Here is a 115,343-nt window from a genome sequence, read left to right on the forward strand (position 1 = left end):
GTCTCACCGAGAGCGTCGCTCGCGGCACTGCCCCTCTCCCAACCCTCTCCCCAGCGGGGAGAGGGCTAAGTGGAGATTACGCCTCTTCGGCCAGCTTCTTGCCCTTGGCGACGGCTTCGTCGATGCCGCCGACCATGTAGAAAGCGCTTTCCGGCAGGTGGTCGTACTCGCCGTCGACGACGGCCTTGAACGACTTCACCGTGTCCTCGATCGACACAAACTTGCCGCTGATGCCGGTGAAGACTTCGGCGACGTGGAACGGCTGGCTGAGGAAGCGCTGGATCTTGCGCGCGCGGGCGACGGTCAGCTTATCCTCTTCCGACAGTTCGTCCATGCCCAGGATCGCGATGATGTCCTGCAGCGACTTGTACTTCTGCAGGATCGACTGGACGGCACGCGCGGTGTCGTAATGCTCCTGGCCGACGACCGCCGGGCTGAGCGCACGGCTGGTCGAATCGAGCGGATCGACCGCCGGATAGATGCCGAGTTCCGAGATCGCGCGGTTGAGAACGGTCGTAGCGTCCAAGTGGGCGAACGAGGTCGCCGGCGCCGGGTCGGTCAAATCGTCCGCAGGCACGTAGATCGCCTGCACCGAGGTGATCGAACCCTTGTTGGTCGAGGTGATGCGCTCCTGCAGCGCGCCCATGTCGGTCGACAGCGTCGGCTGATAGCCCACCGCCGACGGGATGCGGCCGAGCAGCGCCGACACTTCCGAACCCGCCTGGGTGAAGCGGAAGATGTTGTCGACGAAGAACAGCACGTCCTGACCTTCGACGTCGCGGAAGTACTCGGCGATCGTCAGGCCCGACAGCGCGACGCGGGCACGCGCGCCCGGCGGCTCGTTCATCTGGCCATAGACCAGCGCGACCTTCGAACCTTCGCTGACGGCATTGCCGTCGGCGTCCTTGGCGATGACGCCGGCGTCGAGGAATTCGTGGTAGAGGTCGTTGCCCTCACGGGTGCGCTCGCCCACGCCCGCGAACACCGACGTGCCGCCGTGGCCCTTGGCGATGTTGTTGATCAGTTCCTGGATGAGAACCGTCTTGCCGACGCCGGCGCCGCCGAACAGGCCGATCTTGCCGCCCTTCGAATAGGGCGCGAGCAGGTCGATGACCTTGATGCCGGTGACCAAGATGCTGGTTTCGGTCGACTGGTCGACGAAGGCCGGCGCCTGGGCGTGGATCGGGGCGGTCTGTTCGGCATTCACCGGACCACGCTCGTCGATCGGCTCGCCGACGACGTTCAGGATGCGCCCCAACGTCTTCGGGCCGACCGGCACGCGGATCTGCGAGCCGGTGTCGGTCACGGTCTGGCCGCGGGTCAGGCCCTCGGTCGCGTCCATCGCGATCGTGCGGACGGTGTTCTCGCCCAGATGCTGCGCGACTTCGAGGACCAGGCGGTTGCCGTTGTTGTCCGTTTCCAGCGCCGACAGAATCGCGGGCAGGTTGCCGTCGAACTGCACGTCGACGACGGCGCCGATGACCTGCGAGATGCGGCCGACGTTATTGGTGGTGCCCTGCGTCGGGCTGTCGATTGCGGCGGTGGCCATGTCTGTTTCCTTGCCCAAAGTCTCTTAGAGCGCTTCTGCGCCGGAGATGATTTCCACCAGCTCGGTCGTGATCGCGGCCTGGCGGGTGCGGTTGTATTCGGTGGTGAGACGCTTGATGAGGTCGCCCGCGTTGCGCGTCGCGTTGTCCATCGCGGTCATCTTGCTGCCCTGTTCGGACGCTGCATTCTCGCGCATCGCGCGGAACAGCTGGATGGCGACGTTGCGCGGCAGAAGCTCTTCGAGGATCGATTCCTCGTCGGGCTCATATTCGACCACGGCCATGCCGGTGTCGGCACTGACCGGTGCGCTCGCCTCGACCTTCACCGGCAGAATCTGCTGCTCGGTCGGCTCCTGGGTCAGGACCGACTTGAAGGTCGCGTAGAACAGGTGGGCGACGTCGAACTCACCTGCTTCGAAGCGGCGGATCAGGTCGTCGGCATAGCCCTTGGCGTCGGCGAAGGTCAGCTTGCCGAGATCGCCCGGCTCGATGCCATGGACCATCGAGCCGCGATACAGACGGTTCAGCACCGCACGGCCCTTGCGGCCGATGGTGTAGAACTTCACCGTCTTACCCTCGGCGATCAGCTTGTCGGCTTCACGTCGGGCAAGGCGGGCGATGTTGGTGTTGAACGCACCCGCCAGACCGCGGTCGCTGGTCGCCACGACGAACAGGTGGACCTGATCCTTGCCGGTGCCCGCGATCAGGGGCGATGCGCCCTTGTTCTTCGACACCAGGCTGGCGACGACGCGTTCCAGCGTCTGCGCATAGGGACGACCGGCCTCCGCCGCTTCCTGCGCACGGCGCAGTTTGGCGGCGGCGACCATCTTCATCGCCTTGGTGATCTTCTGGGTCGACTTGACCGAGTTGATCCGGATTTTGAGGGCCTTCAAACTAGCCATAATCTTCCTCTAACTCCCTCTCCCCTCCGGGGAGAGGGCAGGGGAGAGGGGCAGTTCCGCGAGCACTGGTCTCTGCGAGGCACCGCCCCCTCTCCCAACCCTTTCCCCGAGGGGAGAGGGCTATCGGATCTTACGCAAACGTCTTCGCGAACGCGTCGAGCGCAGCCTTCAGGCCGGTCTTCGCTTCGTCGCCCAGATCCTTGGTATCGCGGATCTTGGTCAGTACGTCGGCGTGGTTCGCGCGCATGTCGGCGAGCATCGCGGCTTCGTAGCGCACCACGTCCTGCACCGCGACATTGTCGAGATAGCCCTGCGTACCGGCGAAGATCGACACCGTCTGCTCCTCGAACGGCAGCGGCGAGAACTGGGCCTGCTTCAGCAGCTCCGTCAGGCGCGCGCCGCGGTTCAGCAGCTTCTGGGTCGAGGCGTCGAGGTCCGAGCCAAACTGCGCGAACGCCGCCATTTCGCGGTACTGTGCGAGCTCCAGCTTGATCGAGCCCGACACCTTCTTCATCGCCTTGGTCTGCGCGGCCGAACCGACGCGGCTGACCGACAGACCGACGTTGATCGCCGGACGGATGCCGGCATTGAACAGGTCGGTTTCGAGGAAGATCTGGCCGTCGGTGATCGAGATCACGTTGGTCGGAATATAGGCCGAAACGTCGCCTGCCTGCGTCTCGATGATCGGCAGCGCGGTCAGCGAACCGCCGCCGTTGGCGTCCGACATCTTGGCCGCACGCTCGAGCAGGCGGCTGTGGAGGTAAAACACGTCGCCCGGATAGGCTTCACGGCCCGGCGGGCGGCGCAGCAGCAGCGACATCTGGCGGTAGGCGACGGCCTGCTTCGACAGATCGTCGAACACGATCAGCGCGTGCATCCCGTTGTCACGGAAATATTCGCCCATCGCGGTGCCGGTGTAGGGCGCGAGGAACTGCATCGGCGCGGGCTCCGACGCGGTCGCGGCGACCACGATCGAATATTCCATCGCGCCATTTTCTTCGAGCATGCGCACCAGCTGGGCGACGGTCGAGCGCTTCTGGCCGACCGCGATATAGACGCAGTACAGCTTCTTCGATTCGTCGCTGCCCTGGTTGACGCCCTTCTGGTTGATGAAGGTGTCGATCGCGACGGCCGACTTGCCGGTCTGGCGGTCGCCGATGATCAGTTCGCGCTGGCCACGGCCGACGGGGACGAGGGCGTCGATCGCCTTCAGGCCCGACTGCATCGGCTCCGACACGCCCTGGCGCGGGATGATGCCCGGCGCCTTCACCTCGACGCGGCTGCGCTTTTCGGCGACGATCGGGCCCTTGCCGTCGATCGGGTTACCGAGGCCATCGACCACGCGGCCGAGCAGGCCCTTGCCGACCGGCACGTCCACGATGGTGCCGGTGCGCTTGACGACGTCACCTTCGCGAATTTCGGCGTCCGAGCCGAAGATCACGACGCCGACGTTGTCGGCTTCGAGGTTCAGCGCCATGCCCTGCACGCCGTTGGCGAACTCGACCATCTCGCCCGCCTGGACGTTGTCGAGGCCGTGGATGCGGGCGATGCCGTCACCGACGCTCAGCACCTGGCCGGTTTCGCTGACCGTGGCTTCGGTGCCGAAATTGGCGATCTGGTCCTTGATGACCTTCGAGATTTCTGCGGCGCGGATATCCATCTTAGCGTGCCTTAGCCTTTCATCGCGTGCGCGAGGGTGTTCAAACGGGTCTTGATCGAGCTGTCGATCATCTGGCTGCCGATCTTCACGACCAGGCCGCCCAGGAGCGAGGGGTCGACCGACAGGTCGACGGAAACGTCACGGCCGACACGCTGGCGCAGGGCCTGCTTCAGGTCGGCGATCTGCGTGTCGGTGAGCGCATGGGCCGAGGCGACCTCGGCAGTCACTTCGCCGCGGTGTTCTGCGGCGAGCGCGCGATAGGCGCGGATGATCGCCGGCAGGTCGCGCAGACGCCGGTTCTCGGCGAGGACGCCCAGGAACTTGGTCGTCAGCGCGTCGAGGCCGAGCATCGCGGCGACCGCTGCTACGGCCCTGCCGGCGGCGTCGCGCGGGATTGCCGGATTGCTGGTCAGCGCGGTGAAGTCGGCCGATTCGGCCAGCGCCTGACGGACCGTGCCGAGGCTAGCCTCGACCGCGTCGATCTGCTTGCTGTTCTTGGCAAGCTCGAACAGCGCGGTCGCGTAGCGTCCGCTGAGGCTTGCCTGAATACCGCCGGTGCTTTCCACGCGCGCGTCGTTCCTTCACGTCGGACAAAACTGGATGCGACCCGCGTCCGTATGAGCCGGCAGGATGCGGCCCCCGTTCGGGTCGCGCGGCGCCTAGCACCGACATGCGGAAAGCGCAACCGGGCACCGTCAGTTGGTTGACGTGGAAACCTTTATGCCGGAAATCGGACGAATGGTTTCGCCCGATGCATCGCTGGGACATCAGCTACGCCTTGCCGCGGCGAAGTCCACCGAACAGCTGTCGGCGGCGCTGCTGCCCCACGGCGTGACGGTCGGAGAATTGACCGTCCTGCGTACGCTCTACGAGTCCGGTGCGATCGCGCCGAGCGTGCTCGCCGCATCCTGTGGCCTGACGCGCGGGGCGGTGACCAAGCTGGTCGACCGGCTGCGCGGCAAGCGGCTGGTCGTCCGCGCGGATGGTGGGCGAGCCGATCGGCGGTTCCAGACGATCGCACTGACTGGCGCCGGCGCGCGGCTGGTCCCGGTGCTGGCTGCGGTGGAGGCTGCAAGCGATGTGGCGGTGTTCGGTCCTCTGTCCGACCGCGACCGGCAGTCGCTGCGGCGATTGATCGAGGGCAAAGCGATTTAGCCCCGTGCGCCCGGAGCCAAGGACCTGACCCCTCGTTTCCCGAGGCCGGGCATCACCCCGCAACAAGGGATCGTCTAATGGCAAAATTCGCAGGCACGATGAACGCGATCAACCGCGGACTGGACGGGACGAAGGCGTCGAAGGGCGTCGACATGATCGAGGATTGGGAAACCGCGCTCGCCGATCTCGACGTGCCCGGCACGAAGGGCATCCTGCGTGACCTGGGCGCGCTTCGGAAGCAGCTGGAAAAGGATACGCCGGACGCCGATCGGGTCCATGCGATCCTCCACCGGCTGGGCACCGCGACCGTGAAGGTGTCCGACCGCGCCGAGTCGTCGCAGGACAAGGTCAAGGCGCTCGGCGAGGCGCTGGTCGATGCGGGTGAGGAGCAGGCCGACGAGGAAGAGGACGTCGAAGCCGCAGCCGCCCCCAAGCGGAGCCGCAAGAAGGGCTGACATGATTGCGGCGGCCGGGATGGTCCCGGCCGCCGCATTGTATCCTGCTGTGTTAGCGAATCGGCGTTAGCGACTACGGCCGATGCCGGCGCTGGCCGCACTGCGCTGACCGCCACGATTGCCGCCCGGTCGACCTCCAGCCGGCTTGGCGCTGAACTTCTTCTTCGCCGGGAAGAAGCGGCGCGGTTCGCCGTCGCTCGATCCGCCGCCCTGCGAGCGCCCGCCACGGCCGCCGCCGCCCTGCTGGGCGCGACCGTTGCGGCCGTTCTGTTCGTCGCGGCTCATCGGCACCGGCTTGCGCGACTTCACGATCGCTTCCGCCTCGGCCAGGAAATTCTCCGGCAGGCTACGGATCGCGATCTTCTGGCGCGTCAGCTTCTCGATATCGCGCAGGTACGGCCGCTCGTCATCGGCGCAGAAGCTGATGGCGATGCCGTCCGCGCCCGCACGCGCGGTACGGCCGATGCGATGGACATACTGCTCCGGCACGTTGGGCAGCTCGAAGTTGAAGACGTGGCTCACGCCCGACACGTCGATGCCGCGCGCGGCGATGTCCGTGGCGACCAGGATCGGCACTTCGCCCGAGCGGAACAGACCCAGCGCCCGCTCACGCTGCGGCTGCGACTTGTTGCCGTGGATCGCGTTCGACGCGATGTCGTTGGCCGCCAGCAGCTTCACGACGCGGTCGGCGCCATGCTTGGTGCGCGTGAAGATCAGCGCGCGGTCGATCTTGAGGCTGCGCAGCGCCATCGTCAGCAGCGCCTGCTTCTCCGTCTGGTTGACGAAGATCACCTGCTGCTCGACACGCTCGGCGGTGGTCGAGACCGGGGTCACCTTCACCTCGACCGGGTCCTTGATGAACTGGCTCGACAGGTCGCGGATCGCCGACGGCATGGTCGCCGAGAAGAACAGCGACTGACGCTGGCGGGGCAGAATCTTCACGACGCGCTTGAGGGCGTGGATGAACCCCAGGTCCATCATCTGGTCGGCTTCGTCGAGGACGAAGATTTCGACCGCCGAGAGGCTCAGATGGCCTTCGTCGATCAGGTCGAGCAGGCGGCCCGGCGTCGCGACCAGGATGTCGCAACCCTTCGACAGGTCGATCTTGTTCTTATGGACCGAGGTGCCGCCGAACACTGTGACGACGCTGAGCTTCGCGAACTTCGAATAGCCGCGGGCATTGTCGGCGATCTGCGCGGCGAGCTCGCGGGTCGGGGCGAGCACAAGCATGCGGCACTGGCGCGGCAGGGCGCGCTTGCCGCTGGCGACCAGATGGTCGATCGACGGCAGCGTGAAGGCCGCCGTCTTGCCGGTGCCGGTCTGCGCGATGCCGAGCAGATCGCGGCCCTGGAGCAGTGCGGGAATCGCCTGCGCCTGGATCGGGGTGGGGGTTTCGTAGCCCTTGGCGGCAAGAGCGTCGGTGACGGGCTTCGACAGCCCGAGTTCGGTGAATTTCATGTGATGTGTAGACTCGTAATGGGAGTCGGCGCGCGTTCGACCCGAAAAGGGGACGCGTGTGCGACGGGCCTCAAAAGGGCGACCCGCGTGACAAGGGTAGCTGGGTTAAGCGAGCGCCGGGCCGGGGAGGCTTCAAGCCGTCCGATCACGCAGCCATTTGGTGACGTCGCTATGGAGCTACCTAGATTGTGCGCTGCAATAAGTCAAGATCGCGCGTTCCGCCTGAGCGAAGCACCTGCGAAGGTTCGATTACGTTCCCCGGCGAAGGCGGGGGTCCAGTTTCGGCCAAATTGGTAAGTTACGGAAATCGCTTGTACCTGGACCCCGGCCTTCGCCGGGGAACGGGTGTACTCGACTTTCGAAGATCTGTCGCGAAGGCCGGCCGCTCGGTTAGTGATCGGTCAGCCGAAAGATGCGGTCCATCACGTGCCATGTGCCGTCCGCGCCGGCGGCGGGGACGGGCTGTTGAAAGCGCTTCATCTTCTCGACCCACCCGACGACCGCCGGATTGGCGGCGTCGGCAGCCGCCTTCGCTCCGGCATCATAGGCGGGGCCGGCCTCGATCAGCATGAAGAGCCGGTTGCCCGCGCGGTAGATCTCCATCTGCTCGATGCCCGCATCGCGGATTGATCGGGACACGGCCGGGTCGGTGTTGCCGACACAGTGCCAATGTTCGTACTCGGCGATCAGGTCTGCATCGTCGACCAGATCGAGCGCCAGGGCGATGCGCTGCGTCATGCGTTGGTCCATCCGCCGTCGATCACGCTGGCGGTGCCGGTGGTGTAGGACGACAGGTCGCTGCCCAGGTAGAGTGCGAGTTCGGCGATCTCGGCGGCGCCGCCGAGCCGGCCCATCGGCTGGCGCGCGACGAAGTCCGCCCGCGCCTTCGCCGCATCGCCGGTGGCGGCCATCCGCTCGTCGAGCGAGGGCGACTGGACGGTGCCGGGACAGATCGCGTTGCAGCGGATGCCTTGCGCGACATAGTCCTGCGCGACCGACTTGGTGAGGCCGATGACCGCTGCCTTCGACGCGCCATAGACGAAGCGGTTTGGCACCGCGATAATCGATCCGGCAACCGACGACATGTTGACGATCGACCCGCCGCCGTTCGCGATCATGCCGGGCAGGAAGGCGCGGATCATCCGGTAGGCGCTCTTGACGTTCAGGTCGAAGGAGAAGTCGAAATCGGCCTCTTCCGTCGACAGGATCGTGCCGGCGTGGACGAAGCCCGCGCAGTTGAACAGGATGTCGATCGCGCCGACCGTCGCGGCGAAATCCGTGATCGCCGCGCCGTCGAGCAGGTCGACGACATGCGTTTCGCATCCCTCCAGCGTGGCAAGCGCTTCGCCGTTGATATCGGCGGCGATGACGCGGGCGCCTTCCCGGGCGAACAGTTCGGCGGAGGCGCGGCCGATGCCTTGCGCGGCGGCGGTGATGACGGCGGTCTTGCCCTGGAGGCGCATGGGTCGGGTCTTTCTCAAGCGGGGATGGGGGCGTCGGCGCGGATCAGGCCGCAGTCCTGCAAGTCGCGCCACAGGGCGGGCGGAATGTCGGTATCGATCAGTTCGACCGCGCGCGCGACCTGGCGAGGGCTGTTCATGCCGGGGATGACCGACACGACCTGGGGGTGGGCGAGCGGAAATTGCAGCGCGGCGGCAGCGAGGGGGACGCCGTGCATCTCGCACACATCCTCGATCGCGCCGACGCGCGCGACGATCTCGGCCGGGGCGGGCTGATAGTCATAGTGCAGCTCGCCGCCGCCGCGCACGCCCTTCGCCAGAATGCCGGAATTATACGGGCCGCCGAGCACGATCTTCACGTCGCGCGCCTCGCACAGCGGCAGGAAGGTCGCCAGCGCGTCCTGCTCCAGCAACGTGTAGCGGCCGGCGAGCAGGACGACATCGATCTCGCCGACCGCCATGACCTGTTCGCAGATCGCTGTTTCATTGACGCCCAGCCCGATCGCCCCGACCGCGCCCGTATCCCGCAACGCGCGCATCGCCCGGTAGCCGCCCTCCATGAACTCGGCGAAGCGGCGGGGGTGGTCGGCGCCGTGCGCCATCCCGCCCAGGTCGTGGCAGTAGAGGATGTCGATCCGATCGCGCCGCAACCGAGCGCGGCTGGCCTCATAGGATCGCATGACAGCGTCATAGCTGTAGTCGAACACGCTCTCGAACGGCTCGGGCGTGACGAACGCCTGGCGCAGCTGGGACAGGTCGGTGCCGGCGGGGACGGGGTCGAGACGGCGGCCGACCTTGGTCGATATGATCGCGGTCGCGCCCGGATCGAGCTCGGCCAGCGCCGCACCGACGCGCTTCTCGCTCAGGCCGAAGCCATAGTGCGGGGCAGTGTCGTAATAGCGCAGGCCCGCGTCCCAGGCGGCGCGCACGGCTGCAACTGCTTCGTCATCCGGGATCGCACGATAGAGATTGCCGATCGATCCGGCCCCAAAGCCGAGGCGTCCCAACGCTGACAGATCGACCACGACGTTCTCCCGAAGATCGCTGCCATCTAAAGAACGTCATACGTCATACGTCAAGGGCGTAAAAGTCGCTGGCCGCGGTTACCAGCAGACGATCAAGATCGACCGTGCCCGCCAGATCGAGCATGGCCTCGACCCACTCGGCATAGGCATCGTCCGCGTGCAGCAGAACCGGCCAGTCGCTACCCCACATCAACCGGTCACTGAACGTCGCGACGAGGTGATCGACATAGGGCTTCAGCGCATCGGCAGGCTGGCCGGGCGCCTGTTCGGTGCGCAGGCCCGACAGCTTGCACCAGACATTGGGAAGGGTAGCGAGTGCGGTGATCTCGTCACGCCACGGATCGAGTTCGCCGGTCGCGGCATGAGGCTTGGCGGCGTGATCAATGACGATCGGCAAATCCGGCCAGCGCGTCGCGAAAGCATGAAGCGTGGGCAGGTGACGCGGTTGGACCAACGCGTCGAAGCGCAGGCTATGGGCGAGCATCGCTTCGATCGCCGGAGCGAGCGCGGGCTGAAGAATCCAGTCGGTATCCGCGATGCCTTGCAGCATCGGGCGCAGACCGCGCAGCTTCGGACGGGCGGCAAGATCGGCGATGCGGGCGGGGGCGTCCGGCGCGGTCAGGTCCGCCCAGCCGACGACGCCCTTCACCAGGGGATCGTCGATCGTCAGCATCCAGTCGGTGTCGCGGTCGTCGGGCTGCGACTGGACGAGGACGCCGCCGACGAAGTCATAGGCTGCAGTTTCGGCGCGCAGGTCGTCGGGCACGAAGTCGCGGTGGATGCGCGGCCAGTCGGCGTCGGGCCAGCTATGGCCGTTCCGGCCAATTCGCCAGAGGTGGAAATGGGCGTCGAGGATGCGGAGAGTCATTGGTACGTCCTGTCGAGCTGGCGACTGGTGAATTGAGGGCCGGGCGCCGACGCCGACGCGAGTCGCTTGCGGCACGAAGTACCGTGCTTCGACAAGCTCAGCACGAACGGGGTCGGAATAATCCCTTGCCTCCCAGTCGTCATTCCCGCGTAGGCAGGGATAAATTCTGGCTGGCTTCAATGAGTCCCACGACGTTCAGCGACTATCGACCCCCGCCTTCGCGGGGATGACGGCTGAGAAGCAAGGAATGGTGCATCACCGCCCGCCGTTCACCCCTTGCCGTTTCTCGCCGCCCTTCGCCTGGCCCACGACCCCTCGATATGATCCCGCATCGCCCGGCTCGCCGCCTCGCCATCGCCCGCGACGATGGCGTCGTAGATGCGTTCATGCGCGGCGTGCGTGTCCCGCACATGCGCGACATTCAGCTTGCCGCTGTAGCCGTGGTTGCGCAGCGCTTCGGACTGGACGCCATCGATGACGGCCTTGCTCAGCCGGTCGCCCGACATGCGCATGATGATGTCGTGGAAGCCGACGTCCTCATGCACATAGGCTGCGGGGTGGGGGATCAGCGATTTCAGCTTCTCCATCTGGCGGGTCAGCGCCTCGACCATCTCGGGCGTCCGCTTCTCCGCCGCCTTCGCCGCCATCGCGCCTTCGAGCAGCGAGCGGATTTCGGAGAGGTTGTCGAGATAGGCGAGACCATCCTCGCGCTCGAACAGCGCGCCCAGGATCATCGGGTCGAGCATGTCCCAGTCGGACGCATCGCGCACGATCGTGCCGCGGCCCTGTTGCGAGACCACCAGTCCCTTTTCGGTCAGCGCCATCGTCGCCTCACGGATGACGGTGCGGCTGACCTGGTACATGTCGCCCAGCATCCCCTCGGGCGGCAGCGCGGTGCCGGCGGGATAGGTTTCGGTGACGATCGATTTCACCAGATCCTCGACCACCGCCTCCGCAAGCCGAGGGCGGCGCCGGATGCGCGGGGGCTCGGGCGGCAGGTCTGTCATTCGCGTGTCTCGTCGATGGTCTGTCGTATGACGTGCACCGTGCGCTGTTGGACGCGGTTTCGTCAACGGCTTGCAATCGGCGAAAGATAATACATAATACCTTTACCTCCGGCCCGCGTTTCGCGTCCGGTTCGATCGAGGGGCATTCATGAAAGTCACCGGCTATCGCAGCCTGGTCACATCGCACGATTGGGGGCGCCCGGTCGGCGACGCCAACGGCGTGGTGTCGTCGGGCGTGACCGAGGTGCCGATCCTGATCCTCGAAACCGATTCGGGGCTGGAGGGCGTCGGGCTGGGCCAGCATACCGATATCGCGCGGGTCTTCCCCGCGGTGGAGGGGCAGGATCCGCGCGCGGTGCCGGCCCTCTATGATTCGATGCTGAGCCATGTGTTCAAGAGCGGACACGGCGGCCAGACCTTCGGCGCGATCGCGGCGATCGACATGGCGTTGTGGGATCTGAAGGCGAAAATGGCTGACGAGCCGTTGTGGCGCACAATCGGCGCGGCGGATCGGTTCGTGCGCGGCTATGCCTCCGGCCTGTGCCACGGGCTGTCGGACGAGGCGTTCGATGCGCACTACGCCGGCTGGGCGGCGCGCGGTTTCACGTCTGCCAAGATCAAGGGCGGCAAGGATCTGACCCGCGACATCGCCCGGTTGAAGCGGGCACGCGATATCCTCGGCCGCAACAGCACTGCACCGGCGCTGATGCTCGACGTCAACGAAAGCTGGAATTGTAAGCAGGCGATCCGGCACCTCGCTGCGATTGAGGCGGCGGGGATCGATCTTACCTGGATCGAGGAGCCGGTGCGGCGCTGGGACGCCGCCGGCCACGCCGCGATCAGCCGCGCCGCGCGCTGTGCGGTGGCGACGGGCGAAAATCTGACGGGGCTGGAGCAATATACGCCGCTGTTCGACGCGCGCGCGGTCGACGTCGTGCAGGCGGGCAGCGTGTGGGGGATCACCCATTTCCTGCGCGTCGCCATCGCCGCGCACGCGCGCGACCTGCCGGTGTCGCCGGTCGGCTATGACTGTAATCCCGTCGCTCACGCCGCCGCTGCCGTGCCGAATATGATCGGGGTCGAGGTGCAGGATCTGAACTGGCCGGTCGGGCTCGACGTCGACCAACAGATTGCGGACGGCGGTATCATGCTCGGCGACCGGCCGGGGCTGGGGATCACGGTCGATGAGGACGCGATCGCGGCGAGCCGGGCGAGCGGCAGCTGGGGCGCGAACGGCGGACCGCACCGGCGATCGCGCGAGGCGGGGCTCAGGCTGGTTCCCGAAACGCCCGCGGCGGTGCACTGAGATGCTGATGACCGGACCCGAACAGACCTATGTTGAGGGGCGCCAGCGTACGCGGCTGCAACTGTCGCTGATGGTCAATTTCTTCCTGCTGATGGCGCTCTACAGCGGCGTGCTCGGCGTGTTGCTGCCGAACCAGATCGCGGTGCTCGATCCCGGCAACAAGGAAAACAACCTCGCGCTGCTTTTCGCGATCACTTCGGTTTTCTCGACGCTGGCGACGCCGATCTCGGGCGCCTTGTCCGATCGGACGCGCAGCCGCTGGGGGCGGCGGGCGCCGTGGATCGCGATCGGATCGCTGGTCGGGTCGCTGGCGCTGTTCGGTGTCTCGATGATGACGACGTTCTGGTCGCTGATGGTGCTGTGGGTGATGGCCGCGGTCGCCTATAATTCGATGCAGCCGGCGATGACGACGCTGATCGCCGACCGGTTCGCGCCGGAAGTGCGCGGCGGCGTGTCGGGGATCGTCGGCGCGGGGATGACCGCCGGCCTGACCGCCGGCACGGTCGTCGCGGGCTATCTGGCCGGACAGGCGGTGCTCGCCTACGGCGTGTTCGCGGCCGCAATCGCGGTGTCGTGCCTCGCCTTCGTGCTGACCAACCGCGAACCGTCGAGCGAGGGGATGCCGCACCGCCCGATCAAATGGGGCGAGTTCCTGCGTGGCTTCTGGATTTCGCCGCGCGAGCATCCCGACTTCGCCTGGGCGTTCCTCAGCCGCTTCACCATCTACATGGGATATCAGGCGGTCGCCGCCTATCTGCTCTACATCCTGCGCGACTATGTGAAGCTGGGCGACGATCAGTCGAACATCGCCATCGCCAACATGGCGATCCTGACATTGGTCTGCCTGGTCGCCTCGTCGCTGATCTCCGGCTGGTGGTCGGATCGCATCCAGCGTCGCAAGCCTTTCGTGGTCGCCGGCAGCCTGATCATGGGCTGCGCGATGGTCGCGCCGCTGGTGTGGCCGTCGATGCAGGGCATGTGGCTTTACGCCGGGATCATCGGTGTCGGCTACGGCATGTTCATGTCGATCGACATCGCGCTGATGACGCAGGTGCTGCCGAAGAGCGCGCTCGGCGATGAAGGACGCGACCTGGGCGTGCTGACGACCGCGGTGAACATCCCGCAGATCATCTCGCCGGTCATGGCCGCGACGCTGCTCGGGATGACCGGGGGCGACTACCGCGCGATCTTCATTGCCGCGATCGTCTTCGTGTTCGGATCGGCGCTATGCGTGCTCCCAATTAGGTCCGTGCGATAATCATATGATGTATGATCATCATTTGACATAGGACCATGCGCGTGCTCTAACCCTGAGCAGATAAATGAAGGGGAGAGCCATGACGTTTTCGGATCGACGTACCCGCACCGCGTTGCTGACCGCATCGGCCGTCGTCGCGCTGCTTTGGTCCGGAGCCGCCGCCGCGCAGACGGTCGAGCCGGCCCGCGATGTCGGCACCCAGGCTGAAGACGCGCCGGACGAAACTGCCGAAATCATCGTCACCGGCATTCGCGCCGCCGAGCGCGCCTCCATAGATATCAAGCGCAATTCGGTCGCGGTCGTGGACTCGATCGTCGCCGAGGATCTGGGCAAGCTGCCCGACGGCAACGTCGCGGAATCGCTTCAGCGCGTGGCCGGCGTCACGATCGAGCGTAACCGCGGCGAGGGCCGCTTCGTCACCGTCCGCGGCTTCGGCCCGAAGTTCAACGCGGTGACGGTCAACGGCCGTACGCTGGCGACCGACAACAACGGCCGCGAATTCTCGTTCGACGTGTTGCCGTCGGAAATCATCTCGGGCGCCGACGTCTACAAGTCACCGCAGGCCAACATCAACGGCGCATCGATCGGCGCGACCGTCGACGTCCGCACGCTGCGCCCGCTCGACCAGAAGACCGGGTTCAAGTTCGCCGGATCGGCCGGCGCGATGTGGTCCGAACTCGCCGACACCTATAATCCGGACGTGTCGGCGGTCGGCAGTTGGAAGAACCAGAGCGGCACCTTCGGGCTCGCGCTTGCCGGCGTCTATTCGAAGCAGGAAAACCGGATCGACGAATTCACCATCGGCGCCGGGCATGTGCGCCGCTCCAGCACCGACAGCTATTATAATCTGAACGGCGTCGCCGGCGGCCGCATCGGCGCGGGCGTCGCTCCGTTCAGCCGCGTGTCGATGCCGTCGAACCTGTCGCCCTTCTTCTTCGAACGCGACCTGACCCGTTGGGGCGTGAATGCGTCGGCACAGATGCGGCCGAGCGACGCGCTGACGGTCACGCTCGACGGCCTGTATTCGAAGGCGCGCTTCGTCGAGCAGCAGACCGGTCTCGCCTACGACTTCTCGGGCGGCATCCTGGCCGAACAGGTCGTGCAGAACGGGGAGGCGGTGTTCCAGCGCTATAACGGCGGCTTCGTCGACGAGATCATCCAGTTCGACGATCGCAACGTCACGACCGACCAGTTCGGCGTGAACATCGACTGGAAGCCGACCGACACACTGCGCATCCGCCTCGACGGGTCGCTGTCCGACGCGCGGCGGCGCGGCAAGGAGAACAATCTGTTCACCACCATCCGCCGCAAGAACGTCAACCTGTTCTTCGACCGGCGCAGCGGCAGCCCGATCTACGACTATGGTTTCACCAGCCCGAATTACGCGAACGCTGCGACGAATCCGAACGGCCTGACCGCGCACTATTATATTTGGGGCGGCGGTTCGAACATCGACGACGAGATCGAGGAATATCGCGGCGATCTGGAATGGAAGCCGGGCAATGGCGCGCTGACGATCAGCGGCGGCGCGATGGCGCAGAGCCGGATCAAGACGATCACCGCCGACGAAACCTCGTTCAACGAACAATGCGCCTATTGCGGATCGGACCGCGCGTTGCCGGCATCGCTGTTCTCGCCAACGAACCGTAACTTCTTCCCCGGCGGCGGCAACAACGTCATCCGCGACTGGCTGATCTACAGCCCGCAGGAGCTGGTGCTGTTGATCGACCAATATGCGGCGCAGGACGGCAAGGCGTTCAACCCCGCCGTCTTCTCGCCATCGGCTTCGTCGGTGGTGAACGAGAAGGTGAAGGTCGGCTATCTGATGGGCTCGCTCGACACGAGCATCGGCAGCATGCCGCTCGCGGTGAACATCGGGCTTCGCTACGAAAACACCGACTATACGTCGTCGGGCGCATCGCGGACGGTCACCAGCGCGCGGCCGAACGGGCAGGGGCAGAATTTGATCGTCGTCTCGCCGATCATTCCGGTCAGCTTCCGCGGCAAATATGACGACTGGCTGCCGTCGCTCAATGCGCGCCTGTCGGTCACCGATAACCTGCTGGTCCGCTTCGCCGCATCGAAGGTCATCACTCGCCCAACGCTCAGCGACCTGTCGCCGCGCCAGACGATCCAGACCAACCCGGGCAACGAGACGATCCGCCGCGGCAACCCCGACCTGCAGCCGTTCCGTGCCAAGCAGGTCGAAGTGGGCGCCGAATGGTATTTCGCGCCGGACTCGCTGCTGAACGCCGCGGTGTTCTACAAGGACATCCAGAGCTTCGTGACGCTGATCACCTCGCCGCAGGTGGTCGATCAGGTGACGTTCCAGGTGACCGTGCCGGGCAACGGCAAGGGCGCGACCGTCAAGGGCTTCGAGGTCGGCTACCGCCAGTCCTTCGCCAACTGGCTGCCGGCCCCCTTTGACGGCTTCGGCGTGCAGACGAGCTTCAACTATACCGAGTCGAACGCGAACTACGTCAACTCGGTGGCGAACGTGTCGTTCGGGTTGGAGGGGCTGTCGAAATATTCGTACAGCCTGGTCGGCTTCTACGAGAAATACGGCATCTCGGCCCGCGCAGCCTATACCTACCGCGACAACTTCCTTCAGGTCGCGTCGGGGCGGAACGGCGAGCCGGAATATTTTGACGCCTATGGCCAGCTCGACGTAAGCCTCGCCTATGACATCGGCTCGCACTTCACGGTGTTCGCGGATGCGGTCAACCTGAACAACGCGCGCGAGTTCATCTATTCGGTCAGCGAGGACCGGACGAAGGAATATCGCCAGACCGGCCGGCGCGTGTCGGCGGGCGTGCGGGTGCGGTTCTAAGCAAAGACGACGTCGTTCCCGCGAAGGCGGGAACCCATCTCCCGGACTGTGTGCTTGGCACGTCCGGGAGATGGATCCCCGCCTTCGCGGGGATGAGGATCTCAGAGGGCTGTCGCCACCTGCCCCAACGCCACGGCGCTGCTGTCCTTCGTGTCGACCACATCTTCCCGCCGTGCGGGCGTCGCAATGTCGTCGAGGATCGCTCCCGCCACATTGCGCAGCGCAAAGACCGGCCGCGCATCCGGCGTCTCCGTGCGAAGGCTGAACCCTCGAACCGTCAGGCGCCGGGCATGTCGCGCATAGAGTCCGGCCGCGGGCAGGGTTCCGAGGTAACTCACCTCCAGGCTTGTCTCGCGGCGATATTCCGGGACCCGCGCAGCATCCTCGCGCGTGCCGCCGCCGCGGGCGACGATGTCGATATCGCGGAACGTCACGTCCTCGACCGGGGCATCGGCGATGCCCTCCACGCCGCACGGATAGCGGGGGTGCGCGCCGGTCACGCTGATCTGGTCGAACCGCACGCGGCGCACCTTGCCGACCGGCGTGCCCTTCGGCGCCCGCATCCGCGCGCCGTGGTGGACGAACAGCGGATGATTGTACGGATCGCGGATCGTGATGTTCGACACCGACACATCCTCCAGCGTCCCGCCGTCGACGATGCCGACCAGGATGCCGCGGCTAGCCGTGCAGATACAGTCGGTGATGCGGATGTTGCGGAAGCCGCCGTTGCTTTCCGTCCCCAGCTTGATCCGTCCGAGCGGCCCGACGCCTTCGGCGTCATAGGGCGAGCGCCGGTAGGTGCCGTCCAGCAGCGTACCCATCAGATAGCCGCTGGTCTTGCAGCCCGATACCAGCACATCCTCGCACGGCACCGCGCGGCCCAGCGCATAGCTGCTCTTCAACACGATCGCGTCGTCCTTGGGCGAATTGACGGTGCAGTTCAGCACCCGCACGTCGCGGCAGGCGTCGATATCGATACCGTCGCGGTCGGTGTCGATCACCAGCCCCTCGATCTGCATGTTGGTGCAGCCATGCGCGATCACGCCGAAATGCCCGGCCTGAAGGATGGTGAAGCCCGACAGGCGGACGCCGCGGCAGTTCATCAAGCCGATTGTCTTGTTCGCGCGACCGACTGCGGCGCGTTCCTTCGGGTCCTTCAGCGCCTGTTCCTTCGCACTGATCCCCTGCGCCGCCGCCGACTGCCACACGCCGCGACCGTGCCAGCGCTCGCCGGGACCGTCGCGGTCGAGCCCCAATCCGTGGAGCATGCCCGGTCCGAGGATGGCAACATTGGTCACGCCATTGCCGCGGATCAGGCTGTTGTTGACGTGAGTGATGCCGAAGTCCTGGAACTGCTCCTCCAGATAATTTTCGGGCGGGTCGTAATTGGCGCCATGCGTGTCGGGATCGGCGGCGACGATCGTCGCGCCCGCGCTCAGCACGATCGCGATATTGTCCATCAGCCGGATGGTGAAGCACAGGTAGCGCCCCGGCGGCACGACGACGGTCCCGCCGCCGCGCTTCGCCGCCGCCTGGATCGCGCGGTTGATCGCCGGACTGTCGATCGCCTTTCCGTCGCCCCGCGCGCCGTGGCGACGGACGTCCTCGAACACGCCCGACGTCACGGCCAGCGCCTGGTCGGACAAGCCGGCCGCAAACAGGATCGCGCAGGTACCGGTCAGTGCTGTACGGCGATCAAGGATCGGGGATAGGCTGGTCATCGGCATCCTCTCGGGATTTTGGCTTGTCAGACTATCAAACATAAGACATCATATGTCTAGACGGTCGGCTGTTCGCTGAATCGATAGCATTACAATCAAGCAGGAGCAGGATCGATGACCGCAGCCGCCACCCGAATGCCGCTGCGCGCGATCCTCGCCGGGACCGCGCTGACGCTGTCGCTGGCGGCGAACGCCCAAGTCACGATCCACGTATCTCCGTCCGGCGACGACCGCGCGCCCGGCAGCGCGGCGCGGCCGGTGCGATCGCTCGATCGCGCGCAGGCACTGGTCCGGGCTGCCAATGCGAAGGGTGACGTAACCGTCGTGCTGGCCGACGGCACCTATACGCTCGACCGGCCGCTTGCTTTCCGCGCGGCCGATGGCGGGCGGGGCGGGCACCGGGTCGAATGGCGCGCGGCGGACGGGGCGTCGCCGACGCTGTCGGGCGGGATGACCGTCACAGGCTTCCGCCCCTTCGATGCCGAGCGGCGGATCTGGGTCGCGGATGTTCCCAAAGGGATCGATGCGCGGCAATTGTGGGTGAACGACCAGCTTGCGGAAACGCCGTGGATCGAGGTGCGCGCGCGTGACCTGAAGTTCACGGCCACCGGCTTCGACATCGTCGATCCCGACCTCGCCTGGATTGCGCAGGTCAAACGCCCCGAGCGGATGGAGATGGAAGCGACCGGCTTCTTCACCGATCGCATCTCGCCCGTGCAGTCGATCGCCGGGACCAGCGTCACGATGCAGCAGCCGGCGTGGGACAATAACAGCTGGGGCTATGACACGATTACCAAGCCCATCTTCCCCGACGATTCCCGGCTGTTCCTACGTGGCGCGCTGGAGTTCGTGGGCAAGGCGAACGACTGGCATGCCAAGGCGTACCAGTGGGTGATCGATCCGCAGGCGGGCAAGCTCTACCTTCGCATCGCGCAGGATGACGATATCAAGCGACTGACGGTCGTCCTGCCGCGGCTGGAGGCGCTGGTATCGATCGCCGGCACGCCGGCCGCGCCAGTTGAGCGTTTGAGTTTCAAGGGGCTGCGCTTCTCCTACACCAGCTGGCTCGGGCCATCGCGCCCGACCGGCTATGCCAACCAGCAGAGCGGGGCGTATCTGTCCAACGTCTCGCCGATCCGACCGAAGGATGCCTGGGCGACGTGCGGTTGGGGCTGCGTCGAGTTCGAATCGATGCGCCAGAAATGGCATCAGATGCCTGCCGCGGTGCAGGTCGCCGCCGCGCGCGACGTGACGTTCGAGGGCAATCGCTTCACGCAGCTGGGTCAGGTTGCGCTGGGCATCGGCAACGACGCTACGGCCAATATGAGCGGCGTCGGCCTAGCCACCGCGCGCATCCGCATCGCGCGCAACCGCTTCGCCGTCCTGTCGGGCAGCGCGATCATGGCCGGCGGCGTGCGGGTCGATGCGCATCATCCGACCGATCCCGCGCTCGTCAACCGCGACCTCACGATCGAGGACAATATCGTCGCGACCGTCAGCCAGGACTATAAGGATAATGCGGCGATCCTGACGACCTACATCGCCGGCGCGCGCATCGCGCATAACGACATCAGCGACGCGCCCTATGACGGCATCGCGGTCGGTTGGGGCTGGGGGTATAACGACGTCGGCGGCAACCCGAATTACGACGAGAACCAGAAGGGTTACACCTACAACGTCAAATATACGACGCCGACGACGCTGAAGGACACGGTGGTCGAGAACAACCGCATCCACGGGGTGAAGACCTGGTTCATGGACGGCGGCGCGATCTACAATCTGTCGGCGAACCCGAACGCGATCATCCGCGGCAACCATATCTTCGACATCGCCGACAAGATAGCGATCTACCTCGACGAAGGCAGCAAGCATTTCCGCGTGACGGGCAATGTCGTCGAAACGCGCGGCAAATGGCTGAACATCAACACCGCGGGCAAGATGTATCGGCGGCGCATCTCGACCGACAATCTCGCGACGGGCAATTGGCATTCGTCGAGCGCGACGGGCGGGCGCTGGCTCGACGAGATCGGCAACACCGCGCGCGACAATATCCTCGTGCCCGACCGCGACTGGCCGGCCGAGGCTCGCGCGGTGATCGATCGCGCGGGCGTGCGCCGCTGATGGGATAACCGGACCCTCTCCCGGTTCGCTGGCCGCCGCGCGCCCGAAAGGGCGGCGGCGGTCTTTTTATAAGGGTGACCGTGCCTCAAAACCGTTCGCACTGAGCTTGTCGAAGTGCTGCTCTTCGTCCGGTTGCAGAAAGGGCAGTGCTTCGACAAGCTCAGCACGAACGGGTTAGGGGAGGAGGCGACGCTCTTCGTCCAGCCGCAATACCAAATCCGCCCGCATCGGCATCTCCGCCAATATCCACCGCGTCAGCCGCTCGTAATGCTGCACGAACCGCGCGATCGCGGCCTCGTCCATCAGCCCCGATACATCCTTGCCGGTCGCGGCCAGCTGATCGCGCAACGCCGCTTCCTGCTCGCCCCGCCAGCGCGCGACGACGTCGAAGCCCGGCGCGGCGAGCAGAATCAGCCGGTCGATGTGCGCGAACAATGCGGCATAGTCCCTCGCCAGCGCCGCGTTCACCGCGGATCGCCAGCGCGCGTCCGCGTCCTCGTCGCGTTCTAGCGCGTTGACCGGCGCGCTCACGTCACCCTGCGGGCGGGCGCCGACGCACCAGCCTTCGAAGATGAGCAGGTCGATCGGCCCCGTCAGCGCTTCGCCCGCACCGGGCTCGTCGACTGCCTTGTCGAAGCGGGGGAGGGTCACGCTCTCGCCGCGACGGATAGCGTCGATCAGCGCGATGCCACGCGCCACGTCATGGGTCAGCGGAACGCCGCGCGTGCGCAGCAACGGGTGGATCGTCCGCGCCAACTCGGCGCGCGCGGCACCGCGCAGGTAGAGATCGTCGAGCGACAGGATCGCAGTCCGCACTCCGATCCGTTCGGCAAGCCCTGCCGTCAGCGTCGACTTGCCCGACCCCTGCGCCCCGCACAGGCCGAGCACCAGCGGCCCCTGGCGCGGCTCGTCCAGCCAGCCCCGAACCGCTGCCGTGAGAACGTCAAGCGATGCGGTCACGCGGCTCCCGGCCGTCGAACACGGCGTCGAGATTATCGGCAACACGCATGCCCATCGCGGTGCGCGTCTCGATCGTCGCACTCCCCAGATGCGGCAGCAGCACGGCAGTGGGGCAGGCGAGCAGTGCAGGCGGCACCTCGGGCTCGCGAGCATAGACGTCGAGACCCGCGGCGGCGATGCGACCGGTGTTCAGCGCCTCGGCCAGCGCCGCTTCGTCGACCAGCGTGCCGCGCGCGGTGTTCACCAACACGGCGGTCGGTCGCATCGCGTCTAGAAACGCGGCATCGACCATGTGCCGTGTCGCCGCTCCGCCCGGTGCATGCAACGACACGACATCGGCATCGGTTGCCAGCTCCAGCGGCGTCGCGCGATAGGCATCGGCGGGCATGTCCTCCGCCTGGTTGCGGCTGTGATAGATTACCCGCATCCCGAACGCCTTCGCGCGATCCGCGGTCGCGCGCGCGATGCGGCCATAGCCGATCAGGCCAAGCGTCTTGCCGCTCAGGCTGTGTCCCAGCAGATGCGTCGGCCGCCAGCCGCTCCACGCGCCCGCGCGCAGTTCCCGCTCGCCCTCCGACGCGCGGCGTGTGGCGGCGAGGATCAGCAGCATCGCGATATCGGCGGTGGCGTCGGTCAGCACGTCGGGCGTGTTGGTGACGATGACGCCCGCCGCCCGCGCCGCGTCGAGATCGATATGCTCGAAACCCGCGCCGTAATTGCCGATCATCCTCGTGGTCGCGCCTTCGATGACGTCGGCGGGCAGGCGATCGGTGACGGTCGGGCAGACGGCGTCATAGTCGCGCAGCGCCGCCCGCAGCGCATCGGCATCGAGCGGCACGTCGCGCGCGTTCAGCGTCACATCATAGCGCTCGGCCAGTCGCGCCTCGACCGCTTCGGGCCAGCGTCGGGTCAGCAGGATGCGCGGCCGCGTCATCGGCGCCGGAATTCGGGCGCGCGCTTCTCGGCGAAGGCGGCACGGCCCTCGCGCGCGTCGTCGGTCGCGAAGCAGATCGCCTGCAAGTCGCGCTCATACTCGATCGCCTTGTCCCACGGCATGGTGAAGGCGGCGCGCAGGTTGAGCTTGGCCGTCTCCGCCGCGATCGGCGCGCGGGTGGCGATCACCGCGGCGATCTGCTGCGCGCGGGCGACGAGGGCGTCGGGCGCCAGCACTTCGCTCACCAGCCCCCAGGCGCGCGCCTGGTCCGCATCGATCATGTCGCCGGTCAGCAGCATCATCGCAGCATTGGACGCGCCGATCGAATAGGCAAGCCCGGCCGCCATCCCGCCGCCGCCGATCCAGCCCAGCTTGATCTCGGGTGCCGCGAACCGGGCGGTGGTGGAGGCCAGGCGGATGTCGCAGGCCATCGCCGTCTCCAGCCCGCCACCCAGTGCATAGCCGTTGATCGCGGCGATGGTCGGCTTGCGGCACGCGCGCAGGGCGTCGCAATAATCGGCGCGATTGCGGAAGTCCCAGGCCGTCGCATAGCCGTCGAGCGTCGTGATGTCCGATCCGGCGCTGAACGCCTTTTCGCCCGCGCCCGTCACGACGACCGCGCGGACGGCATCCGACGCGTTGCACTCCGCGACCGCGGCGACCAGCGCGTCGGCCATCGCCGGGGTCATCGCATTCAGCTTGTGCGCACGGTCGATCAGGATCGTTGCGACCCGATCGGCGACGGTGAATTTCAACTCGTCGGTCATGTCTCTGCTCCGGGCGCGTGGTGGCGCGTATAGCTGGCCTCGACCGCGTCGAGCACGGCGTCGGCGGGATTTTCGTTCAGCAGTCCGTCGCGGATGAGGAGCGAGGCTTCGGTCTGGAAGGCGATGGCGCGGTCGTGGCGCGGACGCAGCAACGCCGCTTCCAGCGTCGCGCGGGTCGCCGAATAGAAGCCGCCGGCTGCGGCATCGACGGCCGGATCGGTCCAAGCGCTGCGCAGCGCGGGCTGGCCGTCATGCTGCGGGATGAAGCCGCGCTGAGTCGCGTCGGCCATCAGCCAGCGGAGATGGTCACGCAGGTCGTCGGTCACCTCCGCCCGGCGTGACACCGCAATGCCGGTCCCGCCCAAGGTCGAACCGATCCCGGCAGGCCCATGCGGTGCATCGGCGTAGCGGATCGTGCCCGCCGCCGAATAGGTGACATAGCCATAGATCAGCGGGCAGAGCGCAGGGCCGTCACCCGCCGCCATCGCCTCCAGCATGGTGATCGGGTTCATCGCGGCACATGCGCGGGTCGTTTCGCCGATCAGGCGGACGAGGATCGCATAGGCCTCGCGTCCGACCGCGCGATCGACGAACCGCTCGCCCGCCCGCGGGGCGCCGAGCGCGCCGCAGACCGACTGGAAGCTGAGCGCGGCGTGCGGGCCGGCCAGCGACAGCGCGACCGGCATCCGTTCGGCCAGCGCGATGAGCGCGTCCCATGTCTCGGGCGTCTCGGTCACGTCGCGCCGGCACGCCATGACCTGCGTCGCGGCATCGAGCGGAAGCGCCCAATGCTTGCCGGCATAGCGGTAACTCGCCAGCGAAGGACCGATCGCGGCCCGGCCCAGCGCGGCGATCTCGGCCGGGTCGAACAGGTCTTCGAGCGGCACGAGGCAATCCGCCGCCACCGCCTCTCCGACATGCGGGTGATCGAGCACGACCAGATCATAGGTCGCGCACAGATCGGCGATCGGGTGCGATTCGAACCCCTCCAGCGGATGCTTGTCCCACGCGATCAGCGCGCCGCCCGCCGCGGCCAGTGCATTGTAGCCGCGCGGATGATCCCAGGTCAGGCCGCGGTAGATCATGCGTGCTGGCGGACGACGCCGGATTCGACCAGCCGCGTGACCGCATCCTCATCGAGGCCGAGTTCGCCCAGCACTTCGCGGCTATGCTCGCCAACCAGGGGCGCGCCGCGTGCGATGGTCGACGGGGTCTTCGAGAAGCGGATCGGGAAGCCCGGCGTCTTCACCCGGCCTTCGGTCGGATGGTCATATTCGACGAAAGTGCCGTTGTGCTTGACCTGCGGATCGTCGACCAGCTCGGCATAGCCATAGACCGGACCCGCCCAGATATCCTCCGCACGGAACCGCTCCAGCCATTCGGCGCTGGTCGCGGTGACCAGACGGGCCTTCACCGCCGAGAAGATCGCATCGCGCTGGGTCCAGCCGTCACGTTCGGCATCGAGCGTCGCGAGGAAGGGTTCGTCCAGCAGTTCGGCAAGCTTCGCGAGCGGCGCCATCGCCAGCGTGATGTAGCCGTCCGACGTCGCGAACACGCCGTAGGGCGCGCGGATATAGCTGTGGGCATGCGCCTCGGCCGATCGCGATTGCGGCTTGCCACCGACGGTGAAGACCGACAGCTCCTGCATCTGGATGGTCGCGATCGCGTCGAGCATGTTGACCTGCACCAACTGCCCCTCGCCGGTGCGCTCGCGGTGGAACAGCGCGGCCAGCGCGCCTTCGAACGCGGAATAGGCGGTGATCGCGTCGACCAGATACTGGCCGGCGGGGGCGGGGGGCTGTCCCTCGGCCCCGGCCGACAGCATCGCGCCGGACATGCCCTGGAGCAGCAAGTCCTGTCCCGGATAGCTGCGATACGGCCCGTCCTCGCCATAGCCGGACATCGACACGTAGATCAGCCGCGGATTGATTGCAGACAGTGTCGCGTAATCGACGCCCAGCCGTTCGGCGACGCCGGGGCGGTAGTTCTGGAGGAAGACGTCGGCGGTCTTGACCAGTTCGAGCAGCAGCGCCTTGCCCTCGGGTGCCTTCAGGTCGACCGCCAGGCTGCGCTTGTTGCGATTGAGCGAGAGGAACGAAACGTTGATCTGGTTCCCCGTCGCGCCACCGGCCGAGGCATGGCGTTGCCATTCGCCCGAGGTCGGCTCGACCTTGATGACGTCGGCGCCCATGTCGCCCAGCCGCTGCGCCGCGAAGGGACCGGCCATTGCGATCGAACAGTCGAGCACGCGGATACCGTTCAGGATACTCATGAATGTCAGTCCTCAGGCCATGACCCAGCCGCCGTTGACGTGCAGCGTCTGGCCGGTGATGAATCCCGCCTCGTCGGCGGCGAAGAAGGCGATCGCCGCGGCGATGTCGGCGGCGGTGCCGCGGCGCTTGATTGCCTGCGCGTCGAGCACCATGCGGTTGTAGCCCTCCGGATCGGGGTGGATCTTTTCCGCATCGGTCGGGAAGGCGCCGGGCGCGATCGCGTTGACCGTCACGCCGTAAGCTCCGAACTCCCGCGCCCATGCCCGCGTCAGGCCGATCAGGGCGCCCTTCGACGCGACATAGGGCGAAAGGTTGGCCCAGCCGCCGGAAATGGTGATGCTGGACACGTTAACGATGCGCCCGAAACCACGCTCGCGCATGCCGGGCAGGGCGGCCTGAACCGCGACGATGCCGGCGTCGACGTTGACGCGCTGGACCAGTTGATGATCCTCGATCGTGAACTCTTCGAACGGTTTCGACGGATAGATCGCGGCGTTGTTGACAACGACGTCGAACCCGCCGGTTTCCGCCAGCAGCCGGTCTAGTTCGGTGCGAAAGGCGGCAAGGTCGGACAGGTCGGGGGTCGAGACGATCAGCCTGCCGCTATCGATTCCGGCCGCGGCATCCTGAAGCTTCGCGACCTTGGCCGGGTCGTTGTCGACCGCGACGACGGTCGCCCCGCGCCGCATCAGCAGTAGCGTCGTCTCCAGGCCCAGCCCGCCAGCCGCACCGGTGTAGAGGATCGTGCGGCCGTTCATGCGATCACCGGGAAATTGCCCGTCGGCTGCGGATAGTCCTCATCGGGCTGGCGCTGGACCGCCTCGATCCGGGCGACGGTGTCGGCGACGGCTCGCGCGGTCGGCAGGATGCGCAGCACGGTGTCGTAGCGCCGCTCGTCGCCATGCTCCAACCAGATCAGCTCGCCGCGTTCGCGCGCGAAATCCTTGCCCAGCACATGGTTGGTCGAGGGTTCGATGCCCAGCGCATAATGGCCGGCGTGGAAATTCTGCCACTCGTACATTGCGGGAAACTGGCTCTTCAGCGTCTCGACCGCGAAGCCGAACCCGAGTGACTCGTTGACCAGCGCTACCGTCACTCGCCCATCGGCATCGGGCGCCATGTCGTGCTGCCAGACCTGTTCGTGGAAGTTGACGATCGGGGCGGGGGCGGTGCGATAACCGACGCCCTGTTTGCGGTACTCCGCCTCATGCGCCGCCCAAAGTACCTCGCGGATCGGCGCGACGTAGCGCGCGCCCTCAGCCAACACCGGATGGCCGACGTTGATGTGGTAGCAGTACATGTGCGGCGTGCGATAGAAGCCGTGGTTGACCACGCGGTCGTGCAGGCGGATCTCGTCGCCGCCGACGGTCGCTTCGATCCGGCGGATCAGGTGCAGGTCTTCGCCGAACACCGTCGATTGCTGGACGATTCCCTCCGCCCAAAGGATGCAGTCGTCGCCGTCCCAGCGCTCGCCATAGCCGGTCAGCCGCGCCGGTATGGTGCCGATGCGACCGTGGAGCGAGGAGGACACGGCTTTGCGCGGTCCATAATGATAATGCCCGGCGGGGTCCTCGTGCATAAAAAGCGTGTGGTCGAGCCCGCAGGTGATGTTGAGCCCTGACATCGAGCGGAACCAGCCCAGCCCGCCTTCGCCCTCGTAGTCATGCAGAGCAGGATTGCGGAACCCCGATGGCGAGTGCCAACCGATCGCGCGGCCGGCATGCTCGCACTCGGCGATGTCCATCGCGCGATCGACCAGGACGGTGAAGCGCAGGCCCGTACCGGTGCGGAATTCCAGCATCCGAGTCCCGCGCTCGACCCCGTCGCCGAGCGTCGAGAGGCGGACGCCGGCGAATTGCGAAAGGCTGCCGGTGCGGCTCGCCAGATCCCTGCGCGATACCGTCTCGCCATAGAGCGTGACCACTCGACCTCTCCATCATGACATAAGACGTATGATGTTTAGGGCTATCGAATGGATGCGTCAATCACTCCCTCGCTCCCGCGCAGGTGGGAGCCCATCTCCCGGACGTGATACTTGGTGAGCGTGGGAGATGGCTTCCCGCATGGGCGGGAATGACGAAATTAGAGGCGGGTAAAGACGTAGGTGCCGGAGCCGACGACGGTTCGGTTGGCAACCGTCCGTCCCCCCTCCAGCCATTCACCGACCGGTAACTCCACCTCCGCCACACAATTCGCCGGCACGGTCAGCGCGAGCCGCGTCATGCCTGACGCGTCGCCGTCCACCTCGGTCGCGATCGTGCCCACGCACGCCTCGTACCGCGCGCGCACGCGCCCGACCCCGGGCAACCACAAAGGCCGTACCGCGATCCGCCGGAAGCCCGGCGCGGCCGGGGAAATACCAGCCAGTCGGCGGTAGAAGAACCCGACCACCGCGCCGAACGCATAATGATTATAGCTGTTCATCGCGAGGTCGCCGGTGTCGCCGTTCCACCGCTCCCACATCGTCGTCGCGCCCTGGGCGACCATATAGCCCCAACTCGGATAGCCGGTCTGGAGCAGCAGCGCCGCAACCTCGTCCAGCTTGCCCGCGTCGGCGAGGACGTCGAAGATGTAGGGAGTACCGAGAAAACCGGTCGACAGCGTCATGTCCCGGCGGCGGATGTCCGCGGCGAGGATGTCCGCCGCGGCGGCGCGGTCGGCGGCCGGTACGAGGCCCATCTGGAGCGCGAGCACCTGACTGGTCTGGCTGCCGTTCCCGGCGGTGCCGCCCGTCAGATATTCATCGGCGAAGGCGCGGCCAATCTCGCCACGAAGCCCATTCCATCGCGCCGCACCCCGCCCGGTCGCGCGCGCCATCTGTGCCATCAAATCGGCGCACCAAGCCCAATAGGCGGTCGCGCACAGCCCGCGCGGTGTCGTCTCGTCGTCGGGCTTCACGGCATCGACCGATAGCCAGTCGCCGAGATCGAGCCCGCGATCGTTGCGCCAGACATGGTCGGGGTTGGCGCCGGCGACATGCGCCATCCACGCGTCCATCGCCGCCCAATTCTCGTCGATCACAGCGGTGTCGCCATAGCGTTGCCAGAGGTGCCACGGCAGAATGACACCCGCCTCGCTCCAACCCGCGGTCACCACGTCGGGGAAGGACTGCGGCTGGGGCACGACGATCGGATAGCCGCCGTCCGGGCGCTGCGCCGCGCGGGCCTCGATCAGGAACCGGCGCAGGAACGGCCCGACCTCCATCGTGAAGGCGGCGGCGTCGGCGAAGACCTGGATATCGCCCATCCAACCCATCCGTTCGTCGCGCTGTGGGCAGTCGGTGGGAACCGCGAAGAAGTTCGACTTCTGACTCCAGCGTGCGTTGCGCACGATCGCGTCGAGCAGTGGCGCGTCGGGGAAGGCGATCTGGCCTGTCTCGCGGCAGTCCGAATGAACGACGATGCCGACCACGTCGTCGGCGGTCGGGGTGCCGGGAAAGCCCTCGACCTCCACATAGTGGAAGCCGTGATAGGTGAAGCGCGGTTCGAGCGTTTCGGTCCCGCTGCCCGCCAGCGTGAAGCGGTCGGTCGCGCGGGCGAGGCGCAGGTTGGATAGGTCGGCGGTGCCGTCCGCGTTCAGCAACTCGGCGAACCGGGCGACGATCGTCGTGCCCGCGGGGCCGGTCGCGGTGATGCGCGCCCAGCCGGAAAAATTCTGGCCGAAGTCGAACACGAACCGTCCCGGCGCGGCTTCGGTCATCGACAGCGCCCGGCGTTCCTCGATCGGGCGGACGGGCGGCGAGGTGAGGGGGACCAGCGGGACGCCGGGGGCGACACCGACCTTGGCCAGCCTCCAGTCGTCGGACACATGGCGCGCGTCGACCGTCTCGCCATCGTAGATTTCGGACATCGAAATCTCGGACGTTGCGACCCGCCAGTCCGGACCGGTCGTGATCCACTTTTGCGAGCCATCGGCATAGTCGATCCGCAGCATCGCACGGAAGCGCCGGGGAGCGGGGCCGAAGCCGTAGCGTTCGATCCGCCAGCCGAACGGGCTCGCGTACCACCCGTCGGCGACCAGCGCTTCGATACGGTTCGTGCCCTCGGCCAGCAGCGGGGTGACGTCATAGGTCTGATAGAACAGATGCTTGTCGGCGACGCTGATCTCGGGCGACAGCACCGCGTCGGACACTGGCTGCCCGTTGATCGTCGCGTGATAGGCGCCGAGCGCGGTCGCGTAGAGACGCGCCGCAGTGACGGGGCCGCGCGTGGCGAAATCGTGGGCGAGCCGCATCACCGGCTCGGACGGGCGTGGGTCGTTGTGCGTGTTCGCGCCGGTCTTCTGCGCTGCCGGCCAGTCGCTTGCATCGAAGGCTGGGCGCTGCCAGCCCTCCGCCGGATCGACGCCAACCCGCCACATCGGGTTGCTGGCGATGCGCTCGACCGAGCCGTCGGCACGGTGCAGGCGGATCAACGCGGCGAAGGCGCCGCCGTCGACCGGGAAGAAGCCGGTCGTATCCGCCTCGACCAACGCACAGATCGTGCGACGACCGGGCAAGAGCGGCGCGGCGATCGGGCTTAGCGTGCCCCAATAGGGGAGTGGCGTGTCATACTCCCACGGCTGGTCGAGCGCCGCCGGCACGCCGTCGACCCACACGCCGCGCAGATGATCCTTGCCGGAAACGAGCAGTTCGCTGCGTACGACATCGACCGGAACATCGATATCGATACGGAAGGCGTGGGGGCGGGCGTCGAGCGCGGTGTCGCTCCAGATCCAGGTCACGCCCGCCGCGCGATCTGCTGCGGACGCTGCGTCCTCGGCCTCCAGCCAGTCGCCCCGCCAGTCGTTCGAATCCAGCCCTGTCTCGAACCACGTCGGATCGGAGGCGGCGGTGCCGTGCGAGGTGTCGATCTCGACCGTCCAGACGACCCGCTGCATCGACCCGAGCGGCGCGCCGGCATAGGCGATATCGAACGTCGCATCGGACGGTACGACGCCGCTGTCCCACACCGTGCGCCCGTCGACCGCAGCGCGGATGCGGTAGCTCCGCTGCACGATGTCCCGACCATCGCCCTCGATCCGCCACGACAGCCGCGGCCTGCGCACGTCGGTGCCGAGCAGGTCGACCGTCCCTTCGGCGCGCAGATCGAGGACGCGGATCGTCATACCGTCGAGCGATCCACCAGAATCGACCGGTCGATCGCGTCGATGCGATTGACGCCGGTCAGGGTCATCGCGACGATCATCTCCTTGCGGATCAGGTCGAGCAGCTTGGCGACGCCCGCTTCGCCCTCGGCGGCCAGCGCATAGACCCAGGCCCGACCCAGCAGCACGCCTTTCGCCCCCAGCGCCAGCATCCGCACGACGTCGAGCCCGCTGCGCACCCCGCCGTCGACCAGCACGGTCAGGTCGTCGCCGACCGCGTCCGCGATTCCCGGCAGCGCGCGGGCGCTCGACAACACGCCGTCCAGCTGGCGACCGCCGTGGTTCGACACGACGATGCCGTCCGCCCCGATCCGCGCCGCCTCCCGCGCGTCCTCGGGATCGAGGATGCCCTTGATGATCAGCGGGCCGTCCCAAAGGTCGCGAATCCAGTCGAGGTCGCTCCAGCGGATCGTCGGATCGAAGTTGGTGCCGAGCCAGCCCATGTAATCGTTGAGGCCGCTGTTCTTGCCGAGCACGGGCAGCAGGTTGCCCAGCATATGCGGACGGCCGAACAGGCCGACGTCCCACGACCAGCGCGGACGCCCCATCGCCTGCAATATCCGCCGCATCGGCGCATTGGGTCCGGACATGCCGGAGTGGGCATCACGATAGCGCGCACCGGGTACCGGCATGTCGACGGTGAAGACCAGCGCCTCCGCCCCGGCTTCCTTCGCGCGCGCCAACAGGTCGCGCATAAAGGCGCGGTCGCGAATGACGTAGAGCTGGAACCAGAAAGGATCGGCAACGCGCGCGACCTCCTCGATCGAACAGATCGAGACGGTCGATAGGCAGGTCGGGATGCCCGCCGCCGCCGCCGCCTTCGCCGCCTGGATCTCGCCGCGACGTGCATACATGCCGCTGATGCCCACCGGGCCGAGGGCGACCGGCAGTGCCATCTCGCGCCCGAACAGCGTCGTCTTCAGGTCGATCGTCGCGACGTCGCGCAGCACCCGCTGGCGCAACGCGATATCGGCCAGGTCGCTGACGTTCCGCTTCAGCGTCGCCTCCGCATACGCCCCGCCGTCCGCATAATCGAACAGAAAACGGGGAATGCGTCGACGCGCGGCTTCGCGGAAATCGCTGGCGGACGAAATAATCATGGCGGACCTCAGTAGGACGAGAACAGCGCCTCTCGGGCGAGTCGCAACGCCGTTACCGCGTCCTGCCGGTCCTGTGCATCCTGCATCTCGGCGAAATCGAGTTTGTCGAGCGCGCGTTCGACCGCCTTCAGGAAGCCGATCGCCGAATTCGCCGCTGCCACGCTGTCTTCGCGAAAGGGGAACTGGTCGAGCTGCCACACGCCTTCCCACCCATTCTTGCGAAGCGTGTAAAAGAATTCAAACAACTCGATCGGGTGCACGCTGCCGGCGATCAGGTCGTCGTCCCAACCGCGGAAATTGTCGTTCACGTCCATGCCGAACAGGCGGCCGTGGTCGATGGCAAGCTGTGCTGCGTCCGCCGGGCTTTCGCCGCCGTAGAGCGAATGGCCGAAGTCGAGCAGGATGCCGACATTGGGCACGCCCATCCGCTCGATGCCGAGCAGGGTGCGCGCGACGCTGTCGTAGCTCATGTGCGCGCGCGGTTCGCGCGGCTTGTATTCGATGACGAACTTCAGGTCGGGGTTCTGGCCGGCAAGCTCGGCGACGCCCTCGACGCTCATCTGCCACAGCTTCTTGTGATCGACCTGAAAAGGATAGTCCCATCCATCCTGGCCCGGCCACAGCTTTACATAGTCCGCGCCGAAGCGGCGGACGACGTTGGCGGCATCGTTGCACATCTCGTTGGCGAGGCGACGGATGCCGGCGTCGGGGTTGGTGAAGGCGCCGCGCATGAACTGGCGCGTGTAGATTTCGGGCGTGATGCCGATGACCGACAGGCCGTTGCGCTTGAGCGCCGCGTCGACGGTATCGAGCGACAGGCTCGGGTCCACGAAGGGGTAGTTGATGTCGACCACCGACAGATCGTCGACCTGTCCGGCGAGATCGATCATCTCGATTAGCGAGCGCGCGGGGCCGTACCCGTCGGTGGCATAGCGATCCACATAGGTCGCGAAATGCCAGATGCCGGCGCCGTAGCGTTGCTTGCCCATGCTCGATCCTCTTCGATTGCGCGAGCCCGACAAGCTCGATATATTCATCATATGACAGACATCATACGCAGCGACAATATCGATCCGCGAACGGCGCATGTCCGGGAACGTGCCAACTGGATGCGGCGCCGGCTGCTGGGCATGATCGTCGCAGCGAAGCAGGGGCATCCGGGCGGCGACCTGTCGGCGACCGACGTGCTGGCGACGCTCTATTTCGACGTGCTGCGGATCGATCCCGCAAACCCGACCGCACCGGATCGCGACCGCTTCGTGATGAGCAAGGGGCATTGCACGGGCGCGCTCTATTCGGCGCTGGCGGCGCGCGGCTTCTTTCCGGAGGACGAGCTTAAAACCTATCTCAATTCCGAATCGCGACTGAACGGGCACCCCAACCGCGTCTATCTACCCGGCGTCGAGACCAACACCGGGCCGCTGGGCCATGGCTTCCCCGTCGCGGTCGGGATCGCGATCGCGGGACAGATCGACGGCGCCGATTTCCGCACCTTCGCGCTGACCGGCGACGGGGAATTGCAGGAAGGCAGCATGTGGGAGGCGGCGATGCTGGCCGGGCATCGGGGGCTGGGCAAGCTGACCGTGATCGTCGACCGCAACCGTCTGCAACAGGGCGCGCGGACCGAGGACACCAATGCGCTGGAGCCGCTCGGCGACAAATGGCGTGCCTTCGGGTGGGAAGTGGTCGAGGTCGACGGGCATGACCATGCCGCGCTGCTGGCGGCGTTCGACGCGGCGGCCGAGCCACGGGACAAGCCGCGCTGCATCATCGCCAACACGTTCAAGGGGCACGGCGTGAGCTTCATGTCCGACCAGGCCGGCTGGCATCACGGCGTCCCGAACGCGGAGCAATATGCCCTCGCGATCCGCGAACTCGAAGCGGAGATGGCGGCATGAGCGCGCCGACCCCCACGACCGGCCTGTTCGATTGCCGCGACGCCTATGTCGCCGCGCTGGAGGACATGGCCGCGACCGACGACCGGATCGTCGCCGTCGTCAACGACTCTGTCGGGTCATCGAAACTCGGCAAGTTCCGCGACCGCTTTCCCGCACGCCTCGTCAACGTCGGCATCGCCGAGCAGAACATGGTCAGCGTCGGCGCGGGACTAGCCGTCGGCGGCAAGATCCCGTTCGTCAGCGGCGCATCCTGTTTCCTGACCGCCCGCGCGATGGAGCAGATCAAGGTCGATTGCGGATACAGCCAGCAGAACGTCAAGCTGTGCGGCATCTCCAGCGGCGTCGCCTATGGCGAACTCGGCGCCACGCACCACAGTATCGAAGATGTCGCCTGGCTGCGCGCGATCGACAAGCTGACCGTCATCGTACCGGCCGATCCATGGCAGACCGACGCCGCGATCCGGGCGGCGGCGGCGCATGACGGACCGGTGTTCGTCCGCATCAGCCGAATGCCGGTGCCGGCGCTCGATCGGCCGACGGAGGCCTTTGCGATCGGGCGGGCAGAGACGCTGCGGGACGGCGATGCGTTGACCATCATCGCCAACGGCACGCTCGTCCACCGCGCGTTGGCTGCCGCTGAGATGCTGGCGGCCGAGGGCATCGCCGCGCGCGTCGTCAACATGGCGACCGTCTCGCCGATTGATACCGAAGCGCTCGCGGCGGCAGCCGAAACGGGTGCGATCGTGACCGCGGAAGAGGGGCTGGCCCACGGCGGCCTGGGCGGCGCGGTCGCCGAATATTGCGCGCGGCATCGACCGGTGCCGATGCGGATGCTCGGTTTCCCCGGCTTTCTTCCGACCGGGTCGGCGGAATGGCTGATGGAGCGCTATGGCCTGACCGCCGACGGGATCGCCGCGGCGGCGCGCGAGGTGCTGGCGCAGACCGCCAAGTGATCCTCGCGATCGATCAGGGGACGACGAACACCAAGGCGCTGCTCGTCGCCCCCGATGGCCGTGTCGTCCTGTCGCGGTCGCGGGCGATGCGCGTGGCCTATCCGCGGCCCGGCTGGGCGGAGCAATCGGCATCCGACATCTGGGAGGCGGTGGCCGCCCTGATCGCGGAGGTCGTCGCCGCGGCGCCTGACGCGGGAATCGATGCGGTTGCGATCTCAAACCAGCGCGAGACGGTGGTGATCTGGGACGCTGAAACCGGTCGCGCGGTGACGCCGGCGGTGCTGTGGCAATGCGGGCGTTCGGCCGACCGCTGTGCCGCTTTGCGCGCGAATGGGGCAGGGGAGGAGATTCTCGCCCGCAGCGGGCTGGGACTCGATCCGCTGTTTCCAGCGGCGAAGCTGGCATTGCTGCTCGACGACCTCCCCGATGGGCGCGCACGGGCGGAACGTGGCGAATTGCGCGCGGGAACCATCGACAGCTGGCTGTTGTGGAATCTGACCGCAGGCGGGGTCCACGCGACCGACTACAGCAATGCATCGCGCACGCAGTTGTTCAACCTCGACATGCTGGGCTGGGACGCGGAACTCGCGCGCATCTTCGACGTGCCGCTGGCGATGCTGCCCGAGGTACGCGCATCCGACAGCCGCTTCGGCGACGTCGCCCCCGGTGCAACCGCGCTGCCGGCCGGCACGCCGATCCACGCGATGCTGGGCGACAGCCATGCCGCCCTGTTTGCGCACGGCATCGACGCGCCCGGCGGGGTCAAGGCGACGATCGGCACGGGCAGCTCGCTGATGACGCCGACCGCGACGCGCGTGCGCTCGACCCACGGCCTGTCGAGCACGATCGCCTGGAGCCGGGGCGGGGCGGTGCAGCATGCGCTGGAGGGCAATATCTCGGTATCCGGCCACGCCGCCGCCTTCGCGACGGTGCTGCTCGGGCTGGCGGACGAAGCGGCCCTGACCGTGCTGGCGGAGACCGTCAGTGACAGTGGCGGCGTGACGTTTGTGCCGGCGCTGGCCGGGCTGGGGGCGCCCCACTGGCGGGCGGAGGCGCGGGGGATGCTGCACGGCATGACGCTCGGCACGCGCCCGGCGCATGTCGCGCGCGCGACGCTGGAAGCGATCGCGGTGCAGATCGGGGATGTGCTGGCGGCGATGGACGCCGATCTCGGCGCGCACGCGGCGTCCGTCTCGATCGACGGCGGGGCGGCGAAGAATGCGGTGCTCGGGCAATTTCTCGCGGACCTGACCGGACGGACCGTCCAGCGACCGCAGGCGGCGGAGGCCAGCGCGTTGGGCGCGGCGCGGATGGCTGCGGAGGCGCTGGGGATGGATGCCGCCGGGATGCGGCTGGCGCCGCAGGATCGGTTCGTTCCGGCCATGGCGGATGCGGAGCGGAAGGCGATGCTTGCCCGCTGGCGCGCAGCTGTAGAGCGCGCCTGACGCCCCTGTCCGTCATCCCCGCGAAGGCGGGGATCGATAGTCGCTGAGCTTGGTGAGACTCACGGCGTTCAGCCAGAATTGATCCCTGCCTTCGCGGGGATGACGGGGGAAAAGGACGGACGGAGCGGCGCGTCAGGCCGGCTCCACCCCCATCTCCGCCTCCAGCTCGTCGAGCGACTTGCCCTCGTTGCGCGGCGCGCCGAGGAACCCGATCAACCCGCTTAGCACCAGGAACCCGGTCAGGATCCACGCCAGCGTCGAAAATCCCGTGGCGGTCAGGATCGGCACGAACAAGCTGAACACCCCCAGTGCGATGCGCACCACGCCGAACATCAGCCCTTGCGCGGTCGAGCGCAGCAGCGTCGGGAACATCTCGGACGACCAGAGCTGGAAGAAACTCTGCGCGCCGAAACCCTGTCCGACGCTCATCAACACGACGTGCAGCAGCGCCATCGGCAGCGTTAGCGGGAACAGCGCTAGCAGCGACATGCCGACGACCTGGATGACCGCGGAACCGAGGAACAGCATCCGCTGATTCACGCGGTCGGATAGCTGCATGAAGATCAGCCAGATCGACAACATGCCGAGCAGGAACGAGAAGGACTGCACCCCGACCGACATCGCCTGGCTCTGATCGCCGACGGTGCGCAAGATGTAGGGGAAGAAGAAGCCGTTGGTCCCCGCCCACAGGTTCCACATGCCGTACATGCCGGCGAGGAACGCCATCGGGCCGATCCATTGGCGCTGCATCAGGTCGCGCAGACGGGCGGGCTGCGGCGCGGTGCCGGCGGCTTCCTGTTCGGCCTGCGCCTCCAGCCAGCGCTGCGATTCCTTCATGCGCGACCGCAGGAAGGTGAGCGCGACCGCCAGGATCGCGAGATGGGCGAAGACGATCCGCGCGCCGAGCAGGCCGAGCGGCTCAAGCACCAGAAACATCAGCAGGACGACGACCGGCCCCAGATACCACAACACCTGCGCGACCCCGCTATGGGCGCCGCGCTTTCCCTTGGGCGCGGTCTCGGCGATCAGCGACCAAGAGGCAGGAATGTCGGCACCCACCGCCAGGCCGACGAGGAAGAAGCCGGTCAGCACCATCCAGGCGTTCATCGCGAAGATCAGCCAGCACATGCCGAACGCATAGAACAGCATGTCATACTGGTAGATCGTCTTGCGCCCGAACAGGTCGCACAGCCGCCCGCCGACGAACGCGCCGATCCCGGCCGAGATCGCGTTGGGGCCGAGCGCACCGATCAGGCCGACGAAGGTCGGGCTGAGCTTGTACGCCTCCATCCACAGCGCCAGCGCCGCCGATCCCGCGACGATCGAGCCTGCGTCGATATAGTTGGCGAGACCGGCGAGAATCGTATTCTTCCAGTCGCTCGACTGCGGTTCCTGGCGATCATCGGCGGCTGGTATCGCGGCGGCCATGCACCCCTCCATACTTGTTATATGACGACATATGATATTATGTTTGGCGACGCTAGATGGGAGAGGGCGATGACGGTCACGCGCAGGACGATGCTGGGGGCGGCGGTCGCCGGCGGAGTGGTGGCGATGGTACCCGGCGGAGCGGTGGCGACAGCGCTGGCGAAGAGCGTCGAGCGCTGGGGGCTGTACGAAATCGCTTTGGACGGCCCGAGTGGCGGCAACCCGTTCGACGACGTTCGCCTCACCGCGACGTTCGAATCGGGCGGTCGCACGATCGCGGTGCCGGGCTTCTACGACGGCGACGGCACCTACCGCATCCGCTTCAGCCCCGGCGATCTCGGGCGCTGGACGTGGAGAACGGCAAGCAACGTCGCGGCGCTCGATGGCAAGACCGGCACCATGACCTGCGTCGCACCCGCGGCCGGGAACCGCGGCCCCGTGCGGATGTCGCGGGACGGCTATCACTTCGTCTATGCCGACGGCACACCCTATCGGCCGGTCGGGACGACGTCGTACAGCTGGGCGCTGCAATCCGATGCGCGCTGTGCCGAAACGCTGGCGACGCTGAAGACCGCGCCCTTCAACAAGATCCGCATGTGCGTGTTCCCGAACGTCGCCTCGGTCGCGACCGATCCGTTCGTACGGACCGGGGCGGGACCGAAGGACTGGGACCCCGCGCGGTTCGACCCCGCCTATTTCCGCCGCTTCGAGGATCGCATCCGGCGGCTGGGCGCGCTGGGGATCGAGGCGGACGTGATCCTGTTCCACCCCTATGACAAGCTGCGCGGCTATTCGGACATGAAGCCGGCCGATGACGCGCGCTACCTGCGCTATATCGCCGCGCGGTTCGGGGCGTTTCGCAACGTCTGGTGGGCGATGGCGAACGAGTATGACCTGGTCGAAACCAAGACGGTCGCCGACTGGGACCGGCTGTTCCAGACCTTGGTCGCGGCCGACCCGCACGACCGGCTGCGCTCGATCCACAACCTCCATGTCTATTACGACCAGCGCAAGCCGTGGATCACGCACGCGAGCATCCAGAACGGCGCCGCGGTGCTAGACGACGGTCGCGTCCATCCGCACCGCCAGTTCGCGCAAAAGGCGGTGATCTTCGACGAGGTGATCTACGAGGGCAATTCGTCGAAGCGCTGGGCGGCGCTGACGGGCGAGCAACTGGTCGAGCGCTTCTGGTGGGGCACGATCGGCGGCTGCTACGTCGGTCACGGCGAAGTGCTGAGCGCGGGCGACAATCCCGATGTCAGCTGGCTGGGGCAGGGGGGCAAGCTGAACGGCACCAGCCCGGCGCGCATCGCCTTCCTGCGCAAGATCTTGGAGGATGGGCCGCTGCCGGGGATCGATCCGATCCAGCAATTCTGGGATTATCACCTGGGCGGGCGCGATTTCACCTATTATTTGAAATACTTCGGACGCGACACGCCGACCGAGTGGAAGGTGCGGCTGCCGACCAAGGCGGCCGATCCGCACAACAGTTTCCGCATCGACGTGATCGATACGTGGAACATGACGGTGACGCCGGTGGACGGCGTGTTCACGATGCAGCAGTTGAACGAATACGACGTCCACGACCCCGCGCGACCGACGGTGGCGCTGCCGGGTCGGCCCTATATGGCGCTCAGGATCGTGAAGGTTTGAGCCCCGTCATTCCCGCGCAGGCGGGAATCCATCTCCAGCGCTCGTCGAGATCATGATCCGGGAGATGGGTTCCCGCCTTCGCGGGAACGACAAACTATTGTTTAGCCCCCGAACGCCAGCGTCGGCAGCCCTTTGCACCCGGGATCGACCTCGAACAACGCGCCGGCGTGCGTCTCGTGATCCACTCCGTCCGCCGCCGACGTCACGAACATGCGGTCGAGGTCCGCGCCGGCAAACGCCATCCGCGTGATCTGTGACGCGGGGAGCGGGATGTGGCGCATCGCCTGGCCGGTCAGGTCGAACCGCGTCACCCGCGACCCGCCCCAATGCGCGACCCACAGGCAGCCGTCGGCGTCGAGGGTCATACCGTCGGGATGGCCTGCGCTGCCATCGAACACGATATGCGGCACGCGTTGCCCAAGCGATCCGTCATCGCGAATATCGAAGCGAAAGATCGTGTTGAGTGCGGTGTCGGTGTGGAACAGCCATGTGCCATCCGGCGCGATCGCCGGGCCGTTGGCGATCGTGTAGGGTGCGTCGACCGTCGTCAGCGTGCGGTCCGGATCGAGCCGGTAGAAGGTGCCCGTTTCGCCCTCGCACGACACCGGCATCGTGCCGGCCCAGATACGGCCGTGGCAATCGGCGGCGGCGTCGTTCATGCGGTTGTCGGCCAGGTCGGGCTCAGGGTCGATGATGCGCGTCACCACCGCTGTGCCACCGTCCTGCGGCAGCGTCAGTTCGTGGAAGCCGCTTTGCAGGCCGGCGATGAAGCCGTCGCCGCCGGTGCGCTCTATCAGCCAGCCCGTGCGCTCGGGCGTCGTCCAGTGAGTGACCCGGCCATCGTCCAGCAACAGGCGGCGGATGCCGAGGCCCAGGATGTCGACCCAATAGACCGCGTTGTCGCGTGCCGACCAGGTGACGCCTTCGCCCAGCACCGATCGCCCGCTGCCGGAAACGATGACCGCATCGCTCACGCCGTCATCTCCACCGCTTCCTCGATCGCATGCGTCGGCGCACGGCGGGCGGCCAGCGCATACCACAGGACATAGAGGTAGCAGGCGAGCGGCACGACGAACGCCAGCGAGCGTGCGCCTTCGGGCGCCGTCGCGGCCAGCATGTCGATGACCGCGCCGTACAGGATCGAAATGAACCCGCCGCCGCAGATCGCCATACACATCAGGCCCGAAGTGGCCGATGCCGGCGCCGTCGAGCGCTCCAGCGTGAGCGTGAAGATAGTCGGGAACATGATCGAGTTGCACAGCCCCAGCAGCAGCGCGGCCGCCGCCGGCAGGAAGCCCATCGTCAGCGGCGCATCATAGCCGCCCGGCAGCGCGATCGTGCCGCCCAGCGGGCTGGCAGGCATGTCGTAGGTGGCGATGATGAACACGCACAGCAGCGAAGCGGCGGCGCCGACCAGCACCAGCAGCGTCGTCGCCTTCACATAGCGCAGCAGCACGCTGCCGCCGAACCGGCCGATCATAGCCAGCAGCATGAAGATTGGCGCGATATAGCCCGCGACCTGTGCCGGCACGTTCAGCACATGGCTCTGTTCGAGGAAGAAGATCATGCCCGAGATCACGCAGACCTCGGCCCCGACATAAAGGAAGATCGCCACCGCGCCGAGGTTCGCCCAGCGCGACTTGAGTGCGGACAGCGGCGATTCGGCATGTTCCGCCATCACCGGCGCATGGGTCGCGATCGTGCGGCGGGCGAGGAAGACCAGCAGGGTGAAGATCGCCAGCACCGCCGCGATCATCAGATAGACGTGCGTCACGAAGCCCAGGCTGCTCGCCTTCAACTCGGGCGTGATCACCGCGCCCTTTTCGAACAGGTCGCCGCGCAGCAGATAGGCCGCGCCGAACGTGCCGCCGACATAGGCGCCGAGCGAGTTGAACGCCTGGCTGAGATTCAGGCGGAAGTGCGACCCCTTCTGGTCGCCCATCGACGCGATCAGCGGGTTCGCCGCGACCTGAAGCAGGGTGATGCCCGACGCCGCGACGAACAGCCCGAGCAGGACCGTCACGAAGCTGTTGGTATAGGTCGTCGACCAGGCGACGAGACACCCGGCGACGACGCCGAGCAGGCCGAGGATGATCGAACTGGAATAGCCGCGCCGCGAAAGGAACCAAGCCGAGGGAATCGACATCACGCCGTACGCGATGAAAAACGCGAACTGGTTCAGCTGCGTCTCGAAATCGCTGAGCGTGTAGATTTCCTTCATGCTCTTCACGAGCGGGTCGATCAGGTTCGTGACGAACGCCCAGATGAAGAACAGTGCGGTAACATAGACCAGCGCGAGGACCAGTCCTCCTTTGCTGCCGCCGCGCGGCGCGGCCGTCGCCGTTCGGCTTACCGGCGCCATCGGACCTGCCATTGTCATCCCTCCCAGCTTGCTATTTCATTATTTGTCTGAGTATATTTGTCGGCGAGCCGGGTCAAGCCGGCGCGGGAGAGAGAGCGATGCGAGCAGGCTGGGGCATAGTGGCGATGGCGGCGATGATGGCGGCAAGCCCGGTGATGGCGGCCACGGCGAAGCGCGCGGCGTTCGGCACGCTGGCGGACGGGACCGTCGTCGAGGCGGTGACGCTGACCGGTGCGAACGGCGTCTCCGCGCGGATCATCACCTATGGCGCGACGTTGCAGTCGCTCAACGCCCCCGATCGCGCCGGCAAGGTCGCCGACATCACGCTCGGCTACGACGACCTCGCGGCCTATGTGGCCAAGACCAACTATTTCGGCGTGACGGTCGGCCGTTATGCCAACCGCATCGCCGGTGGCCGCTTCACGCTCGACGGCAAGGCGTATCAGCTGCCCAAGAACAATGGCGAGGCCTCGCTGCACGGCGGGACCAGGGGCTTCGACCAGATGGTCTGGCGGATCACCGAGGTGAAGCAGGCGGGCGCGGTCGCCAGCGTGACGATGGCGCTGACCAGCGCGGACGGCGACCAGGGCTATCCGGGCAAGCTCGACGTGACGGTGACCTATTCGCTCGACGACACGGGCGCGCTGACGATCGATTTCGGTGCGGCGACGGACAAGCCGACGATCGTCAACATGACCAACCACGCGCTATTCAACCTGACCGGGAATCCCGCGGGCGCCGACGTCTACGGTCACAGGCTGACGATGCCGGCGTCGCGCTACCTGCCGGTCGACGCGAACCTGATCCCGACCGGCGAGCTGAAATCCGTCGCCGGCAGCGTGTTCGACTTCACCCGCGGGCGGATGCTGAGCGACGGTATCCGCGACGGGCAAGATCCGCAGATCGTCGCCGGGCGCGGGTGGGACCATAACTTCGTGCTCGACAAGGGCGCGACCGCCGAGCCGCTGCTGGCCGCGCGCGTGGAGGAGCCGACGTCGGGCCGCGTGCTCGAGGTGCTGACGACCGAGCCGGGCATACAATTCTACTCCGGCAATTTCCTCGACGGCACGCTCGTCGGCAAGCAGGGGCATGTCTATCGCATGGGCGACGGCCTGGCTCTCGAACCGCAGAAATTCCCCGACACGCCCAACCAGCCGAAGTTCGGGTCCGCGCGCGTCGACCCGGGCAAGCCCTATCACCACCGCATGATCTACCGCGTTTCCGTTGCGCGCTGAGGAGCTAATCTGTGACCGACGCCCCCAAGCTGCGCAGCCGCGCGTGGTTCGACAATCCCGACAATATCGACATGACCGCGCTCTATCTGGAGCGCTATCTGAATTACGGCCTGAGCCTGGAGGAATTGCAGTCGGGTCGGCCGATCATCGGCATCGCGCAGACCGGCAGCGACCTGAGCCCCTGCAACCGCCACCACCTCGTGCTGGCCGAGCGCGTGCGTGAAGGCATTCGCGAGGCGGGCGGCATCGCGATCGAATTCCCGGTTCACCCGATCCAGGAAACCGGCAAGCGCCCGACCGCGGGGCTCGACCGGAATCTCGCGTATCTGGGGCTGGTCGAGGCGCTGTACGGCTATCCGCTCGATGGCGTGGTGCTGACGATCGGCTGCGACAAGACGACGCCGGCGTGTCTGATGGCCGCGGCGACCGTGAACATCCCGGCGATCGCGCTGTCGGTCGGGCCGATGCTGAACGGCTGGCACAAGGGCGAGCGGACCGGCAGCGGGACGATCGTGTGGAAGGCGCGGCAGATGCTGGCGGCGGGCGAGATCGACGATGCGGAGTTCATCCGCCTCGTCGCGTCGTCGGCGCCCTCGACCGGATACTGCAACACGATGGGCACGGCGACGACGATGAATTCGCTCGCCGAAGCGCTCGGCATGTCGCTGCCCGGCTCGGCCGCGATCCCCGCGCCCTACCGCGACCGCCAGGAAGTCGCGTGGCGCACCGGCAAGCGCATCGTCGAGATGGTCGCCGAGGATCTGAAGCCCTCCGATATCCTGACGCGCGAGGCGTTCCATAACGCGATTCGGGTCAATTCCGCGATCGGCGGATCGACAAACGCGCCGATCCACTTGGCCGCCATCGCCCGCCACATCGGCGTCGACCTGCCCGTGACCGATTGGGAGGAACAGGGGCACAAGGTGCCGCTGCTGGTGAACCTGCAACCGGCGGGCGAGTATCTGGGCGAGGATTACTACCGCGCCGGCGGCGTGCCCGCGGTGGTCAACCAGCTGATGGGGCAGGGGATGATCCATGAGGACGCGCTGACGGTCAACGGCCGCACGATGGGCGACAATTGCCGCGGCACGGCAATCGAGGACGAAAAGGTCATCCGTCCGTTCGACCGGCCGCTGAAGGAAGATGCCGGCTTCATCGTGCTGAAGGGCAATCTGTTCGACAGCGCGGTGATGAAGACCAGCGTGATTTCGGAAGAGTTCCGCGCGCGCTATCTGTCGAACCCCGACATGCCCAACGCCTTCGAAGGTCCGGCGGTCGTGTTCGACGGGCCGGAGGACTATCACCACCGCATCGACGATCCCGCGACCGGCATCACGCCCGAAACGCTGCTGTTCATGCGCGGCGCCGGCCCGGTCGGCTATCCCGGGGCGGCGGAGGTGGTGAACATGCGCCCGCCGTCCTACCTCATCACCGAAGGCGTTCACTCGCTGCCGTGCATCGGCGACGGGCGCCAGTCGGGCACCAGCGGTTCGCCATCGATCCTGAACGCCAGCCCCGAAGCCGCGGCGATGGGTGGTCTCGCGCTGCTCAGGACCGGCGACCGCGTGCGGATCGACCTCAACAAGGGCACGGCGGACGTGCTGATCCCCGACGCCGAACTCGCCGAACGCCGTGCCGCACTGACGGCGGAGGGCGGCTATCGCTACCCCGCGTCGCAGACCCCCTGGCAGGAAATCCAGCGCGCGGTCGTCGGCCAGATGGGCACCGGCGCGATCCTGGAAGGTGCGGAAAAGTACCAGCGCATCGCCCAGACGATGGGCCTGCCGCGCGACAATCACTGACGGGCTTTCGGCCGCGCGCCCGGCTGCGGCGGGGCGCGCGACCGAGGTGACGTTTACCGCGTCTTCGCAAAGACCGGATCGAACTGCCCGGCCAGCCGCTCTGCCGCACTGATGGACAGGTGATTGTGATCGAAGAAGGTCGCCCGGCCGCCGTCCTCGATCGGACAGGCGTCGCCGCGACACAGGGTGCGGATCGGCCAGATGAAGCGCACGGGATAGCTCGCGGCCAGTCGGCGGAAGATGCCTAAAGTCCTCGCATGACGCCGATAATAGTCCTGCACCGACAACGGGCCGATCTCGCTCGCCAGGCCGAATTGCTGGACGAAAAGGCGGTGGGGGACGTTGAACCTGGGTTCCGGGACTGGACCCACGATCGTTACGGTTTTGCCGGCCGAAACCAATTCTCCGACTAGCTGACGCAGCCCGCGCTCGGCGATGGCGGCATTGGCCGTCCGATCTTCTGCGACGCCCGTTTCGTCGCGCAGGCGGATGTCGACCGCGGTCTCGGCCGGATTGTGCGGCTCGCCGATGCGCCAGTTGGTCCAGCGCGCGGCCAGCACCACCGACGTGATCGACGGCGTGCGCTTCACCAGAGCGAGCATGTCTGCGTTATACTGCGCGCAATAACGATAGGACGGCGTGGTCGTCAGGCCGCGTTCGGTGCCCTCATCGATCGCAAAGCCGATCCCGACCGGACAATCGGCGGTCGCCGCGAAGAGGAAGGCGGCGCCATCGCGACGGGCAGCGATCTCCATCGGGGTCGCCGCGACCATCGCATGCGAATCGCCCCAGAGCACGGCGGTCGGCGCAACACCGGCCTTGCCCAGCCGGCACGCTTGGTCGGGGCGTATGATGGTATCGCCGGAACTGAGGCATTCCTGATGGAAGCGTGTCTTGTCGTCGGCGACGGCGACCAGCGCCGCGCCGCGGCAGTCGAGCCGCGACGGAACGCCGTGCGCCACCACGATCGCGGCTGCACCGGCCGTCACGGCTACCATGCTCGCGACACCGATCGACACCGACCGGCGTGCCAGCACCGTCTGTCCGCCCGCACGGAACGGCGTTTCGACGAAGCGATAGCTGAGCCAGGCCAGTACGAAGCTCAACGCGATCGCGAACAGGCTGACGGTCCAGCGCTCGTTATCGGCCGTCAGATAATGGACATAGGCAAAGACCGGCACGTGCCAGAGGTAGAGCGAATAGGAGATGCGCCCGACGAACGTCATCGGTGCGGTCGACAACAGGCTGCCCGCCAGCGTCGGCTGGCGCGCCATGCCTGCCCAGATGACCAGCGCAGCGCCAAGCACCGGCGGCAGTGCGGCTACGCCGGGAAAGGGGGTCGTCGAAGTATAGAAGACGATCGGCAGCACGCACAGCGCCAGGCCGAGCAGCCCGCCCACCTGGCGTGCACGCTGTGACCCGATCGGCACCCGCCCGGTCGCAAGGATGGATCCCGCCAGCAGTTCCCACGCCCGCGTGACCGGCAGGTAAAAGGTTGCGCTTGGCTTCTGAAAGACCAGCCAGGCTGCGATCGCGAACGAGAGGATCAGGCCGACGATCATCGCGGGCAACACGCGATCCTTGCGCCGCGCGAGCCACGCAAGCAGCGGCGGAAAGACGATGTAGAATTGCTCTTCCACCGCCAGCGACCACGTATGCAGCAGGGGCTGGATGGCGTGCGCGTCGGCGAAATAGTCGACCGACCGCCAGAAGTAGAAGTTCGAGACGAAGGCACCGACCGCGAGCGCGCTGCGTCCGAGATCGTCATACTCCGCCGGCGTCAGCACGAATCAGCCCATGACGAGCGACGTCAGCACTACGACGGTCAGTGCCGGGAAAATGCGCCGGATGCGCCGTTCGTAGAATTGCCGGATGCTGTACGTCCCGCGACCCAGATCGGTCAGCAGGATGGTCGTGATCAGGTAGCCGGAAATGACGAAGAAGATATCGACGCCGACATAACCGCCGCCGAACCCGGCGATGCCGGCATGAAACAACAGGACCGGCAGGACCGCGACGGAGCGCAGGCCATCGATATCCGGACGATAGGTGCCCCCCGCGGCCTGCATGTCGTTCCCGTTCCCCGTTGAAGCCCCGCGGGCGTTACCGTTGCCGGCGGATAAGCGGCAAGCGTAAAGATTTGGGAATGCTGGCGTTCGGCTCAGTCCTGTTCGCGGCCCATCGGTGTTTTGTCCGCTAATCTCTGATCGCTAATCAGAAGGTGAAGTGATCGGGGCGCAGCGGCGAGCCTTCGCGGGCGAACAGCAGGTCGACCTGGACCAGCGTGCCGGCCGGGCGGCTGACACCGGACAACTCGAACGGCAGCAGGCCCTGGCCTTTCATGAAGTCGATGACTTCGGGCATCAGCGGCGCGCCCTCGTTATACGGCAGGATTGCGCATTCGAGTTGAAATGGCGTCACGCAGGCGGCTGTACGTCACCTCCTCCAGCGATCGCAGCACCGAGTCCGTCAGCAGCCGCTTTCCGGATGGCGACAGCCGGGCGAAGCAGTGGCGGGCCAGCCGCAGCGCCAATGTGTCGAGCTTTGTATCGCTCGAAGCTCCGCCCCGCCTTCATCACAGCGACACAAGTCTGCCCGAAGCAGTCGCTTCGTCAAGCTTCACGGTTGATCAAGTTGTACAATTTCAAAACCGTCATGGAATGATTTCGACGGCTACGGGAGTTCAGCCCCGCGCCGGGATGTCCATGTCAACGAGGGCGAGGTGCAGCAGGTCCGCCATCGCGGCGTGGGCTGCATCGGGCTGTCCGCCGGCGATCGCGTCGCGGACGGCGACGTGGTCGGGCAGGGGATCGCGGGGCGACGCATATTTGCGGAACTTGAACTTCGTCGTCCAGCGCACCGCGGCGCCCACCGTGCTGGCGAGCGCCGCGAGCGGTTCATTGCGCGCGGCGGCCAGGATCGCGCGGTGGAAGCGTTGGTCGGCGGCCTGGCCTTCGGCGACGCCGAGTCCGAGCCGCGCCATGTCGGCAAGCGCCGCATCCATCTCGGCCATGTCCGCATCGGTCCGTCGCCGAGCCGCGAAGGCGGAGGCCGCGGGCTCGATGACCGCTCGCAATTCGAACAGGTCGTGGATGAAGCCGACGTCGGGCTCACCCTCGAACGCCCAGGCGAGCACATCGGGATCGAGCAGGTTCCACCGCGTCCGCGGGGTCACGCGGGTGCCCGCCTTGGGCCGGCTTTCGACCAGCCCCTTGGCAGCGAGGATGCGGATCGCCTCGCGATAGGCGGTGCGGGAAATGCCCAGCGCCTCGCTCGTCTCAATCTCGCCACCCAGGATGCTGCCGGGCGGGCGCAGGCCGCCGACGATCTCGATCCCGATGTCGCGGGCGATCGTCCCGTGAATGCGCGGCGCCGGCCCCCGATCCTCGTCCATGCTTTTCCCGTCAGTCTTCGAACGCAGCCGTAGCGGTTCTGCGGCCCGCTAGGAAGGCGTCGGCCACGAGACGCAGCGGCGCCACGTCGACATCGCTGCGCCCGTCCGCGACCAGGCGGGCGAAGCGGGCATAGAGCGCGGGATATTCGCCCTCAGCCGGAAGAGGGCGTTCGACCCCGTCGACGAACAGGCGATTGCCGCCCTCCGCGAGCCGCAGCATGCCTGCGTCGGTTTCAACGACGATGTCCCAGGTCTGCGGGCCGGTCTGGCGCCAGTCGAAATCGGCAGCGATCGGGGCTCCCTCGGTCGTGCGCATGGCGAGCGTCGCGGCGATCGGGGCGTCGCGGTTGGCCGGAAACTCCAGCGTAGCCGCTTCCAGACGCACAGGACCGCGCAGCAGCCGCGTCAGAATCGACAGCGCGTTGATGCCGGGATCGAAGACGCCGAGCCCGCCGGGTTCCCAGATCCATTGCTGCCCCGGATGCCAGTGGCGCACATCCTCCTTCCAGTCGATGCGGATGCTGCGGATCGTCCGGCCGGCCAGCCAGTCCCGTGCAGACTCGACACCCGCGGCGAAGCGGGAATGCCAGCTGGCGAACAGCGTGACGCCGGCATCGTCGGCGGCGCGGGCGAGGTCGACGACTTCGCTGAGCGTCGCGCCCGGCGGCTTCTCCAGGAACACATGGCGTCCGGCAGCGATCGCCGCGCGGGCGGCGGCGTGGCGGACCTGCGGCGGCTGGCAGAGCGCGATCGCGGCGATATCGGGCTCGGCGGCGAGCAACGCCTCGATATCCGGATAGGCCGGCAGCCCCTCGGCATGGGCGTGACGGCTGGCGGTGGCGGCGAGTTCGAATGCGCCGCTGTTTGCGATGGCCGGGACATGCTGGTCGCGGGCGATCTTGCCGAAGCCGACGATGGCGACCTTCACAGCGCACGGACCTTGATCGCTTCGACCGGGGCGATGGCGAGCGGGTTGCGTACGGGCAGGGTGAAGGGTGCGGCCGCCACCTCGAATATGTCCCCCGCTTCTGGCTTCACCCCGTCGCTGAACGACAAGGTGGCGGTGCCGTAGAAATGGACGTGGACGTCCCCGGCACGGCGGAAGCCCGCGTACTTGAAGTGGTGATGTTCCAGGTTCGCCAGACTGTGCGACATGTTCGCCTCTCCCGTCACGAATGGCTTTTCCCAGATGACCGTGCCGTCGCGGACGATGCGGCTCGTGCCGCGCACATCCTGCGGCAGGTCGCCGAGCAGCAGTTCGGGGCCGAGCGCCGCGGCGCGCAGCTTCGAATGCGCCAGCCACAGATAATTGCCACGTTCGGTGACGTGGTCGGAGAATTCATTGCCCAGCGCATAGCCGAGCCGCACCGGCGTGCCGTCATCGGCGACCATGTAGATGCCCGCGATCTCCGGCTCCTCGCCGCCGTCGAGCGCGAAGGCGGGACTTGTCAGCGGCTCGCCGGGGGCTGCCAGGATCGTGCCGTCGCCCTTGTAGAACCATTCGGGCTGAACGCCGGTCGCGCCATCGGCGGGCTTGCCGCCGTCGACGCCCATCAGGAACATCTTCATCGAGTCGGTCGGGTCGGGGTTCTCCGCCGCCTTCTTGTGCATCGCGTCGCGCCCCTCCGCCGAGCCGAGGTGGGTCAGACCGGTACCGGAGACTAGCAGATGCGCGGGGTCGGCATGGTCGATGGGGGCGAGCAGGCGGACGGCGGTCAGGTCGACCGCTTCGCCGAGACGGTCGCCGGCCGAGACCGCCAGCGTCGTGCCGGCGGCGAGTGCGTCGCGGGCCAGTTCCAGCGTGGTCGTCGCGCCGTTTACGCGCCGCGCGCCGTCGGCAGTGGTCGCCGCCACGCCGCGCGCGCCATCGTCGAATTGGACCAGGCTGATGACCGCCATCTTCGCAAACCTCTCCCACGAAGTCCGTTGCACGGACAATCTGTATCGAATAACTCAGACATAAGGCTATAGCGGCTTATGGCCGCTGGCAAGGGCGAAGGAGGGGTGCGGATGACCGGGCAATGGCTCGCGATCGATTGGGGAACGACCAACCGGCGGGTCTATGCGATCGCCGCGGATGGCACCGTCGTGGCGAGCGAGCGCGACGACCGCGGCATTCTGTCTGTCGCACCGGACGGTTACGCGGCGGAGGTCGCGGATATCCGCGCCCGCTTCGGCGACCTGACGATCCTGTGTGCGGGCATGGTCGGGTCGAACCGCGGCTGGGCGGACCTGCCCTATGTCCCCTGTCCCGCAAGCGTCGCGGCGCTGGCCGAGGCGGTCCGCTGGGTCGAGCCGGGTCGCACCGCGATCGTGCCCGGCGTGACCGTCGCGGAGGGGCGGCGACGCGACGTGATGCGGGGCGAAGAGGTGCAGTTGCTGGGCGCGGTCTCCGCCGGGCTGGCGCCGGCCGACGCCCTGCTGTGCCAGCCGGGAACGCATTGTAAATGGGCGTGGATGGTGGACGGTCGGATCGACCGCTTCGTCACCGCGATGACGGGCGAGCTGTATGCGTTGATCGGTAAGCACAGCCTGCTCAGTGCGCAGATGACGGGGCCGGCGGCGCCGGGTACCGACTTCCTCGCCGGCGTCGCCGATGCGGCGGACGGCGATCTGAGCGCCCGACTGTTCGGCGTGCGCGCCGATGCGGTGACGGGCGAGGGGGCGATCGGCCACGCGGCGTCCTATATCAGTGGACTGCTGATCGGTGTTGATGTCCGCGAGCGACTGGGGGCTGGCGACCATGCTTACGTCCTCGCCGATGCAACGCTGGGCGGTCTGTACCGGGCCGCGATCGAAGCGGTCGGCGGTCGTGCCACACTGATCGACAGCCAGGCCGCCTTCGTGGCCGGCATCACTCAAGTCTGGAGGCTCATCCGATGACCGTGCCGAGCGATTTCACCGAAGCCTTCGCCCGCTGCCCGCTGGTCGCGATCCTGCGCGGGATCACGCCGCAGGAGGTCGATGCGGTCGGTGACGCGCTGGTCGAGGCGGGCTTCTCGCTGATCGAAGTGCCGCTCAATTCGCCCGATCCATTGGTGTCGATCGAGCGGATGGCGAAGCGGTTGCAGGGGCAGGCGATCGTCGGCGCAGGCACGGTGCTGACGCCGGCGCAGGTCGCCGAGGTGGCCGACGCGGGCGGGCGGATCATCGTGTCGCCCAACAGCGACGCGCATGTCATTGCGGCGACCGTCGGGCGCGGCCTCGCGTCGCTGCCCGGCTGCTTCACGCCGACCGATGCCTTCGCGGCCCTCAAGGCCGGGGCGCATGCGTTGAAGTTCTTCCCCGCCGAAGTGCTGGGGCCGGCGGGCGTCAAGGCGATCGGCGCGGTGTTGCCGAAGGACGTGCTGCGGCTGGTGGTGGGCGGGGTGACGCCTGACACGCTGCCGGCATGGCGTGCGGCGGGTATCCAGGGCTTCGGGCTGGGCTCGGCGCTCTATACCGTTGGTCGCCCCGCGGCCGAGGTCGGCGCGGCGGCGCGGGCGTTCGTGGCGGCGCTATGATCGACCGGCGCGGCGCGATCGGCGGCGGACTGGCGCTGCTCGGCGGTTGCACCTTGCCGCGCGGTCGCGAACGGCTGCTCTATCGCGACGATTTCGCGCGCGGCCTCGACCAATGGGTGCTCGAGGCGGAGAAGCCAGGCCGGATTTCGGCGACGGGCGGCGCGCTCGACGTCGCGGTGCCGGCCGGCGTCACGCTGTGGTTCCGCGAACGCCTCGAAGCGCCGATCGCGATCGACTACATCGTCACGCCGGTCGCGGCTGGCGGCGAATGGGATCAGGTCAGCGACGTCAACGCCTTCTGGATGGCGACCGACCCGCGGGCGCCGGGCGGCGACGTGCTGGCCCGCACCCGTAGCGGCGCGTTCGCGGACTATGATGAGCTGCGTACCTATTATGTCGGGATCGGCGGCAACCGGAACACCACGACGCGCTTCCGTCGCTATGTCGGCGAGCGCGACAATCGACCGCTGCTACCGCAGCATGACCGGTCCGGAGCGGCCGACATGCTGGTGCCGAACCGCCCGACCCGCATCCGCCTGATCGCCGACGGTCGCCACATCGCGGTGCTGCGCGACGGGGCGGCGCCGTTCGTCCTCGACGATCCGGCGCCCTATACGCGGGGCCACTTCGGGCTGCGGACGACGTGGAGCCACCTCCGGGTTAGCGACTTCCGCATCTGGCGGCTGTAACCCACCGTCAGCGCTGCGGGCCGGCGACCGCGTTGTTGCCCCACAGCTGCTCGTACCGCCAGCCCGACAGATCCTCGACGATCGCCTTGGCTTCCGGCGAGGTCGGCTCGGTCCCGCCGGCGCGGAGATGGTCGATCTCCGCCATCAGCACGTCATGCGTCCGCGCGTTGAGGCGGAAGCGCCACGAGGCGATCAGGCCGAGCAGCATCACAATCATTGGCCCCAGCACCAGCAGCCATGTGATCGTCGCGATCGCCTGCGGTGTCTGCACGGTCGCCTCGACCGGCGTGCCTTTGGGCGGCGAGACATAGCCGCCGAGGTCGATGATCCACCCCGTAAAGATGATCGCGATCGACTGGGCGAGCTTGCGCACCAGCGTCATCACGCCGGCGAAGATGCCCTCGCGGCGCTGCGCGGTCACCGCTTCGTCGACGTCGGGCAGGTAGTTGTAGACCGACCAGGGCACGAAGTTGAGCGTACCGCGCCCGAGCCCCGCCAGGATGATCGGCACGAACAGCCAGAAGGTCAGCGTCGGGCTGAAGCTCGCGAAGATATTGCCGTTCATCGCGCGCAGGTCGCCGACGAACCCGGCGGGCCGCAACAGGTAGAAGGCGAGGAACAGCGCAAGCCCGGCGATGAAGAAGCTGATCGCGATGCGATAGGCGACGACGGGTCCGGTCTTGATGACGATGCGGATCGCGATCAGGACCGAGATCAGCTGCGCGACGTACATCGTCGTCAGCAGCTGCGAGATGATCAGCGTCGCGCCCATCATCACCGTCACGACGAAGATCGGGAAGGCGGTGTTGAAGATGTCCTGCGAGATGTACCCGCCAAGGTAGATCGACAGATGCTGGCGGAACGCCCGGATGCGCAGCGTCGAGAACAGGTCGCGGAACATCTTGACCGGGATCATCAGCGCGGTGCCCGCCTCGAATGGCTTGGGCTGCACCAGCTTCTCGGCTTCGGTGTACGGGCGCTCCCAAGTGAAGATCACGACCAGCAGCACGACCAGGCTGAACAGCGCGCCGAAGATCGCCGCCATGATGAAGAAGGTATCGGGCGAATCCTTGCCGCCCAGTTGGGCAATGATCAGCGTCGGCAGATAGGAGGCGAGGATCGCCGAGCTTTGCGCGACCAGCATCCGGGCGCCCGCGAACTTCGCCTTTTCGCGGTAATCGTTCGTCATCTCCGCGGCCAAAGTCTCCCACGGGATCAGGAACATCGTGTAGACGAATTCGAAGAAAATGAAGGTCAGCAGATAATAAGTGAAGCTGTGCCCGGCGATGAAGATCAGCGCGAAGCTGGGCAGCAGGGGGATGGTGATCAGCAGGAATATCTTGCGCCGCCCGACCTTGCGCCCGATCCAGGTGTGGCGGAGGTTGTCGGAGACGTATCCGATCAGCGGGCAGGTGATCGCTTCCAGCAGGCGTGGCAGACCCAGGATCAGCCCGGCTTCGGCGGCCGACAGGTTGCAGAAGGTCGTGAAGAAATAGAGCAGCCAGCCGGTGATGACCGCCTGCGCGCCCGCGCCGAGCATGTCGCCCGAGCCCCAGCCCCAATAATTATACCAGCGCGGCTGGCGGCGCACGCCCACGCTCAAGCTGTCGCCGGCCATTCGTCATCCCTCCCGGATCAGGCGTTGCTGCCTTTACTCCACATTATGGACAGCTATCATGCTATGTGGAAAAAGTACAAGCGTTAGGAGAGTGGATATGCGGTATCTGGCAGCGGTCGCGGCGGTGACGATGGCGGCCCCGGCAATGGCGCAGCCGGCGAAACAGTGGGTCGATCCGTTGACCGGCCACCGCGTAATCCAGGTCAGCCGCGAGGCGGGATCGGTCAACCTCTACTTCCACCAGAACAGCTATCTGCCGCAGGGGGACAAGATGGTCTTCCTGGGGCCGAAGGGCATCATGATCGCCGACCTGAAGACATGGGGCGTGAAGCCGCTCGTCACGCAGAAGGGGGCGGTGCTGCTGTTCACCGGCCGCAAGACCCGCAACGTCTATTTCGCCAGCCGCGATCGCGACGACAGCGGCCGTCCGTTCGACGTGATGGCGGCCGACGCCGATACCGGTAAAATCCGCAAGATCGCGACCGTACCCGGCGGTTGGATCGGGTCGATCAACGCGGACGAAACCCTGCTGCTCGGCCAGGTCGCGACCGCGGTGGTGCCGCTGAAGCCCGACGGCACGCTGGCGCGTGGGAACGGCGAGGAAAATACGCCCGGCGTCAACGACTATCGCGAAAACTGGCCCGACGGCCGCCCGATGACCTATGCCGATGCGAAGGAGGTTCACATGAACCGCCGGCTGGACGCAGGCGTGCCGATGGAGATCTTCACCATCGACACGCGCACCGGCGCGCGGAAGGTGGTGACGGCGTCGACCGACTGGCTTAACCACCTCCAGTTCTCGCCGACCGATCCGATGCAGATCATGTACTGCCACGAAGGCCCCTGGCACCGCGTCGACCGCATCTGGACGATCCGCGCCGACGGCACGGGCAAGACGTTGGTTCACACGCGCACCATGAACATGGAGATTGCCGGCCACGAATTCTGGTCGAGCGACGGCAGGACGATCTGGTACGACCTCCAGACCCCGCGCGGACAGGTGTTCTGGGTGGCGGGGTACGACCTCGCGACGGGCAAGCGGACTTGGTACAATCTGGTGCGCAACCAATGGTCGGTGCACTTCAACCAGACGCCAGACGGCAAGCGCTTTTCGGGCGACGGCGGCGACAGCGAGATGGTCGCGAAGGCGCCGGACGGGAAGTACCTCTACCTGTTCACGCCCAAGGCGATTCCCGACGTTGCGGGCATCCATGCCGACAATGCCGACAAGCTGATCGTGCCGGGCACGTTCGACAGCGAGAAGCTCGTCGACATGCGCAAGCAGGACTATCGCATGGAGCCGAACATGACCTTCACGCCGGACGGGAAGTGGGCGGTGTTCCGGGGGAATTTCGACGGCGCCGCGCAGGTCTATGCGGTGGAGGTGGCGAAGGCGCGGTGAGCGATCACCCTCACCCTTCCCACGATGCTACGCATCGCGGGCCCCTTCCCTCTCCCGGTGGGAGAGGGAGGGAGCGCCGAAGGCGTGGAAGGGTGAGGGTGACTTAGGTCAGATATACGTCCGCAAAAACTCGCCCAGCGCACAGATCGCCAGGCTCTGTCCGTAGGGCATCGAGGTCAGGCGGATGTCCTTGTAGAACTGCGGCGTGTCGCCCATCGCGGTGCCGAAGCTGACCTGCTGCAGCTCGCCGGTCGCGTCGATGTTGTCGAGCACGCCCTTGACCGCCTTGATCCCGACCGCCTCATATTTGCGCGGCAGGTATCCCTTCCGCACGCCCTTCAGGATGCCATAGGCGAAGCCCGCGGTGGCCGAGGCCTCCAGGTAGCTCGTCGGGTCCATCACCAGCGTGTGCCACAGGCCGCTTTCGTCCTGCGTCTCGGCCAGCGTCTTCACCTGGGCTTCCAGCGTGTCGATCAGGAAAGTGCGGAATGCGTCGCCCTGCGGCAGGTCGAGGATCTCGATGATCTCCGGAATCGCGATCGTGACCCAGCAATTGCCGCGCGCCCACAGGGCTTCGGCGAAATTGTGCCGGCCGTTGAAGTCCCAGCCGTGGAACCACAGGCCCGTCTTGCGATCGAACAGATATTTGATGTGGACGAGGAACTGGCGCTTCGCCTCCTCGACGTAATGCGGGCGGTTCAGCAGCAGGCCGATCTTGGCCAGCGGCAGCACGCTCATCATCAGCGTGTCGTCCCACATTTCGCCCGGATTCTCGTCGTTGTAGACGATGTGCTGGAACCCGCCCTCTTCGGTCTTGGGCAGGCCGTCGGGCGCCATCAGCCATTCGCACCACGTGTCGAGGTATGGGATGTAGCTCGGGTCCGGCTCGTACTCATACAGGTAGGCGAGCGTGATGAACGGCGCGACCGTGTTGATGTTCTTGGTCGGCGTGCCCTCGGCGAAGCGATCGGCGAACCAGCCCTTGATGATGTCGAGCGCCTTCCTGTCGCCGGTCTGCTCGAAATAGCGCCACATGCCGAACAGGCCGACGCCGTGGGTCCATTCCCAGCCGGCCCAGCCCTTGGTGTCGATGATGCGGCCGTCCTCCAGATGAAGCAGGAATTCGCCGGTCTCGTCCTTGATGTTGACGAGGTTGTCCATGAGGAGGTCGATCTTGTCCGCCACCGTCTGGCGCGGGACGTCGTGGGTAAGGGCTGCCATCAGTCTGCCTTGAGTTCACTGGGTTTGGTGGGAGCGGCGACGGGCGCGACGGGAATGCCGCCGCGCACGGTCCGCAGGGTAACGAGCTTCACCGCTTCGAGCGCGTTTTCGGGCGCACCGTCGGAGGTGACGGCGAGCGCGACGGTGTTGCGCCCGCGGTGGTTCAGGATGCCCTCCGGCACCGGGAATACACGCTGGGGGCCGATGTTCGCGATGAACTGGCCCATGTTCCAGCCGTTGACGAACATGAGCACGCGGTAGCGGCCGGTGGAGCGGGGCTTCGTCGTGTCGCCGAACGCCAGGCCGATCGTCGCGTCCTGGCCTTTGGGCACGGCGAGGTCGAAGCTGGAGCGATACCAGGTCGTGCCCGCTGCGGCCGGAACGGTGGCTTTCCACGCGCGATCGTCGAAGCCCGGCAGATGCCAGCCGCGCCGCTCGCCATCCAGCCCGCCCGAATTGGCGACGCCGCGGACCGGGTCGGCGATGTCCTCGCCACCGGCACGACCCTGGATCTTCCACGCGATCGGCACAGAGAAGCTGGGGCCGACGCGCGGTTCGATCGAGGCCGAAACGATGCCGCGCGCTTCCTTGTGGAAGTCGTCGGCGTCGAGATCCCAGTTGTGGCCGTTGTTGCGCAGCATGACGCTCAGCACATGCTCGCCGGGCGTGCGGGCTGCTTCGGGCAACGTAAAGGTCGCGGTGCCGGTGGTGATCGGGCGGGGCAGGCCGGAGGGCAGCTCATGATCACCGATCAGTTGGCCGTCGAGGAAGACCTGAATCATCCCCGACCCGCCGGCGCCGTAATAGATCTGGATACGCTCGGCCGCGGGCGTGCCCTGGAAGCGGCCGCGATACCAGACGTCGCCTTCGTGGAAGCCATAGGCGTCCATCAGCATGTTCGGCTGGCCATCGGGCCGCGCGGTGATGCTGGCATAGGCGCGGGTGTCGATCGCCTGCCACTTGCTGTCGTCATAGCCCGGCGCCGTCTCGGGCGAGCCGGGCGCGGCACGCCACTTCAGTGTCGGCAGCGTGAAGCTGGCGGGCGCGGGGAGGGGCTGGGTCGCGACCACCGTCCCGCCCGCGGCGCGGGTGGGCAGGACGACGCCGTTCCACGTCACCCGGCGGATCGCGCCCGGTGCCCAGATTTCCAGCGGCTCCTCCGCCCGCGTGTCACCGGTCAGCGCCAGCGTGCCGCCCTTCAGCGCGCCCGAGCGGACCAATGCCGGCCCGCGGACGAGCATGTCGCCTTCCTGCCAGAACTTCACGCCCTCGGCCTCGTCGCCGATCAGCAGCGTCAGGTCGGGCCGCCCGCCGCCTGAAATGCGGACGCGGGCGAGGGTGCCGTGGGTGTAGCCGAGCTTCAGGTCGCCGTTGGACGCGAAGGTCGATGTGACCTGCCCGTCGAGCACCGTCACGCGCGGCTCGCTGGCGTAGCGCAGCACCGTCTCGCCCGGCTCCTGCGTGCGACCGTAAAGCAGCATCAGGTCGCCGCCGGCGTGCTTGGTCAGCGCCTGCAATTCCGACGTCGAATAAACGAGCCGCTGCCCGCCCAGGTTGACGCCCGCGATCAGCCACTTCGCGTCGAAGCCCCTCAGCTGCATCGGCAGCGTATAGCGGCCGTCCGGCAGGTCGGCGGCTACGGTGAAGCGATCGTCGCTCTGCCCGTTCGACGGCTTGTGTGTCACCATCAGGAAGCGCGCGTCGGTTTCGGGCGACTTGTTATGGTAGACCTGGATGTTCGGCGACGAGATGGTCGGCGCACCCGCAGGGATCATGCCCGCAAGGTCGGGGACCGCGCGGATCAGGCCGCCGAGCTGCTTTAGCTCCTCGGCCTTCTCGCGAACCTCGCGCGTTTCCGAAATCGCCGAGCCATAGTCGTAGCTGGTGAAGACGACGGGCGCGGGCAGCCAGCCCCAGCTGGTCCCGCCGAACCCCATGTAGAAGCTCTGGATGCCGATGCCGTTGGCGAGATTCGTGCCGTAGAACACCCGCTGGAACCGCTTGCCGCGCTGGCGGGCGTTGCATTCGTAGCCGCCGTTCGATCCCCAGTAATCGAACCAGCCGCCGCCGAATTCCGCCAGGAAGCCCGGCGTGTTGGGGCTGGCCGACGCGCCGCCCTTCGCCCCGCCGGGGCCGTAATAGCCCCAGTCGGGCGCGGCCGACCCGCGCGTGACCTTGCCCCCGACGGTGCAGGTGCCGCCGGGATAGCCGTCGAACGCATACATGTCGTTGGGGCCGTGGACGACCTTCTCGACCTTGCTGTCCTCGGGCACCCAGTAACCGTTGCGGCCCTGGTCGTTGTGGAAGATGGGCACGGTGATGCCGTCGGCGCGCGCCTTGGCATACAGATGATCCATGTAGCGGCGCTGCGACGCGGTGGTCAGCGCCAGCTCGTTCTCGATCTGGTGCAGGATGACGGTGCCGCGGTTGCCCTTGCCGTCGCCGTTGATCTGATGCTTGCGGATGATCGCGTGGACTTGGGTCAGCCATTCGTCGGCGGCGGCCATGTAATCGGGGTCGTCGGTGCGGGCGCGGCTGCGCTGGTTGACCAGCCAGCCGGGGAAGCCGCCACGCGTCAGCTCGGCGTTCACATACGGCCCGGCGCGGGTCATGACGTAGAGACCCTCTTCCTCCGCCATCGTCAGCAGCCGGTCGATATCGCGGATGCCGCTGAAGTCGTAGACCCCGCGCTTCGGGCTGTGGAAGCCCCAGTCGAAATAGAAGGCGACGGTGTTGAAGCCGCTGGCCTTCATCTTCTGCAACACGTCGCGCCACAAGTCGGGCGAGGGCAGGCGGAACGCGTGCATCTCGCTCGACCAGATGACCTTGCGCTGCCCGTCGATCATTAGCGACCGCGCGTCATAGGAGACGCGGCCGAAGGTTTTGACGGGGGCGGACAGGTTTGCAGTGGGTTTGGCGTCTTGGGCGGCGGCGGGGAGGGCGAGGGCCGTCGAAGCGAGGAGCAGCCAGAGCGCTCGCCCCAACCCGTTCGTGCTGAGCTTGTCGAAGCACCGTACTTCGTGCCGCGAGCGGGTGGCGGGCTTATCAAAGTACGGCCCTTCGGCCAGGGGCCCATCAAAGTCATACTTTGATGGGTGCCCGACAGGCTCAGGGCGAACGGAATCTTGGCTGATGCGCGCGCTCATGCCAGGTAAAACAGCGGCGTAAGCGGCCATTCCTTGGGCTTGTTGCCCGGCTCCACTTCCATCAGCGGCGCCATATAATCCCACCATTTCCGCATCACCGGATGGTCGGGCAGCGCATCGCGATCGTTGTCCTCGGTCAGCTTCAACACCGCGAACAGCGCGAGCGTCTCTTCGTCGAGAAAGATCGAATAGTCGCGGATGCCGCTCTTGTGCAGCAAGTCGGCGAGTTCCGGCCAGATCGCATCATGGCGCGCCTTATACTCGGCGACGACGCCGGGTTTCAGCTGCATGCGGAATGCGTGGGTGGTCGTCACTGCCCCTCCTGCCCACCATGTGGGATGTTTATGCAGGATATGGTAGCGTTTGTTGGGGTGTGGGTCAAACCCAATCCGTTCGTGCTGAGCGTGTCGAAGCACCGTACTTCGTGCCGCGAGGACAGCGCGTGTGGGTTAAAGAGCGGTGCTTCGACAAGCTCAGCACGAACGGGGGAGAGAGGGGCCGTCCGCATCGTCCAGCTTCACCCGCGGCCGCCCATCCTCCCTATCCCGCGACAGCGTCAGCTCCCGCACGTCCAGCCCCCGAACATGCCGCGCCCATAGCCCCCAGGCCGGGGTCGGGCCGAACATGCTCGGCTCGGGATAGGCATCCGCGAGTTCGGGCGGATCGGCGGGGACGGCGTCGATCGCCCCGACATAGTGCAGCGCCACGTCCGACAGTCGCACGTCCTCGATCCGGTGCCCCGCGATGCCGGCGATCGTCGCTGCAAAGCGCGGGTCAATTCCCGTCGCGGTTAGTCCTTCGATCGACACGCTCCGGATCGCGCCGGGCGTCGTGCCTTCGGGACCGCGCAACCGGGCGCCGAGGCGCAGGAACAGCGGCGCGGTGGTGACCTCGTCCATCGTTACACCCGACACGCGCACGTCCTCGATGGTCCCGCCATCCACCGTCTCGATCGCCAGCCCGCGGCTGCGGTCGAAGCGGCAGTCGGCGATGCGGATGCGGCGGAAGTCGCCGTTGCTTTCGGTGCCGAGCTTGATCCGCCCGGTCACGCGGTCCCGGTCGGGCGCCATCTGCTGCGTCCGGCCGAGCGTTCCGTCGAGCAGGGTGCCGACGTCATAGCCGCTGACCGTGCAGTCCCGGATCTCGACCTCCTCGCATACCGAGCGTCGGCCGAGCCCCAGGCTGGTCTTCAGCACGATCGCATCGTCGTTGGGCGAGTTGACCCGGCACCGCTCGACCTTCGCGCGGGCCACGCAATCGAGATCGATCCCGTCGCGGATCGTGTCGATGGTCAGGTCGGCTAGTGTCAGATCGCTGACCTCGCCCGCCAGCACGGCGATATGCCCGCCGCGGTCGATCGTCAGGTCGCGGATCGCGACGCGGGTGCAATGCGCCAGCGCGATCGCCTTGTTGCCCAGACCCCGCATCGCCTCGGGCGTGCGTTCGAGTTGCGCTACCTCGTCCGCGGTCATGCGCGCCATCGACAGCGGGCGCTCGCCCGACTGTGGCTTCCATGGCGTGCCCGGGCCATCGCGGGTCAGAGCATGACCATCGATCCGCCCGCCGCCCAAAATCGCGATGTCCTCGGCATCTTCGGCCCAGATCAGGCTGTTGTGCCAGTGGCTGTGGCCGAAATCCTGAAAGAGCTGGGGGCCACGATCCTCGGGCAGGTCGTAGGCGCCGAGCGGACCGGGCGTCGCGGCAATCAGCGTCGCGCCGGGCTCGATCGCGAGGGTGACGCGGCTGAGCAGGCGGAGCGAGAAGCTGAGATAGCGACCCGGTGGCAGGACGACGATCCCGCCGCCGGCTGCGTGGGCGGCGCGAATGGCGGACTGGATGGCGGGGCCGTCGAGCGTGGCGCCGGTCCCGGTTGCGCCGTGCTCGCGGACGTCGATTACAATTCCCGTCCGCATCACACACCCCGTTCGCCCTGAGCCTGTCGAAGGGCTGTCTTTCCTCTTCGTGCGGCATAGCGTTTGGCCAGAAAGAAAGGCAGGGCTTCGACAGGCTCAGCCCGAACGGGGAGGGGGCAGTCCGAGATCACTTCGCCCCCAGGGAATACCCCACATGCGGCGGCTGATTATACGCCGTGTTCTGCCACGCGACGCCCAACCGATAGACGGGATCGTGCATCAGCGTCACGATCCGCTCCATCGTCGGCCACGGCGTGATGTAGATGCGCATTTCGCGGCTGTCGCTCGACGGCACGACCAGTTCCTCGCGCCAGTCGCCCAGGATGTCGGCGCTGAGCGACGGGTTCTGCTTCGTCCCGTTGTTCGACACGACGCCGTCGGGGTCGAGTAGAGGCGTTTCGGTCGCGGTCGTCCAGTTCCACTTGGAGATGCGCTTGCCGTCCAGCAGTTCGCGCAGGCGGTCGCCGTCCCACCAGATGCCGAAGTTCGCCGCGCGCGGATGGCCGCCGGGGATGACGTTGCCGCGCGCATCGTACAGGTCGCGCGAGTTCGAGGCCCAGGCTTCGTCGCCGACATGACGCGGGTCGATGTCGATCGCGATGCCGCGGCCGGTATCCTTGTCCGCCGGGGTCGACCATAGCAGCGCGCCAGTCCGAGCATCGAGCATCGCCGCGCCGCGGTTGCCGCTCATCCGCATAGTCTCGTGGACGCCGAACTTCTCCAGGCCCGGTCGCGTCGGGTCGAGGTCGCCGACATGCATCGCATCGCCGTGCCCGAGCCCCGAGGACCACAGACTCTTGCCGTCGTCGTCGACCGCCATCGATCCATAGACGATCTCGTCGCGGCCATCGCCGTCGACATCGGCGACCGACAATTGATGGTTGCCGTTGCCGCCGTATTTTTCGTTGCCCGGTGTCGCACTGTCAAACACCCAGCGCGGCGTCAGCTTCCCGCCGCGAAAGTCCCATGCCGCCAGCACCGAACGGCCATAATAGCCGCGCGCGAAGATCATGCTCGGACGCCGCCCGTCGAGATAGGCGACGCCGGCCAGATAGCGTTCCGACCGGTTGCCATAGCCGTCGCCCCAGACCGCGGTCATTTCCTCGGGCGTGGGATTGTCGCCGCTCGGTGCGCGGTGGGGGGCGTAGGGCGCGCTGGCGAGCGCCTTGCCGGTGCGGCCGTCGAACACGGTCAGATATTCCGGCCCCGACAGGATGCGGCCCTTGGTGCGCGCGACCCGCTGGCCGGTGGCATTGGTGTCGGAGCCGGTGCGGTCGCTCGACGGCTGCTCGCCGCCGGTCGCGCGCCAGTCCGCCTTGCTATCGCCCAGCGCCGCGCCCGTGCCGTCGATCGTGCCGTCGGCGGTCTTCATCGCGACTTCGGCACGGCCGTCGCCGTCGAAGTCGAACACCATGAACTGCGTATAATGCGCACCCGACCGGATGTTGCGGCCCAGGTCGATCCGCCACAGCCGCTTGCCGTCCAGCGTATAGGCGTCGAGCAACGTCTCGCCGGTATAGCCCGCAAAGGCATTGTCCTTGGCGATCGAGGGATACCATTTGACGATCAGCTCGTACCGTCCGTCGCCGTCGAGATCGCCGACCGAGGCGTCGTTGGCGCTGTACGAATAGGTTTCGCCTTCGGGCGTCGTCCGATCGGCGGGTTTGTCGAGCGGGATCGACAGGTAGCCGCCGCTCCATACGCCCGCGCTCGCCACCGCGCCGCCGGGGGTGTCGAGCGTGTAGCGCGACGTTGCGGTGCCGCTTTTGTCATGGACGCTCGTCGCATCCTTCGTCGACACGCGCGCGATCACCCGACCGTCTCGGCGCAGGGTAAAGGTCTGAGCCTTCGGATCGGTCGCCAGCAGGCGCCAGGACACATGATTGCCGCCGCCCTGCGCCGCCGGCACCGCGACGAGCGCGCGGTCGAGCTTTTCGATCATCCGCGGTGAGGGGGCGGCAGCCTGCGGGATGGCCATGGTGGCCAGGCCCAGAATGATGGGTGTCAGCATAGGCGACCTGTCCTCGGATGCAAACGGGATGGGGGTTAGGAAACTCAGTGCTCCCGCGCAGGCGGGAGCCCAGGGCTACAAGCGATTTCGACCGCGGCTCCAGGCTCCCGCGTTCGCGGGAGCATGTGCGGGCTTTATCGCAACGTCAGCACTACGACCGATGCCGGTGGCAGTGTCACATTCAGCGTGGCCCCCGAAATGCTCGCGCCCGAGAACGCCGCGGGCTTCACCGCGTCGGGTCGGTCGAAGCTGTTGTGCGCCCCAATCGTGCCGGTCAGGATTTCGCCCTCGACCGCGCTCGCGGTCACGCCGGTCAGCGTCGTCGCGACGGTGGCGGCACGGTTCGGGTCGACGTTGGTCAGCGCGAGGCGGACCAGCCCGTCGGTCCCGCGCGCGGCGCTGGCGCTGACGCTCGGCATCACCCACTGGTCCTTGCTGTACCACGGCGATTTCAGCTCGACGGGGATGGCGGTCGCGTCCTGGAACGGCAGGTACATGAGGAAGACGTGATATGTCGGCGTCAGCACCATCTTGGAGCCGTCCGTCAGGATCATTGCCTGCAGCACGTTCACCATCTGCGCGATGTTCGTCATGCGCACCCGGTCGGCATAGCGGGTAAAGATGTTGATGTTCATCGCCGCGATGATCGCATCGCGCATCGTGTTCTGCTGGCGCAGGAAACCGGGGTTGGTGCCCGGATCGGGGTCATACCACGTCCCCCATTCGTCGACCGCCAGATTTACGCGCTTCTTCGGATCGTACTTGTCCATCACCGCGCCGTGCTTGCGGATCAGTTCGTCCATCAGCAGCGTCTTGCTGAGCGTGCGGGCGTATTCCTCCTCGTCGAAGCCGATCGCCGGGCCTTTCTTCGACCAGGGACCGGGCACGGTGTAATAATGCACGCCGATACCGTCGAACATCTTCGACGCGTCGCGCATCATCACTTCGGTCCAGTTATAGTCGACCGAGTTCGCGCCACTGGCGATCTTCAGCGTCTTCGTCCCCTCGGGCACCTTCACAAAGGTGGAGTAACGGCGCGTCAGGTCCGCGGCATATTCGGGCCGCATCGTGCCGCCACAGCCCCAAAGCTCGTTGCCCAGCCCGAAATAGGGCAGCTTCCACGGCTGCTTGCGGCCGTTCTTCGCGCGCAGGTCGGCAAGCGTACCGGCAGGCGCGGTCATATATTCGACCCACTCCGCCATCTCCTGCGGCGTGCCGTTGCCGACGTTGCCAGAGACATAGGCCTCCGCCCCGATCAGCTCGGCGAAGTCCATGAATTCATGCGTGCCGAACGCATTATTCTCGGTCACGCCGCCCCAATGGGTGTTGATCTTGACCGGGCGGATGTTCCGCGGGCCAACGCCTTCGCGCCAGTGATATTCGTCGGCGAAGCAGCCGCCGGGCCAGCGGACCACCGGCACCTTCAGCGCCTTCAGCGCCGCGATCACGTCGTTGCGATAGCCGCGGGTATTGGGGATCTTGGAATTCGGGCCGACCCAGATGCCTTCGTAGATGCCGGTGCCCAGATGCTCGGCGAACTGGCTGAAGATGCGGCGGTCGATCTTCGCGCCCGGCGTGTCGGCGCGAACGGTAAGGGTCGCGGCGGGCGTCGCCGATTGCGTCTGCGCGACAACGGGGAGGGCGGTGATCGCGGTGGTGGCTGCGAGGGCGGCGCCCAGACTGCGCGCGGCAAGCGTCGATAGGCCGATCATGTCACTCTCCCGGATCGTCGCGCGAATCTCACAGTTCGCGCACTCGTCTCATTATATATGACGCGGACGAACGTAGGCGCCAAGTTCTTTTGTCTGATTACATCGCGATCCAGATTAGCCGTCTGATCTGCTGATCCGAAACATCGCAGTGCTCCGGGGGCAGCCTGACTGCACTTTAACGACACCGCCCCGCGCCGAGCGGCGTCTTTCGCGCCAGGTCCGGGCGATCGGCCAGCACCCGGTCGGAGATCGGCAGCTTCGCGCCCTTCAGTTCGGCGGCGACGATATCCGCCAGCGCACGCGCGCCCAACTCGCTGAAATGCGTGTCGTCGTCGATGCCGTTGGGAAAGCCCGGCGCCTTGTCGGCGGCTGTCAGGTGCAGATAATATTTGCGTGCCGCCGTCTCGCCCGTCGCGTCGAGCAGCGCGAGCGACCGGCCCTCCAGGTCGAGCACCGGCACGCCGGTCGTCGCGACCAGGTCGCGCATGACCCCACTATAGGCGGCGAAGTCGGCCTTGGCCTTGCCGTTCTGGAACGACCGGCGGGCAGGGGGCGTGACCAGTACCGGCGTTAGCCCGCGACCCTTCGCCTCCCAGATCATGCGGAGCAGGTTGTCGCGGTAGAGCGTAGCGGCCGGCGCATAGCGTTCCGGCCGGTTGCTGCTCGCGTCATTATGTCCGAACTGGATGAGCACCGTATCGCCGGGTCGGCTCTCCGCCAGCAATTTGTCCCAGCGCCCTTCGGCGATGAAGCTCCTCGTACTCCGCCCGCCGATCGCGCGGTTGATGACCTCGGTTCCGGGTTGCAGGGCGCAACTGAGCATCTGACCCCAGCCGAGCTGCGGATAGCGATCCGCGCCATAGGTCATGGCGGTCGAATCGCTCGCGATCAGGATGCGCGTCGCCGAATAGGCAGGCGCGGTCGCGGCCGGAGTGACCGTCGGCGTAGGGGCAGGGTCGGGCGCAAGCTGCGTCTGCGCCGGGGCCGCGGTCGCCGCGACCAGCGCGGCGGCGGAGAACAGCACCCTCATTGCAGGTTCACGAACGCGCCGCCGTCGACCAGCAGCGCCGCGCCGGTGACATAGGAGGCCATGTCGGAGGCGAGGAACACGATCGGCCCGGCCAGATCCTCGGCCGCGCCCAGCCGCCCGAGCGGGATACGCGCTTCCATCCGCGCGCGCTTTTCCATGTCGGCCAGGTCGTCCTTGTTGATCTCGGTCAGGATCGTGCCGGGCAGGACCGAATTGCAGCGGATATTGTGCTTGCCCAGCGCAATCGCGGCCGACTGCATCAGCGAATGGAGTCCGGCCTTGGTCGGCGTGTAATGCGTCTGATACTCGCCGCCAACGAGCGCGGAGATCGACGACACCGCGACGATGGCGCCGCCGTGGCCCTGCTCGACCATCTGACGCGCCGCCGCCTGGCACATGAAATAGCCGCCCAGCAAATTGACGTTCATGGTCCGCTGAACCGTTTCGACCGGCATGTCGAGGAAGCTGTGGAACGGGCAGATGCCGGCGTTCGAAACCATCACGTCGACTTTGCCGAACCCCTCGACCGCCTTTGCGATGAACTCGCCGGCGACCGCGGGATCGGCGACGTCGCCCTGTACGGCCAGCCCACGCTGGCCCGCCGCCTCGATCTCGGCGATGCAGGATTCGGCCTCAGCGCTGCTGCTGCGATAGTTGATCGCGACATCCGCGCCCGCCTTCGCCGCCCCGATCGCGGCGGCGCGGCCGATGCCGGTCGATCCGCCGGTCACCAATACGGTCTTGCCCTGCAACAGCTTCACGTCACTCTCCTAAAATACAAAACTTTCCGTTCGTGCTGAGCTAAGTGGAAGCACCGTTCTTCGTACCTCAAGGCCGTTCGCTCGCGGATCGAAGTACGGTGCGTCGACTTCGCTCAGCACGAACGGGGAGGGGGATAGCCCTCCCCAAAATCCAATCCTACCGCCGCCCGCGCGCCGGCTTGGCGTCCGGGGTCCAGCCGAGATCCCGGCTGATCGCGTTCGCCGTCTCGCGCACGTCCGCGCTCAACGTCGTCATGCGGTCGTCGTCCATATATTGCGCCGCGCTCGACACGCTGATCGCCGCGACGATCCGGCCCGACACGTCGCGCACGGGCGCGGCGACGCAGCGAATCTGGTCCTCATTCTCCTCCAGGTCGAAGGCGTGACCCGCCCCGGCATAGCCGCGCATCCGCTCGAACCAGGTGGCGCGATCGGCTCTCGGCGCACCGCCGGCCTGGTCGTCGTCGAACAGCCGCTCCCACTCAGCCTCTTGCGCGTCGATCAGCAGCGCCTTCCCCAGGCCGGTCGAGGTCAGCGGCTGGCGGTCGCCGATCCGGCTGGAGATGTCGACGCGGCGGCGGCCGGGAATCTTGTCGAGATAGAGAGCCTGATCGTTTTCCATCCGGCCGAGATGCACCGTATCCTCGGTCTGCGCGGCCAGTTCCTCGATGCGCGGGCGGGCGATCTGGACGATATCGGCCTGGCTCTGCGCGAGAAAGCCGAGCTGGATCAGCTTTGGCCCCAGCTGATAGCCGTCCCGCGGCAGGTGCGTCAGGAAACCGCGGTTGATGAGCGCGTTGGCGAGGCGATGCGTCGTCGAGCGCGTCAGTTCCATCCGCTGCGACAGTTCGGCCAGCTTCACCGGCCCGTCGACCACCTTGTCGAGCATATCGAGACCGCGCAGCAACGTCTGGCTGCCCGCAACGGCGGGGGAGCCGGCGGGCTTGTCCTCTTTGTCGTTTGACGTGTCGCGTCTCATCTACTAACATCCTATCCCATAAATTGAGAATGTAAAGCTTCGGGAGAGGTGTTGCCCATAACCCGTAAGACAGGTTATGGCGCTCCCGTATCGATGTGCAGGCGTTCGTATCACATATTGGAACGGCGCCAGTCGTGATTTTGCGAGAAGACGGGAGCAGTCCGGTGGGTTCAGTGGGTCTGTCGAAGATCAAGCATGTCCGCGCCTATACGGTGCGTGGCGGCGGCGCCGATTATCATGATCAGGGCGAGGGGCACTGGATCGACAACCACATCGCGACGCCGATGAGCCGCTACCCCGAGTATCGCCAGTCCCGGCAGAGCTTCGGCATCAACGTGCTGGGCACCCTAGTGGTGGAGATTGAGGCGGAGGACGGCACGATCGGCTTTGCGGTGACGACCGGCGGCGAGCCGGCCTGCTATATCGTCGAGAAGCATCTCGCGCGCTTCCTCGAAGGCCGCTCGCCGACCGAGTACGAGAAGATCTGGGACCAGATGTACTTCTCGACGCAATATTATGGTCGCAAGGGTCTGGTCGTGAACGCGCTGTCGGGCGTCGATCTCGCGCTGTGGGATCTGCTCGGCAAGCTGCGCGGCGAGCCGGTCTATCACATGCTGGGCGGCGCGGTGCGTGACGAGCTGCAATTCTATGCGACCGGCGCACGGCCGGACATCGCCAAGGAACTGGGCTTCATCGGTGGCAAGATGCCGCTCCACCACGGACCTGCCGAAGGCGTGGAGGGCCTAAAGAAGAATATCGCCGAACTGGCCGACATGCGTGCGAAGTGCGGCCCGGACTTCTGGCTGATGTGGGACTGCTGGATGGCGCTCGACGTCGACTATGCGACCCGCCTGGCGATCGCTGCCCACGAACATGGCCTGAAGTGGATCGAGGAAGCGATCAGCCCCGACGATTATTGGGGCTATGCCGAACTCAAGCGCAACGTGCCCAACGGCATGCTGGTCACCACCGGCGAGCATGAAGCGACCCGCTGGGGCTTCCGCATGTTGCTGGAGATGGACTGCTGCGACATCATCCAGCCCGACGTGGGCTGGTGCGGCGGCGTGACCGAGCTGCTGAAGATCTCGGCCCTGGCCGACGCGCGCGGCAAGATGGTCGTGCCGCATGGCTCGTCGGTCTACAGCTATCATTTCGTCATCACGCGGCACAATTCGCCGTTTGCCGAATATCTGATGATGCACCCCGGCCCGACCGAAGTCGTGCCGATGTTCCATCCGCAGCTGATCGGCGAGCCCGTGCCCCAGAACGGACGCCTGCGCGCCTCCGCCCTCGACAACCCCGGCTTCGGCGTCGAGCTCAATCGCGAGCTCGACATGCACCGCCCCTACACCCACTGAGGAAACCCAACCGATGAAGCTCTGCCGCTACGGTAACCCGGGCGAGGAACGCCCCGGCGTCATCGACGCCGACGGCCGCATCCGCGACCTGCACGCCTATATCGCCGACGTCGACGCGCGCGCGCTCAGCCCGCAGACGCTCAGCGACCTGTCGACGATCGACCCGTCGACGCTGCCGCTCGTCCACGGCACGCCGCGCTACGGCCCCTGCGTCGCCGGCACGCGCCAGTTCGTCGCGATCGGCCTGAACTATGTCGACCACGCGCATGAATCGAACCTGCCGATCCCGGAAGAGCCGGTCGTGTTCAACAAATGGGTCAGCTGTATCCAGGGTCCGAACGATCCGGTTCGCATCCCGAAGGATTCGAAGAAGACCGACTGGGAAGTCGAACTCGGCATCGTCATCGGCACGCAGGCGCACAACATCGAGGAGAGCGAAGCCCTCGACCACGTCGCCGGCTATTGCGTGGTCAACGACGTGTCGGAACGCCACTGGCAGACCGAACGCGGCATGACCTGGGACAAGGGCAAGGGCTTCCCGACCTTCGGACCCGTCGGCCCGTGGATGGTCACCAAGGATGAGGTCGGCGACGTTCAGAATCTCGGCATGTGGCTGTCCGTGAACGGAAAGAAGGTTCAGGACGGCAACACCAAGACGATGATCTTCACCGTTGCGCAGATCGTTGCCTATCTCTCGAAGATCATGACGTTGCTGCCCGGCGACATCATCACCACCGGCACGCCCCCGGGCGTCGGTCTCGGCCAGAAGCCGGAGCCCTGGTATCTGAAGGCGGGCGACGTCGTAGAGCTCGGCATCGAGAAGCTGGGCGAACAGCGTCAGGACTTCGTCGCCTGGGACGCCGCCAAGTGAGCATCTACGCCGGACGCTTCGCGGGGCGCACCGCGGTCATCACCGGTGGCGCGTCTGGTCTCGGCCACGCGGTGGCCGAGCGCATCATTGCCGAGGGCGGGCAGGTATCGATCTGGGACATGACGGCCGGTCTGGAAGAGGCGGCCGAGCGGCTGGGCTGTCACGGCGTGGGTGTCGACGTGTCGGACGCCGATGCCGTCGCCGCGGCGGCGTCGGAAAGCCTGGCCGCGCTGGGCAAGATAGACGTCCTCGTCTGCTCGGCCGGGATCACCGGCGCGACGGTGCCGGTGCACGAATTCCCGATCGACAGCTGGCTGAAGGTCGTGAACGTCAACCTGAACGGCCTGTTCTACTGCAACCGCGCGATCGTCCCGCACATGCTGGCGGCAGGCTATGGCCGCATCGTCAACGTCGCTTCGGTCGCGGGCAAGGAAGGCAACCCCAACGCATCGGCTTATTCGGCGACGAAGGCGGGCGTGCTCGGCTTCACCAAGAGTGTGGGCAAGGAACTGGCCGGCAAGGGCGTCATCGCCAACGCGCTGACCCCGGCGACGTTCGAAAGCCCGATCCTCGCGCAGCTGCCGCAGAGCCAGGTCGACTACATGCGCTCGAAAATCCCGATGGGGCGCCTCGGCGAAGTCCACGAAAGCGCCGCGATGGTGTGCTTCATGGCGAGCGAGGAATGCAGCTTCACGACCGCCAGCACCTTCGACACATCGGGTGGGCGGACGACGTACTGATCGGCTGACGGACGACCACACCAACCCCCGTCATCCCCGCCTTCGCGGGGATGACGATGGTGAGGGGGCGAGGGGCGTGCCCCAATCCCCGTTCGTGCTGAGCTTGTCGAAGCACCGTACTTCGTGCCGCGAACGACGCGCGTGCGGATCAAAGAACGGCCCTTCGACAAGCTCAGGGCGAACGGAGATGGGGTCGACGGGAGAGTAGAGAATGGCACGCGATATCCCCTTCATCGACGCCCACGTCCACCTGTGGGACCTCAACCACATCCGCTACCCCTGGCTGACCCCGCCCTTCGCCGACGACGGCCCCAACGGCAGCGTCGAGCCGATCGCGCGCGACTATGGCCTCGACGACTATCTCGCTGATGCAAGCGGCTGGGATGTCCGCGGCATCGTCCATGTCGATGCCGGCGCAGACCCGCGCGATGCGCTCAAGGAAACCGATTGGCTCCAGGCGATGGCCGACGCGCGCCGGATGCCAACCGCGATCGTCGCCTTCGCCGACCTGGCCGACCCGGATGTGGAGCCGTTGCTTGCCGCCCATGCCGCGCGCGCCAACGTCCGCGGCATCCGCCACATCGTCAACTGGCACGCCGATCCGCGCCGCACCTATTCCCCGCGCGACGTGACGCGTGACGCGGCGTGGGAACAAGGCTTCGCGCTGCTGGGCAAGTACGGCCTCAGCTTCGACCTCCAGGCCTATCCCGGCCAGTTTCCGCACCTCGCCGCGCTGATCGAGCGGCATCCCGATACGCAGGTGATCGTCAACCACACCGGCATGGCCGTGCCCGGCGAGCGGGACGAATGGCGCACAGGCATGCGCGCGCTTGCCCGCCTGCCCAACGTCGCGACCAAGCTGTCGGGCATGGGCTTCACCCACCGGCCGTGGTCGCTCGACCAGGCGCGCGCCTATGTGCTGGAGGCGATCGAGATCTTCGGTCCGGCGCGTGCGATGGTCGCCAGCGATTTTCCGACCGACAAGCTGTTCGGCAGCTTCGCCCGGCATCTCGACGCCTATGCCGAGATCACGGCCGGTTTCACGGATGCCGAGCGCCGCGAATTGTTCGCGGGCACGGCTAACCGGCTCTATCGTCTGGGCCTGACCGACATCTGACCTTGGGCGAGGCTATGGTATAGCCTGCATCGTCCGGGGCTGCGGCGGCAACGACCTGTGCCGCAGCACTCGTCTCTAGGATCGGTTTCGATCAGCTTCGTCCAACCGTTCGTGCTGAGTGAAGTCGAAGCACCTTGCGGAGAGCCGCCCTTCGACTTCGCTCAGGGCCAACGGGGGGAGCAAAACTGATCGCTTCAGGCTCTACACAAGAACCTAAGGTTCCGTGCTCCAGCGCAGGCCGGAGCGCCGCGTGTTTCCGCTCACCGACGATACGCTGCCCCAAGACCCGCGCCATTCAGCCACCACCCATTTGCATTTGTCTGAGTTAGATGGTATCTCAAAATCTGTTCGGCGATCCCAAACTATGGGATGCTCGAAACCGGCGATAACGGGCCGGAAACAGGGATGGAAACGGGAGAGGGTGATGACTGATCGGAACACGCAGCGTCGTAAGGTCGCGGCGACGACGTCGTGGATGGCGCTGGGCCTGGTACTGGCATTCGGCCCGACCACGGTCGCTGCGCAGACGACGTCGCAGGCCGCGCCGCAGACGGGCGCTCCCGACCCCGCCGGCTCCGCCGTCGACGACACGACCGCGCAGGAAGTCCTGGTCGTCGGCTCGCGCGCCAGCCAGCAATCCGCCAACCAGCGCAAGAAGGACGCCCGCACCGCGACCGACTCGATCGTCGCGGACGACATCGGCAGCTTCCCCGACCGCAACGTCAACGAAGCGATCAGCCGCGTGCCCGGCGTCGCCCTCAGCCGCAACGAATTCGGCGAAGGCGACGGCGTCGCGATCCGCGGCAACGGCCCGGACCTGACGCGTGTCGAGCTGGATGGGATTGGCGTGCAGGCGACCAACGCGCTCGCCATCCCCGGCCAGGGCAGCCGCGGCGCCGACCTGCGTGAATTGCCGGCGGAACTGGTCAAGACCGTCGACATCGTCAAGGGAGCGACGGCCGACATGACCGAGGGGTCGCTGGGCGGCACCGTTCAGATCAAGACCCGCACCGGACTCGATTTCAAAAGGCCCTATCTGTCGGTGCGGGGCGGCACGCAGGCGAACTCGTTGGGCAAGAACTGGACGCCCGATGCCAATGCGGTCGCTGCGACGAAGCTGTTCGACGATCGGCTCGGCATCATCGTCAGCGGCAGCTATGCAAAGATCCAGAACAACGGCCATTCCTATGAGAATACGACGAGCAACACGCGTGGTTTCTCTCGGCTGTTCGACTTCGACAATTCGCCGGACAAGACGTTTACCTACAATCCCGCGACGGTCGGCACGGACGCCGCCGACGTGGCCTTCGCCAACAGCATCGCACCCGACGGGACGACGCTGACGCCGCGTGAATTGGTGACGCTGGCCGCCGGCGCGAAGTCGAAGGCGGAATGTCTCACCATCTTTCCGTTCAATCCGAACGGTTCGGCCGCGCAACGCGCACAGCGCACGCTGGAGCAGCAAAGCTGTCTGAATCAGTGGAACGATGCGACCCCGTCGCTGATCCGCAACTTCATGTCGACGCAGAACGACCAGCGCTATTCCTTCGATGGCCGCGTCGACTACCGCCTGACCGACAATCTGACGATCTTCGCAAAGGGCACGATCGCCAACCGCGACGTCCGCGACCAGTTCCGCACGCGCAGCCCGGTCACGATGTTCAATCAGAACGTCACCGGCACGTTCGTCGATACGACGACCGGCTATCCGCGAACCCGGTCGGTGTCCGCGTCCGGTGCAGCGAGCGGCTATTATCTGTTCGACCCGCAATATGGGTTGAACAATGTCAGTAACAACGCCGTCCTGGGCAACGTCCTGAACGTTGTTCCGAGCAGTGTGAAGGTGGACGCGAACCACAACGTCACCGAGATGACGCTGACCAATAATTCGGTGACGATCGACCAGATCGAAAATCGCATCCTGACCAAGACGAAATATGCGCAGGGCGGCGCGGAATGGCGCAGCGATCGGGTCGAGGCCGATCTATGGGCCGGCTATACCCGCGCACAGACCAGTCGCGGCGACATGCGTACGTCGCGCGCCTACACCTATGGCAATGCGACGATCCGGCTTCAGCCGAACGGTCTGTACGATATCGACCTGCCGGCCGGCTATGACGAAACCGCCGTCGCCAATTTCGTCCAGTTGCGCCCGGCCACCGCCGCGATCACCGCGGCGGCACCCAGCTTCACAAATCCGACCGGCACCACCGCCTATACGATCGCGCAGCAGCCGCTGACGACCCCCAGCTTTCAGGTGACCTACACGCCTGCGCTGGGTGTCGCGTCGGAAATGACCGGCAAGTTCGATCTCGGCTGGAAGACCCGCGACCTGATCCCGTTCATTTCACGAATCAAGACCGGCGCGATGTATCGGCGTAACGACATCAAGCGCTGGGGCAACGGCGGCTACACCGTGTCGAGCGAGCGGGGGACTTACGGTACCGCGGGCTATGTTCCGGCGGTCGTCGTTCCGACTGCAATCGTCCGCGGCTCGTTCCGCGCCTGCGAACCGACGTCGACTTCGACGCAGCCATGCAACTACGGCTTCGTCCCCAGCACCAACCCGTCTTCCGTTCGCTCGGGTGTCGACACACTGACACCGGCACAATTGCGCGATCTCTTCGCCCGCACGCTGGAAGCACCGGATTCGCAATATTTCGGCGATCTGCCGAACCGCGGCAACCTGCCGCCGTCGTGGCAGGGCATCCGTACCGACGAACTGTTCCAGGCGCTGGGCGCCAACCAGTTCATCAATGCCGACTGCCTGATTACCTGCACCGGCAGCGACGGCAAGACGTATGAACAGCCCGTCACGCGCGCGAACGAGACGATCAAGAACGTCTATGCGATGGCCGATTTCGAGACGCGTCTGCCCTGGGGCATGCGGTTCGACGGCAACGTCGGCCTGCGCGGCGTGTTCGTCGATGTGAAGGCGAGCGGCCTGCAGACCATCCAGGCGATCCGGGTCACGTCGACCTACAATCCGCTCGACCCGAACAACAGCAGCGGTTTCGTCACCCAGACGTTCAGCGCACCGCTGACGGTCAATCGCTCGACCCGCGACTGGCTGCCCAGCTTCAACGCCAATTTGTGGGGCTTCAACGACAGCGTGGTGCTGCGCTTCTATGGTTCGAAGACGGTTGCGCGTCCGCGCCTCGATTTCCAGATCCCGAGCGGCAGCTGTATCGCCTATGACGAGCGTGAAGTGCTCGACCCCGGCGTGGACGATTTCGCCTGCACCCAGCGCGTCGGCAATCCGGGGCTGAAGCCGTTCACGGCGTGGAGCTATAACACCGCGCTCGAATGGTATGCGAATGCGGACACCTTGTTCTCCGTCGCTTACGGCAAGCTCGATGTGAAGATCGGCAACCCGATCCAGGTGACCGCAGTGGGCCGGCCGTTCGCGGGCAGCGATGCGAAGGATCCCGTGACCGGCGCCGCGCTTGCCGACCTGGAATTCACCTACCCCACCTATGACAACGGACCGGGGTACAAGCGCGACATCTGGGAATTCAACGCGAAGACCGCGTTCACTTTCCTGCCGTGGATCTTCAAGCACACCGGGGTCGATGCCAACCTGTCGATCCTGGCGTCGTCGGTGACGACGGGCCAGCAGGATCCGCTGACCGGCGACGTGATGCCGCCGGTCGACGAGTCCCGATACTATATCAACACTTCGCTGTGGTATGATGACGGCAAGTTCAACTTCCGCCTGGCGTATCAGAAGCGTAGCTCGCGGTTCAGCTGCATCACGCCGTGCCCGAGCGGAAATACGACCGATATCAACTATCCGGGCGAGCAGTGGGCGAATGTCCGCCTGGTTGCGCCGGGCTGGAATCCGGGTGTGCCGCGCTTCATCGACGGCAGCACGTTCATTGACGCCAAGATGTCGTACAACCTCAACCGGAACTTCCAGATCTACGTCGAGGGTCGCAACCTGACCCGCGAAGCGCAGACCGTGTCGACCGGTAAATATGTCCAGTTCGCGGACGGGACACCGAAGATCATGCGCCTGCAATATGGTGGGATGCGGGTCCTGATCGGCGCGCGTGCCCAGTTCGGTGGAAAGTAACGAACCTGTCATTTTTAAAAATCTGTTAAAACAAATTTTTTCCATTATGCCTTGCGCACTGTAGAGCAACGAGGATTGACAAAACTGCTTATGTTTAAAATATTCCAATGGGACTTCCAGTCTCATGGGAGAGTAGCATGCTAAAGTTTTTGGCGTCTTTTGCGGCATTATCGATGTTGCTTGTTAAGCCCGTTCGGGCAGCAGATGATTTCTGCGTATCATATTATCAAGCAGAGCAAAATTATCAGAACGCTTACAATCAGTATTTAGAAGATGAAAGTGCTTACGCATCTCAAATGCAGGATGCTTGGAATCAGTGGCAGTTATGTGAGAAAAGTGGGAATGGTCAGAACACTGATCATACAGTATTCTGCTCTTTAGAGTATAACGATACAGTGGCTCAAATCCAGCAGGCGCAAAGTAATTCTTATTTCGCCATGCTTGAGGCTTATGCAGCGATGGAAGCTGCGGCCGCTGACTGCTAAACTTATACTTTTCGATTAATATGATGTTCGGCGCATGCTCACGGGCTGTGGGCATGCGCCATATTTACGGATCTAAACCGCGACAATCTTCGGACTGGATCAGCCGAAGCCGTAGGGCACCACCGGTCGCACGTCGGGATCGATGCTCAGCGTCGTGCCCGCGGGCGGGAAGGCGCGCTGGTCGCAGTCGGGGCGGGGGCAGATACGGCAGCTCATGCCGATCGGGGTCGGGGCCTGCGCGGCGAGACCATCGGCGTAGATGAAGTCCGCCGCGTCCGCCTCCTCGCACCCCAGCGCCACCGCATAGCGCCGCGGGGGGCGGGCGTAGCTGGCGGACGGTTTCACCAGCCCCTTGGCCATCGAGACATAGCGGGTACCGTCCGGCATCTCGGCGCGCTGGACCAGGATGCGGTCGGGGATCGCGACCGCCTCGTGCACCACCCAGAGCGGACACGCGCCGCCGAAGCGGGCGAATTGCAGGCGGGTGGCCGAGTGGCGCTTGGTGATGTTGCCCGCCATGTCGACACGCAGGAAGAACAGCGGGATGCCCGCCGCGCCCGGCCGCTGGAGCGTCGACAGCCGGTGGCAGGCCTGTTCGAAACTCACCCCGAACCGTCGCCGCAGCCGGTCGATATCGTGCCGCAAGCCCACCGCCGCGCCGCGGAACTGCGCATAGGGCATGGTCAGCGCCCCCGAGGCATAGTTGGCGAGCCCGACCGCGAGCAGCCCGCGCGACGCTTCGTAGCGTAGCCCGGCGCCCGCGATCGTCGCGTCGATCGCCTCCGCCATCTCCAGCCGGACGAGCGTGTGGGCGAGCAGGAACGCCAGGCTCTCCGGCGGCAGCGCGCCGTCGAGCGCCAGGCGGCGGGTGTCGGCGTCATAGGCGCGCAACTGGCGGCCACCGGTGTCGACCGTGTCGATCGTGACTCTGTGGCGCGCCCGCAGCCGCTCGGCCAGCGCCGCGGTGCCGGTGCCGATCTCTGCCGCCAAGCTTTCCGCCGCACGGTCGAGCGGGTCGATGTAGTTGCCCGCAGCGTGGAACCAGTCGCGCACTTCCTCCCACGGCAGGCGGCTGGTGTCGCCGCTGCCGGCCTCGACCGTATCGTCGAGCAGGCGCAGCTGTTCCTGGCTGCGGCGGTAGGCGTCATGGACCGCGACCAGCCGGCGCGCGACCTGCGGCTGCTGCTCCACCGCGCGGCGCAGCACGTCCTCGGACACCGGGGCGGCGATGCTCGGGTCGCCCCCGGCGGTCGCGGCGGCCACCAGCAAAGGCTCGTCGACTCCGGTGATCCCGCCCCAGTCGTCGGGATAGGCGCGGGCGAGGGCAAGGAGCACGGCCGGGGTGAGGGGGCGGTCGTTGCTCTCGATCTGCGAGAGATAAGGGACCGAGATGCCGAGCGTCGCGGCGAGCTGCACCTGGCTCGCGCCGACCTTGGTACGGAGGGCGCGGACTTCGGGGCCGGCGAACAGGCGGCGGCGCGGTGCGACCATATCCAACTCCGTTCGCCCTGAGCTTGTCGAAGGGCTGTCCTTCCTTCGTGCCTCAGGGCGACGCGGCACGAAGAGAAGGGCAGTGCTTCGACAAGCTCAGCACGAACGGAGGGGGTTTGCAAATCACTCATGGTTGATTTTGCAACATTGCATTTGCCTCTCCGCCCCGCTCCAATCACAGACGGAGCCAAGAAGGAGCGCGCATGTCGTCGACCATCGAAGAACTCGAACGCCGCCGTGAAGCCGCCCGTATGGGTGGCGGTGAGAAGCGGATCGCCGCCCAGCATGCCAAGGGCAAGCTGACTGCGCGCGAGCGGCTGGACGTGCTGCTGGACCATGGCAGCTTCGAAGAACTCGACATGTTCGTCGAACATAATTGCGTCGACTTCGGCATGGAAGCGCAGACCGTGCCCGGCGACGGCGTCGTCACCGGCAGCGGCACGATCAACGGCCGGCTGGTCTTCGTGTTCAGCCAGGACTTCACCGTCTTCGGCGGCTCACTCAGCGAGCGCCATGCGGAGAAGATCTGCAAGATCATGGACATGGCGATGAAGGTGGGCGCCCCCGTCATCGGCCTGAACGACAGCGGCGGCGCGCGCATCCAGGAGGGTGTCGCGAGCCTGGGCGGCTATGCCGAAGTGTTCCAGCGCAACGTGCTTGCCTCCGGCGTCGTGCCCCAGCTCAGCCTCATCATGGGGCCATGCGCGGGCGGCGCCGTCTATTCCCCAGCGATGACCGACTTCATCTTCATGGTGAAGGATTCATCGTACATGTTCGTCACCGGGCCTGATGTAGTGAAGACCGTTACCAACGAGATCGTCACGCAGGAGGATTTGGGCGGAGCGGTGACGCATACCACGAAGTCGGGGGTGGCTGACGTAGCCTTCGACAATGATATCGAGGCGCTGCTCGCGGCCCGCGACTTCGTGGACTTCCTTCCGGCCTCGAACCGCGAGGCCCCGCCGGTGCGCCCCACCGACGACCCCTGGGACCGCACGATCGACAGCCTGGACACGCTGATCCCGGCGTCCGCCAACCAGCCGTACGACATGCACGAGTTGATCCGGAAGGTCGTCGACGAAGGCGATTTCTTCGAGGTCCAGCCCGCCCACGCCGCCAACATCATCTGCGGCTTCGCCCGGATGGAGGGGCACACGATCGGCATCGTCGCCAACCAGCCGATGGTGCTGGCCGGCGTGCTCGACATCGCATCGTCGAAGAAGGCCGCGCGGTTCGTGCGCTTCTGCGACGCGTTCGAAATCCCGATCGTGACCTTCGTCGACGTTCCCGGCTTTCTGCCGGGCGTCGCGCAGGAGCATTCGGGCATCATCAAGCACGGCGCCAAGCTGCTCTATGCCTATGCCGAGGCGACGGTGCCCAAGCTGACCGTCATCACCCGCAAGGCGTACGGCGGGGCCTATGACGTGATGGCGTCGAAGCATTTGCGCGGCGATTTGAACTACGCCTGGCCGACCGCGGAGATCGCAGTGATGGGCGCGAAGGGCGCAGTGGAGATCATCTTCCGGGGCAAGACGCCCGAGGAGATCGCCGAGCGCACCCAGCAATATGAGGCGCGCTTCGCCAACCCGTTCGTGGCGGCTTCGAAGGGCTTCATCGACGAAGTGATCATGCCGCATTCCACGCGGCGGCGGATCGCGCTGGGGCTGCGGAAGCTACGGGGCAAGCAGCTGGAGAACCCGTGGAAGAAGCATGACAATATTCCGCTGTGACATCGAACGCCTGGTCGCGTTGAAGAACATCGCCGCGAAAAGTGCCGGGTGGATGGTTGATGTCGGTGTCGATACGCCGGAACGCCTTGCCGAACTCGGCGCGGTCGAGACCTATTGCCGAATGAAAGCTGCCTACCCGCGCGACGTCAGCCTTTGTGCCGTCTGGGCCTTGCAGGGTGCCATCGACGGGGTGGCGAGCGTTCATCTCGATGCGGAAGTTAAGCAAGCTTTGAAGAACGCGGTCGCGGACCGGATGGAGCATCGTGAGTCATGATCCTCGGCCGCCTCAACCACATCGGCGTCGCGACGCCATCGATCGACGATAGCATCGCCGTCTACCGCGACGTGATGGGCGCGACGGCGATCGGCGAGCCTTTCGACCTGCCCGCGCAGGGCGTGCGGGTCTGCTTCGTCGACACGCCGAACACCCAGATCGAACTGATCGAGCCGCTGGGCGACGCCTCGCCGATCAGGGCGTTTCTGGAGAAGAACCCGGCCGGGGGGCAGCATCACCTCTGCTACGAAGTGCCGGACATCCAGGCGGCGCTGGCGTGGTTCCGGTCGAAGGGGGCGAAGGTACTCGGCGAGCCGCGAACGGGCGCGCATGGGACGCCGATCTTCTTCGTACATCCCAAGGACATGGGCGGGGTGCTGACCGAGATCATGGAGAGCCCGCGTGAGCAGCATTGATCCGTGCTCCCGCGCAGGCGGGAGCCTAGGGCCGCACGCTATGTCCTCCGTAACCCTGGGCTCCCGCCTGCGCGGGAGCACGGCAGTATGACCGACAAGCCCACCCTGACCGACTGGCAGGCCGCCGCCACCAAGGAAGTGAAAGGCCGCGACCTCACCTGGCACACGCCGGAGGGGATCGCGGTCAAGCCGCTCTACACCGCCGAGGATGTGACAGAAGACCCCGGCCTGCCGGGCTTCGCCCCCTTCACCCGCGGCGTACGCGCGTCGATGTATGCGGGGCGCCCATGGACGATCCGTCAATACGCCGGCTTCTCGACCGCCGAGGAATCGAACGCCTTCTATCGCCGCAATCTCGCCGCCGGGCAGAAGGGGCTGTCGGTCGCCTTCGATCTCGCGACCCATCGCGGCTACGACAGCGACCACCCGCGCGTTCGCGGCGACGTCGGCAAGGCGGGCGTCGCGATCGACAGCGTCGAGGATATGAAAATCCTGTTCGACGGCATCCCGCTGGATGAAATGTCGGTCAGCATGACGATGAACGGCGCGGTCATCCCGATCCTGGCGTTCTTCATCGTCGCGGGCGAGGAACAGGGCGTCCCTCAGGAAAAGCTGAATGGCACGATCCAGAACGACATCCTGAAGGAGTTCATGGTTCGGAACACCTACATCTACCCGCCCGAACCGTCGATGCGGATCATCTCCGACATCTTCGCCTATACGTCGGCCAACATGCCGAAGTTCAACAGCATCTCGATTTCCGGCTATCACATGCAGGAAGCCGGCGCGACGCAGGTACAGGAGCTGGCCTTCACCATCGCCGACGGCATCGAATATGTGAAATACGGCCAGGCGTCGGGGCTGGACATCGACAAATTCGCCGGGCGGCTGAGCTTCTTCTTCGCGATCGGCATGAACTTCTTCATGGAAGTCGCCAAGCTGCGCGCCGCGCGCGTGCTGTGGCACCGGGCGATGACGAAGCTCGGCGCGCAAGACGAACGCTCCAAGATGCTGCGCACGCACTGCCAGACGTCGGGCGTCAGCTTACAGGAGCAGGACCCCTACAACAACGTCATCCGCACCACGATCGAGGCGATGGCGGCGATGCTGGGCGGCACGCAGAGCCTGCACACCAACGCTCTCGACGAAGCCATCGCGCTGCCGACCGACTTCTCCGCCCGCATCGCCCGCAATACCCAGCTGGTGATCCAGGAAGAGACCGGGATGACCAAGGTCGTCGATCCGCTGGGCGGCAGCTATTATGTCGAGGCGCTGACCAGCGAACTCGTCGACAAGGCCCAGGAGATCATCGACCGCGTCGAAGCCGAAGGCGGCATGGCGAAGGCGGTCGCGGCCGGCTGGCCCAAGGCGATGATCGAGGAAGCGTCGGCCGCCCGCCAGGCCCGCGTCGACCGCGGCGAGGAAGTGATCGTCGGCGTCAACAAGTATAAGCCGGCGGTTGCGGAGGAGATCGAGATCCTGGCGATCGACAACCATGCCGTGCGCGAGGCGCAGGTGGCGCGGCTGGCGAAGGTGCGGGCCGAGCGGGATGAGGCCGCGTGCATGGCGGCGCTGGCGGCGCTGCGCGAGGCGGCGGCCGCAGCACCCGCCGTTCGCCCTGAGCTTGTCGAAGGGCTGCCCTTGTCTTCGGACGAAGAAAGGACGGGGCTTCGACAAGCTCAGCCCGAACGGGGTTTGGGGGACGCCAATCCTCCCCTGCAAGGGGAGGTGGCATCGCGCAGCGATGACGGAGGGGTGTCACCCTCTCCGGATCGGGACACCCCTCCGTCAGGCCTTCGGCCTGCCACCTCCCCCGCAGGGGGAGGATTGGAAGAGAACCTCCTCGCCCTCGCCGTCGTCGCCGCCCGCGCCCGCGCGACGCTCGGCGAAATCTCCGCGGCGATGGAAGCCGGCTTCGGCCGCCACGAAACCGTGCCCACGCCGGTCAAGGGCATCTACGCCGGCGCCTTCGACAGCGACGCGCGGTGGAGCCGACTGCAGGACGGCGTCACCGCCACCGAACGCCGCCTCGGCCGCAAGCCCCGCATGCTCGTCGCCAAGATGGGCCAGGACGGTCATGACCGCGGAGCGAACCTGGTCAGCAGCATGTTCGGCGACCTGGGATTCGAGATCGTGCCGGGGCCGCTGTTCCAGACACCGGAAGAGGCCGCACAACTCGCCATCGAGAGGCAAGTCGACGTCGTCGGCGCGTCCAGCCTCGCTGCCGGTCACCTCACGCTGATCCCCGAACTGATCGGCCACTTGAAGGACGCCGGCCGCTCGGACATCCGCGTCATCGCCGGTGGTGTCATCCCGCAGCAGGATTACCAGGCGCTGCGCGACGCGGGCGTGCAGGCGATCTTCGGCCCCGGCACCAATTTGATCGTGGCAGCCGAGGAAGTGCTGCGCCTGCTCGGCCACAATATGGCGCCCGACAGCGAGGCGGCCGAATGACGCTCGGCTGGTCGGTCGAGGAACTGGTGCCCGTCGCGCGCGGCGGCGGGGCGTTGCGCATGGGGCTGAAGCGCCTCGCGCCCGACGCCTGGCTCCAGCCCGCGCCCGACACGGCCACCCGCGCTGCGGCGTTCGACGTGCATCCGGACAGCGTCCAGCGCCTGCCCTGGGCGGCGAACGCGGAGGTTGAGGCGGCCGAGGCGATCGGCAACGACGCCAAGGACTTAGGGGGCGCAGCACGGACGGTGTGGGAAGACCTGTGCCTCGTCCAGACCCCGCCCGGGGGCGGCGCGCCGGTACTGTCGGCGGGCGCGGTGGCGTTTCCGACCGATTGGCGGCTGGCGGACAAGCTCGGCCTGCCGCTGGCGGCGGTCCACGCCCCGATCCATGGCTATGCCGAGCAGCTGTCGGCCGGCGTCGATCATTTCATCGCGACGCTCCAGCCCGGCGCGATCTTCGGCCGCGCCAACTGGTTCGTCGTGCCGACCGCCGACTGGCGCTACCTGCCCGCAGGCACGCCCGAAGACCGCTTCGCGCATGTCACCGCAGACAACGCCGGCGACACCCTGTTCGTGCGCAGCGAGCGCCAGACGCTGCGCCGTTTACCCCACACCGGTGCAGTGCTGTTCACCATCGGCGTCTACGTCGCACCGCTCGCCGCGCTGTCCGACGCCGTGGTCGCCCGCGTGGCGGCATCGATCGCGAGCATCGGCGCGGGCGAGCATGAACGCCGCGCGGCGCCGGGCTATGCGACCGTGTTGGCGGACTATGTGGCCGGGCGGGCGATGGGAGAAGCGGCATGATCGAAGACGACGGCGAGGGTGTCGGCGACGCGCCGTTCGCCCGCTCCTACGACTCGTTCAAGCACATGACCGGCATCGCGCTGCTGTCGCTCGGCGGCGTCTTCGCCTTTTTCGATGGCGACGGGATGCGGTTCGCGCGCGGACAGGTGATCATCATCCTCGCCTTCTTCATGCTCGCGCTCGTTACCAGCGTGCTGATGGTGGGGCACCTCGCGTCGCTGGAAGTGAAGCCGGAGCCGCGCGAGAAGACGGCACGGCATATCCGCGGCGCCTCGATCATCGTCGGCGTCACGATGTGCGGCGGGCTGGGCGGCTTCACCTATAATTTCATGGCGGCACTGTTCAAATGACCCGGACCGACTGGACCCGCGACGAGATCGCGGCGCTGTTCGACCTGCCCTTCACCAGCCTGGTCTTCCAGGCGGCCGAAGTCCACCGCGCGCATCACGCGGCGGACGCGGTGCAGCTGTCGACGCTGCTCAGCATCAAGACCGGCGGCTGTCCGGAGGACTGCGGCTATTGCAACCAGTCGGTCCATGCCGAAACGGGGCTGAAGGCGACCAGGCTGATGGACGTGCGCGCCGTGCTCCAGGCGGCGGCGCAGGCGAAGGACGCGGGCAGCACGCGCTTCTGCATGGGCGCGGCGTGGCGCAACCCCAAAAATCGCGACATGGATGCGATCGTCCAGATGGTCGAGGGCGTGCGCGGCATGGGGCTGGAGACCTGCATGACGCTGGGCATGCTGACGCCCGCGCAAGCCGAGCGGCTGGGGCAGGCGGGGCTCGATTACTATAATCACAATATCGACACGAGCCCTGAGCGGTACGGCGAGGTAATTTCGACAAGAACCTTCGGTGAGCGACTGGAAACATTGGAAAATGTTCGCGCGGCCGGGATCAATGTGTGCTGTGGTGGCATCGTCGGTATGGGCGAAGATCGCGAAGATCGCGTCGGCTTCCTCCACGCGCTGGCGACGCTGCCCGAACATCCCGGATCCGTCCCGATCAACGCTTTGGTGCCGGTGAAGGGCACGGTGCTGGGCGACATGCTGGCCGACACGCCGCTCGCCAAGATCGACGACATCGAATTCGTCCGCACCGTCGCCGTCGCCCGCATCACGATGCCGCAGAGCATGGTCCGCCTGTCGGCAGGCCGCGAGAGCATGTCGGAAGCGACGCAGGCCCTGTGCTTCCTGGCCGGCGCCAACTCGATCTTCACCGGCGACAAGCTGCTCACGACCGGCAACGCCGGCGACGATGCCGACGGCGCGCTGTTCGCCAAGCTGGGGCTGCGGCCGATGGCGGCCGAGTGCCGGATGGCGGAGGCGGCGGAGTGAGGACGCTCGGCACCGTTCTCCTCGGCATTCTGTATTGGGTGCTGGCCATCCCTGCCATCGCTGTTCTTACGGCTATGGGCGACTGCAACGCGGATGGATGCGGACAGACCTATGGTCTCGTTCCTTTGGCCGCTCTTGCCGTTGGCATTGGCGGATTTGTCCTGCTGCTGATCTTTCGACGCGAGGCGCGCTACTGATGTTCAAGAAAATCCTGGTCGCCAATCGTGGCGAGATCGCGTGCCGCGTGTTCCGCACGGCGAAGCGGATGGGGATCGCGACGGTCGCGGTCTATTCGGATGCCGATGCGCGCAGCCCCCACGTCCTGATGGCGGATGAGGCAGTGCGGCTTGGGCCGGCGCCGGCGGCGGAGAGTTACCTGAAGGCCGATCTGATCCTGGAGGCGGCGCGCGCGACGGGGGCGGATTGCATCCACCCCGGCTATGGCTTCCTGTCCGAACGCGAGAGCTTCGCGCGGGCCTGTGCAGAGGCGGGCATCGCCTTCGTCGGTCCGCCGCCGAATGCCATCGCGGCGATGGGCGACAAGATCGAGTCCAAGAAGCTGGCGAAGCAGGCCGGCGTCAACGTCGTGCCGGGCTATCTGGGCGAGATCGCCGACACCGACGAGGCGGTGAGGATCGCGTCGGACATCGGCTATCCGGTGATGATGAAGGCCTCGGCCGGCGGCGGCGGCAAGGGGATGCGGCTCGCGTGGTCGGAGCAGGACGTGCGCGAGGGCTTCGAGGCGACCAAGCGTGAGGGGCTGGCGAGCTTCGGCGACGACCGCGTGTTCATCGAGAAATTCATCGAAAGCCCGCGCCACATCGAGATCCAGGTGCTGGGCGACCAGCATGGCAACATCCTGTATCTGGGCGAGCGCGAATGCTCGATCCAGCGGCGCCACCAAAAGGTCGTCGAAGAGGCTCCGTCGCCGTTCGTGTCGCCGGAGATGCGGCGCAAGATGGGCGAGCAGGCCGTCGCGCTGGCGCGGGCGGTCGGCTATTACAGCGCGGGCACGGTCGAGCTGATCGTGTCGGGCGCGGACACCACCGGCGACGCCTTCTACTTCCTGGAGATGAACACGCGGCTTCAGGTCGAGCATCCGGTGACCGAGGCGGTGACCGGGATCGATCTGGTCGAACAGATGATCCGCGTCGCGGCCGGGGAGCGGCTGGCGTTCAAGCAGGACGATATCCAGCTGAACGGCTGGGCGATCGAGAACCGGGTGTATGCCGAAGACCCGTATCGCGGCTTCCTGCCGAGCACCGGGCGGCTGGTGACGTATCGCCCGCCGGCCGCGGTGGAGACGCCGTATGATCCTCCCCGGCACGGGGAGGGGGGCCATGCGGAGCATGGTGGGGGGGGCGGGCCGCAAACGGTGTCGTCTGAGGAGACCCCCCTCCGTCAGCGCTCCGCGCTGCCACCTCCCCGTCCCGGGGAGGATCAGGGGTATACCCGCGTCGACGACGGCGTCCGCGAGGGGGGCGAGGTCAGCATGTTCTACGACCCGATGATCGCCAAGCTCGTCACCTGGGCGCCGACCCGCGAAGGCGCGGCCGACGCGCAGATCGCGGCGCTCGACGCGTTCCGGATCGAGGGCATCGGGCACAACATCGATTTCCTTTCCGCGATCATGCAGCATCCCCGCTTCCGCTCGGGGGAGTTGACGACGGGCTTCATCGCCGAGGAATATCCGGACGGCTTCCAAGGCGCGCCGGCCTCGCCCGAATTGCTCAAGAAGCTCGCCGCGATCGCCGTGGTGGTCGACATGGACCGTGCGACGCGGGCGGCGGACATTTCCGGCCAGCTCGGTGGCCGAATCTACGACAACGCCGAGCGCGTGGTGACGATAGGCGGCGAAAGCCACGACGTCATCGTCGACGGCTACGACCGCGGGTTGCTGGTCAATTTCGACTGGAACGACCCGCCCCTCGACGTGCGCCATCGCTATCGCCCCGGCGACCCGCTGGTGACGGCGACGATCGACGACCAGCCGTTCCACGTCGGTATCGCGCGTACCCGCAGCGGCTACCGCCTGACCGCGCATGGTGCGACGCACGACGTCCGCGTCTATCCCAAGCATGTCGCGGCGCTGGCGAAGCACATGATCGAGAAGGTGCCGCCCGACACCTCGAAACTGCTGCTCGCGCCGATGCCGGGCCTGCTGACCCGCATCGACGTGCGCGAGGGCGACAGCGTCGAGGCCGGCCAGCCGATCGCCGTGATGGAAGCGATGAAAATGGAGAACATCCTGCGCGCCGAAAAGGCGGGGACGGTGAAGGCGGTAAATTTCGCGGCCGGTGACAGCGTCGTCGTCGACGCGGCGATCGTCGAGTTCGCCTGAGGGCGTGTCAGCTCACGCGCACCGCGGCCAGGAAGCCATCGACGTCACCCGACACGGTCGCGGCGGTAGCCTTCAGCCTGCGTGCGAAGTCGCGCAGGTCGTCGGCGGCATCGGCCGCCACCGTTGCGCTGTCGTCGATGCTGCGCACGTCGGTGCCGATCGCGCGGGCGGCCTGATAGGCGTCGTCGATACTGCCGGCGACGGCGTGCGCGGCGGCGCGATGTTCGGCGACCGCCGTGCCGATCTGGCCGGTGATGTCGGCCACGGCTTCGATCGCCTCGACCACCGCATCATGCTCTCCGGCAACATCGTGGACGGCGCTGCGGACCAGCCGGACGTGGTCGGCGATCGCCGCGGCGGCGCGGCTGCTCTGCGCGGACAACTGCTTCACTTCGCCGGCGACGACCGCGAAGCCGCGACCGGCCTCGCCCGCGCGGCTCGCCTCGATCGTGGCGTTGAGGGCGAGGAGGTTCACCTGGGTGGCGATGGCGGCGATCTGTTCGACCGCGCCGTCGATCGCCTGGGCGGTATCGCTCAGCGCCGCGATCCGCTGACTGCCGCGCTTCACCTGCGCGACCGCGCGGTCGGTGCAATCGTGCGCGGCCAGCGTTGCGTCGTCGATCAGCGTCAGTGCCGCGATCAACTCGCGTTCGCGGGTGGCGAGGCTTGTGATGCCCTGTTCGGCCTCGAGCGACGCGGCCGCGACGGCGGCGGCGGTCGACCGCGTGGCCTGCGCCCGTTCGGCGGTCGCGCCGGCCTGACCATCGACCGTGTGCGCCATGGCGCTCAGTTCGGACGCGAGCGAGCCGGTCTTCGCCTCGAACCGCGCAATCGCCTCGGCGATGCGGCGCGCGCGGGCCAGTTCGGCACGGGTCGCCGCCAGCCGCCTCTCGCCGTCCATCGCGACCAGCCGGCGGTTGGCGACGATCGCATGCAGCCGTCCGCCGCGCGTCACGATCATCCCGTCGACGACGCCTTCCTGCATGTAGCGATCGAGCAGTGCGTCGCGACCCAGCGACAGCTCGCCGGTCGGGCAGGGGCGGATATGCGCGGCGATCGACCGACCATAAGCGGGATTGCGCATCAGCGCATGGCCGAACGGATTGGCCAGCAGACGGCGGATGTCGCGTTCGAAGATCGCGCCGACCGGACGGCGATCGCCATCGACCACCGACAGCAGCCGCAGGTCGGGATCGTCGCGGAACCGTTCGACCGCGTCCAGCATCGTCCCTTCCTGTTCGATCGACGCGGGACGTCGTTCGGCTTCCGTCAACCAGGCGGCTTCGGCAACGGGGGGCGGAACATCCAGCGCGAACATGGCGGCCAGCTTTATCGCCCTACGGTAAACACGCGCTTAGCCGTGCGTGACGGAATGATGACAACGATAGTTTTCCCGCGCTTTCGCGCGCGGTGATGGAGAGTGATGATGCGTGATATCGACCATGTGATCGCCGGTAATGGCGGCGGCGCAGGCGCGAGCCGGTTCGGCGAGGTGTTCGACCCGAATAGTGGCCAGGTGCAGGCGCGTGTCGGCCTCGGCACCGCCGCCGATCTCGACCGCGCGGTCGCGGCGGCCCAGGCCGCGCAGCCGGCGTGGGCGGCGACCAACCCGCAGCGCCGCGCGCGAGTCATGTTCAGGTTCAAGGAGCTGGTCGAGGCGAACATGGACGCGCTCGCCCACATGCTGTCGTCCGAACATGGCAAGGTGATCGCCGACGCCAAGGGCGACATTCAGCGCGGGCTGGAAGTCGTCGAGTTCGCCTGCGGCATCCCCCACGCGCTGAAGGGCGAATACACCCAGGGCGCCGGGCCAGGCATCGACGTCTATTCGATGCGGATGCCGCTGGGTATCGGCGCGGGCATCACGCCGTTCAATTTTCCGGCGATGATCCCGATGTGGATGTTCGGCGTCGCCATCGCCTGCGGCAACGCCTTCATCCTCAAGCCCAGCGAGCGCGACCCGTCGGTGCCGGTGCGGCTGGCCGAACTGATGCTGGAGGCGGGGCTGCCGGAGGGCGTGCTTCAGGTCGTTCACGGCGACAAGGAAATGGTCGACGCGATCCTCGACCACCCCGCCATCGCCGCCGTCAGCTTCGTCGGATCGAGCGACATCGCGCATTACGTCTACCAGCGGGGCGTCGCGGCGGGGAAGCGCGTGCAGGCGATGGGCGGCGCCAAGAACCATGGCATCGTCATGCCCGACGCCGACCTCGACCAGGTTGTCGCCGACCTGTCGGGCGCGGCGTTCGGCTCGGCAGGAGAGCGCTGCATGGCGCTGCCGGTCGTGGTGCCGGTGGGCGAGAAGACCGCCGACGCCCTCCGCGAAAAGCTGATCCCGGCGATCGATGCCCTTCGTGTCGGCGTGTCGACCGACGCCGAGGCCCATTACGGCCCGGTCGTGAACGCCGCGCACAAGCAGCGGGTCGAGAACTGGATCCAGACCGGCGTCGACGAAGGCGCCGAACTGGTCGTCGACGGCCGTGGCTTCAAGCTGCAAGGGCATGAGCAGGGCTTCTTCATCGGCCCGTCGCTGTTCGACCGCGTGACACCCCAGATGCAGAGCTACAAGGAAGAGATTTTCGGCCCCGTCCTCCAGATCGTCCGCGCCCCCGACTTCGAAACCGCGGTGCGCCTGCCGAGCGAGCATCAGTATGGCAACGGCGTCGCCATCTTCACCCGCAACGGCCACGCCGCGCGCGAATTCGCCGCACGGGTCGAAGTGGGCATGGTCGGCATCAACGTGCCGATCCCGGTGCCGGTCGCGTACCACAGCTTCGGCGGCTGGAAGCGTAGCGCGTTCGGCGACGTCAACCAGCACGGCATGGAAGGCGTGCGGTTCTGGACGAAGGTCAAGACGGTGACCCAGCGCTGGCCCGACGGCGGGGTGGGCGAGGGCGGGAATGCCTTCGTCATCCCGACAATGGGCTGACGTGAGTCTGATCCTCAAATTCGTCATGCCGGACTTGATCCGGCATCCAGAGTCACGGGCGGTATCGCCTGTGGCTCTGGATCCTGACTTCCGTCAGGATGACGGGTGGGTGGGGTCGAAGGGTTCGAGTCCCAAACCAACCGCCAAGTCACGCCAGCGCGGGTTGCCCTTCTCGATCAGCGCGAGCTTCCACGGGCGGCCCCAGTTCTTGATCCGCTTTTCGCGGGCAATCGCGGACTCCACCGTCTCGTGAACTTCGTATCAAACCAGGATGTGGCAATCGTGATCCGCGGTGAAGCCTCTGAAAGCCTTGGTGCGATGCTGAACAACGCGCCCGGGCAGGTTCGACGTGACGCCGGTATAGATCGTCCCGTTGCGCTGGCTGGCCACAATGTACACAAGGAATTTTCTCGTGCCGCACACCATTCCCCCCCCTTCGTCATGCTGACGAAAGTCAGCATCGAGAGCCCCAGGCGACAGCGTGCGTGGCCCTCGATGCCGGATCAAGTCCGGCATGACGGTCTTGAGGTGCAACCATGACCCGCGAACGCGTCTCTTCCGGATCGCCCTATGAGACGACGATCGGTTTCTCCCGTGCCATTCGCGTCGGCAACCGCATCCTCGTATCCGGCACCGCGCCGGTCGAGGACGATGGTTCGTCTACACCCGGCGGCGCGGAGGCGCAGGCGGAGCGCTGCCTGGCGGTGATTGTACGCGCAATCGAGCAACTCGGCGGCTCGGCCGAAGACGTCGTGCGCACGCGAATGTATCTGGTCGACGCCGCCGATGCCGATGCCGTCGGTCGCGCGCATGGCCGGTGGTTTGCCGACGTGCGCCCGGCATCGACGATGGTCGTCGTCGGCGGCCTGCTGCGCCCCGAATGGCGGGTCGAGATCGAAGCGGAAGCGGAGCTTTCGTGATCCGCTGGCTGTTCGCGCTGCTGCTCGTCGTCGTTGCGGCTCCCGCAGCGGCGCAGGACAAGCGTATCGCGTTCACGTTCGACGATGCGCCGCGCCGGGCTGGCGCGTTCCTGACCCAGGACGAGCGGGCGGAGCGGCTGATCAAGGCGCTGCGCAAGGCCGGTGTCCGGCAGGCGGCGTTCTTCGTCAATCCCGGCCATCTGGTGCCGAGTGACCCCGGCGCGGCGGCACGGATCGACGCCTATGTCGCGGCGGGCCATGTCATCGCGAACCACAGTTTCTCGCACCCCAGCCTGAGCGATGTGACCGCCGACGCCTATCTCGCCGACATCGACGCGGCGGAACGCTGGTTACGGGGCCACCCCGGTTATCGCGCATTGTTCCGCTATCCCCAGCTGAACGAAGGTCGTGCCGACAAGGCGAAGCGTGATGCCGTGCGCGCGGGATTGGCCGCGCGGGGGCTGCGCAATGGCTATGCGACGGTCGACGGTTACGACTGGGCGCTGGAGAATGTGACGGTCGAAGCGGTCAAGGCCGGCAAGGCGATCGACCGCAAGGCGCTGCGCGACCTGTATGTTGAAACGCATGTCGGCGCGGCGGAGTATTTCGATGGGCTGGCGCGGGCAACGCTCGGCCGCTCGCCGATCCATGTCGTGCTGCTCCACGAAACCGACCTCGCGGCGCTCTATCTGCCGGACCTCGTAAAGGCGCTGCGTCGCAAGGGCTGGCGGGTCGCCACGGTGGATGAGGCCTATGCCGACCCACTTGCCGCGGAGGCCTCACGTTACGACGTGCGCTCGTCGCAGGGGACGCTGACCGAAATGCTGGCGTGGCAGAAGGGGCTGCCGTCGCCGCGCTGGTATGAGCGCAACGATCCGGACGTGCTCGGCAAGCTGTTCGCGGCGCGCGTCCTGAAGGCGCCTGGCAAATGATCCGGCCTGTCCTGCTGATCGCGCCGGTGATGTTCGCGGGTTGCTCCGCCCCGACGCCCGCGCCGCAGCCGACGCCCACGCCGAGCGCAACGGCGTCGGTCGCCGCCAGCGCGCCGATCGCCGACATCATCCCCGAACCGTTGCGCGGCCTCTGGACCGCCGACGCGGCGGGCCGTTGCACGCTCGGGACAGAACTGCGCATCGCGATCGAGCCGAAGCGCATCCGCTTCCACGAAAGCGACGCGCGCGTCACCCATGTGACCCAGGTCGGTCCCTACAGCTGGGGCATCGACGCCGACGTCACCGGCGAGGGTGAAACGCGCCGTGTCAGCTTCGACCTAAACCTCGGCGGCGACGGCACGTTGACCCGTGTCGAAGCGCCGATCCCCGACATCACCTATACCCGCTGCAAGGCTGCCCGATGACCGATCAATTCGACCTGACCCCCGACCAGCGCGAGATCCAAGAGCTCGCACGCCGCTTCACCGCCGATCGCATCACGCCGTTCGCCGGCGAATGGGACGAGAAGCATCACTATCCCGTCGATGTGTGGAAGGCCGCGGGCGAGCTCGGCTTCGGCGCGATCTATGTCGGCGAAGAGGACGGCGGCATTGGTCTGGGCCGGCTGGAAGCGGCGCTGATCATGGAGGCGATGGCGTACGGCTGTCCCGCCACGTCGGCGTTCATCTCGATCCACAACATGGCGACGTGGATGATCGCGCGGTTCGGCACCCAGGCGTTGAAGGACCGGTTCCTGCCCGACCTCGTCTCGATGGAAAAGATCGGCAGCTATTGCCTGACCGAGCCGGGCTCGGGCTCCGACGCCGCGGCGCTCAAGACGACCGCGCGGCGCGATGGCGATCATTTCGTGCTGAACGGCACCAAGCAGTTCATTTCGGGCGCCGGCTATAACGACGTCTATGTCGTGATGGTGCGGACGGGTGATGAAAAATCGAAGGGCATCAGCTGCTTCGTCGTCGAGAAGGATACGCCGGGCCTGTCGTTCGGCGCGCCCGAGCGCAAGCTTGGCTGGAACGCCTCGCCGACCGCGCAGGTGATCTTCGAGGATTGCCGCGTGCCGGCCGAGAACATGGTCGGCGCGGAAGGCGAGGGCTTCCGCATCGCGATGTCGGGCCTCGACGGCGGGCGGCTGAACATCGGCGCCTGTTCGCTCGGCGGCGCGCAACGCTGCCTGGACGAGTCGATCCGCTATACCAAGGAGCGTCAGCAGTTCGGCCAGCCGGTCGCCGATTTCCAGAACACCCAGTTCACGCTGGCCGACATGGCGACCGACCTGGAGGCGGCACGCGCGCTGCTCTATCTCGCCGCGGCCAAGGTGACGAACAACGCGCCGGACAAGTCGCGCTTCTCGGCGATGGCCAAGCGGCTGGCCACCGACAACGGGTCGAGCATCGTCGACCGCGCGCTGCAGTTGCACGGCGGATATGGCTATCTGATGGACTATCCGATCGAACGCTTCTGGCGCGATCTGCGCGTCCATTCGATCCTTGAGGGGACGAACCAGGTGATGCGGATGATCGTCGGCCGCGAACTGGTGCGGCAGTGAAACAGCCTAACGCTCTCGACCGTCATCCCGGGCTTGACCCGGGATCCAGGGCCGCAAGCTGCGTCGCCTGTGGCTCTGGATGCCGGATCAAGTCCGGCATGACGATCATTGGCGGAGGTATGTGTGGCTGATCCCTGGACCCAGGCCATCGCCGCAATGTTCGAGGCCATGCGCAAGCCGCTCGGCGGCGCCCCGACGCGGCCCTACGACCCGCTGGCGCTGTTCCAGACGATCAGCGACGCGACGCTCACCGCGTTCAGTGATCCGCAGCAGCTGTTCGCCGTACAGGCGGAGGCCGCGCGCGAATGGGGGCGGTTCTGGTCGAACGTGTGGACGCTGCCGACCGAAAAGCCCCGCGACCGCCGCTTCGCCGCGCCCGAATGGCAGGAAGACCCATGGTACCGCGCGATCCGCGACGCGTATCTGCTCGCCTCCGCCCAGATGCGCCGGCTGGCGGCAGGCGTGGGCGGGAGTGGCCCTGACAAGGCAATGATCGCCTTTCTACTCGACGGCTGGCTAAACGCGGTGTCGCCGACCAACTTCGCGATGACCAACCCGCAGGTCGTCTATCGTACGCTGGAGACGGGCGGCGCCAACCTGCTCGCAGGGTTCGCGAACCTCGTCGAGGACGTCGCCAGCGGCAAGGGCATCGTCAAGCGCCGCACCGATCCGAACGCCTTCGTGAAGGGCGAGACGATCGCCGCGACGCCGGGGCAGGTCGTGTGGCAGAATGATCTCTGCCAGCTGATCCAGTACACGCCGACGACGCCCGATGTCGCCGCCGAGCCGCTGCTGTACGTGCCGCCTTTGGTCAACCGCTTCTACATGATCGACCTCCAGCCGAAATCGAGCCTGGTGAAGTGGCTGGTCGATCAGGGCCGCACCGTCTTCGTCATCTCTTGGGTCAACCCGACCGAGGCACACCGCGACAAGGGCGTCGAGGATTATGTCCTGTCCGGCATCGTCGAGGCCGCGGGCGTCATGCGGGAACGAACCGGTAAGGCGCCGGACCTGTTCGCCTTCTGCCTGGGCGGCACGCTGACCGCGATCGCGCTCGCCTATCTGGCGGCGAAGGGGCGGGCGGATGAGGTCAACTCGGCGACGCTCATCGGATCGATGGTCGATTTCGCTGACATGCGCGACTGGTCGGCGTTCGTCCACGAAGCCCATCTGACCGCGCTGGAGGGGCATCTGGAGCGACAGGGCTTTATCGACTCGGTCGAGCTGCAGCAGCTGTTCGCGGCGATGCGCGCGAACGATCTGATCTGGTCGTCGGTGGTGAATCACTATCTGCTCGACAAGCCCGCACCGCCCAGCGATCTGCTCTATTGGTTCGAGGACGGCGCCCGCATCCCGGCGGCGTTCCTGAAAAGCTACAACCGCGAGCTGTTGCTGAACAACGCGCTGGCCGAACCCGCGGGCTTCGCGGTTGGTGGCGAAGCGATCGATCTGGCGAAGATTACGACGCCCGTGCTGTCGATCGCGCTGAAGGACGATCACGTCTCCGCCTGGGAAGCCGTTTACGGCGGCGCGCGAATGATGAATGCGGACTTCGTGCTTGGCGGGTCGGGCCACAACGCCGGCGTCATCAACCCGCCAGCGGCGAACAAGCACGGGTATTGGACCAACGACGCGACGCCGGTGACCGGTGCCGAATGGCTCCAGGGAGCCGAACGGCACGATGGGTCGTGGTGGCCCTGGTGGACCGGCTGGCTCGACCGACACGGCTCCGGCGAGCGCGTGCCCGCACGAACGATAACCGGCGGGATCGAACCCGCTCCTGGCTCTTACGCGAAGGCTCAATGACAGACACGATCCTTGCCGAGCGCGAAGGCGCCGCCGGCTGCCTGCGCCTCAACCGGCCCAAGGCGCTCCATTCGCTCGACCTGGCGATGGTGCGCCAGATGACGCACGCGCTGCTGGCGTGGCGCGACGATCCCGACATCCGCATCGTGATGATCGATCATGCCGACGGCAGGGGCTTCTGCGCGGGCGGCGACGTGGTGACGATCGCCAAGGCGCTGGAGGGCCGCGAGAAGGCGGCGCGGTCGTTCTTCTACGAGGAATATCGCCTCAACCACCTGATGTACACGTTCCCGAAGCCGGGCGTGGCCTTCATGGACGGGGTGACGATGGGCGGCGGGGTCGGCATTGCCTGCCCGTGCCGCTACCGCGTCGCGACCGAACGGACCATATTCGCGATGCCGGAGACGGCGATCGGCATCTTCCCCGACGTCGGCGGCGGGCGGTATCTGTCGCGGCTGCGCGGACGGGTGGCGCAATATCTGGCGCTGACTTCCGCGCGACTGAGCGGCGCGGATTGCAAGGCGCTGCGCCTCGCGACGCATTACCTGCCGTCCGAAGCGCTCGACGAGGCCAAACGCCGGATCGCCGCCGATCCGTACCGGGTCGAGGCGATCCTCGACGAACTGTCGGTCGCGCCGCCCGGGGCGGAGATCATGGCGCGCCTGCCGCTGATCGATCGCTGCTTCGCCGCCGATGATCTCGACGCGATTCTCGCCTGCCTCGATGCCGAAGACCATGACTGGGCGACCAAGACCGCGGCCAGCATCCGCGCCAAGTCGCCGACCGCCTGTGCGGTATCGCTGCGCATGCTGGTCGAAAGCCCCAAGCAGCCGCACTTCGTTGACGAGATGCGGATGGAATATGCTCTGATGGTCCGCATGATCGCCTTCCCCGACTTTGCGGAGGGCGTGCGCGCGCTGCTGATCGACAAGACGGGCGATCCGCAGTGGGAGCCGCAGGCGGATACCGACCCCTTCTTCGAACCCTTGTCCCCGATCGACGCCTGGAGCCCGCTATGAGCCAATATGAAACCTTGATCGTCGAACAGCGCGAGGGCGGCGTCACGCTCATCACGCTCAACCGCCCGCAGGCGTTGAACGCGCTCAATTCGCAGGTGCTGAGCGAGCTGATCGCCGCGCTGGAAGCGTTCGATGCCGACGCCAGCCAGGGCTGCGCGGTGCTGACCGGCAGCGCCAAAGCGTTCGCGGCCGGTGCGGACATCAAGGAAATGCAGGCGATGGATTTCGCTGCCATGTACGGCACCAACCACTTCGGCGGCTACGACCGGGTGACCGCGACGCGCAAGCCGGTGATCGCCGCGGTCGCCGGCTATGCGCTGGGCGGCGGGTGCGAGCTGGCGATGATGTGCGACTTCATCCTGGCCGCCGACACCGCGAAGTTCGGCCAGCCGGAAATCAAGCTGGCGGTATCGCCGGGCATGGGCGGCTCGCAGCGCCTGGCCCGCGCAGTTGGCAAGGCCAAGGCGATGGAAATGTGCCTGACCGGCCGGATGATGGACGCCGCCGAGGCCGAACGCGCCGGGCTGGTCTCGCGGATCGTGCCCGCCGACGATCTGGTCGAGGAGGCGGTGAAGACCGCGGCGACCATCGCCGGCATGGCGCCGCTGGCGGTCAAGGCGAACAAGGAAATGGTCAACGCGGCATTCGAGACCGGGCTGACCCAGGGCGTCGCGTTCGAGCGGCGGCTGTTTCACGGGCTGTTCGGGACCGCCGACCAGAAGGAAGGCATGGCGGCCTTTGTCGAGAAGAGGCCGGGGAATTGGACGGGGCGCTGACCTGCATCCCCTCTCCCTGTGGGAGAGGGTTGCGCAGACTTAGGCTCGGAGAGCCTTAGTCGGAGCTGGGTGAGGGTGTCACCGCATCGATAGCGCGATCGGCCTCATCCAACCTCCGCTAGGCAGCAAGCTGCCAAGCTACGGTATCCTTCTCCCTCCGGAGAAGGTTTGAAGAGAGAAAACACATGACTCGCATCGCCTTCATCGGCCTCGGCAACATGGGCGGCGGGATGGCCGCGAATCTGGCGAAGGCGGGGCACGACGTCCGCGCGTTCGACCTGTCCGCGGACGCGCTCGATCGCGCCAGAGCCGCCGGCTGCTTGCCGGTCGAAAGCGCCGCCGCGGCGTGCGACGGGACGGAGGCGGTCGTCACGATGCTGCCCGCGGGCAAGCATGTCGATAGCGTCTACACCGACAGCATCTTCGACGCGGTGCCTAGGACCGCGATCCTGATGGATTGCTCGACGATCGACGTCGCCACCGCCAAGCGTGTCGCGGAGGCTGCGGCCGCGAAGGGGCTGACGATGGTCGACGCGCCGGTCTCCGGCGGGATCGGCGCGGCCAATGCGGGCACGCTGACCTTCATGGTCGGCGGCTCGGCCGCGGCGTTCGATCGCGCCGAGCCGTTCCTCGCGGCGATGGGCAAGGCCGTGATTCATGCCGGCGCGAACGGCAGCGGGCAGGCGGCCAAAATCTGCAACAACATGCTGCTTGGCGCCTCGATGGTCGCCACCTGCGAGGCACTGGTGCTGGCGCAAAAGCTGGGGCTGGACCCGCAGAAGTTTTACGACATCGCCAGCGTGTCGTCCGGGTCTTGCTGGTCGCTCAACACTTACGCCCCGCTGCCCGGCGTCGGGCCGCAGACGCCTGCGGACAACGACTATCAGGGCGGCTTCGCGGCGGCGCTGATGCTGAAGGACCTGCGGCTGGCGATGGAGGCGGCGGGCGGCGTCGATGCCGACACGCCGATGGGGAAACGCGCGACCGAACTCTACGAAGCGTTCGTTGCGGCGGATGAAGGCGGGCATGATTTCTCCGCGATCATCCGGACGCTAGGGGCGACGGGCTGACAGGTCCGAGAAGGAAGATTGTTCAGAGAAGGCGCGAAGGCGCGAAGAAGATTGGGTTCACGCAGAGGCGCGGAGGCGCGGAGTAAAAGATGGGCGAATGTCTCGCGACAGCGAGAGCTTGTTCCATCATCGTTGTGATTAGGGCCGCTATCGCGGCGGGCGAGACACCTCTGCGCCCCCGCGCCTCTGCGTGAGACCTGCCTTACTCCTTCGCACCGTCGCGCCTTCTCAGCCCCTCACTTCCCCGAACAGGTATCCACCGGCCCCGAAGCCAGATCCAGACACCGCCCGTCCACGTCGCCGGCCTTCAGCGGCAACCCGACCAGCGCGGCCAGCGTCGGGGCGATGTCGACCGTTTCCACCGCCAGCGGCTGTTCGTAACCCGCGATCCCCTTGCGCCAGAACAGGATCGGCACGCGGCGGTCGTAGTTCCAGAAGCTGCCGTGGGTCGCGACATAGCCCTTGGTCGGGTCGGGGATGGGCGTCACGAAGCGCTTCAGCACGACGACGAAGTCACCCGATCGCTGCGGATTGTAGCTGACGCGGGCGCGTTCCAGCAGGCTCCATTCGTCGGGCGGCGTCGTCGGTAGCGGGGTCGCGGCGATCTGGGCGGCGGTGAAGACCGTTTCGACCTGTGGGTGCGCCTTAGCTACCCGCACCGCTTCGGCCAGCACGCGGTCGTGATCGGCCTTCGACAGCTTGGGGTCGATCCACACGTCGCCGATCGAACCGCCCCACAGCAACTGGCCCTGCAGCCCCAGCTTCTGCGCGATCTGCTTGCCGATCTTGGCCGGGGTGAAATTCGGGTCGAGCCGCTGCGCCGAGGGCACGGCGTCCTCGCGGTGGCGTTCGGGCAGGTCTAGCCCGCCGTGATCCGCGGTCAGCGCGACGACATAATCGACGCCGGTGCGGTCGAGCGCCGCGAAGAAGTCCCCCAGGTCGCGGTCGAGCGAGGCGAGGTTCAGGCACATCTCGGTGCCGCCAGTGCCATAGGTGTGGCCGACATAATCGGTCGCCGACGCGCCGACCGTGATGATGTCGGTCGCCGGCCCCTGGCCGAGCTTCATGTCCTGGATCAGCCCTGCGGCGAGCGCCAGCGTCGCGCCGTCGAACGCAGGGTTGGCGCGCCAAGCACGGCCCGCTTCGCCCGGCTTGCGTTCGAACCGGCCGGTGCCGACGGTCTTGCCGCCGCCGATCGAGACGGCATGATCGCGCGAGCGGCAATAGTCGGGGAGTTGCAGCGCGCTCTGGCCCGCCGCGATCATCTGGGCCACCGCGCTATTGGCGCGCGTCACGGCACCCGGCTCGCGACGACCGGCGTAGCTGACGTAGGCGCTCTTGTCCGAATCCCACCACCAGATTTCGTCGAGGTTATGCCCGCCGGTCATCACTGCGGCGCGGTCCTTGCCCGCGACGGATACGGCGCGCACCGCCGGGTTGGCGGCCTTCATCCGCTCGCCGAGCGTCGGGACGAGCAGATGCTTGTCCGACACCGTGTACTTGTTCGAGTTGGAGCCCGGGACGCTTTCGTCCTCCGCGCAATAGATCGTCTTGTCCTCGCGGGCGGCCCTCAGGTCGGTCCAGTCGTTGGCGATGATGCCGGTGCGCCCCGGACGGACGCCGGTGGTGATGGTCGAGTGGCCGGGGCATGTCTCGGTCGCGGCGTGGCTCTGATAGCCGGCGGGGAAGACCACGCCGTCCTGCAATCGCGCGAAACCGCCGGTGAAGTAGCGGCGATATTCGTTGAACACGTCGCCGGAGAACTGGTCGACCGAGATCACGACGACCAGCTTCGGTGCGGTCTTCGGCATGCCGGTGGTCGCAGGCGCGGACACGGGAGCGTCCTGCGCGATGCTAGGTACGGCAACGGTTGCGGCCAAAAGGGCGAGGGGGGCAAGCTTCACGACGGCGCTCCGATCGGGCAAGGATGGTTCCGCCCCTCGCTATTCCAGCGGCGCGGGGGCGGCAAGGGAAGCGCATGCGGTTCGTTCTTTTCGTCCTGATGACAGTCTTCGCGAGTCTCGCCGCCCACGGCCAGACGCCCGGTGAGCGACACATCGCGATCACGCTGGTTCCGGAAACCGCGCGGCCGCGTGCCGGGGGCGAAGTGACGCTCGCCTTCGCCTCCGTTCCGCAATCCGGCTGGCACGGCTATTGGAAGAACCCCGGCGATGCCGGCGTCGAGACGTCGGCGACATGGACGCTGCCACAGGGCGTGACGGCGGGCGGGCTGGAATATCCCGTTCCCCACCGGCTGCTGATCGCCGGGCTGATGAACTATGTCTATGAAGGCCCCTTCGCGCAGTTCGTGCGACTGAAGCTGCCCGCCGGGCTCGCCGTGGGCACGGTGCTGCCCGTCAAAGTCAAGCTCGACTATCTCGTCTGCACCGATGAGATCTGCGTTCCCGAAAGCGCGGAACTGGCGACGCAGCTGACGATCGGCGACGGCGCGGTCGACCCGGCGACACGCGCGCGGTTCGACGGCTGGCGGCGCGCGATGCCCAGGCCGCTCGGCAGTCCGGCGACCTATAGCGTCGATGCCGGCAGGTTCCGCCTCGCCGTGCCGTACCCGGCGGCGTCGCCGGCGAAGGACGCCTATTTCTTTCCGCTGACGGACGGCGTCGTCGATTATGGCAAGCCGCAGACGGTGACGCGCGAGGGCGACACGCTGATCGTCGAAACGGTCGCCAAGGCTGGTCGCCCGGCGCAGGTCGACGGCGTGTTGGCGGTCGGCGAGGGGCAGGGATTTCGTGTGACCGCCGCGCCCGGCGCGGTCGCGGCCGGTAGCGGTGAGGGGGGTATCGCGACGACGCTGCTCATCGCGCTCGGCGGCGCGATCCTCGGCGGGCTGCTGCTCAACATCATGCCGTGCGTATTTCCGATCCTCAGTCTCAAAGCCTTGAGCCTCGCCAAGTCGGGCGGGGAAGGGGCTAAGGGGGAGGCGCTCGCCTATACCGCCGGCGTCGTGCTGATGTGCCTTGTGTTGGGGGGTATATTGCTCGCCCTCAGGGCAGGGGGCGCGGCGGTGGGCTGGGCGTTCCAACTGACCGATCCGCGTGTCATCCTGGTCCTGCTGCTGCTCGTCACGGCCATTGCCTTCAACCTCGCCGGCCTGTTCGAACTGTCGGCGCCGGCCGCGGTCAATCGCATGGCGGCGGGCGGCAAGGGCGGGGCGTTCGGCACCGGCGCGCTTGCCGCGTTCGTCGCGACGCCGTGCACCGGGCCGTTCATGGGCGCCGCGATGGGGACGGCGTTGATCCTGCCGTGGTGGGGCGCACTCGCAGTGTTCGGCGGGCTGGGGCTCGGGCTTGCGCTGCCGTTCCTGGCGCTGGGTTTCATTCCTGCGCTCCGCCGCAAGCTGCCCAAGCCCGGCGCGTGGATGGAGACGTTCCGCCATATCCTAAGCGTGCCGATGTTCCTGACCGCGCTCGCGCTCGCCTGGGTGCTGGGTAAGCAGGCCGGGGTCGATGGCATGACATTGGGCCTCGCTGCCGCGCTGCTGTTCGCGGCCGGACTGTGGTGGACCGGCACGCGGCAGGCGAAGGGCAAGCGGCTCGCTTGGATGCCGGGGGTCTGGGCCGGCGTGGTCGCACTGGGCGCGACGGCTGCCGTCAGCCGCGCGCCGAGCGAAGCCGCGGTCGTGGCTGGCGCCGAGCCTTTCTCCGAAGCTCGTCTCGCCGCGCTCCGCGCCGAAGGGCGGCCCGTCTTCGCCTATTTCACTGCCGACTGGTGCGTGACGTGCAAGGTCAACGAGAAAGCCGTGATTGAAACGGCGGAGGTGCAGCAGGCGCTGAAACGCTACCGCGTCGCGGTGCTGGTCGGCGACTGGACCGATGGCGATCCGGCGCTGGGACGCTTCATCGAGCGTCATAACCGTGCGGGCGTGCCGCTATATCTATGGTATTGGCCGGGCGGCGGCGGAGCCGATGTGCTGCCGCAGGTTCTGACCAAGTCGATGCTGATCGACCGTGCGGAAGATTAGGAGAGAGCGATGAAAGCCTTGATGATCGCGGCAACCGCATTGGTGCTCGCCGCGCCCGTGACCGCCCAGCAGACCACCGGCGCCCCGGCCGGCAACTTCAAGCTGACCGACATGACGGGCAAGACCGTCAGCCTGTCCGACTATCGCGGCAAGACCGTGGTGATCGAATGGAACAACCCCGGCTGTCCCTTCGTGCAGAAGCACTACAACAGCGGCAACATGCAGACGACGCAAGGTGCGGCGAAGGGCATGGGCGCCGTCTGGCTGACCGTCAATTCGGGCGCACCGGGCAAGCAGGGCTATATGACGGGTGCCGAAGCGCAGGCGTTCGTGAAGACGTCGAAGGCGGTGCCGACCGCCTATCTGCTCGACCCGAAGGGCGTCGTCGGCAAGGGCTATGGCGCGAAGACGACGCCGCACCTCTACATCGTCGATCCCGCCGGCAAGCTGGTCTATCAGGGCGGCATCGACGACAAGCCGACCGCCAACGCCGCCGATATCGCGGGCGCGCGCAATCATGTGACCGCGGCGCTCGGCGAGATGAAGGCGGGTAAGCCGGTGTCGGTGGCGGAAACGCGGCCTTACGGCTGTTCGGTGAAGTACGCGGACTGAGCAAGGACCCACCCTCCGTTCGCCCTGAGCTTGTCGAAGGGCCGTACTTCGATACGCCCGCTTATCATTCGTGGCGCGAAGAACGGTGCTTCGACAAGCTCAGCACGAACGGGGAGGGCCGTGAACAAATTTGAGAGGTCGAGAATGCGCCACGTCCTGTTCCCCATCGCCATCCTCATCGCCGCTCCCGCCGCCGCGCAGGATAGCCGGACCGCGATCGATCGCGCGATGGCCGACAGTGTCGCCGGCTGGAACGCCGGCGACGTCGACCGCTTCATGGCGCTGTACTCGACCGCGCCGTCGGCCAGCTTCGTCACCGCGCGCGGTCTGGTCCGCGGCAAGCCGGCGATGATCGCAAACTATCGCAAACATTATGATTTCTCGGATGCGGCGAAGCGCGGCACGCTGAGTATCGAGCGGCTCGACTATCGCACGCTCGGGTCCGATCATGCGCTGTACATCGGCCGCTTCGTCCTCACCTATCCCGGCGGCAAGACCGACAGCGGCTATACCAGCCTGGTCCTGGCCAAGGAGCGCGGCGGGTGGAAGGTCATCGCCGATCACAGCAGCTGACGCCGCCGTAACGATTTTGTCTTGTGCGCTGCAAAACGACGTTGCAGCATGCAACCTATGACGGCTTTGACACTTTAGCTCTGCGATGGGATCCGGGGGCGCGTTCGACGAGATTTGGGGACATGGCGGGCCGGACGATGTCCGACCCGAATTCGCGGCCTTGGGCCGGTGGCTCCAAGATACGTCGCAGGCCGAACTCGACCGCCGACTCGAAGCCGCCGAGATCACCTTTCGCCAGCTCGGCATCACCTTCGCCGTCTATGGCGAAAGCGACGCGGGCGAGCGGATCATTCCCTTCGACATCGTGCCCCGCGTCTTCACCGCCGATGAATGGGCGGGATTGAGCGACGGCCTGGTCCAGCGGGTCGAGGCGATCAACGCCTTCCTGACCGACATCTACGGCGCGCGGGAGATCGTGAAGGCGGGGGTGCTGCCGCCCGAATTGATCTTCCAGAACCCGCAGTTCCGCCCGGAGATCGCCGGTATCCGCCCGCCGCATGACGTCTGGGCGCATATCTGCGGCATCGATTGCGTCCGCACCGGGCCGGACGAATTCTACGTGCTGGAGGACAATGCCCGGACGCCGTCGGGCGTGTCGTACATGCTGGAGAACCGCGAGGCGATGATCCGGCTGTGCCCCGAACTGTTCCGCGAATTCCGCGTCGCGGCGGTCGACAGCTATCCCGACATGCTTCTCGCGACGATGCGATCGGTCGCGCCGCGCGGGGCGGGGCAGAGCCCGGTGTGCGTCGTGCTGACACCGGGGCACTATAATTCCGCCTATTACGAACACAGCTTCCTGGCCGATTCGATGGGCGTCGAACTGGTCGAGGCGGCCGACCTGCTGGTCGACGACGACATCGTCTGGATGCGGACGATCGGCGGGCGGGTGAAAGTCGATGTGATCTACCGCCGGATCGACGACGACTATCTCGATCCGCTCGTCTTCCGCCCCGACTCGATGCTCGGCGTCCCCGGCCTGATCGCCGCCTACCGCGCCGGTAACGTCGCGATCATCAATGCACCGGGCAACGGCATCGCCGACGACAAGGCGATCTACAGCTATATGCCCGAGATCGTGCGCTTCTATTCGGGCCAGGACGCGAAGCTGCCCAACGTCCAGACCTTCCGTTGCCGCGAGCCGGATGCGCTGCGCTATGTGCTCGACCATCTCGACGAACTGGTGGTGAAGCTGGTCGACGGGTCGGGCGGCTATGGCATGCTCGTCGGCCCGACCGCGTCGAAGGCGGAGATCGAGGCGTTCCGCACCGCCCTGATGGCCGCGCCCGAACGCTATATCGCCCAGCCGACGCTGGCGCTGTCGACCGTCCCCACTGTCACCGATCAGGGGCTGGCACCCCGCCACGTCGATTTCCGTCCCTTCGTTCTGACGGGCAGCGACGGGGTGAAGGTCGTCCCCGGCGGCCTGACCCGCGTGGCGCTGAAGGAAGGTTCGCTGGTGGTGAACTCCAGCCAGGGCGGGGGGACGAAGGACAGTTTCGTCCTGATGCCGGACGAGGCGCGGCGGCAGATGCAGAGCCAGTCGCAGTCGCAGGGGACGGGCAAGTGAGGGCGGTGAACTCAGCCCTCCCCTGCAAGGGGAGGGGGACCGCGCGCGAAGCGCGTGGTGGAGGGGTGTCCCGCTATCGAGAGGGTGACACCCCTCCGTCAGGCCTTCGGCCTGCCACCTCCCCTTGCAGGGGAGGAGTTTCGGCATGATGCTCTCTCGCACCGCGTCGTCGCTCTACTGGCTCGGCCGCTACGTCGAGCGTGCGGACTTTGCCGCGCGGCTGGTGGACGCCACCATACGCCTCGACGCGCTGTCGCCGCGCCCGGCGGGGGAGGCGGCGTGGCAGTCGGCGCTGCGCGTCACCTATTCGGATGAGGCTTTTGCCGCCTCGAACGTCGGCTTCACCGCCAATCCGGTCGCCCGATTCCTGACCGTCGACACATCCAACCCCGGCTCGATCGCTGCCTGCCTCGAAATGGCGCGCAACAATGCGAAGGCGGTGCGCACCGCACTGACGCGCGACGCCTGGACCGCGATCAACCGCGCGTGGCTGATCTTCAACGGCCGCGGCCGCCCGGCCTCGCGGATGGAGCCGCTGGCGCTGGTCGAGGCCGTGAAGGCGGAGACGCGGGGCTTCGAAGGCGCGATCCACTGGATGATGCGCAACCAGGCGACGTGGTTCATTCGTCTGGGCGCCGCGATCGAGCGTGCCGACAACACCGCGCGGCTGCTCGACGTGAAATATCACCTGCTGCTGCCGGAGGGGGAGCATGTCTATGGCGTCGTCGACCGCGACCAGTGGACGACGTTGCTCCAGACCGTCTCCGCCGTCACCGCCTATCGCTGGCTGTATGACGAGGGGCTGAAACCCCATCTGGTCATCGACCTGCTGACGACGCGCTTCGAACTGCCGCGCCGCCTGGCGGGATGCGTCGAGGAGGTGGTCGAGATCCTGACCGCGCTGGGCAAGCGCACCGGGTTGCAGGGCGAGGCGGACCGCATGGCCCGCGCGCGACTGTCGGCGATGCAGCGCACCCGCTCGCACGACGTGATCGTCAGCGGCCTCCACCAATATCTGACCGCGTTCATTCGCGAGAACGAGCTTCTTCACATGGCGATCGCCAAGCAGTTCCGGTTCGCGTGATGCGGGTTTCGGTCGATCATCGCACGCGGTATCGCTTCACCAGCCCGCAGGACCGGCTGATCCAGATGTTGCGGCTGACCCCGCAGGATTCGGCGGACCAGACGGTCGTCAACTGGCACATCGGCGTCGATTGCGATGCGCGCCTGCGCGAGGCGCGTGACGGTTTCGGAAATCGGGTGACGATGCTCTACGCCGCGGGGCCGATCGAGGGGATCGAGATCACCGTGTCGGGCGAGGTGCTGACCGCAGGCGACGCCGGCCTGATCCGCGGCGTGATCGAACCGTTGCCGCCCGCTTTGTTCCTGCGCCGCACCGACCGGACCGGCGTATCCGAGGCGATGCGCGAGTTCGCCGCCGCTATCGACGGCGTGGACGGCGACCGTATCGCCCGGCTGCATTCCATCAACGCGGCGCTGTTCGCGCGTTTCGCGGTGCAGGAAGAACCTCATGACGAAGGCTTCGGCGCGGACATTGCGTTCCAGTCCGATCATGCCGCCCCGCGTGATTTCGCGCACATGTTCATCGCCCTGCTGCGGGAGGAGGGCGTGCCCGCCCGCTACGTCTCCGGCTATCACACGCGCGACGGCGATGAGGGGCACGCCCCCCATGCCTGGGCGGAGGCCTATGTCGACGACCTCGGATGGATCGCATTCGACCCGTCCCGCGGCGTGTCGGCGGATGCGAGCTACGTCCGCGTAGCGACCGCGCTCGACGCCGGCGGCGCTGCGCCGGTCGCGGGGATGCGGATGGGGCCGGGGGCGGAAAAGCTCGACGTGGATATTCAGGTCGAGGAATTGGGCGGGGAGGGGTAAGCTCCCTTCGTTGCGCGGAACGACCGAAAATCGATTGGTGCTAAAACCTATCCCCGTTCGCCCTGAGCTTATCGAAGGGCTGCCCTTCTTCGCGCTCCACGCTCTATTGCACGAAGAAAGGGCAGTGCTTCGACAAGCTCAGCGCGAACGGGGATAGGTTTAGGCAAACGCCCGAACGCGCGGCGCGTGTGCGGGGACGTCGTCGGCATCCGGGTCGAACGGCGACCAGCCGTCCGGACCCAGCACCTCGATCGGGCGATAGCGCGTCTTATACGCCATCCGCTGTGACCCCTTTACCCAATAGCCGAGATAGACGTAGCCGAGCCCTGCGGCATGGGCGCGCAGGATGTGGTCCATGATGATGAAGTTGCCGAGCCCCGGCCGCGCTTCGTTTTCGGCGTCGAAGAAGCTGTAGATCATCGACAGGCCGTCGGCCTGCTGGTCGGTGATGCACGCGCCCACCAGCTTGCCGCGCTTTCCGTCGACCGATGGTTCGCGATATTCGACGACGAAGCTGTTGACCGGACTATGTTCGACCATGTCGGAATAGTCGCTCTCGTCCATCAGAGTCATGCCGCCGCCGGGATGGCGTGAGGTGAGGTAGCCGCGCAGTAGCTGGAACTGTTCGTCGGTCGCCCAGGGGCGGCAGGCGTGGACCTCCAGGTCTGAATGGCGCGCGATCAGCTTGCGCTGCGACTTGTTCGGACGGAACTCGCCAGCCACGACGCGGACCGAAACACACGCCGAACAGCCGACGCACGACGGGCGATACGCGACCGACTGGCTGCGCCGGAAGCCGATGCGGCCCAACGCGTCGTTCAGCTCGCCGGCATGCTGGCCGTTCAGCTCGGTAAACACCTTCCGCTCCTCGCGGCCGGGCAGATACGGGCACGGCGACGGGCTCGTCACGAAGAATCGGGGATAGCGGAACGGTACCGTCACGTCGTCAAAAGCCCCTCTCGCGCACGGCTCACCATGCACCTCGCAACGGTATATGAAGTGCAAAAATACTGATGAAAAGGTGATTTACCATGAAAGAGCGTTAACGGCAGGTTGCCCGGGCGCGCAGATGCCCCGGATTTATGGAAGCCTGTCTTGGCAACTGGTTGTTAAAATAGCGCGCACGACGCACCGCCCGTGCTGCCGCGAAGGCGAGAGCCAAAAGCGAGGCTCAGCCGTTCTGTTTCTCGACGCTTGGGCTCCAGCCTCGGCTATAGCTTTGCGAAACTCCGAGCAGTGCTCCCGCGCAGGCGGGAGCCCAGAGTCACGAGCGCCGCAACCGGTTGTATTGCCTGGCCCTGGGTTCTCGCCTCCGCGGGAACACTGGAGGGCTTTCGTCTTGAGGCCGGACTATATCCCTGCGCGGGACGAAAGCGCAGGCTATGGAGACAGAAGGTCAGGCCAGTTCGACCAGATTGACCTCGTAATTGTCCTGCCGCAGCGCCGCCAGCAGCCGGTCGAGATGCGCGCGGTCGCGCGTTTCGCATTCGACGTCCAGGCTCAACCCCTTGGCCGGCAGGTTGGTGAAGATGCGCTGGTGCGACAGTTCCAGGATGTTGACGCGCTCCTGGTCGAAGATTCGCGCGACCTGGAACAGCGCGCCCGGCCGGTCCTGCAAGCGGATGCGCAGTCGCGCCAGCCGCCCCGACCGCGCGAGATCGCGCAGCAGCACGTTGGCCAGCAGCCGGGTGTCGATGTTGCCGCCGCAGATGACGATCCCGATCGTCCGCCCGCGGAATTTCTCGCGGAAGGCAAGCAGCGCGGCGAGACCGGCGGCACCCGCGCCTTCGGCGACCGTCTTCTCGATCTGGAGCAGCAGGCTGACCGCTTCCTCCAGCCGCCGCTCGCCGACCAGCACGATGTCGTCGACCAGCGCCTCGACCACCTGCGCGGTGAGGCCACCGGGCTGCTTGACCGCAATGCCTTCGGCCAGCGTGTCGCCGCCGCACGCCATGTGCGTGCCGCGAAGCCGGTTGTACATCGACGGGTAAAGCTCGGCCTGGACGCCGATGACCTGGATTTCCCGGCTCTGCGCGCGCGCGACCGTCGCCATGCCGGAGATGAGCCCGCCGCCGCCGATCGGCACGACCAACGTGTCGAGTTCCGGCACGTCCTCGAGCATTTCCAGCGCGACGGTGCCTTGCCCGGCGATGATGCGCGGATCGTCGAACGGATGGACGAAGGTCAGGTCGCGCTCGCCTTCGAGCTGGCGGGCGTACTCATAGGCCGCGTCGAACGTCTCGCCTTCCAGGATGACGGTCGCACCGTGGCTTTCGGTCTGCATCACCTTCACGGTCGGAGTCAGGCGCGGCATGACGATGGTGACGGGCACGCCCAGCCGGTTGCCGTGATAGGCCAGGCCCTGCGCATGATTGCCCGCCGATGCCGCGATCACGCCCTTGGCGCGAGCCGCTTCGTCCAGCTGCAACAACGTGTTGAGTGCGCCGCGTTCCTTGTAGGCGGCGGTGAATTGCAGGTTCTCAAACTTCACGAACACGCGCGCGCCGGTCAGCTCGCTCAGCGTCTTGCTGTGCAGCGTGGGCGTGCGCACGACCGCGCCCTTGATCCGCATCGCCGCTGCCTGGACGTCGGCGTAGCTGACGGGGAGCAGATGCTCGGCGGGCGCGGGGTTCGTAGCCATAGGTCGCGCGCCTAACCCAAATCGACCGCCAGGTTAACCCCGCGTGGCGAAGGCGCTTCGATAGTCAGGCTTCACCGCGGCGATCAGCGCAGGCGTGACCGGCAGGGTCAGGTCATACGACCCCTCCGCATAGGAGCCGGCGACATAGGGACCGACGAGCAAGCCGATGCGGTCGACCGCGCGTCCATCGGTCGAGCCGAGGATCAGCGTCGCTTCCGATACCTTGGGACAGTCGTTGAAGCTGTCGCCGTTCCCGCGCACGACCGGTGCCCCGCGGCGTTTCGCGCGCTGTATGTCGAGCGCGTCGCAGAAGGCAGCGCCGATCGCCTGCTGGATCGCTGCCTCCGACACGAACAGGTCGGTCGGCTGCCGCACCACGGCGTCGCGACGATCCCATAGCAACGCGCGGATGCCGGGCGATCCATGTGCGCCGCCGGTGTAATCATAGGTTTCGGCCGACAGGCTCAGGAACCGCGGCGTCAGCGCGACCTGCTTCCAGTCGGTCGTCGATTCATATTTCCGGAACGGGAAGCCTCCGGCGACGGTCTCCTTGCGAAACGCCGCGGCGTCCTTCGCCACGCTGGCCTGAGCCTTGTCGCGGTCGGCGTTGAGATGGCGGACGAGGCCGTCATAGTCGGCGGCCACCTTCGGGATCGCATAGCGGAAGTTGTAATCGGCGGTCGAGGCGACCGACTTCGCGATGAACGCCGGTGCCGGGGGCGGGGCGGGCGGCTGCGGCGGGGCCGGAGTCGCGGTCGTCGTCGTCACGACGGGATCGGCCGTATTGGCAACGGGCGGCGTTGGATCGCCGCCACCGCACGCGGTCAGCATCACCAGCGCCGCACCAGACAGAAATTCCCGATATTGCATCGCTCTACTCGCCAAATCCTTGCACGCCCGATAGGACGTGATCTATGCTGAACCCCTCCCGAACGCGCCGGTTTCTCGGCCTCCTGCTGGCCGCATCCACGCTCGCCGCGTCCCCCGCTTTTGCCGACGCGTTGGTCGACAATGTCGAGGGGGTCACGCTCGACAAGGACGGGCGGGAGGTCCGCTTTACCGGCATCCTGATCGCCGATGGCAAGGTCGTCCGCCTGCTGAAGCAGGGCGAGAAGCGGCCCGACCGGCTCGACTGGCGCGCCGACATGCGCGGGCGGATCGCCATCCCCGGCATGATCGACGCGCATGGTCATGTCATGGATTTGGGGTTCCGGGCGATGGAGCTCGATCTGTTCCCGACGACATCGCTGCAACAGGCCCAGTCGCGCATCGCCGCCTTCGCTGCGGCCAATCAGACCCGGCCGTGGATATTGGGCGGCGGCTGGAACCAGGAGGTCTGGAACCTCGGCCGCTTCCCGACCGCCGCAGAGATCGACGCGATCGTCACCGACCGCCCGGTGTGGATGCAGCGCGCCGATGGTCATGCCGGCTGGGCGAATTCGGCCGCGATGCGCGCCGCCGGCATCACGGCGAAGACCGTATCGCCTGCGGGTGGCCGGATCGAGAAGCTGCCGAACGGCCAGCCGTCGGGCGTGTTCGTCGACGCGGCGATGGACCTGATCGTTTCCAAGATTCCCAAGCCAATCCCGCGAGATCGAAACACTGCCTTTCTGAAGGCGCAGGAGGCGTTGCTCAGCGCCGGCATCACCGCCACCGCCGACATGGGCACGACGGTTGACGACTGGCTGACCTATCGACGGATGGGCGATCAGGGGCTGCTGCGCGTGCGGATCATGTCCTATGCCGCCGGGGTCGACACGGCATTGGCGGTGGCGGGGCAGGGGCCGACGCCGTGGCTCTATGCCGATCGACTGCGGATGGGCGGGATCAAGCTCTACGCCGACGGCGCGCTGGGATCGCGCGGAGCGTGGCTGAAGCAGCCCTATGGGGATTCGCCCAAGAACAGCGGGCTGGGTTTCCTGAAGGACGACCAGCTGCTCAACCTGATGAGCCGCGGGTCGATGGACAATTTCCAGATCGCGGTCCACGCGATAGGCGACCGTGCCAACCAACAGGTTCTAGACGCGATCGACGAAATGGCGGTGACCTATAAGGGCGACCGGCGCTGGCGGATCGAACATGCTCAGATCGTCGACCCGGTCGACCTGCCGCGCTTCGGCAAGAACGGCGTGATCGCTTCCATGCAGCCGGTCCACGAGTCGAGCGACTGGCGCATGGCGGAGGCGCGGCTGGGCGCGGCGCGGCTGGGCGGCGCCTATGCCTGGAATTCGATGTTGAAGGCCGGATCGCGCCTGGCGTTCGGCAGCGACTATCCGGTCGAGAACCCCAATCCCTTCGTCAATCTGGCGGTCGCGATCACCCGGCAGGATGCGAACGGCCAGCCGATTCAGGGCTGGCGGCCCGAGGAGCGCGTGACGCTGAGCCAGGCGTGGCAGGCGTTCACGCAAGGGGCTGCCTATGCCGGATTCGCCGAGGAAAAGTTCGGCACGCTCGCGGTCGGCCAGCGCGCCGACTTCCTGATCGTCGACCGCGACCCGACCGAAGCCGGCCCGACCGCCCTGCGCCAGACCCAGGTGCTGGAGACTTGGGTCGGCGGCGAGAAGATGTGGGAGCGGAAGTGACGGTCGCAGCCCTGCTGCTGACCGCGGCCGCAGCGCAGGCTGTGGGCACGGTTCCGTTGGGCGACATAGAGGCCGCGAAGACCCCGGCCGATACGTTGCTGCTCGCCCGGCGCATCTTGCCGCAGGAGGTTGCGAGCAAGGTCGTCGCCGCAAAGGTGCAGCGGCGGTGGCTGCCGGGGCAGGTCTGGTGGATCGGCGCCCGCGAGCCGGCCCGCGTCGCCGGGGCGGACCTGTGCGAACAACAGGTCCATTCCGTCGAGGCGGCCGCGCCGTCGGCCCCCGGCGGCGCAGCTCCTGCCGAAACGGCGCTGACCATCGGCAAGAGCGAAAGCTGGACCGAGGTTGCCGTCCTCCCCACGGGCGTGCGGGCGACCGCGACGGCGTGCGCGGGACAGAGCTATCTCTCGGTCACGAACCAGGGCGATCGCAAAGTCGCGGCGTACCGGGTGTTGCGATCGGCCATGGCGGTGGCGCAGGGGCGGGCACGACTGCCGTTCGCTATGACCTGCCGATCGGAGGCGCCGGCCGCCTGCCGCGATGCGCGCGCCGCGCTTGCGAGCCTGCCGATGGGGGCGCTCGGCGCGATCAACATCTCGTGCCTCGACACGCAGAAGGTGCGGGCGGACACTATCATCCGCTGTCCGCCCTTGCAGCCGGGGCAATCCTATCAGGCAGAGGTTCGGTTCGGTCCAACAGGCCCGGACGGACAATCCTGGACCGTCGCCTTCGTCCATCGGCCTGGTTGGCCCGAGGCGATCGACCTGCGCCGGACGACGATCATCTACCATTGACCGAAATCGCCGATCGGACCGGCGAAAGAAAGGCCGCCGTTCCCTCCTTGGAAACGACGGCCCGTCAAATCTCGCTGGCGCCTTGATCAGGCGAACGCCGCCTCCGGCACCGGCAGGCCGACCTCGTCGGGCTCGCGCAGCACATAGCCGCGGCCCCACACCGTCTCGATGTAATTGTCGCCGTCGGTGGCCATGCTCAGCTTCTTGCGCAGCTTGCAGATGAATACGTCGATGATCTTCAGTTCCGGCTCGTCCATTCCGCCGTACAGGTGGTTAAGGAACATTTCCTTTGTCAGCGTCGTGCCCTTGCGGAGCGACAGCAGCTCCAGCATCGCATATTCCTTGCCGGTCAGGTGGACGCGGGCGCCGTCGACTTCGACGGTTTTGGCGTCCAGGTTGACCGCCAGCTTGCCGGTCTTGATGACCGACTGCGAATGGCCCTTCGAGCGGCGGACGACGGCGTGGATGCGCGCCACCAGTTCCTCGCGGTGAAACGGCTTGACGACATAGTCGTCGGCACCGAAGCCGAACGAGCGCACCTTCGAATCCATCTCGGAAATGCCGCTCAGGATCAGGACCGGCGTCTGGACGCGCGCGACGCGCAGCTTCTTGAGCACGTCATAGCCGTGCATGTCCGGCAGGTTCAGGTCGAGCAGGATGATGTCGTAATCATACAGCTTGCCGAGATCGAGGCCTTCCTCGCCCAGGTCGGTGGTGTAGCAGTTGAAGCCCTCGCTATGGAGCATCAGCTCGATCGCCTTGGCGGTCGTCGGCTCGTCCTCGATCAGCAACACGCGCATCTGCGGTCTTCCCCTTGGCCGGACCGTGCAAGCCCCCTGCGGCCCCACGTCACCCGTGATTCATTAACCTAAGCACCTCTGAAGGCAAAAGGTTAATTTCTTCCTAACCCGCGGGATTCCGCGAGTCGGCGTGTTAAGACATTGGTCGCGGCCATGAGTGCTCCTGTGCGATTGTTGCGTTTTCGTGTCACCCCGCGACGGAAAACGACGGGTCGTGTGCAACGGCCATTGCCATAAGGTCGCGTCGTGATAGCGTTTACCTTAGCGACAGCGGGGGCGGCGGACACGGGGATGTCCGTCCGGCGATCAGCCCCGCTGCGATCCTGGGGGAAACCATGAAGTTCAAGGCCGCGCTGCTCCTGTCCGCAACCTGTCTCGCCTGGCCGGCGCTCGCGCAGACGACCGATGGCACGACGCAGCCTGCGGCCACGCCGACCGGGGCCGAACTGCCGCAGACCGGCGCGGGTCCGGTAACCCGGCCGTCGGACGATGGCGAAATCCTCGTAACGGGTTCACGCATCAAGCAGGACCCGAACAAATCGGCGTTGCCGCTGCAGATCGTGACGACGCAGCAGCTCGAAGAGAACGGCATCAGCAACCCCGAGCAGTTGATCAGCTTCCTGTCGGTCAACGGCACCGGTGCCGATAATCTGGCGTCCAACGCAGATGTTACTTCGGGTGCGCAGCGCGGTACGAACGGTCTGTCCGCGGCGAACCTGCGCGGGCAGGGGCCGGCCGGCACGCTGGTCCTGCTGAACGGTCGCCGCGTCGCCGCCCACGGCCTGACCGGCGGTGCGGTCGACGTCAACCAGATCCCGTTCGCCGCGCTGGAGCGGGTCGAGGTGCTGAAGGACGGCGCATCGGCGATCTACGGCACCGATGCGGTCGGCGGCGTCATCAACTTCATCACGCGCAAGGACTATCAGGGCCTGGGACTCCAGGGCTTTACCGACATCACCCAGCGCGGGGACGCGCCGATCTACCGTCTCAGCGCGCTCGCCGGCTATGGCGATATCAAGGAAGACGGCTTAAACGTCATGGCCTCGGTGTCGAAGAGCTGGAACGGCGCCCTTCAGGGGGCGGCGCGCGACTTCGTGAACGGCAACCAGCCGAACCGCGGCCTGACGATCGATACGCGTGGTACGCCGATCGCGACGGCCTTTCCGTTGAATCCCAGCACGGCCTTCTTCCCCACCGGCACGTTGCTCGGCGGCACCAGCGGTTCGACGCAACTGACCAACCTGTTCATCCCCGGCACCACGACGCTCGCCAACGGCGG

At 66.6% G+C, this 115,343-nt stretch carries 97 protein-coding genes and 1 pseudogene (1 of these 98 cut by a window edge); 49 read left to right on the forward strand and 49 right to left on the reverse strand.

Going from position 1 to position 115,343, the window contains the following annotated elements:
- Positions 1-76: 76 nt before the first annotated feature.
- The 4 genes from atpD to ACFSC3_RS01785 all read right to left on the reverse strand — a co-directional run bounded on the left by atpD (position 77) and on the right by ACFSC3_RS01785 (position 4,675).
- Positions 77-1,549: a F0F1 ATP synthase subunit beta gene (atpD, locus tag ACFSC3_RS01770; RefSeq protein ID WP_380938125.1), complete on the reverse strand. Its 1,473-nt coding sequence runs from the start codon at positions 1,547-1,549 to the stop codon at positions 77-79.
- A 24-nt stretch (positions 1,550-1,573) separates the two neighbouring features.
- Positions 1,574-2,449 (reverse strand): F0F1 ATP synthase subunit gamma, encoded by an 876-nt coding sequence (locus tag ACFSC3_RS01775; protein WP_380938127.1) that lies wholly within the window; start codon positions 2,447-2,449, stop codon positions 1,574-1,576.
- Positions 2,450-2,579: 130 nt separating this feature from the next.
- Positions 2,580-4,109 (reverse strand): F0F1 ATP synthase subunit alpha, encoded by a 1,530-nt coding sequence (gene atpA, locus ACFSC3_RS01780; RefSeq protein ID WP_380938129.1) that lies wholly within the window; start codon positions 4,107-4,109, stop codon positions 2,580-2,582.
- A gap of 11 nt (positions 4,110-4,120) precedes the next feature.
- Entirely contained in the window at positions 4,121-4,675 is a 555-nt protein-coding gene (locus ACFSC3_RS01785; RefSeq protein WP_380938131.1) for a F0F1 ATP synthase subunit delta, read from the reverse strand.
- A gap of 172 nt (positions 4,676-4,847) precedes the next feature.
- On the opposite strand from ACFSC3_RS01785, the gene ACFSC3_RS01790 reads away from it, so the two are divergent.
- Together ACFSC3_RS01790 and ACFSC3_RS01795 are read left to right on the forward strand one after the other, a co-directional pair.
- Entirely contained in the window at positions 4,848-5,264 is a 417-nt protein-coding gene (locus ACFSC3_RS01790) for a MarR family winged helix-turn-helix transcriptional regulator (protein ID WP_380938133.1), read from the forward strand.
- A 77-nt stretch (positions 5,265-5,341) separates the two neighbouring features.
- The gene (locus ACFSC3_RS01795) at positions 5,342-5,719 is read left to right on the forward strand and encodes a hypothetical protein (RefSeq protein ID WP_380938135.1); all 378 of its coding nucleotides are present in this window, start codon (positions 5,342-5,344) and stop codon (positions 5,717-5,719) included.
- Positions 5,720-5,785: 66 nt separating this feature from the next.
- Here the strand turns inward: ACFSC3_RS01795 and ACFSC3_RS01800 are convergent, their stop codons facing one another.
- The 6 genes from ACFSC3_RS01800 to ACFSC3_RS01825 all read right to left on the reverse strand — a co-directional run bounded on the left by ACFSC3_RS01800 (position 5,786) and on the right by ACFSC3_RS01825 (position 11,537).
- Entirely contained in the window at positions 5,786-7,177 is a 1,392-nt protein-coding gene (locus tag ACFSC3_RS01800) for a DEAD/DEAH box helicase (protein ID WP_380938137.1), read from the reverse strand.
- A gap of 390 nt (positions 7,178-7,567) precedes the next feature.
- Positions 7,568-7,915, reverse strand: coding sequence for an L-rhamnose mutarotase (locus tag ACFSC3_RS01805; protein ID WP_380938139.1), 348 nt, complete (start codon positions 7,913-7,915; stop codon positions 7,568-7,570).
- Positions 7,912-8,640 (reverse strand): SDR family oxidoreductase, encoded by a 729-nt coding sequence (locus ACFSC3_RS01810; protein WP_380938141.1) that lies wholly within the window; start codon positions 8,638-8,640, stop codon positions 7,912-7,914. Before ACFSC3_RS01810 ends, ACFSC3_RS01805 begins: the two co-directional genes overlap by 4 nt.
- 14 nt (positions 8,641-8,654) lie before the next feature.
- Positions 8,655-9,662, reverse strand: coding sequence for an aldo/keto reductase (locus ACFSC3_RS01815; RefSeq protein ID WP_380938143.1), 1,008 nt, complete (start codon positions 9,660-9,662; stop codon positions 8,655-8,657).
- A gap of 43 nt (positions 9,663-9,705) precedes the next feature.
- Positions 9,706-10,530: an amidohydrolase family protein gene (locus ACFSC3_RS01820; RefSeq protein WP_380938145.1), complete on the reverse strand. Its 825-nt coding sequence runs from the start codon at positions 10,528-10,530 to the stop codon at positions 9,706-9,708.
- 269 nt (positions 10,531-10,799) lie between these two features.
- The gene (locus tag ACFSC3_RS01825) at positions 10,800-11,537 is read right to left on the reverse strand and encodes a FadR/GntR family transcriptional regulator (protein ID WP_380938147.1); all 738 of its coding nucleotides are present in this window, start codon (positions 11,535-11,537) and stop codon (positions 10,800-10,802) included.
- Positions 11,538-11,685: 148 nt separating this feature from the next.
- Here ACFSC3_RS01825 and ACFSC3_RS01830 point away from each other — a divergent pair, with 148 nt between their 5' ends.
- From ACFSC3_RS01830 to ACFSC3_RS01840, 3 genes are all read left to right on the forward strand, one after another.
- Positions 11,686-12,843 carry a mandelate racemase/muconate lactonizing enzyme family protein gene (locus ACFSC3_RS01830; protein ID WP_380938149.1) on the forward strand — a complete coding sequence of 386 codons (1,158 nt, stop codon included), beginning with the start codon at positions 11,686-11,688 and terminating at the stop codon, positions 12,841-12,843.
- 7 nt (positions 12,844-12,850) lie between these two features.
- Positions 12,851-14,101, forward strand: coding sequence for an MFS transporter (locus tag ACFSC3_RS01835; RefSeq protein WP_380938151.1), 1,251 nt, complete (start codon positions 12,851-12,853; stop codon positions 14,099-14,101).
- A gap of 79 nt (positions 14,102-14,180) precedes the next feature.
- Positions 14,181-16,931 carry a TonB-dependent receptor gene (locus tag ACFSC3_RS01840; RefSeq protein WP_380938153.1) on the forward strand — a complete coding sequence of 917 codons (2,751 nt, stop codon included), beginning with the start codon at positions 14,181-14,183 and terminating at the stop codon, positions 16,929-16,931.
- Between the two features lie 101 nt (positions 16,932-17,032).
- Here the strand turns inward: ACFSC3_RS01840 and ACFSC3_RS01845 are convergent, their stop codons facing one another.
- Complete coding sequence (locus tag ACFSC3_RS01845; RefSeq protein ID WP_380938155.1) at positions 17,033-18,652, reverse strand: rhamnogalacturonidase; 1,620 nt, start codon at positions 18,650-18,652, stop codon at positions 17,033-17,035.
- Positions 18,653-18,766: 114 nt separating this feature from the next.
- On the opposite strand from ACFSC3_RS01845, the gene ACFSC3_RS01850 reads away from it, so the two are divergent.
- On the forward strand, positions 18,767-20,773 hold the full coding sequence (locus ACFSC3_RS01850; RefSeq protein WP_380938157.1) for a right-handed parallel beta-helix repeat-containing protein: 2,007 nt from the start codon (positions 18,767-18,769) through the stop codon (positions 20,771-20,773).
- A 174-nt stretch (positions 20,774-20,947) separates the two neighbouring features.
- Here ACFSC3_RS01850 and ACFSC3_RS01855 read toward each other — a convergent pair whose 3' ends face one another.
- The 10 genes from ACFSC3_RS01855 to ACFSC3_RS01900 all read right to left on the reverse strand — a co-directional run bounded on the left by ACFSC3_RS01855 (position 20,948) and on the right by ACFSC3_RS01900 (position 32,941).
- Positions 20,948-21,733 carry a kinase gene (locus ACFSC3_RS01855; RefSeq protein ID WP_380938159.1) on the reverse strand — a complete coding sequence of 262 codons (786 nt, stop codon included), beginning with the start codon at positions 21,731-21,733 and terminating at the stop codon, positions 20,948-20,950.
- The gene (locus ACFSC3_RS01860; protein WP_380938161.1) at positions 21,717-22,667 is read right to left on the reverse strand and encodes a 2-hydroxyacid dehydrogenase; all 951 of its coding nucleotides are present in this window, start codon (positions 22,665-22,667) and stop codon (positions 21,717-21,719) included. Before ACFSC3_RS01860 ends, ACFSC3_RS01855 begins: the two co-directional genes overlap by 17 nt.
- Complete coding sequence (locus tag ACFSC3_RS01865; RefSeq protein ID WP_380938163.1) at positions 22,664-23,434, reverse strand: enoyl-CoA hydratase/isomerase family protein; 771 nt, start codon at positions 23,432-23,434, stop codon at positions 22,664-22,666. The genes ACFSC3_RS01860 and ACFSC3_RS01865 overlap by 4 nt, the downstream gene beginning before the upstream one ends.
- A complete protein-coding gene (locus tag ACFSC3_RS01870) occupies positions 23,431-24,519 on the reverse strand; it encodes an extracellular solute-binding protein (RefSeq protein ID WP_380938165.1) in 1,089 nt (362 codons plus the stop codon). Before ACFSC3_RS01870 ends, ACFSC3_RS01865 begins: the two co-directional genes overlap by 4 nt.
- Entirely contained in the window at positions 24,516-25,706 is a 1,191-nt protein-coding gene (locus ACFSC3_RS01875) for a CaiB/BaiF CoA transferase family protein (protein ID WP_380938167.1), read from the reverse strand. Before ACFSC3_RS01875 ends, ACFSC3_RS01870 begins: the two co-directional genes overlap by 4 nt.
- A 12-nt stretch (positions 25,707-25,718) precedes the next feature.
- The gene (locus ACFSC3_RS01880; protein ID WP_380938169.1) at positions 25,719-26,465 is read right to left on the reverse strand and encodes an SDR family NAD(P)-dependent oxidoreductase; all 747 of its coding nucleotides are present in this window, start codon (positions 26,463-26,465) and stop codon (positions 25,719-25,721) included.
- A complete protein-coding gene (locus ACFSC3_RS01885) occupies positions 26,462-27,631 on the reverse strand; it encodes an aldose 1-epimerase family protein (RefSeq protein WP_380938171.1) in 1,170 nt (389 codons plus the stop codon). Before ACFSC3_RS01885 ends, ACFSC3_RS01880 begins: the two co-directional genes overlap by 4 nt.
- A 158-nt stretch (positions 27,632-27,789) precedes the next feature.
- On the reverse strand, positions 27,790-30,813 hold the full coding sequence (locus ACFSC3_RS01890; protein ID WP_380938173.1) for a family 78 glycoside hydrolase catalytic domain: 3,024 nt from the start codon (positions 30,811-30,813) through the stop codon (positions 27,790-27,792).
- Positions 30,810-31,952: an FMN-dependent L-lactate dehydrogenase LldD gene (gene lldD, locus ACFSC3_RS01895; protein ID WP_380938175.1), complete on the reverse strand. Its 1,143-nt coding sequence runs from the start codon at positions 31,950-31,952 to the stop codon at positions 30,810-30,812. The genes ACFSC3_RS01890 and lldD overlap by 4 nt, the downstream gene beginning before the upstream one ends.
- Before the next feature lie 8 nt (positions 31,953-31,960).
- Positions 31,961-32,941, reverse strand: a complete 981-nt coding sequence (locus ACFSC3_RS01900) for a TIM barrel protein (RefSeq protein ID WP_380938177.1) — start codon at positions 32,939-32,941, stop codon at positions 31,961-31,963.
- Positions 32,942-32,992: 51 nt separating this feature from the next.
- On the opposite strand from ACFSC3_RS01900, the gene ACFSC3_RS01905 reads away from it, so the two are divergent.
- Genes ACFSC3_RS01905 through ACFSC3_RS01915 form a run of 3 tightly spaced genes read left to right on the forward strand, consistent with a single transcriptional unit; the run spans position 32,993 to position 36,248 of the window.
- Positions 32,993-33,850 (forward strand): transketolase, encoded by an 858-nt coding sequence (locus ACFSC3_RS01905; RefSeq protein ID WP_380938179.1) that lies wholly within the window; start codon positions 32,993-32,995, stop codon positions 33,848-33,850.
- A complete protein-coding gene (locus ACFSC3_RS01910) occupies positions 33,847-34,803 on the forward strand; it encodes a transketolase family protein (protein WP_380938181.1) in 957 nt (318 codons plus the stop codon). Before ACFSC3_RS01905 ends, ACFSC3_RS01910 begins: the two co-directional genes overlap by 4 nt.
- Positions 34,800-36,248, forward strand: coding sequence for an FGGY family carbohydrate kinase (locus ACFSC3_RS01915; protein WP_380938183.1), 1,449 nt, complete (start codon positions 34,800-34,802; stop codon positions 36,246-36,248). Before ACFSC3_RS01910 ends, ACFSC3_RS01915 begins: the two co-directional genes overlap by 4 nt.
- A gap of 132 nt (positions 36,249-36,380) precedes the next feature.
- Here the strand turns inward: ACFSC3_RS01915 and ACFSC3_RS01920 are convergent, their stop codons facing one another.
- On the reverse strand, positions 36,381-37,676 hold the full coding sequence (locus ACFSC3_RS01920; protein ID WP_380938185.1) for an MFS transporter: 1,296 nt from the start codon (positions 37,674-37,676) through the stop codon (positions 36,381-36,383).
- 69 nt (positions 37,677-37,745) lie between these two features.
- On the opposite strand from ACFSC3_RS01920, the gene ACFSC3_RS01925 reads away from it, so the two are divergent.
- Complete coding sequence (locus tag ACFSC3_RS01925) at positions 37,746-39,329, forward strand: DUF5060 domain-containing protein (RefSeq protein WP_380938187.1); 1,584 nt, start codon at positions 37,746-37,748, stop codon at positions 39,327-39,329.
- Between the two features lie 101 nt (positions 39,330-39,430).
- On the opposite strand, the gene ACFSC3_RS01930 is transcribed toward ACFSC3_RS01925, so the two are convergent.
- Together ACFSC3_RS01930 and ACFSC3_RS01935 are read right to left on the reverse strand one after the other, a co-directional pair.
- Positions 39,431-40,303 carry an SMP-30/gluconolactonase/LRE family protein gene (locus ACFSC3_RS01930; protein ID WP_380938189.1) on the reverse strand — a complete coding sequence of 291 codons (873 nt, stop codon included), beginning with the start codon at positions 40,301-40,303 and terminating at the stop codon, positions 39,431-39,433.
- Positions 40,300-41,703: an MFS transporter gene (locus ACFSC3_RS01935; RefSeq protein WP_380938191.1), complete on the reverse strand. Its 1,404-nt coding sequence runs from the start codon at positions 41,701-41,703 to the stop codon at positions 40,300-40,302. The genes ACFSC3_RS01930 and ACFSC3_RS01935 overlap by 4 nt, the downstream gene beginning before the upstream one ends.
- A gap of 86 nt (positions 41,704-41,789) precedes the next feature.
- Here ACFSC3_RS01935 and ACFSC3_RS01940 point away from each other — a divergent pair, with 86 nt between their 5' ends.
- Both ACFSC3_RS01940 and ACFSC3_RS01945 read left to right on the forward strand, forming a co-directional pair.
- Positions 41,790-42,926 (forward strand): aldose epimerase family protein, encoded by a 1,137-nt coding sequence (locus tag ACFSC3_RS01940; protein WP_380938193.1) that lies wholly within the window; start codon positions 41,790-41,792, stop codon positions 42,924-42,926.
- Between the two features lie 11 nt (positions 42,927-42,937).
- A complete protein-coding gene (locus tag ACFSC3_RS01945; protein ID WP_380938195.1) occupies positions 42,938-44,728 on the forward strand; it encodes an IlvD/Edd family dehydratase in 1,791 nt (596 codons plus the stop codon).
- Positions 44,729-44,781: 53 nt separating this feature from the next.
- On the opposite strand, the gene ACFSC3_RS01950 is transcribed toward ACFSC3_RS01945, so the two are convergent.
- From ACFSC3_RS01950 to araD1, 6 genes and pseudogenes are all read right to left on the reverse strand, one after another.
- Positions 44,782-45,726 carry an SGNH hydrolase domain-containing protein gene (locus ACFSC3_RS01950; protein ID WP_380938545.1) on the reverse strand — a complete coding sequence of 315 codons (945 nt, stop codon included), beginning with the start codon at positions 45,724-45,726 and terminating at the stop codon, positions 44,782-44,784.
- A gap of 90 nt (positions 45,727-45,816) precedes the next feature.
- A pseudogene (locus tag ACFSC3_RS01955) lies at positions 45,817-46,797 on the reverse strand (acyltransferase family protein); the annotation flags it as partial.
- Between the two features lie 145 nt (positions 46,798-46,942).
- Positions 46,943-47,149, reverse strand: coding sequence for a hypothetical protein (locus ACFSC3_RS01960; RefSeq protein WP_380938197.1), 207 nt, complete (start codon positions 47,147-47,149; stop codon positions 46,943-46,945).
- 262 nt (positions 47,150-47,411) lie between these two features.
- The gene (locus ACFSC3_RS01965; RefSeq protein WP_380938199.1) at positions 47,412-48,122 is read right to left on the reverse strand and encodes a FadR/GntR family transcriptional regulator; all 711 of its coding nucleotides are present in this window, start codon (positions 48,120-48,122) and stop codon (positions 47,412-47,414) included.
- A gap of 10 nt (positions 48,123-48,132) precedes the next feature.
- Entirely contained in the window at positions 48,133-49,050 is a 918-nt protein-coding gene (locus tag ACFSC3_RS01970; RefSeq protein ID WP_380938201.1) for a Gfo/Idh/MocA family protein, read from the reverse strand.
- Positions 49,047-50,021, reverse strand: coding sequence for an AraD1 family protein (gene araD1, locus ACFSC3_RS01975; RefSeq protein WP_380938203.1), 975 nt, complete (start codon positions 50,019-50,021; stop codon positions 49,047-49,049). Before araD1 ends, ACFSC3_RS01970 begins: the two co-directional genes overlap by 4 nt.
- 111 nt (positions 50,022-50,132) lie before the next feature.
- Between araD1 and ACFSC3_RS01980 the strand changes: the two genes are divergently transcribed.
- From ACFSC3_RS01980 to ACFSC3_RS01990, 3 genes are read left to right on the forward strand one after another with little or no spacing between them, the layout of a single operon-like run.
- Positions 50,133-51,005: a 2-dehydro-3-deoxygalactonokinase gene (locus ACFSC3_RS01980; RefSeq protein WP_380938205.1), complete on the forward strand. Its 873-nt coding sequence runs from the start codon at positions 50,133-50,135 to the stop codon at positions 51,003-51,005.
- Positions 51,002-51,625, forward strand: a complete 624-nt coding sequence (locus tag ACFSC3_RS01985) for a 2-dehydro-3-deoxy-6-phosphogalactonate aldolase (RefSeq protein WP_380938207.1) — start codon at positions 51,002-51,004, stop codon at positions 51,623-51,625. Before ACFSC3_RS01980 ends, ACFSC3_RS01985 begins: the two co-directional genes overlap by 4 nt.
- Positions 51,622-52,314: a DUF6250 domain-containing protein gene (locus tag ACFSC3_RS01990; RefSeq protein ID WP_380938209.1), complete on the forward strand. Its 693-nt coding sequence runs from the start codon at positions 51,622-51,624 to the stop codon at positions 52,312-52,314. Before ACFSC3_RS01985 ends, ACFSC3_RS01990 begins: the two co-directional genes overlap by 4 nt.
- A gap of 7 nt (positions 52,315-52,321) precedes the next feature.
- Here the strand turns inward: ACFSC3_RS01990 and ACFSC3_RS01995 are convergent, their stop codons facing one another.
- Complete coding sequence (locus tag ACFSC3_RS01995) at positions 52,322-53,932, reverse strand: MFS transporter (RefSeq protein WP_380938211.1); 1,611 nt, start codon at positions 53,930-53,932, stop codon at positions 52,322-52,324.
- Between the two features lie 97 nt (positions 53,933-54,029).
- Between ACFSC3_RS01995 and ACFSC3_RS02000 the strand changes: the two genes are divergently transcribed.
- Entirely contained in the window at positions 54,030-55,334 is a 1,305-nt protein-coding gene (locus ACFSC3_RS02000; RefSeq protein WP_380938213.1) for an oligogalacturonate lyase family protein, read from the forward strand.
- Between the two features lie 108 nt (positions 55,335-55,442).
- Here ACFSC3_RS02000 and bglB read toward each other — a convergent pair whose 3' ends face one another.
- From bglB to ACFSC3_RS02045, 9 genes are all read right to left on the reverse strand, one after another.
- Positions 55,443-56,555, reverse strand: coding sequence for a beta-galactosidase BglB (gene bglB / locus ACFSC3_RS02005; protein WP_380938215.1), 1,113 nt, complete (start codon positions 56,553-56,555; stop codon positions 55,443-55,445).
- Positions 56,555-59,401, reverse strand: a complete 2,847-nt coding sequence (locus tag ACFSC3_RS02010; protein WP_380938217.1) for a beta-galactosidase — start codon at positions 59,399-59,401, stop codon at positions 56,555-56,557. Before ACFSC3_RS02010 ends, bglB begins: the two co-directional genes overlap by 1 nt.
- Positions 59,402-59,697: 296 nt before the next feature.
- Positions 59,698-59,991, reverse strand: a complete 294-nt coding sequence (locus ACFSC3_RS02015) for an L-rhamnose mutarotase (protein WP_380938547.1) — start codon at positions 59,989-59,991, stop codon at positions 59,698-59,700.
- A 183-nt stretch (positions 59,992-60,174) separates the two neighbouring features.
- Positions 60,175-61,614, reverse strand: coding sequence for a rhamnogalacturonidase (locus ACFSC3_RS02020; RefSeq protein ID WP_380938219.1), 1,440 nt, complete (start codon positions 61,612-61,614; stop codon positions 60,175-60,177).
- Between the two features lie 127 nt (positions 61,615-61,741).
- Positions 61,742-63,625, reverse strand: a complete 1,884-nt coding sequence (locus tag ACFSC3_RS02025) for a rhamnogalacturonan lyase (RefSeq protein WP_380938221.1) — start codon at positions 63,623-63,625, stop codon at positions 61,742-61,744.
- Positions 63,626-63,759: 134 nt separating this feature from the next.
- On the reverse strand, positions 63,760-65,337 hold the full coding sequence (locus ACFSC3_RS02030) for an alpha-N-arabinofuranosidase (RefSeq protein ID WP_380938223.1): 1,578 nt from the start codon (positions 65,335-65,337) through the stop codon (positions 63,760-63,762).
- Between the two features lie 175 nt (positions 65,338-65,512).
- On the reverse strand, positions 65,513-66,367 hold the full coding sequence (locus ACFSC3_RS02035; protein WP_380938225.1) for a rhamnogalacturonan acetylesterase: 855 nt from the start codon (positions 66,365-66,367) through the stop codon (positions 65,513-65,515).
- On the reverse strand, positions 66,364-67,128 hold the full coding sequence (locus tag ACFSC3_RS02040; RefSeq protein ID WP_380938227.1) for an SDR family NAD(P)-dependent oxidoreductase: 765 nt from the start codon (positions 67,126-67,128) through the stop codon (positions 66,364-66,366). The genes ACFSC3_RS02035 and ACFSC3_RS02040 overlap by 4 nt, the downstream gene beginning before the upstream one ends.
- A gap of 157 nt (positions 67,129-67,285) precedes the next feature.
- Positions 67,286-68,107 carry an IclR family transcriptional regulator gene (locus tag ACFSC3_RS02045; RefSeq protein ID WP_380938229.1) on the reverse strand — a complete coding sequence of 274 codons (822 nt, stop codon included), beginning with the start codon at positions 68,105-68,107 and terminating at the stop codon, positions 67,286-67,288.
- A 173-nt stretch (positions 68,108-68,280) separates the two neighbouring features.
- Here ACFSC3_RS02045 and rhmD point away from each other — a divergent pair, with 173 nt between their 5' ends.
- The 6 genes from rhmD to ACFSC3_RS02075 all read left to right on the forward strand — a co-directional run bounded on the left by rhmD (position 68,281) and on the right by ACFSC3_RS02075 (position 76,753).
- Positions 68,281-69,465, forward strand: a complete 1,185-nt coding sequence (gene rhmD, locus ACFSC3_RS02050) for an L-rhamnonate dehydratase (RefSeq protein WP_380938549.1) — start codon at positions 68,281-68,283, stop codon at positions 69,463-69,465.
- 13 nt (positions 69,466-69,478) lie between these two features.
- Positions 69,479-70,336, forward strand: a complete 858-nt coding sequence (locus ACFSC3_RS02055) for a fumarylacetoacetate hydrolase family protein (RefSeq protein WP_380938231.1) — start codon at positions 69,479-69,481, stop codon at positions 70,334-70,336.
- On the forward strand, positions 70,333-71,076 hold the full coding sequence (locus ACFSC3_RS02060; protein ID WP_380938233.1) for an SDR family NAD(P)-dependent oxidoreductase: 744 nt from the start codon (positions 70,333-70,335) through the stop codon (positions 71,074-71,076). Before ACFSC3_RS02055 ends, ACFSC3_RS02060 begins: the two co-directional genes overlap by 4 nt.
- Before the next feature lie 211 nt (positions 71,077-71,287).
- Positions 71,288-72,193, forward strand: a complete 906-nt coding sequence (locus ACFSC3_RS02065; protein WP_380938235.1) for an amidohydrolase family protein — start codon at positions 71,288-71,290, stop codon at positions 72,191-72,193.
- 424 nt (positions 72,194-72,617) lie between these two features.
- Positions 72,618-76,268 (forward strand): TonB-dependent receptor, encoded by a 3,651-nt coding sequence (locus ACFSC3_RS02070; protein ID WP_380938237.1) that lies wholly within the window; start codon positions 72,618-72,620, stop codon positions 76,266-76,268.
- A gap of 137 nt (positions 76,269-76,405) precedes the next feature.
- Positions 76,406-76,753 carry a hypothetical protein gene (locus ACFSC3_RS02075; protein ID WP_380938239.1) on the forward strand — a complete coding sequence of 116 codons (348 nt, stop codon included), beginning with the start codon at positions 76,406-76,408 and terminating at the stop codon, positions 76,751-76,753.
- Positions 76,754-76,852: 99 nt separating this feature from the next.
- On the opposite strand, the gene ACFSC3_RS02080 is transcribed toward ACFSC3_RS02075, so the two are convergent.
- Positions 76,853-78,244, reverse strand: a complete 1,392-nt coding sequence (locus ACFSC3_RS02080) for a helix-turn-helix domain-containing protein (protein WP_380938241.1) — start codon at positions 78,242-78,244, stop codon at positions 76,853-76,855.
- A 203-nt stretch (positions 78,245-78,447) separates the two neighbouring features.
- Between ACFSC3_RS02080 and ACFSC3_RS02085 the strand changes: the two genes are divergently transcribed.
- From ACFSC3_RS02085 to ACFSC3_RS02125, 9 genes are all read left to right on the forward strand, one after another.
- On the forward strand, positions 78,448-79,974 hold the full coding sequence (locus tag ACFSC3_RS02085) for an acyl-CoA carboxylase subunit beta (RefSeq protein WP_380938243.1): 1,527 nt from the start codon (positions 78,448-78,450) through the stop codon (positions 79,972-79,974).
- Positions 79,955-80,248 (forward strand): TfoX/Sxy family DNA transformation protein, encoded by a 294-nt coding sequence (locus ACFSC3_RS02090; protein WP_380938245.1) that lies wholly within the window; start codon positions 79,955-79,957, stop codon positions 80,246-80,248. Before ACFSC3_RS02085 ends, ACFSC3_RS02090 begins: the two co-directional genes overlap by 20 nt.
- The gene (gene mce, locus ACFSC3_RS02095; protein ID WP_380938247.1) at positions 80,245-80,664 is read left to right on the forward strand and encodes a methylmalonyl-CoA epimerase; all 420 of its coding nucleotides are present in this window, start codon (positions 80,245-80,247) and stop codon (positions 80,662-80,664) included. Before ACFSC3_RS02090 ends, mce begins: the two co-directional genes overlap by 4 nt.
- Positions 80,665-80,751: 87 nt before the next feature.
- On the forward strand, positions 80,752-83,118 hold the full coding sequence (gene scpA, locus ACFSC3_RS02100; protein ID WP_380938249.1) for a methylmalonyl-CoA mutase: 2,367 nt from the start codon (positions 80,752-80,754) through the stop codon (positions 83,116-83,118).
- A complete protein-coding gene (locus tag ACFSC3_RS02105; RefSeq protein WP_380938251.1) occupies positions 83,115-83,921 on the forward strand; it encodes a heme-dependent oxidative N-demethylase family protein in 807 nt (268 codons plus the stop codon). Before scpA ends, ACFSC3_RS02105 begins: the two co-directional genes overlap by 4 nt.
- On the forward strand, positions 83,918-84,271 hold the full coding sequence (locus tag ACFSC3_RS02110; RefSeq protein ID WP_380938253.1) for a hypothetical protein: 354 nt from the start codon (positions 83,918-83,920) through the stop codon (positions 84,269-84,271). Before ACFSC3_RS02105 ends, ACFSC3_RS02110 begins: the two co-directional genes overlap by 4 nt.
- On the forward strand, positions 84,268-85,257 hold the full coding sequence (bioB, locus tag ACFSC3_RS02115) for a biotin synthase BioB (protein WP_380938255.1): 990 nt from the start codon (positions 84,268-84,270) through the stop codon (positions 85,255-85,257). Before ACFSC3_RS02110 ends, bioB begins: the two co-directional genes overlap by 4 nt.
- Complete coding sequence (locus ACFSC3_RS02120) at positions 85,254-85,454, forward strand: hypothetical protein (protein WP_380938257.1); 201 nt, start codon at positions 85,254-85,256, stop codon at positions 85,452-85,454. Before bioB ends, ACFSC3_RS02120 begins: the two co-directional genes overlap by 4 nt.
- Positions 85,454-87,598 (forward strand): ATP-binding protein, encoded by a 2,145-nt coding sequence (locus ACFSC3_RS02125; protein WP_380938259.1) that lies wholly within the window; start codon positions 85,454-85,456, stop codon positions 87,596-87,598. Before ACFSC3_RS02120 ends, ACFSC3_RS02125 begins: the two co-directional genes overlap by 1 nt.
- A 7-nt stretch (positions 87,599-87,605) precedes the next feature.
- On the opposite strand, the gene ACFSC3_RS02130 is transcribed toward ACFSC3_RS02125, so the two are convergent.
- Entirely contained in the window at positions 87,606-88,916 is a 1,311-nt protein-coding gene (locus tag ACFSC3_RS02130; protein WP_380938261.1) for a methyl-accepting chemotaxis protein, read from the reverse strand.
- A 108-nt stretch (positions 88,917-89,024) separates the two neighbouring features.
- Between ACFSC3_RS02130 and ACFSC3_RS02135 the strand changes: the two genes are divergently transcribed.
- Complete coding sequence (locus ACFSC3_RS02135; RefSeq protein ID WP_380938551.1) at positions 89,025-90,527, forward strand: CoA-acylating methylmalonate-semialdehyde dehydrogenase; 1,503 nt, start codon at positions 89,025-89,027, stop codon at positions 90,525-90,527.
- A 93-nt stretch (positions 90,528-90,620) separates the two neighbouring features.
- Here the strand turns inward: ACFSC3_RS02135 and ACFSC3_RS02140 are convergent, their stop codons facing one another.
- Both ACFSC3_RS02140 and ACFSC3_RS02145 read right to left on the reverse strand, forming a co-directional pair.
- Positions 90,621-90,770 (reverse strand): GIY-YIG nuclease family protein, encoded by a 150-nt coding sequence (locus ACFSC3_RS02140; RefSeq protein WP_380938263.1) that lies wholly within the window; start codon positions 90,768-90,770, stop codon positions 90,621-90,623.
- Positions 90,771-90,788: 18 nt separating this feature from the next.
- Positions 90,789-91,061 carry a GIY-YIG nuclease family protein gene (locus ACFSC3_RS02145; protein ID WP_380938265.1) on the reverse strand — a complete coding sequence of 91 codons (273 nt, stop codon included), beginning with the start codon at positions 91,059-91,061 and terminating at the stop codon, positions 90,789-90,791.
- Between the two features lie 2 nt (positions 91,062-91,063).
- On the opposite strand from ACFSC3_RS02145, the gene ACFSC3_RS02150 reads away from it, so the two are divergent.
- From ACFSC3_RS02150 to mmsB, 8 genes are all read left to right on the forward strand, one after another.
- Positions 91,064-91,447 (forward strand): RidA family protein, encoded by a 384-nt coding sequence (locus tag ACFSC3_RS02150; RefSeq protein WP_380938267.1) that lies wholly within the window; start codon positions 91,064-91,066, stop codon positions 91,445-91,447.
- Positions 91,444-92,379: a polysaccharide deacetylase family protein gene (locus ACFSC3_RS02155; RefSeq protein WP_380938269.1), complete on the forward strand. Its 936-nt coding sequence runs from the start codon at positions 91,444-91,446 to the stop codon at positions 92,377-92,379. The genes ACFSC3_RS02150 and ACFSC3_RS02155 overlap by 4 nt, the downstream gene beginning before the upstream one ends.
- Positions 92,376-92,804: a hypothetical protein gene (locus ACFSC3_RS02160; protein ID WP_380938271.1), complete on the forward strand. Its 429-nt coding sequence runs from the start codon at positions 92,376-92,378 to the stop codon at positions 92,802-92,804. Before ACFSC3_RS02155 ends, ACFSC3_RS02160 begins: the two co-directional genes overlap by 4 nt.
- The gene (locus tag ACFSC3_RS02165; protein WP_380938273.1) at positions 92,801-93,946 is read left to right on the forward strand and encodes an acyl-CoA dehydrogenase family protein; all 1,146 of its coding nucleotides are present in this window, start codon (positions 92,801-92,803) and stop codon (positions 93,944-93,946) included. Before ACFSC3_RS02160 ends, ACFSC3_RS02165 begins: the two co-directional genes overlap by 4 nt.
- 123 nt (positions 93,947-94,069) lie before the next feature.
- Positions 94,070-95,752, forward strand: a complete 1,683-nt coding sequence (locus tag ACFSC3_RS02170; protein WP_380938275.1) for a PHA/PHB synthase family protein — start codon at positions 94,070-94,072, stop codon at positions 95,750-95,752.
- Positions 95,749-96,771, forward strand: a complete 1,023-nt coding sequence (locus tag ACFSC3_RS02175; RefSeq protein ID WP_380938277.1) for an enoyl-CoA hydratase/isomerase family protein — start codon at positions 95,749-95,751, stop codon at positions 96,769-96,771. The genes ACFSC3_RS02170 and ACFSC3_RS02175 overlap by 4 nt, the downstream gene beginning before the upstream one ends.
- Positions 96,768-97,547, forward strand: a complete 780-nt coding sequence (locus ACFSC3_RS02180) for an enoyl-CoA hydratase (RefSeq protein WP_380938279.1) — start codon at positions 96,768-96,770, stop codon at positions 97,545-97,547. The genes ACFSC3_RS02175 and ACFSC3_RS02180 overlap by 4 nt, the downstream gene beginning before the upstream one ends.
- 185 nt (positions 97,548-97,732) lie before the next feature.
- Positions 97,733-98,617 carry a 3-hydroxyisobutyrate dehydrogenase gene (mmsB, locus tag ACFSC3_RS02185; RefSeq protein ID WP_380938281.1) on the forward strand — a complete coding sequence of 295 codons (885 nt, stop codon included), beginning with the start codon at positions 97,733-97,735 and terminating at the stop codon, positions 98,615-98,617.
- Between the two features lie 236 nt (positions 98,618-98,853).
- Here mmsB and ACFSC3_RS02190 read toward each other — a convergent pair whose 3' ends face one another.
- The gene (locus tag ACFSC3_RS02190) at positions 98,854-100,521 is read right to left on the reverse strand and encodes an alkaline phosphatase family protein (RefSeq protein ID WP_380938283.1); all 1,668 of its coding nucleotides are present in this window, start codon (positions 100,519-100,521) and stop codon (positions 98,854-98,856) included.
- Positions 100,522-100,595: 74 nt separating this feature from the next.
- On the opposite strand from ACFSC3_RS02190, the gene ACFSC3_RS02195 reads away from it, so the two are divergent.
- From ACFSC3_RS02195 to ACFSC3_RS02220, 6 genes are all read left to right on the forward strand, one after another.
- On the forward strand, positions 100,596-102,599 hold the full coding sequence (locus ACFSC3_RS02195; RefSeq protein WP_380938285.1) for a protein-disulfide reductase DsbD family protein: 2,004 nt from the start codon (positions 100,596-100,598) through the stop codon (positions 102,597-102,599).
- A gap of 9 nt (positions 102,600-102,608) precedes the next feature.
- Complete coding sequence (locus ACFSC3_RS02200) at positions 102,609-103,211, forward strand: thioredoxin family protein (protein ID WP_380938287.1); 603 nt, start codon at positions 102,609-102,611, stop codon at positions 103,209-103,211.
- 144 nt (positions 103,212-103,355) lie between these two features.
- On the forward strand, positions 103,356-103,784 hold the full coding sequence (locus tag ACFSC3_RS02205) for a YybH family protein (protein WP_380938289.1): 429 nt from the start codon (positions 103,356-103,358) through the stop codon (positions 103,782-103,784).
- 85 nt (positions 103,785-103,869) lie between these two features.
- Positions 103,870-105,354: a circularly permuted type 2 ATP-grasp protein gene (locus tag ACFSC3_RS02210; RefSeq protein WP_380938291.1), complete on the forward strand. Its 1,485-nt coding sequence runs from the start codon at positions 103,870-103,872 to the stop codon at positions 105,352-105,354.
- A gap of 148 nt (positions 105,355-105,502) precedes the next feature.
- Positions 105,503-106,438, forward strand: a complete 936-nt coding sequence (locus ACFSC3_RS02215) for an alpha-E domain-containing protein (protein WP_380938553.1) — start codon at positions 105,503-105,505, stop codon at positions 106,436-106,438.
- Positions 106,438-107,250: a transglutaminase family protein gene (locus tag ACFSC3_RS02220; RefSeq protein ID WP_380938293.1), complete on the forward strand. Its 813-nt coding sequence runs from the start codon at positions 106,438-106,440 to the stop codon at positions 107,248-107,250. The genes ACFSC3_RS02215 and ACFSC3_RS02220 overlap by 1 nt, the downstream gene beginning before the upstream one ends.
- Before the next feature lie 159 nt (positions 107,251-107,409).
- Here the strand turns inward: ACFSC3_RS02220 and ACFSC3_RS02225 are convergent, their stop codons facing one another.
- From ACFSC3_RS02225 to ACFSC3_RS02235, 3 genes are all read right to left on the reverse strand, one after another.
- Complete coding sequence (locus ACFSC3_RS02225; protein ID WP_380938295.1) at positions 107,410-108,192, reverse strand: arginyltransferase; 783 nt, start codon at positions 108,190-108,192, stop codon at positions 107,410-107,412.
- Between the two features lie 454 nt (positions 108,193-108,646).
- On the reverse strand, positions 108,647-109,891 hold the full coding sequence (locus ACFSC3_RS02230; RefSeq protein ID WP_380938297.1) for a threonine ammonia-lyase: 1,245 nt from the start codon (positions 109,889-109,891) through the stop codon (positions 108,647-108,649).
- Between the two features lie 33 nt (positions 109,892-109,924).
- On the reverse strand, positions 109,925-110,761 hold the full coding sequence (locus tag ACFSC3_RS02235; RefSeq protein ID WP_380938299.1) for a DUF4163 domain-containing protein: 837 nt from the start codon (positions 110,759-110,761) through the stop codon (positions 109,925-109,927).
- 44 nt (positions 110,762-110,805) lie between these two features.
- Between ACFSC3_RS02235 and ACFSC3_RS02240 the strand changes: the two genes are divergently transcribed.
- Positions 110,806-112,473 (forward strand): amidohydrolase, encoded by a 1,668-nt coding sequence (locus ACFSC3_RS02240; RefSeq protein WP_380938301.1) that lies wholly within the window; start codon positions 110,806-110,808, stop codon positions 112,471-112,473.
- Positions 112,470-113,264 (forward strand): hypothetical protein, encoded by a 795-nt coding sequence (locus ACFSC3_RS02245; protein ID WP_380938303.1) that lies wholly within the window; start codon positions 112,470-112,472, stop codon positions 113,262-113,264. Before ACFSC3_RS02240 ends, ACFSC3_RS02245 begins: the two co-directional genes overlap by 4 nt.
- A gap of 86 nt (positions 113,265-113,350) precedes the next feature.
- Here the strand turns inward: ACFSC3_RS02245 and ctrA are convergent, their stop codons facing one another.
- The gene (gene ctrA / locus ACFSC3_RS02250) at positions 113,351-114,064 is read right to left on the reverse strand and encodes a response regulator transcription factor CtrA (protein WP_380938304.1); all 714 of its coding nucleotides are present in this window, start codon (positions 114,062-114,064) and stop codon (positions 113,351-113,353) included.
- Positions 114,065-114,399: 335 nt separating this feature from the next.
- Between ctrA and ACFSC3_RS02255 the strand changes: the two genes are divergently transcribed.
- Positions 114,400-115,343: the 5' portion of a TonB-dependent receptor domain-containing protein gene (locus tag ACFSC3_RS02255; RefSeq protein ID WP_380938306.1), read on the forward strand. The gene runs 2,083 nt beyond the window's last position; 944 of the gene's 3,027 nt are visible here — the first part of the coding sequence; its start codon is at positions 114,400-114,402; its stop codon lies off the right edge, out of view.

It is taken from the genome of Sphingomonas floccifaciens (genome assembly GCF_042681125.1).
Taxonomy (GTDB): Bacteria; Pseudomonadota; Alphaproteobacteria; order Sphingomonadales; family Sphingomonadaceae; genus Sphingomonas; species Sphingomonas floccifaciens.

Excerpts from the sequence above, each read along its gene's own strand:
- atpD (WP_380938125.1), bottom strand. The coding sequence starts at position 1,549 with ATGGCCACCGCCGCAATCGACAGCCCGACGCAGGGCACCACCAATAAC.
- ACFSC3_RS01775 (WP_380938127.1), bottom strand. The coding sequence starts at position 2,449 with ATGGCTAGTTTGAAGGCCCTCAAAATCCGGATCAACTCGGTCAAGTCG.
- atpA (WP_380938129.1), bottom strand. The coding sequence starts at position 4,109 with ATGGATATCCGCGCCGCAGAAATCTCGAAGGTCATCAAGGACCAGATC.
- ACFSC3_RS01790 (WP_380938133.1), top strand. The coding sequence starts at position 4,848 with ATGGTTTCGCCCGATGCATCGCTGGGACATCAGCTACGCCTTGCCGCG.
- ACFSC3_RS01795 (WP_380938135.1), top strand. The coding sequence starts at position 5,342 with ATGGCAAAATTCGCAGGCACGATGAACGCGATCAACCGCGGACTGGAC.
- ACFSC3_RS01800 (WP_380938137.1), bottom strand. The coding sequence starts at position 7,177 with ATGAAATTCACCGAACTCGGGCTGTCGAAGCCCGTCACCGACGCTCTT.
- ACFSC3_RS01805 (WP_380938139.1), bottom strand. The coding sequence starts at position 7,915 with ATGACGCAGCGCATCGCCCTGGCGCTCGATCTGGTCGACGATGCAGAC.
- ACFSC3_RS01810 (WP_380938141.1), bottom strand. The coding sequence starts at position 8,640 with ATGCGCCTCCAGGGCAAGACCGCCGTCATCACCGCCGCCGCGCAAGGC.
- ACFSC3_RS01820 (WP_380938145.1), bottom strand. The coding sequence starts at position 10,530 with ATGACTCTCCGCATCCTCGACGCCCATTTCCACCTCTGGCGAATTGGC.
- ACFSC3_RS01825 (WP_380938147.1), bottom strand. The coding sequence starts at position 11,537 with ATGACAGACCTGCCGCCCGAGCCCCCGCGCATCCGGCGCCGCCCTCGG.
- ACFSC3_RS01830 (WP_380938149.1), top strand. The coding sequence starts at position 11,686 with ATGAAAGTCACCGGCTATCGCAGCCTGGTCACATCGCACGATTGGGGG.
- ACFSC3_RS01835 (WP_380938151.1), top strand. The coding sequence starts at position 12,851 with ATGACCGGACCCGAACAGACCTATGTTGAGGGGCGCCAGCGTACGCGG.
- ACFSC3_RS01840 (WP_380938153.1), top strand. The coding sequence starts at position 14,181 with ATGACGTTTTCGGATCGACGTACCCGCACCGCGTTGCTGACCGCATCG.
- ACFSC3_RS01845 (WP_380938155.1), bottom strand. The coding sequence starts at position 18,652 with ATGACCAGCCTATCCCCGATCCTTGATCGCCGTACAGCACTGACCGGT.
- ACFSC3_RS01850 (WP_380938157.1), top strand. The coding sequence starts at position 18,767 with ATGACCGCAGCCGCCACCCGAATGCCGCTGCGCGCGATCCTCGCCGGG.
- ACFSC3_RS01860 (WP_380938161.1), bottom strand. The coding sequence starts at position 22,667 with ATGACGCGGCCGCGCATCCTGCTGACCCGACGCTGGCCCGAAGCGGTC.
- ACFSC3_RS01865 (WP_380938163.1), bottom strand. The coding sequence starts at position 23,434 with ATGACCGACGAGTTGAAATTCACCGTCGCCGATCGGGTCGCAACGATC.
- ACFSC3_RS01870 (WP_380938165.1), bottom strand. The coding sequence starts at position 24,519 with ATGATCTACCGCGGCCTGACCTGGGATCATCCGCGCGGCTACAATGCA.
- ACFSC3_RS01875 (WP_380938167.1), bottom strand. The coding sequence starts at position 25,706 with ATGAGTATCCTGAACGGTATCCGCGTGCTCGACTGTTCGATCGCAATG.
- ACFSC3_RS01880 (WP_380938169.1), bottom strand. The coding sequence starts at position 26,465 with ATGAACGGCCGCACGATCCTCTACACCGGTGCGGCTGGCGGGCTGGGC.
- ACFSC3_RS01890 (WP_380938173.1), bottom strand. The coding sequence starts at position 30,813 with ATGACGATCCGCGTCCTCGATCTGCGCGCCGAAGGGACGGTCGACCTG.
- lldD (WP_380938175.1), bottom strand. The coding sequence starts at position 31,952 with ATGATTATTTCGTCCGCCAGCGATTTCCGCGAAGCCGCGCGTCGACGC.
- ACFSC3_RS01900 (WP_380938177.1), bottom strand. The coding sequence starts at position 32,941 with ATGGGCAAGCAACGCTACGGCGCCGGCATCTGGCATTTCGCGACCTAT.
- ACFSC3_RS01905 (WP_380938179.1), top strand. The coding sequence starts at position 32,993 with ATGACAGACATCATACGCAGCGACAATATCGATCCGCGAACGGCGCAT.
- ACFSC3_RS01910 (WP_380938181.1), top strand. The coding sequence starts at position 33,847 with ATGAGCGCGCCGACCCCCACGACCGGCCTGTTCGATTGCCGCGACGCC.
- ACFSC3_RS01920 (WP_380938185.1), bottom strand. The coding sequence starts at position 37,676 with ATGGCCGCCGCGATACCAGCCGCCGATGATCGCCAGGAACCGCAGTCG.
- ACFSC3_RS01925 (WP_380938187.1), top strand. The coding sequence starts at position 37,746 with ATGACGGTCACGCGCAGGACGATGCTGGGGGCGGCGGTCGCCGGCGGA.
- ACFSC3_RS01935 (WP_380938191.1), bottom strand. The coding sequence starts at position 41,703 with ATGGCAGGTCCGATGGCGCCGGTAAGCCGAACGGCGACGGCCGCGCCG.
- ACFSC3_RS01940 (WP_380938193.1), top strand. The coding sequence starts at position 41,790 with ATGCGAGCAGGCTGGGGCATAGTGGCGATGGCGGCGATGATGGCGGCA.
- ACFSC3_RS01950 (WP_380938545.1), bottom strand. The coding sequence starts at position 45,726 with ATGGTAGCCGTGACGGCCGGTGCAGCCGCGATCGTGGTGGCGCACGGC.
- ACFSC3_RS01965 (WP_380938199.1), bottom strand. The coding sequence starts at position 48,122 with ATGGACGAGGATCGGGGGCCGGCGCCGCGCATTCACGGGACGATCGCC.
- araD1 (WP_380938203.1), bottom strand. The coding sequence starts at position 50,021 with ATGGCGGTCATCAGCCTGGTCCAATTCGACGATGGCGCGCGCGGCGTG.
- ACFSC3_RS01980 (WP_380938205.1), top strand. The coding sequence starts at position 50,133 with ATGACCGGGCAATGGCTCGCGATCGATTGGGGAACGACCAACCGGCGG.
- ACFSC3_RS01985 (WP_380938207.1), top strand. The coding sequence starts at position 51,002 with ATGACCGTGCCGAGCGATTTCACCGAAGCCTTCGCCCGCTGCCCGCTG.
- ACFSC3_RS01990 (WP_380938209.1), top strand. The coding sequence starts at position 51,622 with ATGATCGACCGGCGCGGCGCGATCGGCGGCGGACTGGCGCTGCTCGGC.
- ACFSC3_RS01995 (WP_380938211.1), bottom strand. The coding sequence starts at position 53,932 with ATGGCCGGCGACAGCTTGAGCGTGGGCGTGCGCCGCCAGCCGCGCTGG.
- ACFSC3_RS02000 (WP_380938213.1), top strand. The coding sequence starts at position 54,030 with ATGCGGTATCTGGCAGCGGTCGCGGCGGTGACGATGGCGGCCCCGGCA.
- bglB (WP_380938215.1), bottom strand. The coding sequence starts at position 56,555 with ATGGCAGCCCTTACCCACGACGTCCCGCGCCAGACGGTGGCGGACAAG.
- ACFSC3_RS02010 (WP_380938217.1), bottom strand. The coding sequence starts at position 59,401 with ATGATCGACGGGCAGCGCAAGGTCATCTGGTCGAGCGAGATGCACGCG.
- ACFSC3_RS02015 (WP_380938547.1), bottom strand. The coding sequence starts at position 59,991 with ATGCAGCTGAAACCCGGCGTCGTCGCCGAGTATAAGGCGCGCCATGAT.
- ACFSC3_RS02020 (WP_380938219.1), bottom strand. The coding sequence starts at position 61,614 with ATGCGGACGGGAATTGTAATCGACGTCCGCGAGCACGGCGCAACCGGG.
- ACFSC3_RS02025 (WP_380938221.1), bottom strand. The coding sequence starts at position 63,625 with ATGCTGACACCCATCATTCTGGGCCTGGCCACCATGGCCATCCCGCAG.
- ACFSC3_RS02030 (WP_380938223.1), bottom strand. The coding sequence starts at position 65,337 with ATGATCGGCCTATCGACGCTTGCCGCGCGCAGTCTGGGCGCCGCCCTC.
- ACFSC3_RS02035 (WP_380938225.1), bottom strand. The coding sequence starts at position 66,367 with ATGAGGGTGCTGTTCTCCGCCGCCGCGCTGGTCGCGGCGACCGCGGCC.
- ACFSC3_RS02045 (WP_380938229.1), bottom strand. The coding sequence starts at position 68,107 with ATGAGACGCGACACGTCAAACGACAAAGAGGACAAGCCCGCCGGCTCC.
- ACFSC3_RS02055 (WP_380938231.1), top strand. The coding sequence starts at position 69,479 with ATGAAGCTCTGCCGCTACGGTAACCCGGGCGAGGAACGCCCCGGCGTC.
- ACFSC3_RS02065 (WP_380938235.1), top strand. The coding sequence starts at position 71,288 with ATGGCACGCGATATCCCCTTCATCGACGCCCACGTCCACCTGTGGGAC.
- ACFSC3_RS02070 (WP_380938237.1), top strand. The coding sequence starts at position 72,618 with ATGACTGATCGGAACACGCAGCGTCGTAAGGTCGCGGCGACGACGTCG.
- ACFSC3_RS02075 (WP_380938239.1), top strand. The coding sequence starts at position 76,406 with ATGCTAAAGTTTTTGGCGTCTTTTGCGGCATTATCGATGTTGCTTGTT.
- ACFSC3_RS02080 (WP_380938241.1), bottom strand. The coding sequence starts at position 78,244 with ATGGTCGCACCGCGCCGCCGCCTGTTCGCCGGCCCCGAAGTCCGCGCC.
- ACFSC3_RS02085 (WP_380938243.1), top strand. The coding sequence starts at position 78,448 with ATGTCGTCGACCATCGAAGAACTCGAACGCCGCCGTGAAGCCGCCCGT.
- ACFSC3_RS02090 (WP_380938245.1), top strand. The coding sequence starts at position 79,955 with ATGACAATATTCCGCTGTGACATCGAACGCCTGGTCGCGTTGAAGAAC.
- mce (WP_380938247.1), top strand. The coding sequence starts at position 80,245 with ATGATCCTCGGCCGCCTCAACCACATCGGCGTCGCGACGCCATCGATC.
- scpA (WP_380938249.1), top strand. The coding sequence starts at position 80,752 with ATGACCGACAAGCCCACCCTGACCGACTGGCAGGCCGCCGCCACCAAG.
- ACFSC3_RS02105 (WP_380938251.1), top strand. The coding sequence starts at position 83,115 with ATGACGCTCGGCTGGTCGGTCGAGGAACTGGTGCCCGTCGCGCGCGGC.
- ACFSC3_RS02110 (WP_380938253.1), top strand. The coding sequence starts at position 83,918 with ATGATCGAAGACGACGGCGAGGGTGTCGGCGACGCGCCGTTCGCCCGC.
- bioB (WP_380938255.1), top strand. The coding sequence starts at position 84,268 with ATGACCCGGACCGACTGGACCCGCGACGAGATCGCGGCGCTGTTCGAC.
- ACFSC3_RS02125 (WP_380938259.1), top strand. The coding sequence starts at position 85,454 with ATGTTCAAGAAAATCCTGGTCGCCAATCGTGGCGAGATCGCGTGCCGC.
- ACFSC3_RS02130 (WP_380938261.1), bottom strand. The coding sequence starts at position 88,916 with ATGTTCGCGCTGGATGTTCCGCCCCCCGTTGCCGAAGCCGCCTGGTTG.
- ACFSC3_RS02135 (WP_380938551.1), top strand. The coding sequence starts at position 89,025 with ATGCGTGATATCGACCATGTGATCGCCGGTAATGGCGGCGGCGCAGGC.
- ACFSC3_RS02150 (WP_380938267.1), top strand. The coding sequence starts at position 91,064 with ATGACCCGCGAACGCGTCTCTTCCGGATCGCCCTATGAGACGACGATC.
- ACFSC3_RS02160 (WP_380938271.1), top strand. The coding sequence starts at position 92,376 with ATGATCCGGCCTGTCCTGCTGATCGCGCCGGTGATGTTCGCGGGTTGC.
- ACFSC3_RS02165 (WP_380938273.1), top strand. The coding sequence starts at position 92,801 with ATGACCGATCAATTCGACCTGACCCCCGACCAGCGCGAGATCCAAGAG.
- ACFSC3_RS02175 (WP_380938277.1), top strand. The coding sequence starts at position 95,749 with ATGACAGACACGATCCTTGCCGAGCGCGAAGGCGCCGCCGGCTGCCTG.
- ACFSC3_RS02180 (WP_380938279.1), top strand. The coding sequence starts at position 96,768 with ATGAGCCAATATGAAACCTTGATCGTCGAACAGCGCGAGGGCGGCGTC.
- mmsB (WP_380938281.1), top strand. The coding sequence starts at position 97,733 with ATGACTCGCATCGCCTTCATCGGCCTCGGCAACATGGGCGGCGGGATG.
- ACFSC3_RS02195 (WP_380938285.1), top strand. The coding sequence starts at position 100,596 with ATGCGGTTCGTTCTTTTCGTCCTGATGACAGTCTTCGCGAGTCTCGCC.
- ACFSC3_RS02200 (WP_380938287.1), top strand. The coding sequence starts at position 102,609 with ATGAAAGCCTTGATGATCGCGGCAACCGCATTGGTGCTCGCCGCGCCC.
- ACFSC3_RS02205 (WP_380938289.1), top strand. The coding sequence starts at position 103,356 with ATGCGCCACGTCCTGTTCCCCATCGCCATCCTCATCGCCGCTCCCGCC.
- ACFSC3_RS02210 (WP_380938291.1), top strand. The coding sequence starts at position 103,870 with ATGGGATCCGGGGGCGCGTTCGACGAGATTTGGGGACATGGCGGGCCG.
- ACFSC3_RS02215 (WP_380938553.1), top strand. The coding sequence starts at position 105,503 with ATGCTCTCTCGCACCGCGTCGTCGCTCTACTGGCTCGGCCGCTACGTC.
- ACFSC3_RS02220 (WP_380938293.1), top strand. The coding sequence starts at position 106,438 with ATGCGGGTTTCGGTCGATCATCGCACGCGGTATCGCTTCACCAGCCCG.
- ACFSC3_RS02230 (WP_380938297.1), bottom strand. The coding sequence starts at position 109,891 with ATGGCTACGAACCCCGCGCCCGCCGAGCATCTGCTCCCCGTCAGCTAC.
- ACFSC3_RS02235 (WP_380938299.1), bottom strand. The coding sequence starts at position 110,761 with ATGCAATATCGGGAATTTCTGTCTGGTGCGGCGCTGGTGATGCTGACC.
- ACFSC3_RS02240 (WP_380938301.1), top strand. The coding sequence starts at position 110,806 with ATGCTGAACCCCTCCCGAACGCGCCGGTTTCTCGGCCTCCTGCTGGCC.
- ctrA (WP_380938304.1), bottom strand. The coding sequence starts at position 114,064 with ATGCGCGTGTTGCTGATCGAGGACGAGCCGACGACCGCCAAGGCGATC.